Source organism: Actinomycetota bacterium (genome assembly GCA_030019255.1).
In the GTDB taxonomy this organism is placed as follows: domain Bacteria; phylum Actinomycetota; class Geothermincolia; order Geothermincolales; family RBG-13-55-18; genus Solincola_A.
The window spans coordinates 1-115,343 of sequence record JASEFK010000005.1; the positions used below are offsets into that span (position 1 = coordinate 1).

At 63.9% G+C, this 115,343-nt stretch carries 96 protein-coding genes, 1 pseudogene and 2 riboswitches (1 of these 99 running past the window's edge); of the genes and pseudogenes, 42 read left to right on the forward strand and 55 right to left on the reverse strand.

The features are described from left to right. Positions 1–210 precede the first annotated feature (210 nt). The 5 genes from QME84_05490 to QME84_05510 form a co-directional block, all read right to left on the reverse strand. Positions 211–2,094, reverse strand: coding sequence for a C45 family autoproteolytic acyltransferase/hydrolase (locus QME84_05490; protein ID MDI6873717.1), 1,884 nt, complete (start codon positions 2,092–2,094; stop codon positions 211–213). 332 nt (positions 2,095–2,426) lie between these two features. Next, complete coding sequence (locus tag QME84_05495; protein ID MDI6873718.1) at positions 2,427–3,005, reverse strand: hypothetical protein; 579 nt, start codon at positions 3,003–3,005, stop codon at positions 2,427–2,429. A gap of 227 nt (positions 3,006–3,232) precedes the next feature. Beyond that, complete coding sequence (locus tag QME84_05500) at positions 3,233–4,501, reverse strand: Nramp family divalent metal transporter (protein ID MDI6873719.1); 1,269 nt, start codon at positions 4,499–4,501, stop codon at positions 3,233–3,235. A gap of 187 nt (positions 4,502–4,688) precedes the next feature. Then, positions 4,689–5,537, reverse strand: a complete 849-nt coding sequence (locus tag QME84_05505) for an SDR family oxidoreductase (protein MDI6873720.1) — start codon at positions 5,535–5,537, stop codon at positions 4,689–4,691. 132 nt (positions 5,538–5,669) lie between these two features. Continuing rightward, entirely contained in the window at positions 5,670–6,269 is a 600-nt protein-coding gene (locus QME84_05510; protein MDI6873721.1) for a 5-formyltetrahydrofolate cyclo-ligase, read from the reverse strand. A gap of 264 nt (positions 6,270–6,533) precedes the next feature. On the opposite strand from QME84_05510, the gene QME84_05515 reads away from it, so the two are divergent. Continuing rightward, on the forward strand, positions 6,534–7,022 hold the full coding sequence (locus tag QME84_05515; protein ID MDI6873722.1) for a metallophosphoesterase family protein: 489 nt from the start codon (positions 6,534–6,536) through the stop codon (positions 7,020–7,022). Between the two features lie 248 nt (positions 7,023–7,270). Here the strand turns inward: QME84_05515 and QME84_05520 are convergent, their stop codons facing one another. The 5 genes from QME84_05520 to gltA form a co-directional block, all read right to left on the reverse strand. Further along, positions 7,271–7,930 carry a hypothetical protein gene (locus QME84_05520; GenBank protein MDI6873723.1) on the reverse strand — a complete coding sequence of 220 codons (660 nt, stop codon included), beginning with the start codon at positions 7,928–7,930 and terminating at the stop codon, positions 7,271–7,273. Positions 7,931–8,209: 279 nt separating this feature from the next. Continuing rightward, a complete protein-coding gene (locus QME84_05525) occupies positions 8,210–8,947 on the reverse strand; it encodes a zinc ribbon domain-containing protein (GenBank protein MDI6873724.1) in 738 nt (245 codons plus the stop codon). Positions 8,948–9,471: 524 nt separating this feature from the next. Further along, positions 9,472–9,957, reverse strand: a complete 486-nt coding sequence (locus QME84_05530; protein ID MDI6873725.1) for a hypothetical protein — start codon at positions 9,955–9,957, stop codon at positions 9,472–9,474. Between the two features lie 53 nt (positions 9,958–10,010). After that, entirely contained in the window at positions 10,011–10,478 is a 468-nt protein-coding gene (locus QME84_05535) for a zinc ribbon domain-containing protein (protein MDI6873726.1), read from the reverse strand. 138 nt (positions 10,479–10,616) lie between these two features. Continuing rightward, positions 10,617–12,050 carry an NADPH-dependent glutamate synthase gene (gltA, locus tag QME84_05540; protein ID MDI6873727.1) on the reverse strand — a complete coding sequence of 478 codons (1,434 nt, stop codon included), beginning with the start codon at positions 12,048–12,050 and terminating at the stop codon, positions 10,617–10,619. 301 nt (positions 12,051–12,351) lie between these two features. Here gltA and QME84_05545 point away from each other — a divergent pair, with 301 nt between their 5' ends. Continuing rightward, the gene (locus QME84_05545; GenBank protein MDI6873728.1) at positions 12,352–13,266 is read left to right on the forward strand and encodes a DUF4349 domain-containing protein; all 915 of its coding nucleotides are present in this window, start codon (positions 12,352–12,354) and stop codon (positions 13,264–13,266) included. A 198-nt stretch (positions 13,267–13,464) separates the two neighbouring features. Here QME84_05545 and QME84_05550 read toward each other — a convergent pair whose 3' ends face one another. The 13 genes and pseudogenes from QME84_05550 to QME84_05610 form a co-directional block, all read right to left on the reverse strand. After that, entirely contained in the window at positions 13,465–13,659 is a 195-nt protein-coding gene (locus QME84_05550) for a CooT family nickel-binding protein (GenBank protein MDI6873729.1), read from the reverse strand. Then, a complete protein-coding gene (locus QME84_05555) occupies positions 13,652–14,026 on the reverse strand; it encodes a DUF5318 family protein (protein MDI6873730.1) in 375 nt (124 codons plus the stop codon). The genes QME84_05550 and QME84_05555 overlap by 8 nt, the downstream gene beginning before the upstream one ends. Positions 14,027–14,108: 82 nt before the next feature. Continuing rightward, the gene (locus QME84_05560) at positions 14,109–14,735 is read right to left on the reverse strand and encodes a histidine phosphatase family protein (GenBank protein MDI6873731.1); all 627 of its coding nucleotides are present in this window, start codon (positions 14,733–14,735) and stop codon (positions 14,109–14,111) included. 49 nt (positions 14,736–14,784) lie between these two features. Further along, positions 14,785–15,240, reverse strand: coding sequence for an RsbRD N-terminal domain-containing protein (locus tag QME84_05565; protein ID MDI6873732.1), 456 nt, complete (start codon positions 15,238–15,240; stop codon positions 14,785–14,787). 306 nt (positions 15,241–15,546) lie between these two features. Beyond that, the gene (locus tag QME84_05570) at positions 15,547–16,077 is read right to left on the reverse strand and encodes a MogA/MoaB family molybdenum cofactor biosynthesis protein (GenBank protein ID MDI6873733.1); all 531 of its coding nucleotides are present in this window, start codon (positions 16,075–16,077) and stop codon (positions 15,547–15,549) included. Beyond that, the gene (locus tag QME84_05575) at positions 16,074–16,553 is read right to left on the reverse strand and encodes an MOSC domain-containing protein (protein MDI6873734.1); all 480 of its coding nucleotides are present in this window, start codon (positions 16,551–16,553) and stop codon (positions 16,074–16,076) included. The genes QME84_05570 and QME84_05575 overlap by 4 nt, the downstream gene beginning before the upstream one ends. Beyond that, positions 16,540–17,061, reverse strand: coding sequence for a cyclic pyranopterin monophosphate synthase MoaC (gene moaC / locus QME84_05580; protein MDI6873735.1), 522 nt, complete (start codon positions 17,059–17,061; stop codon positions 16,540–16,542). Before moaC ends, QME84_05575 begins: the two co-directional genes overlap by 14 nt. A gap of 109 nt (positions 17,062–17,170) precedes the next feature. Continuing rightward, the gene (moaA, locus tag QME84_05585; GenBank protein MDI6873736.1) at positions 17,171–18,154 is read right to left on the reverse strand and encodes a GTP 3',8-cyclase MoaA; all 984 of its coding nucleotides are present in this window, start codon (positions 18,152–18,154) and stop codon (positions 17,171–17,173) included. Positions 18,155–18,210: 56 nt separating this feature from the next. Further along, a pseudogene (locus QME84_05590) lies at positions 18,211–18,432 on the reverse strand (thioredoxin family protein). Between the two features lie 15 nt (positions 18,433–18,447). Then, on the reverse strand, positions 18,448–18,609 hold the full coding sequence (locus QME84_05595; GenBank protein ID MDI6873737.1) for a hypothetical protein: 162 nt from the start codon (positions 18,607–18,609) through the stop codon (positions 18,448–18,450). Positions 18,610–18,684: 75 nt separating this feature from the next. Continuing rightward, a complete protein-coding gene (locus QME84_05600; GenBank protein MDI6873738.1) occupies positions 18,685–19,854 on the reverse strand; it encodes a glycerate kinase in 1,170 nt (389 codons plus the stop codon). A 63-nt stretch (positions 19,855–19,917) separates the two neighbouring features. Further along, positions 19,918–20,736 carry a sulfide/dihydroorotate dehydrogenase-like FAD/NAD-binding protein gene (locus QME84_05605; GenBank protein ID MDI6873739.1) on the reverse strand — a complete coding sequence of 273 codons (819 nt, stop codon included), beginning with the start codon at positions 20,734–20,736 and terminating at the stop codon, positions 19,918–19,920. After that, complete coding sequence (locus tag QME84_05610) at positions 20,733–21,518, reverse strand: carbon monoxide dehydrogenase accessory protein CooC (protein MDI6873740.1); 786 nt, start codon at positions 21,516–21,518, stop codon at positions 20,733–20,735. Before QME84_05610 ends, QME84_05605 begins: the two co-directional genes overlap by 4 nt. A 640-nt stretch (positions 21,519–22,158) precedes the next feature. On the opposite strand from QME84_05610, the gene QME84_05615 reads away from it, so the two are divergent. Further along, a complete protein-coding gene (locus QME84_05615; protein ID MDI6873741.1) occupies positions 22,159–23,370 on the forward strand; it encodes a diacylglycerol kinase family lipid kinase in 1,212 nt (403 codons plus the stop codon). Positions 23,371–23,710: 340 nt separating this feature from the next. Here the strand turns inward: QME84_05615 and QME84_05620 are convergent, their stop codons facing one another. After that, positions 23,711–24,838 (reverse strand): hypothetical protein, encoded by a 1,128-nt coding sequence (locus QME84_05620; protein ID MDI6873742.1) that lies wholly within the window; start codon positions 24,836–24,838, stop codon positions 23,711–23,713. Between the two features lie 323 nt (positions 24,839–25,161). Between QME84_05620 and QME84_05625 the strand changes: the two genes are divergently transcribed. The 5 genes from QME84_05625 (at position 25,162) to QME84_05645 (ending at position 32,168) form a co-directional block, all read left to right on the forward strand. Further along, a complete protein-coding gene (locus QME84_05625; protein MDI6873743.1) occupies positions 25,162–26,352 on the forward strand; it encodes a thiolase family protein in 1,191 nt (396 codons plus the stop codon). A 26-nt stretch (positions 26,353–26,378) separates the two neighbouring features. Further along, positions 26,379–28,421: a 3-hydroxyacyl-CoA dehydrogenase NAD-binding domain-containing protein gene (locus tag QME84_05630; GenBank protein ID MDI6873744.1), complete on the forward strand. Its 2,043-nt coding sequence runs from the start codon at positions 26,379–26,381 to the stop codon at positions 28,419–28,421. Between the two features lie 422 nt (positions 28,422–28,843). After that, positions 28,844–29,758 (forward strand): MBL fold metallo-hydrolase, encoded by a 915-nt coding sequence (locus QME84_05635; protein ID MDI6873745.1) that lies wholly within the window; start codon positions 28,844–28,846, stop codon positions 29,756–29,758. Positions 29,759–30,393: 635 nt separating this feature from the next. After that, the gene (locus tag QME84_05640; GenBank protein ID MDI6873746.1) at positions 30,394–30,687 is read left to right on the forward strand and encodes a hypothetical protein; all 294 of its coding nucleotides are present in this window, start codon (positions 30,394–30,396) and stop codon (positions 30,685–30,687) included. 428 nt (positions 30,688–31,115) lie between these two features. Next, positions 31,116–32,168, forward strand: a complete 1,053-nt coding sequence (locus QME84_05645) for a diacylglycerol kinase family protein (protein MDI6873747.1) — start codon at positions 31,116–31,118, stop codon at positions 32,166–32,168. A gap of 96 nt (positions 32,169–32,264) precedes the next feature. Here QME84_05645 and QME84_05650 read toward each other — a convergent pair whose 3' ends face one another. From QME84_05650 to QME84_05685, 8 genes are all read right to left on the reverse strand, one after another. Beyond that, on the reverse strand, positions 32,265–32,669 hold the full coding sequence (locus tag QME84_05650; protein ID MDI6873748.1) for a HEPN domain-containing protein: 405 nt from the start codon (positions 32,667–32,669) through the stop codon (positions 32,265–32,267). Beyond that, positions 32,659–32,997, reverse strand: coding sequence for a nucleotidyltransferase domain-containing protein (locus QME84_05655; GenBank protein ID MDI6873749.1), 339 nt, complete (start codon positions 32,995–32,997; stop codon positions 32,659–32,661). Before QME84_05655 ends, QME84_05650 begins: the two co-directional genes overlap by 11 nt. A 31-nt stretch (positions 32,998–33,028) precedes the next feature. Further along, on the reverse strand, positions 33,029–33,475 hold the full coding sequence (gene tsaA / locus QME84_05660) for a tRNA (N6-threonylcarbamoyladenosine(37)-N6)-methyltransferase TrmO (protein ID MDI6873750.1): 447 nt from the start codon (positions 33,473–33,475) through the stop codon (positions 33,029–33,031). Positions 33,476–33,642: 167 nt separating this feature from the next. Continuing rightward, entirely contained in the window at positions 33,643–34,425 is a 783-nt protein-coding gene (locus tag QME84_05665; GenBank protein ID MDI6873751.1) for an ABC transporter ATP-binding protein, read from the reverse strand. A 195-nt stretch (positions 34,426–34,620) separates the two neighbouring features. Continuing rightward, positions 34,621–35,691 carry an iron ABC transporter permease gene (locus tag QME84_05670; protein ID MDI6873752.1) on the reverse strand — a complete coding sequence of 357 codons (1,071 nt, stop codon included), beginning with the start codon at positions 35,689–35,691 and terminating at the stop codon, positions 34,621–34,623. Between the two features lie 111 nt (positions 35,692–35,802). Continuing rightward, positions 35,803–36,912 carry an iron ABC transporter substrate-binding protein gene (locus QME84_05675; protein ID MDI6873753.1) on the reverse strand — a complete coding sequence of 370 codons (1,110 nt, stop codon included), beginning with the start codon at positions 36,910–36,912 and terminating at the stop codon, positions 35,803–35,805. Between the two features lie 284 nt (positions 36,913–37,196). Continuing rightward, a complete protein-coding gene (locus QME84_05680) occupies positions 37,197–37,982 on the reverse strand; it encodes a nitrogenase reductase (GenBank protein MDI6873754.1) in 786 nt (261 codons plus the stop codon). Positions 37,983–38,123: 141 nt separating this feature from the next. Beyond that, positions 38,124–38,804: a methyltransferase domain-containing protein gene (locus tag QME84_05685; protein MDI6873755.1), complete on the reverse strand. Its 681-nt coding sequence runs from the start codon at positions 38,802–38,804 to the stop codon at positions 38,124–38,126. Positions 38,805–39,339: 535 nt separating this feature from the next. Beyond that, positions 39,340–39,516, forward strand: a riboswitch (cobalamin riboswitch). Between the two features lie 455 nt (positions 39,517–39,971). Here QME84_05685 and QME84_05690 point away from each other — a divergent pair. The 6 genes from QME84_05690 to QME84_05715 all read left to right on the forward strand — a co-directional run bounded on the left by QME84_05690 (position 39,972) and on the right by QME84_05715 (position 49,100). Beyond that, positions 39,972–42,623 carry a PQQ-binding-like beta-propeller repeat protein gene (locus QME84_05690; protein MDI6873756.1) on the forward strand — a complete coding sequence of 884 codons (2,652 nt, stop codon included), beginning with the start codon at positions 39,972–39,974 and terminating at the stop codon, positions 42,621–42,623. Between the two features lie 418 nt (positions 42,624–43,041). Next, complete coding sequence (locus QME84_05695) at positions 43,042–44,049, forward strand: DUF4430 domain-containing protein (protein MDI6873757.1); 1,008 nt, start codon at positions 43,042–43,044, stop codon at positions 44,047–44,049. Further along, on the forward strand, positions 44,046–44,963 hold the full coding sequence (locus QME84_05700) for a CbiQ family ECF transporter T component (GenBank protein MDI6873758.1): 918 nt from the start codon (positions 44,046–44,048) through the stop codon (positions 44,961–44,963). The genes QME84_05695 and QME84_05700 overlap by 4 nt, the downstream gene beginning before the upstream one ends. Next, complete coding sequence (locus QME84_05705) at positions 44,936–46,651, forward strand: ATP-binding cassette domain-containing protein (protein ID MDI6873759.1); 1,716 nt, start codon at positions 44,936–44,938, stop codon at positions 46,649–46,651. Before QME84_05700 ends, QME84_05705 begins: the two co-directional genes overlap by 28 nt. Before the next feature lie 181 nt (positions 46,652–46,832). Then, positions 46,833–47,573, forward strand: a complete 741-nt coding sequence (locus QME84_05710; GenBank protein MDI6873760.1) for an ECF transporter S component — start codon at positions 46,833–46,835, stop codon at positions 47,571–47,573. A gap of 267 nt (positions 47,574–47,840) precedes the next feature. Next, the gene (locus tag QME84_05715) at positions 47,841–49,100 is read left to right on the forward strand and encodes a prenyltransferase/squalene oxidase repeat-containing protein (GenBank protein ID MDI6873761.1); all 1,260 of its coding nucleotides are present in this window, start codon (positions 47,841–47,843) and stop codon (positions 49,098–49,100) included. An 18-nt stretch (positions 49,101–49,118) separates the two neighbouring features. Here the strand turns inward: QME84_05715 and QME84_05720 are convergent, their stop codons facing one another. Further along, a complete protein-coding gene (locus QME84_05720; GenBank protein ID MDI6873762.1) occupies positions 49,119–51,320 on the reverse strand; it encodes a glycogen debranching N-terminal domain-containing protein in 2,202 nt (733 codons plus the stop codon). 440 nt (positions 51,321–51,760) lie between these two features. Between QME84_05720 and QME84_05725 the strand changes: the two genes are divergently transcribed. Next, positions 51,761–52,825 (forward strand): glycosyltransferase family 4 protein, encoded by a 1,065-nt coding sequence (locus tag QME84_05725; GenBank protein ID MDI6873763.1) that lies wholly within the window; start codon positions 51,761–51,763, stop codon positions 52,823–52,825. A gap of 124 nt (positions 52,826–52,949) precedes the next feature. Then, positions 52,950–54,056: an NAD(P)/FAD-dependent oxidoreductase gene (locus QME84_05730; protein ID MDI6873764.1), complete on the forward strand. Its 1,107-nt coding sequence runs from the start codon at positions 52,950–52,952 to the stop codon at positions 54,054–54,056. Between the two features lie 24 nt (positions 54,057–54,080). Here the strand turns inward: QME84_05730 and QME84_05735 are convergent, their stop codons facing one another. Genes QME84_05735 through QME84_05745 form a run of 3 tightly spaced genes read right to left on the reverse strand, consistent with a single transcriptional unit; the run spans position 54,081 to position 56,090 of the window. Then, positions 54,081–55,193, reverse strand: coding sequence for a hypothetical protein (locus tag QME84_05735; protein ID MDI6873765.1), 1,113 nt, complete (start codon positions 55,191–55,193; stop codon positions 54,081–54,083). After that, positions 55,190–55,780: a hypothetical protein gene (locus tag QME84_05740; GenBank protein ID MDI6873766.1), complete on the reverse strand. Its 591-nt coding sequence runs from the start codon at positions 55,778–55,780 to the stop codon at positions 55,190–55,192. The genes QME84_05735 and QME84_05740 overlap by 4 nt, the downstream gene beginning before the upstream one ends. Positions 55,781–55,835: 55 nt before the next feature. Next, positions 55,836–56,090: a translation elongation factor-like protein gene (locus tag QME84_05745; GenBank protein ID MDI6873767.1), complete on the reverse strand. Its 255-nt coding sequence runs from the start codon at positions 56,088–56,090 to the stop codon at positions 55,836–55,838. Positions 56,091–56,592: 502 nt separating this feature from the next. On the opposite strand from QME84_05745, the gene QME84_05750 reads away from it, so the two are divergent. Together QME84_05750 and QME84_05755 are read left to right on the forward strand one after the other, a co-directional pair. Beyond that, a complete protein-coding gene (locus tag QME84_05750) occupies positions 56,593–56,871 on the forward strand; it encodes a metal-sensitive transcriptional regulator (GenBank protein ID MDI6873768.1) in 279 nt (92 codons plus the stop codon). 653 nt (positions 56,872–57,524) lie between these two features. After that, on the forward strand, positions 57,525–60,593 hold the full coding sequence (locus tag QME84_05755; GenBank protein MDI6873769.1) for an FAD-binding and (Fe-S)-binding domain-containing protein: 3,069 nt from the start codon (positions 57,525–57,527) through the stop codon (positions 60,591–60,593). Between the two features lies 1 nt (position 60,594). On the opposite strand, the gene QME84_05760 is transcribed toward QME84_05755, so the two are convergent. Next, the gene (locus QME84_05760; protein ID MDI6873770.1) at positions 60,595–62,544 is read right to left on the reverse strand and encodes a heavy metal translocating P-type ATPase; all 1,950 of its coding nucleotides are present in this window, start codon (positions 62,542–62,544) and stop codon (positions 60,595–60,597) included. Between the two features lie 579 nt (positions 62,545–63,123). Between QME84_05760 and QME84_05765 the strand changes: the two genes are divergently transcribed. The 3 genes from QME84_05765 (at position 63,124) to QME84_05775 (ending at position 65,339) form a co-directional block, all read left to right on the forward strand. Continuing rightward, positions 63,124–63,381 carry an SHOCT domain-containing protein gene (locus QME84_05765; GenBank protein MDI6873771.1) on the forward strand — a complete coding sequence of 86 codons (258 nt, stop codon included), beginning with the start codon at positions 63,124–63,126 and terminating at the stop codon, positions 63,379–63,381. Positions 63,382–63,910: 529 nt separating this feature from the next. Continuing rightward, positions 63,911–64,741 (forward strand): dihydropteroate synthase, encoded by an 831-nt coding sequence (locus tag QME84_05770; GenBank protein ID MDI6873772.1) that lies wholly within the window; start codon positions 63,911–63,913, stop codon positions 64,739–64,741. Between the two features lie 178 nt (positions 64,742–64,919). Next, the gene (locus QME84_05775) at positions 64,920–65,339 is read left to right on the forward strand and encodes a PaaI family thioesterase (GenBank protein MDI6873773.1); all 420 of its coding nucleotides are present in this window, start codon (positions 64,920–64,922) and stop codon (positions 65,337–65,339) included. A 317-nt stretch (positions 65,340–65,656) separates the two neighbouring features. Here the strand turns inward: QME84_05775 and QME84_05780 are convergent, their stop codons facing one another. Beyond that, positions 65,657–66,310, reverse strand: coding sequence for a phosphoribosyltransferase (locus QME84_05780; GenBank protein ID MDI6873774.1), 654 nt, complete (start codon positions 66,308–66,310; stop codon positions 65,657–65,659). 633 nt (positions 66,311–66,943) lie between these two features. On the opposite strand from QME84_05780, the gene QME84_05785 reads away from it, so the two are divergent. Then, positions 66,944–67,087 (forward strand): RCC1 domain-containing protein, encoded by a 144-nt coding sequence (locus tag QME84_05785; protein ID MDI6873775.1) that lies wholly within the window; start codon positions 66,944–66,946, stop codon positions 67,085–67,087. Continuing rightward, the gene (locus tag QME84_05790) at positions 67,069–67,380 is read left to right on the forward strand and encodes a hypothetical protein (protein ID MDI6873776.1); all 312 of its coding nucleotides are present in this window, start codon (positions 67,069–67,071) and stop codon (positions 67,378–67,380) included. Before QME84_05785 ends, QME84_05790 begins: the two co-directional genes overlap by 19 nt. Before the next feature lie 62 nt (positions 67,381–67,442). Here the strand turns inward: QME84_05790 and QME84_05795 are convergent, their stop codons facing one another. Beyond that, a complete protein-coding gene (locus QME84_05795) occupies positions 67,443–68,921 on the reverse strand; it encodes an FAD-dependent oxidoreductase (protein MDI6873777.1) in 1,479 nt (492 codons plus the stop codon). After that, a complete protein-coding gene (locus QME84_05800; GenBank protein MDI6873778.1) occupies positions 68,918–69,568 on the reverse strand; it encodes a TetR/AcrR family transcriptional regulator in 651 nt (216 codons plus the stop codon). Before QME84_05800 ends, QME84_05795 begins: the two co-directional genes overlap by 4 nt. Positions 69,569–69,793: 225 nt before the next feature. Here QME84_05800 and QME84_05805 point away from each other — a divergent pair, with 225 nt between their 5' ends. Both QME84_05805 and QME84_05810 read left to right on the forward strand, forming a co-directional pair. After that, positions 69,794–70,744 (forward strand): NAD-dependent epimerase/dehydratase family protein, encoded by a 951-nt coding sequence (locus tag QME84_05805; protein MDI6873779.1) that lies wholly within the window; start codon positions 69,794–69,796, stop codon positions 70,742–70,744. 402 nt (positions 70,745–71,146) lie between these two features. Next, positions 71,147–71,458 carry a hypothetical protein gene (locus tag QME84_05810; protein MDI6873780.1) on the forward strand — a complete coding sequence of 104 codons (312 nt, stop codon included), beginning with the start codon at positions 71,147–71,149 and terminating at the stop codon, positions 71,456–71,458. 172 nt (positions 71,459–71,630) lie between these two features. Here QME84_05810 and QME84_05815 read toward each other — a convergent pair whose 3' ends face one another. From QME84_05815 to QME84_05825, 3 genes are all read right to left on the reverse strand, one after another. Continuing rightward, positions 71,631–72,191, reverse strand: coding sequence for a nucleotidyl transferase AbiEii/AbiGii toxin family protein (locus QME84_05815; protein ID MDI6873781.1), 561 nt, complete (start codon positions 72,189–72,191; stop codon positions 71,631–71,633). After that, positions 72,184–72,381 carry a hypothetical protein gene (locus QME84_05820; protein ID MDI6873782.1) on the reverse strand — a complete coding sequence of 66 codons (198 nt, stop codon included), beginning with the start codon at positions 72,379–72,381 and terminating at the stop codon, positions 72,184–72,186. Before QME84_05820 ends, QME84_05815 begins: the two co-directional genes overlap by 8 nt. Positions 72,382–72,826: 445 nt before the next feature. Next, on the reverse strand, positions 72,827–73,036 hold the full coding sequence (locus QME84_05825) for a DUF4499 domain-containing protein (protein MDI6873783.1): 210 nt from the start codon (positions 73,034–73,036) through the stop codon (positions 72,827–72,829). 337 nt (positions 73,037–73,373) lie between these two features. On the opposite strand from QME84_05825, the gene QME84_05830 reads away from it, so the two are divergent. The 11 genes from QME84_05830 to QME84_05880 all read left to right on the forward strand — a co-directional run bounded on the left by QME84_05830 (position 73,374) and on the right by QME84_05880 (position 88,975). Beyond that, complete coding sequence (locus QME84_05830; protein ID MDI6873784.1) at positions 73,374–73,946, forward strand: hypothetical protein; 573 nt, start codon at positions 73,374–73,376, stop codon at positions 73,944–73,946. 526 nt (positions 73,947–74,472) lie between these two features. Then, positions 74,473–75,966 (forward strand): hypothetical protein, encoded by a 1,494-nt coding sequence (locus QME84_05835; protein ID MDI6873785.1) that lies wholly within the window; start codon positions 74,473–74,475, stop codon positions 75,964–75,966. Positions 75,967–76,133: 167 nt separating this feature from the next. Further along, a complete protein-coding gene (locus tag QME84_05840; protein MDI6873786.1) occupies positions 76,134–77,723 on the forward strand; it encodes a vWA domain-containing protein in 1,590 nt (529 codons plus the stop codon). Between the two features lie 255 nt (positions 77,724–77,978). Then, positions 77,979–78,824, forward strand: coding sequence for a hypothetical protein (locus QME84_05845; GenBank protein MDI6873787.1), 846 nt, complete (start codon positions 77,979–77,981; stop codon positions 78,822–78,824). Between the two features lie 47 nt (positions 78,825–78,871). Continuing rightward, the gene (locus QME84_05850; protein MDI6873788.1) at positions 78,872–80,119 is read left to right on the forward strand and encodes a Xaa-Pro peptidase family protein; all 1,248 of its coding nucleotides are present in this window, start codon (positions 78,872–78,874) and stop codon (positions 80,117–80,119) included. A gap of 28 nt (positions 80,120–80,147) precedes the next feature. Then, positions 80,148–80,606 (forward strand): universal stress protein, encoded by a 459-nt coding sequence (locus tag QME84_05855; GenBank protein MDI6873789.1) that lies wholly within the window; start codon positions 80,148–80,150, stop codon positions 80,604–80,606. A gap of 531 nt (positions 80,607–81,137) precedes the next feature. Further along, the gene (locus QME84_05860) at positions 81,138–83,774 is read left to right on the forward strand and encodes an alpha/beta hydrolase-fold protein (GenBank protein ID MDI6873790.1); all 2,637 of its coding nucleotides are present in this window, start codon (positions 81,138–81,140) and stop codon (positions 83,772–83,774) included. Positions 83,775–84,523: 749 nt separating this feature from the next. Next, the gene (locus QME84_05865) at positions 84,524–85,699 is read left to right on the forward strand and encodes a homocysteine biosynthesis protein (protein ID MDI6873791.1); all 1,176 of its coding nucleotides are present in this window, start codon (positions 84,524–84,526) and stop codon (positions 85,697–85,699) included. After that, positions 85,700–86,107 carry an NIL domain-containing protein gene (locus QME84_05870; protein ID MDI6873792.1) on the forward strand — a complete coding sequence of 136 codons (408 nt, stop codon included), beginning with the start codon at positions 85,700–85,702 and terminating at the stop codon, positions 86,105–86,107. A gap of 517 nt (positions 86,108–86,624) precedes the next feature. Further along, entirely contained in the window at positions 86,625–86,945 is a 321-nt protein-coding gene (locus QME84_05875; protein ID MDI6873793.1) for an FHA domain-containing protein, read from the forward strand. Positions 86,946–87,301: 356 nt separating this feature from the next. Further along, positions 87,302–88,975, forward strand: a complete 1,674-nt coding sequence (locus tag QME84_05880; GenBank protein ID MDI6873794.1) for a serine/threonine-protein kinase — start codon at positions 87,302–87,304, stop codon at positions 88,973–88,975. A 21-nt stretch (positions 88,976–88,996) separates the two neighbouring features. On the opposite strand, the gene rfbD is transcribed toward QME84_05880, so the two are convergent. The 9 genes from rfbD to QME84_05925 form a co-directional block, all read right to left on the reverse strand. Beyond that, a complete protein-coding gene (gene rfbD, locus QME84_05885) occupies positions 88,997–89,857 on the reverse strand; it encodes a dTDP-4-dehydrorhamnose reductase (protein MDI6873795.1) in 861 nt (286 codons plus the stop codon). Positions 89,858–90,068: 211 nt separating this feature from the next. Next, a complete protein-coding gene (locus tag QME84_05890) occupies positions 90,069–90,530 on the reverse strand; it encodes a dTDP-4-dehydrorhamnose 3,5-epimerase family protein (protein ID MDI6873796.1) in 462 nt (153 codons plus the stop codon). 364 nt (positions 90,531–90,894) lie between these two features. Beyond that, positions 90,895–94,290: an SdrD B-like domain-containing protein gene (locus QME84_05895; protein MDI6873797.1), complete on the reverse strand. Its 3,396-nt coding sequence runs from the start codon at positions 94,288–94,290 to the stop codon at positions 90,895–90,897. Between the two features lie 251 nt (positions 94,291–94,541). Beyond that, a riboswitch (cyclic di-GMP riboswitch) is annotated at positions 94,542–94,625 on the reverse strand. A gap of 396 nt (positions 94,626–95,021) precedes the next feature. Next, positions 95,022–96,626 (reverse strand): O-antigen ligase family protein, encoded by a 1,605-nt coding sequence (locus tag QME84_05900; protein ID MDI6873798.1) that lies wholly within the window; start codon positions 96,624–96,626, stop codon positions 95,022–95,024. A gap of 54 nt (positions 96,627–96,680) precedes the next feature. Then, positions 96,681–97,826: a glycosyltransferase family 1 protein gene (locus QME84_05905; protein ID MDI6873799.1), complete on the reverse strand. Its 1,146-nt coding sequence runs from the start codon at positions 97,824–97,826 to the stop codon at positions 96,681–96,683. A gap of 4 nt (positions 97,827–97,830) precedes the next feature. Next, a complete protein-coding gene (locus QME84_05910; protein ID MDI6873800.1) occupies positions 97,831–99,258 on the reverse strand; it encodes a methyltransferase domain-containing protein in 1,428 nt (475 codons plus the stop codon). A gap of 138 nt (positions 99,259–99,396) precedes the next feature. Further along, the gene (locus QME84_05915; protein ID MDI6873801.1) at positions 99,397–100,449 is read right to left on the reverse strand and encodes an alpha/beta fold hydrolase; all 1,053 of its coding nucleotides are present in this window, start codon (positions 100,447–100,449) and stop codon (positions 99,397–99,399) included. A gap of 342 nt (positions 100,450–100,791) precedes the next feature. Continuing rightward, positions 100,792–102,528, reverse strand: a complete 1,737-nt coding sequence (locus QME84_05920; protein MDI6873802.1) for an oligosaccharide flippase family protein — start codon at positions 102,526–102,528, stop codon at positions 100,792–100,794. Positions 102,529–102,668: 140 nt separating this feature from the next. Beyond that, a complete protein-coding gene (locus QME84_05925) occupies positions 102,669–104,765 on the reverse strand; it encodes a hypothetical protein (GenBank protein ID MDI6873803.1) in 2,097 nt (698 codons plus the stop codon). A 391-nt stretch (positions 104,766–105,156) separates the two neighbouring features. On the opposite strand from QME84_05925, the gene QME84_05930 reads away from it, so the two are divergent. From QME84_05930 to QME84_05955, 6 genes are all read left to right on the forward strand, one after another. Beyond that, positions 105,157–105,894 carry an acyltransferase gene (locus tag QME84_05930; protein MDI6873804.1) on the forward strand — a complete coding sequence of 246 codons (738 nt, stop codon included), beginning with the start codon at positions 105,157–105,159 and terminating at the stop codon, positions 105,892–105,894. Between the two features lie 56 nt (positions 105,895–105,950). Next, positions 105,951–106,589 carry a class I SAM-dependent methyltransferase gene (locus QME84_05935; protein MDI6873805.1) on the forward strand — a complete coding sequence of 213 codons (639 nt, stop codon included), beginning with the start codon at positions 105,951–105,953 and terminating at the stop codon, positions 106,587–106,589. Between the two features lie 8 nt (positions 106,590–106,597). Continuing rightward, positions 106,598–107,800 carry a glycosyltransferase gene (locus tag QME84_05940; protein MDI6873806.1) on the forward strand — a complete coding sequence of 401 codons (1,203 nt, stop codon included), beginning with the start codon at positions 106,598–106,600 and terminating at the stop codon, positions 107,798–107,800. A gap of 330 nt (positions 107,801–108,130) precedes the next feature. Next, a complete protein-coding gene (locus QME84_05945; protein MDI6873807.1) occupies positions 108,131–109,246 on the forward strand; it encodes a glycosyltransferase family 1 protein in 1,116 nt (371 codons plus the stop codon). A 39-nt stretch (positions 109,247–109,285) separates the two neighbouring features. Continuing rightward, the gene (locus QME84_05950) at positions 109,286–110,311 is read left to right on the forward strand and encodes a glycosyltransferase family 2 protein (protein MDI6873808.1); all 1,026 of its coding nucleotides are present in this window, start codon (positions 109,286–109,288) and stop codon (positions 110,309–110,311) included. 19 nt (positions 110,312–110,330) lie between these two features. Next, on the forward strand, positions 110,331–111,017 hold the full coding sequence (locus tag QME84_05955; GenBank protein ID MDI6873809.1) for a hypothetical protein: 687 nt from the start codon (positions 110,331–110,333) through the stop codon (positions 111,015–111,017). Positions 111,018–111,307: 290 nt separating this feature from the next. Here QME84_05955 and QME84_05960 read toward each other — a convergent pair whose 3' ends face one another. The 3 genes from QME84_05960 to QME84_05970 all read right to left on the reverse strand — a co-directional run. Further along, the gene (locus QME84_05960; protein MDI6873810.1) at positions 111,308–112,951 is read right to left on the reverse strand and encodes a glycosyltransferase family 39 protein; all 1,644 of its coding nucleotides are present in this window, start codon (positions 112,949–112,951) and stop codon (positions 111,308–111,310) included. Between the two features lie 529 nt (positions 112,952–113,480). Continuing rightward, positions 113,481–115,082 carry a sugar transferase gene (locus QME84_05965; protein MDI6873811.1) on the reverse strand — a complete coding sequence of 534 codons (1,602 nt, stop codon included), beginning with the start codon at positions 115,080–115,082 and terminating at the stop codon, positions 113,481–113,483. A 3-nt stretch (positions 115,083–115,085) separates the two neighbouring features. Further along, positions 115,086–115,343, reverse strand: partial view of a glycosyltransferase gene (locus QME84_05970; GenBank protein MDI6873812.1) — the 3' portion only. The gene runs 915 nt beyond the window's last position; the window shows 258 of its 1,173 coding nt (coding positions 916–1,173); its start codon lies off the right edge, out of view; its stop codon occupies positions 115,086–115,088.

A 115,343-nucleotide genomic window follows, 5' to 3' on the forward strand; every position in this document is an offset into this window, starting at 1 on the left:
TGCCCAAAAATGCCCATCTACCTGGTATTTTGGAAATGCAACTGTAGAAGATGAGTTCAGGCAACCCTTCCTCCGAAGGCCGGCAAGGCTGGGAAAACGGTCTACCTTTCGCCTCTTCGACGCGGACATTTCTCCTCCAGGCCCAGGGTGTGATAAAAGGCGCCTGTGGAAAATGCCGGCCCAACAGGGATCCGCCGTGGCGATCCGGCGTTATTTCAGGAAGTCGTCCAGGTCGGCGTGGGCCCAGGGCTGGTCGTAATGTCCGTGCAGGGACCACATCTCGTGGTCCGCGTTGTCCATGAGCACGTGGTGGCCCTTCACCGACTGGGTGGTGTCCGTCCCGTAGTAGTCGCAACGCGCCGGGTTGAGGAAGTCGATTATCCACATAGCCCTCGGCACGTCGATCCTGCCATATCCCTCCAGCAGCAGCTCCAGCATGGTCCGGTACCGCCAGATGGAATCGTACTTCTGCGGGCGCAGGGAGGGATAGGTGATGGCCTTCCAGGGAAGGATGTAGTGGTTGGTCATGGCCACCAGGTCCGGGTAGCTCTCTTCCTGCAGAGGTAGGACTTGCTCCACGGTGGAATTGCCGCTTTCTACCATCCAGCGGACGAGGTCCACCAGCCCCTGCGGGTCGGTGTAGGCCATGTCCCTGACCATGACTCCCCGCTGGTCTAGAACGTCATCTCCCTCGAGTATGGCCTGCAGGCCCGTGTCGGTCAGGCCCGGGAGTGAGCCGGGAACACCGGGCGTCGCGGCTACGGAACCCGCCCCCTCCTGGGAGAGCCAGGGGAAGAGGGCCTGCAGGAGCCCGGAGAAGAACCTCGCGAGGTAGGACTTGAAGAGGTCTTCCGGGGGAGCCAGGCTGCTGGCGGTGGTTTCCAGCACCACGGCTTGCCCGCTCCGGCCGTCGGTGATCATGTACAGCCAGGGGACGGCCCGGTCGGAGTCCCGTATGAGGGCCACGGCCTCTTCCAGGGACCCCCCGTACTGCACCGCCTTGCGGCAGAGGAGCAGGGCTCCCTCGCCGGTGATGATGGGCCGGAAGAGAACGGAGGCCACCATGTCCATGCCGCAGCTCACCCCGCGGGAGTTGAGGGCCGTCGGCACCCCCACGAACCCCGGGGCCGCGGAGGCGATGAAGGGATAGCCGCTTTCTGGCTTGTGCACGATGAGCAATGCCTCGTCGGAGAAGACGCCTCCCCCGGTGGGGAACATGAAATCGCGTCCATGGAAGGTCGTGCCGTTTGGAGTGGCCCTTCCCGACACGGCGAACTCGTTGCAGAACAGGGCGGCGAACCCCACGAAGACGCTTTCCAGGACGTCGAACCCCAGGTTTAGGGTGAGGACATCCTGGAAGGAGACGTCGTAACCCTCCTCCCGGCAGGCGTCGGCCATCCCACGCATCTCATCCAGGAATTCCGGGGGGACGGCATCCATGTTGGCGGTGACGATGAGCTGGAGGAGGGGCCAGAGGAAGCGCACCAGGTTCTGGACGGTCTGGGGATCGAGGTTGATACCCACCGTGGGCAGCATCTCGCCGATGAGGTTGAAAATGAAGTCGTGGGTTATACGGTAGACGGAGCGGGGACACAGCTTGCCGGTGGCATATCCTCTCTGATAGGCGTCCCCCTCCAGGAAAAGAAGTCTCTTGCCCGCCTCGTTTTCCGCCAGGTAGGAGTTTCCAAGCCGGGCCACCGGCCGATATTCGTCGGAGGAGACGGGGTTGCTTAGGCGGCCGTAGACCACCCGTATCCGCGCCACCGCCGGACGGCTGGTACGCGACCCGTCGCTCACCCTCAGCCTGACCCGGTACACACCCTCCACGTCCGCCGTGAACCACGTTCTAGGGGAGGTGGGGTCGCTCAACTCCGCCGCGCTGCCCGAGGGTTTGGCGGCCAGGACCCATTGGTAGGTCAGCGCGTCGCCCTCCGGGTCCCGGCTTCCCGTACCGTCCAGCTCCACCCGTTCTCCCCTGACCACCTCCCCGGGGGCGCTGATGGAGGCCACTGGGCGATGGTTCGCGGCCGGCCCGGTTCCGGCCCAGGCGGCTCCGGGCAGGGGGAGAAAGAAGGTGAGGAGTAAAATGACCAAAGGGCCTACCCCGGACTTTAAAAGAAGCGAGAGACGTTTGGGCCTGCGAGTCAAGTCCCCCATCGGTACCCCCCTTTTTTTCTTGCCGACTATCCCCCGTCGAGTCGGAATGCAGGACGCGCTCGGATGACAATTTATGTGTTGTGTTACCGACCGAACAGTTTTATCCAGGAATCCATTTCCGAGAAGAATTTAACACATGGGAAGCCGGATAATCAATGCATAACTCGGTTCCGGGAGGGATCGGGCGGCATTCCCGCTCGCGGATCCGGGGAAAAGATCAGCTGGAGCTGGTGTTGTAAGGCCGCATATACCCCCAGGGGTATCAAAATTCAAGACCTGATCCCGATGACGATGGCTTCGTCGTCTATGCGGAGGATGGCCTCGTAGGGGATGACGTTGACCTCGCCCGCGCGGCGGTAGCGCCTTCTCAGTCGTTGCACCAGCTTCTGGACCCTCTTCCCGGTGGGGAACCATTCCATCCCCACCTGCAGCCCTTCCAGAAAGAGCAGGATGCCTTCGCGTTTCAGGATGACGGCGTCCACGCGGTGCAGCCGGTTTCCCTCCTCGTCGATGAGCTGCTTGTTCAGGATGTCCCGCCGCGCCAGGACCTTCCCCTCGCAGGAGACCACCTCGAAGTGTGGGTGGGTGTGCCGGAGATACAGGGCTTCTTCCCTGATGGTTTCCAGCTCCGACCAGGGGAGAAGGAGGACGATCTCCTCCACGGGACGGGGCAGCAGCAGGTTACCGATGCGGTCCGTCCAATCCAGGTGCACCGCCAGGTGGGTGGCCACGGGGGGGCTGGAGGAGAGATCGAAGGCCAGGTCCTCCAGGTGGCCCACCTCCCTTCCCTCCGCGTCCCGGACCTCCTTCCTGAGGATGGACGACAGCATGAACGAACCCTCTTCCATCAGACCACCACCCCTTTTTCACAGCGGCCCTTCCCGCCGTTCCGGAAAGAACCCGATGCCGCACCATTGATCATAAGGTCACCCCGTCATCCCGGTGGGGAAAGCGGGTGCAAGGACGGACGACAGCGTGAACGGGCCTTTTGCATGGATTTTTCTCTTCTCCAAACTGCCTTCACCCCCGTATTATATGGTAAAAAGTGGCAGGCATATCACCGCCAGTGACCTCCTCATCCCGAGGGAAGGAAGGTGGAGACGATCATGGCCAGGTTGATGATATAAAGCACCACCACCACTAACCACATGAGCGCGTTGAAGCGTGGTGTATTGGCATATTCTCCCATCAATTCACGGTCGTTGGCCAGGATCATCATGTAGGTGACGATGACCGGGAGCAGCACACCATTCAGGGTCTGCGAGGCTACCATGATGAACACCAGGTTGATCCTGGGAATCATCACCAGGAGGGCACTTCCCATGATGAACAGGGTGTAGGTGAGGTAGAACTGGGGCGCTTCCCGGTAGGGGCGGTCGAGGGTGGCCTCCCAGCCGAAGGCCTCGCACACCGTGTAGGCGGTGGTCAAGGGCAGGATGGATGCGGCGAAGAGAGAGGCGGCGAAGAGCCCGAAGCCGAACAGGTAGGAAGCGTATTTTCCGGCCACGGGAGCCAAGCCGACTGCCGCCTCTTCGGCGGTGGTTATGTTTATGGCCCCCACGCCGGGCTTGTAGTAAAAGGCCGCCGCGCAGCAGATGATGATGAACATCCCCACCACCACGGCGAAGAACACCCCAACCAGGGTGTCCGCCCGCTCGTAGCCCATCTTTTCGGCGTCCAGCCCCTTGTCCACGATGGAGGACTGCTGGTAAAAGAGCATCCAGGGGGCGATGGTGGTCCCGATGTTGGTGACCGCGAGGACCAGGTAAGGGGTCTCCATGCTCAACTTGGGCACCACCAGGGCCTTTCCCACCTCCGACCAGTCCGGACCGGCTAGGAAGGCGGAGATGAAGTAAGCGATGTACACCAGGCTGACCACCAGGAAGATCTTTTCCACTCGCTTGTAGGTGCCCTTGACCACCAGCCACCACACGGCGAAGGCCAGGGGAGGTATGGCGATCAGGGGCGGGAGATGGAACAGCTGCAGGCTGGCCGCCAGCCCGGCGAAGTTGGACACCGTGTTGGCGAAGTTGGTGAAGAGCAGAGCCAGCATAACCAGGGCGGTGACCCGCAGGGAAAAACGCTCCCGGATGAGGGCGGCCAGTCCCTTGCCGGTAACGGTGCCCAGGCGGACGATCATCTCCTGGATGAGGGCCAGAAAGACGGCGGTTACGGTGAGGACCCAGAGGAGATTATACCCGTAGCGGGCCCCGGACACGGAATAGGTGGCGATGCCCCCGGCATCGGTGTCCACCATGTTGACGATGATGCCGGGGCCCAGAACGGCCAGGAAGATGAGGATCTCCCTGCGGCCGAGCCGCCTGCGCCCTTCCTTGCCGGGCATGGTTCTCCTCCAAGTCTTGATCACCCCTGTTCTCGTGAAAAAAGCGGCGAAAAGCCCTGGTTGATTATACCTCACGGGGTAAGGCGGGGAAACATCGGGGTGAAGGGAGGAAGGTTTTTAAGGAAAATACCGGTTGGCGACGGGCCATGAAACGGCCTTGAAAGGTCGCCGTGAAGCGGCATCCCGGTCAACCCTGGGAGGGGAGGCGTTCCCGGGTCAGGAACCGGTCCACGCACCAGGTCATGAAGCGCATCACGAGGTCGTACATCGGAGGGAAAACGCGCTTGAGAAGATACAGCAGCTTGACGTCCGCGGCCGTGATGACCATGAACCTGTTCTTCTCGATGGCCCTGACGATGAGGTCGGCGACTTTCTCGGGAGGGTCGGCGTGCCTCCTGAAGAGGTTTCGCCCCCTCGAGCAGGCCTCCGGGTCGGCGTTTATCTCCACCGTGTCGATGATCCCGGTATTCACCGCTCCCGGAAGTATCACGCTGACCCCAATCCCGTGCTTGCGGAGGTCGAAGCGGAGGACCTCCGAGGTACCGACCAAGGCATGCTTGGTACCGGCATACACCAGGTGCCACGGCAGCCCTATGATTCCGGCGGCCGAGGAGACGTTGACGATATGGCCGCCGTTTCCGGCGCGCACCATCTCCGGAACGAAGCACTCGATGGTGTGATAGGGACCCCACAGGTTGACGTTCACCACCCTTTCCCACTGTTCGTGGGTCATGTCCTCGACCTGCGAGAAGAGCGCCACCCCGGCGACGTTGGCCAGGATGTCCAGGGGCCCGAACTTCGAGTGAATCTCGCTCGCCAGCGCCTTCACCGCAGCATAATCCGATATGTCTAATGCCCTGGAAAGGCAGACTTCGCCCCCGCCCTCCTCGATCCTGCGCCGGGTGTCCTCGAGGCCCGGTTCATTGATGTCGGTGATGAAAAGCCGGGCGCCCCGCTCGGCCATGGCGATGGCCGTCGCCCTGCCGATGCCGCTCGCCGCGCCGGTGACCAGCGCCTTTTTTCCCCGGATTTCCATATCTCCCCCCTTTCCCTCGCTGCATGGATCGATGCCGGCAACCGCCGCTCGCTCCTTCCCCTGCCCTTCGGCAACCGCACGATCCTTGACCGCTTCGGAGAAAAATGCATGCACTGGGCGGCCCTCGTTGCTTCAGTGGAGGATGCAGGTGGAGGGGCAGTCGATGACCCGTTCCTCGGTGACGATCTTGTGCACGTGGCGGTCGTGGTCGGCGCAGGGTACGTGTTCCACGATCTGCAGCTCGAAGGCCACGGCTATGAGCTTGCAGCGGGGGCTGCACTTTTCCAGGAAACGGTCGTAATAGCCTCCCCCGTAGCCCAGCCTGCCGCCGGTGAGGTCGAAGGCCACCCCGGGCATGAGGATCACGTCTATCTCCTCCGGGGGGACGGGGCGCAGGCACTCGTGCTTGGGCTCCAGGATATCGTAGTTGCCCATGCGGAGGTCGTTTTCCAGGTCCAGGAGCTGAGAGGCCACCATGGATTTGTCGTCCGCGTTGGTGCAGGGAACACAGGCCCGCTTCCCCTCCTCGAGGGCGCGCCGGATCATGGGCAAAGTGTCCACCTCGCTGCGGAAGGAGATGAAGAAGAGCACCGTTTGCGCGGCGGCGAACTCGGGTATCGACCACAAGTTCTCGGCGATGCGTTCGGAGAGCTCCTTCCTCTTATCCGGGGGAAGGGCGTCGCGAAGCTCCTGGACCTTCCGGCGCAGTTCCTTCTTCCTCTTGTGGATCATCCCGGTTCTCCCTCGGTCCGGAAACATTATACACCAGGGTCGGGCGGTACTTCCCGGGCCGGTATTCGGGAGGGACCGTGTCTCCTTTCGGCCTGGCCGTTCCAGGGAAGGGCCGGGAAGGAGCCTGCAATTCCTGTCCCCGGGGCGTGAAGGGGCGGGGTATAATCAGTTCATCACCGCCACGAGGAATGAAAAAAGCTCATTCTCCGCGACCTTACCAGGGGTGGGTCGATTCCCGCCCGCGGACCGGTGAGGGAGGAAACGATGAAAAAGATAGTGGCCATCTCGGATACGCATATTCCGAAGGTGGGGGAGGATCTTCCGCCCGCGCTGGTGGAGGCCCTGCGCGGGGCGGACCTCATCCTGCACGCCGGGGACCTGGTGGACATCTCCGTGTTGGACCGGCTGCAGGAGATGGGTCCGGTGGTCGCCGTGGCCGGGAACATGGACTATCCCAGTGTGAGGTCCGTGCTGCCGGAGACCAGGGTGGTGGAGGTGGAGGGGAAGCGAATAGGCATCACCCACGGAGGTGGGCCGCCCCTAGGCATCGAGCGCCGGGTGCTCTCCCGCTTCACCGGGGTGGACGCGGTGGTCTACGGGCATACCCATTCCGCCCACCTGGAGGAGAGGAAGGGAGTTCTTTTGGTGAACCCCGGCACTCCAAACGACCGCCGGTTCTCCCGGCGACTTTCCTACGCCGTCCTGGAGGTGGACGAGAAGGGCGTCCGACCGGAGATAATATGGCTGGATTGACCATGCCTGCCCCGCGGGGATGGACTTCCGGTACCTTTCCCGCGTCTTTTCCGGTACGGGGGTCACCCGGGGCAGGGAGGACTCGACGGTAGGTAAACCGCCCGGGTTGCGGGAGGATCCAGCGGGGACAGGATTCCACGCAGGCTACAGTACCGTTCGGGCGGGAAGAACGTTTTTCGCGGGTGCTAGATGGCCTGGATTCCAGCATCTGGCAGGACGTCCCCGGCCCGGCAACCGGGCAGGGCGGATTATTGAGCCTGCTTACCCCATGATTTTTCCTCGGAGAGGTCCAGGCCGCCCACCACCACCCAGCGGCCCTTGCCGGCGATGTCCGCGAAGCGCTCCCGGTATTCGTCCATCTGGGCCACCTGGAGGAGGGGGTCGTTGACCGGGTCCTCGTACCAGCTCAGGTAGATCTCGCCCTTCTTGTCCTTGAAACTGTCTATCTTGTACTCCACGGTGCCGAACATCTTCTCCCCGATGTAGCGGATCTTCCCGTCGGTTATTTTTACCACCGCGCGCTCCCCGTCCACCATCTCGCCCTCCTCCAGGACCACCTCGCTGAACTCCACCTCCCACTCCCGGGAGTTCCACCTGTCCTCCAGGTCCCGGAGCTGTTCGGCCCCGATGAATTGCCCGGTGGAATCCAGGAGCATCTCGGGGTTGACCACCTCGAGGAAATAGGCGAAGTCACGGCCGTTGTCGGGGTTGCGCGACCCGTCCTCCCCCTCCTTCCATTCCATGGACTTGAACCACTTCTTCACCGCGGTGACCGGGCTCCTGTCCGCGGGGTCGAACTCGTCCCTGAAGGAGGACCCGCTCTGCCAACCGGCGCATCCGGCGAGAAGGAAGAAAAGCAGGGCGGCCGCGAAGTAGAGGAGCAACCGCCTGGCTCGCGCGTCGATCATTTCGTTCCCTCGCCTTTCGTCTTCGATCGGGATGGCCTTTTCTCGCGCCGTACGCCCCTTCCGTGCCGGCGTCCGCGTGAGTTTCCCTATAAACCTATAAATTCCGTATAAGTATAGATTAAGCGCCGCGGGCTGTCAGCACTTAACGCTTTCCGCCCGGGAAGCGGCTGTCGTTCAATCGCTCACCTGTCCTGGTCCCGCCCAGGAAGGCCATGCGATGCATCCGTCTTTCCCGCCGGGCTTCCGGGGGTCAGGGCCCCGAATCGCACGAGCCCTGAATTAATCCGTAGTTTCTCCTCCCTCTTGTACTTCGGGAAACTCCGGCGCCGAGAGCTCCATCTCCTCCACCAGGTAGGGGAGCTTGGCGGTGGGGTAATCCTGGATCACCCAGCTGCCCTCCACCTTGACCAGCCGGACCAGCCGGGGGTGCTGGGAGAAATCGACTCCGCCGCTCCGGGCACCGTCCCGGTAGAAACCCTCGAAGTAGCCCCCCACGATTTCCACCTCGGCGTAGTCGCCCTCCTCCTTCACCAGGCGGGTTTTCAGGTCCTCCACCACGTAGGAGTCGTAGTCGATGCCCTCGGTGTAGGGATCGGGCTCGTATTCTCCCTTCTGGGCCAGCTTGTATACCTCGGGCTCGGTCAGCTTGAGGTAGGCCATGACGTCCTTGTCCTTTATGGCCCGGTAGAAGTCCTTGACCGCCTTCTCCGGGGCGCTGTCCCCGCCGGAGAACACGGTGAAGGCCAGGACGAGCACCACGACCAGGACGATGACGCCGAGAAGGACCACGCCGCTTACCAGCGAAGGCCGGCGCCGCTGCACTCGGCGCAGGCGCCTTTCTACCTCCGCCCGGTCAACCCCCTCCCTTTCCAGCTCCAGCCGCAGGCGGGCCGCCTCGCGCATGGTCTTCCTGCGGGCCCTGGCCTTGGCGGCCTCGAACCCGGCTATCTTCTCGCCGCACTCCTCACAGTAGCGGCGGCCCTCGGGGTTCTGGTAACCGCAGTTAGGACAGCGCAAGTCTCCCTCCTCTTCCTACTCGCCGTTCCTTGGAAGGTTTTCCCTCTTCCCTCTTCCCATGCAGCTCGCACTTTCCGTTCCGCGCGATGAAAACTGCATCCCCGCCCCCCACTTCATAGTTTCCAGCCGGACCGGCCATCTCATCCAGACGCGGTCCTTTTCGGCTACACTACCCTTTAGGAGCGGGAGGAAATCCACTGCCGGAATCCAGTGCTATCCCTGGTTCTCTGACGGGTATATTCCTGCATACCATCATATACCCCGCGCTGATCCAATGTTAAAGTCCCGCGCCGTTGAAATCTTTGCCGGCTGGGGGAGGAATCCCTTTTGCCCCGGCATGGTTTGCCGAATGAAGCCCTCACGGGCACCGTGAGCCGTTTTCCGAGCTCCGGAGGACTCGGGCAACCCTTCCCTTTTCCGGTGCGCCCGGTCGGGTGGTCCCCGATGGGCTATGACGCTCCAGGCCTCCGCGTGGTTTCCGGCTTCCCCTCGCACGAGTTGTGCATGCCATGATCTTTATCTGTTCAGTGCCGGCAAGCGATTTCCAGCGCGTAAAGGACGTAAAGGTCCAGTGCCTCCAGGTACCATTCCCCGCCCCTTTTTGCCAGGTACAGGGGGACGAACTCCTCCCGGGAAAAGTCGATCTCGCCTTCCTTCACCCAGCGGTCGTTCTTGAGCCGGTAATGGGTGCACTTACCGCCGACAAACGTCACCAGCGCGTGCTCGGGATCCAGGGTCCGGGAGCTCAGCTCCAAGTTCTCGAAGCGGAAGCGCCAATCCGGCGTACCGTCGAGGAAGCGTCGTCGCATCTCCTCCCATTCCCGGCGCGTTTTCTCCTCGCCCTCCACCTTTTGCCTGGCCTCGGGGTTTACGAAGGAGCGCATGGTGGAGAAATCCTGGGCTTGCACCGCACCCAGAAAATGGTAAACGGTGGCCTCCGGTGACTCGCGGCCGCACCCCGCCGCGCAGAGGATGGTGGAAGCCACCAGGACGGCTGAAAGGAGAAGCACCGGGACCCGCAGCCGCGAGCCCGCCTTTCCTGGAGGCAACATGAGCGCCGCTGCTATCCGCCTATCCTGGCTCCGCAGTTGGGGCAGAAGGCCGACCCGGCGGGAACCTCTCCGCCGCAGGAAGGGCAGACGACGGCACTCGCCTGGTCAGCCGCCTGGGGTGGTGTCGGCGCCGCGGCCGGAGGAGGCGGGGGAGGTGCCGCCTGCGCCGTCGCTGCCGGCGGGGCGCCTGGAACGGGTGCCTGCTGGGCGACCTGCCTCTGGGCTTCCAGTTGCTTTTCCAGGTCGATAATCTGCCACTCTAGGTTGAAGATCTGGTCCACCTGGGGTCGCAGCGTGCCGGGATCGACCTGGTTCTGGCGGAACTGGTTGAGCAGGGCCTCTCCAAGCTGGGTGACCAGCTCCGTCCTCTGCTTGCGCAGGGAGCCTATCTGGGCCTTCTGCTTGGTGGTGTCCAGGGCCTGGTCGAGCTGGGCTCCCAGGATGGAGGCCTGCTCCTTCAATTTGTCAAAAAATCCCATCCGACTCACCTCTTTCCGATGAAAAAGCCGACCTGACCTTCGAGTAGGGGCACGACTTCAAAACTTATTATAAGGCAACTTATTATAAGGCAATGTACCGGTTCCGGTCTCCGCGGCGGGTACTTGAAATCGCCGGCCTCAGAAGGGGGGCTCCTCCCCGGTGAGCAGGCGGTGGATGGCCCGGGCGGAGCGCTTGCCGGCGCCCATGGCCTCGATGACCGTGGCCGACCCGGTGACGATGTCCCCGCCGGCGAAGACGTTGGGGATGGAGGTCTGCCCGGTCTCGGGGTCGGCGTCGATGTACCCCCACTTATTCAACCTGAGCTCGGGTATGGTGGAGGGGAGCAGGGGGTTGGCCCGGGTGCCGATGGCCATGATCACCAGGTCCACCTCCATCTCGAACTCGGAATCCGGCACCGGCACCGGGCGCCGCCTGCCGCTCTCGTCCGGCTCGCCCAGCTCCATGCGGATGCACTCCATGCTCCTCACCCATCCCTTCTCCCCCAGTATGCGCTGGGGGAGGGTGAGGAACTTGAAGAGCACCCCCTCCTCGGCTGCGTGGGCCACCTCCTCGGCCCGGGCGGGCATCTCCGCCCGGGAGCGGCGGTAGACGATGGTCACCTCCTCCGCCCCCAGGCGCAGGGCGGTGCGGGCACTGTCCAGGGCCACGTTTCCTCCCCCGATGACCGCCACCTTCCGGCCCCGCCTGATGGGGGTGTCGTACTCCGGGAACAGGTAGGCCTTCATGAGGTTGGAGCGGGTGAGGTACTCGTTGGCCGAGTATACCCCGTTGAGGTTCTCCCCTGGGATGTTCATGAACATGGGAAGCCCGGCCCCGATGCCGATGAAGGCGGCGTGGAAACCGGAATCCAGGAGCTCCTGCAGGGTGGTGCTGCACCCAATGACCTGGTCTAGGAGGATCTCCACCCCCAGGCTGCGGATGTACTCCACCTCCCTCTCCACGATGGCCTTGGGCAGTCGGAATTCCGGGATGCCGTAGGTGAGGACACCTCCCGGGGCGTGGAGGGCCTCGAAGATGGTAACCCGGTGACCCATGCGGGCCAGGTCCCCGGCGCAGGTCAGCCCCGCCGGCCCGGAGCCGATGACCGCCACCCGCTTGCCGGTAGGCGGGAGGATGTGGGGAGCTGGGAGGTCCCCCTGCGCCGCCTCGAAGTCGGCGGCGAAGCGCTCCAGGCGGCCTATGGCCACCGGCTCTCCCTTCTTGCCCAGGGTGCAGACTGCTTCGCACTGCGTCTCCTGGGGACACACCCGGCCGCAGATGGCGGGGAGGTTGTTCTTCTCCTTGAGCTTGGCGGCCGCTCCCCGGAAATCGCCCTCCTCGATGGCAGCGATGAAGGCGGGAATGTCAATTTCCACCGGGCACCCGGATACGCAGGGTTTCTTGCGGCATTGCAGACAGCGCGAGGCCTCGGCCACTGCGTCCTCCTCCCGGTAACCCAGGGCCACCTCCTGGAAGTTCCCAGTCCTTGCCCGGGGATCCTGCTCGGGCATGGGACGCCGAGGCAACCCGGAACCGCGCCTGTGCTTTTCCCGTTTTCCCTCGCTCTCCATGGCTCGCTCCTTTTTGGCGGTATTTTAACATGACGGAACGCCGCTGCACCTGGTCCCCCCCGGATTAAGGCGGCGTCACCTTTCCACCCCTGTGGTTTCGCGAATGTTCCCGCTTTCACGCGTATGGCAGGCAAACGATTGGCGTGACCTGCCTTACAGGACCCTCCACCCGGCCCGCGCTCCGGCGTGCACAAAGAAAGGGGAGGAAGGGGAACAATTGGATGGGAAGGGGCATCAATCCTTGTAAAGGGCGGTATTCGAGAGCCGGGTTAGGACGGCGGTCGCGGGGAAGGAGACGGCCATGGGCGACGGAAGAAAATGGAGATGGAAACTTCTGGCAGGGATAGCGGTGGTCCTTTCAGCAACGATATTGCTGGCGGCGGTGGGCTGCGGGGGGAGGGAAGAGAAAGCTTCCAGCGGCACGGGGGAGGGGTCCCTGGAAAACGGCGGTGAGACAGGCTTATCCCTTCTCCCCGAGGAGGTCTCCACCCAGGAACCGGCTTCCATCTCCACCGCGGAAGGAACCGGTGCATCCACCCTGCCGGAACTCCAGGCCAGGGTGATCAGGAACGGACAGGTGAAGATGGAGGCGGAGCGGGGAGGATACGCGAAGATACGCGAGGACGCCGTGGCCCTGGTCACCGCCGCCGGGGGCTACGTGCAGGACGAGAGTTCCCGCCGCGACGACGAGGGACTGGTCCACGCCACCCTTACCCTGCGCGTCCCTGCGGAGGCGTTCGACCGGACCATGACCGATATCTCCGCCCTGGGGAAGATCATCTCCAGCCAGGTGAACACCAGCGACGTGAGCGCGGAGTATGTGGACCTGGAGGCCAGGCTCCGGCACCTGCAAGCGGAGGAGGCCTTCTACCTCTCTCTCATCGGGCAGGCGAAAACGGTGCAGGAGATGGTCACCATAAGGGAACATCTCTCCTCGGTGCAGCTGGAGAAGGAGCGGGTGCAGGGGCGCATGAACTTCCTGGACCGCCAGGTGCAGTATTCCACCCTCACCCTCTCCGTGGACGAGGTGGGGCCCGGGGAAGCAGGCGGCTTCTGGGACTCGGTGGGACGCGCCTTCCGGGCCTTCGCCCGCGGCATGCGCGTCCTGGCGCTGGGCATCTTCTACGCCCTGCCCTGGCTGGTGCTGGCGGCGCTGATATACCTGGTGGTCCACTTCCTTTTGCGGGGCAGGAAAAAGAGGTCCGCGGAGGGGTAACAGGAAGCGGGGAAGGGGCTGCGTTGCGGATGATGATCACCGGAAGCCCGGACCCTCCCTGAAGGACCCCGGGGGCGAGGTCGGCGGGTATGAATGCCGGAAGCGGGGTCGGCGTGCCCGCTCCCCGTGAAAAAGGAGATCCACCGGACGAGGAACGGCCCGCGGACCGGCATGGGCTCGCTTCCGGCCGGGGGGTTCTCAAGAGGAACGGGGGCGAAGGAGTACCTTGTGGTCCAGGAAGGTGATGGCCGCGATCTCCGCCTCCAGGACGCTTTCCTCCCCGATGATGTTGGAGAGGTGGACCTTCCCGCCCTCCTCCCTGATGTTCACCACGTCCTCCATGACCAGTTTCTCCTGGTCGCCCTCCAGCAGGTAGGCATGGGATTCACACATCTTGCTCTCCTCCGGAGTTTTCAAAGCGGATGCTGCGCACCAGGTGGTTCCAGCAGCATCCTATGCAGACCTCCACCACGTAGCAGGTGAAGCTGCGGTACTTCTCCCGCAGCCCGTTGAAGATGGTGCGGGTGGGGAAAACCCTCCCGTTGTCGTAGTTCAGCTCGTCGCCGTAAACGAAGTTGAGCAGGCGTAGCTTCTCCCGGCGGCAGATGGGGCAGGTGAACCGTGTATCCTCGCCCACGTTCCTGGCGATGCGCCGGATCTCCGGGTGGGCGTCGCAGACGTCGTAAACCGAGAGCCGCCCGGCGCGAAAGTCGCGCAGGACGGAACGCTTGCGCAGCGTATAGTCCACCGTGGTGGCCACGCTTTTTATTTTCCCGCTTCGTACCGCCGCATCCATGTCGGGATAATTATACCCCAACGGAAGAGAGGCGTGGGCGCGGGGTTCAGGTTCGCTGGTCGGCGCTCTCCAGGCCCTTCAGGTGTGCGGTGTCGTTCATGCGGCGCAGCATCCAGCCCCCCTGGTCGCGGGTGATGACATTGATGGCCCCGTTGGCCTGGTCCACCCTCCATATCCCCGAGGTGGGGAGGCCCAGCACAATGCAGATTATCAGCCGGTTGATGAGTTTGTGCCCCACCAGGAGCACTCTTCCCGAGTGGTCGTGTGCCAGGCGCTCCAGGCCGGCTTTCAGCCTCCTGCGCACCGCCGGCATGGATTCTCCACCAGGGAAGGTCACCTTCCCGGGGTCCTCCACCCAGAGGCGGAAGACCTCCGGCCAGCCCTCGCGGACCTCGTCCACGCTCTTCCCGCTCCACATGCCGTAATCCACGTCGATGAATGAGTCCAGGGTTTCCACCTTTCCCCCATGGGGTTCGGCCACCGCGGAGGCGGTCTCCACCGACCTCCGCAGGGGGCTGGAGTAAAAGGCCTGGAAGGAGAGGTGAGAGAGGTAGGCTGCCGCCGACTGGGCCTGCCTTTTTCCCCTCCGGTTGAGGGGCAGGTCCACGCGTCCCCGGAAGACGTCCGCCCGGTTGAACTCCGTCTCCCCGTGTCGCAGCAGGATGAGCTCCAAGATATCCTCCCTGGTTATGCGCGGGGTTTAAGGTTCTTACCGGGATTTCTTACTGGTTAACGGCCCGCGCCGCCTCCAGGGCCTCCATATACCCCAGGGTGGTGTAGTAGATGGCGCGGTCGAAGTACAGGACTACCTGGTTGTTAAGCTCCAGGGCCTGGTAGAGCTCCAGGTTGGTCTGGGTGAGCCCCTCGGAGAGCACCTCCAGCCAGAGGTAGCGCTTGAGGAGGATGAGGGCCATGATCACCTCTTCCAGGCGAAACCCTTCCTGGAATCTCCTCTGGCCGAGGTTCATGTAGAAGTGGCGGATCTCCTCCTTCTGGGTCTCCGGGCTGAGCCAGTAGCCCAGCCGCTCGTAGACGGCCATCGCCCTCTCGAAGAGCAGTTCCTCCGGGAAGTGGTGGTAGGTGGGCGTGTACTTGGACTGCCGGACTTCCTTCAACCAGAGCTTGGCCACCTTGTCCGCCCTGGTCTCGATCATCTTTATGAACCGCCTGGTAAGCACGATTACCTCCGGTCTTGCTCCCGTTCCATGCTCCCGACAGGGCGAAGGACAGGGATATTATAACCCTTTCCCCCTCCTTTTCAAATTTGCCTTTGTTAACCGGGGAATTTACCTTTTCCGTCAACGGCGGTGACACTGAACAGCCGGTCGCGGCCCCGTGCCTAACCGACGTCTCGGGCTCCATGAGGATGTTGCTCTATACCAGTGACACTGAACAGCCGGTCGCGGCCCCGGGCCTAACCCCCTCCGGGATACCCGGCCCTCCGTATGCGACCTGCCTTGCCACGCGCGAGGTGCGGGGCGCCCTCATTCGGCGCATTCGCCGGTGTCGCCGCGCAACTTCTCCAGGCCGTGGGGCAGGGCGGGGATGATGACCTCCAGGTTCTCCCTCGCTCCCCGGGGGCTTCCGGGCAGGTTGACGATGAGGGTGGAACCCCGTATGCCGCTCACCGCGCGGCTGAGCATGGCGTGGGGGGTGACCCTGAGGGAGGCGGCCCGCATGGCCTCGGCGAAGCCGGGGGCCTCCCTTTCCACCACCCGGCGCGTGGCCTCGGGGGTCACGTCACGCGGGCTCATTCCCGTCCCCCCGGTGGTGAGCACCAGGTCCACGCGCAGGCGGTCGCAGAAATACCGGAGCCGCTCCTCGATCATCACCGCCTCGTCGGGGACTATTTCCCGCGCCTCCACCTTCCAGCCCTCCCGTAAGGCCACCTCCTCCACCGCCCGGCCGGAAAGGTCCTCCCGTTCCCCGGCGGCGCCCTTGTCGCTCACCGTGAGAATGGCTACCCGGAAGGGGCCTTCCCGCGAGGCGTCTTCACCCCTTCCCTTTCCGCTCATCTCTCCTCCACCGCTTCCCGGCCGCTGCCGCTTTCCTCCAGCACCTCGATGCGGTCTCCCGCCCTCGCCCTGCCGCCCTTGAGGACACGGGCGAAGATTCCCTCCCTCGGCATAATGCAGTCGCCGGCGGCGTAGTAGATGGCGCAGCGGTCCACGCACTCCTTGCCTATCTGGGTCACCTCGAGGAGGATGTCCCTTCCCACGCGCAGGCGGTCGCCCACCTTCAGCCGGGTGAGTTCCAAGCCCCGGGTGAGCAGATTCTCCCCGAAGGCGCCAGGCTTGAGGTCCTTGAGCCCCCTGGCCCGCATCTTGTCCACGCTCTCTTCCGCGAGCAGGCTCACCTGGCGATGGCCGAATCCCGCGTGGGCGTCGCCCTGGATGCCCAGGTTTTCCACCAGGAGAACCTCCTCCACCTCCTCCTTCTGGACGTGCTTTTCCGCGCTCACGCAAACGGCCACGACCTCACCGCGGGTCATCTTCGCCTCCTCTCGTGAAGGTCCCCGAGCGTCCGCCCGTTTTCTTCAGGAGCTGCAGGTCGGTCACGGTCATGGAGCGGTCCACCGCCTTGCACATGTCGTAGATGGTCAGGGCGGCAACGGCGGCACCGGTAAGGGCTTCCATCTCCACCCCGGTGCGGTCGCGGGTCCTCACCGTCACCAGCACGGTTATGGAGGAGTCCGCCTCGTCCACCTGGAAATCGGTCTCCACCGAGCTGACGGCGATAGGGTGACACATGGGAATAAGCTCCCCGGTACGCTTGGCGGCCATGATGCCCGCCACCCGGGCCACGGCCAGTACGTCTCCCTTTTCCACCTCCCCGGAGAGGATGAGCTTCAAGGTGGAGGGTTTCATGACCACCCGGGCCCGGGCCAGGGCCTCGCGGACGGTGACCGGTTTTCCGCTCACGTCCACCATCCTGGCCCTTCCCCGCTCGTCCAGGTGGGTGAGGCCTTCAGGCGCTTTGCCCTCGCCGGTGTCCGACATTCCAGCGACCTCCGTGGTCCGAAGTCCCGCCCCTTCTCCTCGCCCGTGGAGGTGGTGATTCCAGCTCCCCGGGCGCCGTCCGGCATTTAAATCCCCGCCGGAGGAGGGATCATCCGCCGATGCGGGACATGTTCGTCCTGGAAAAAGATGCCATACCGCCGTGGTCGCGGGGCTTCTTCTCCAGGGCCGTGAGGATGGCCCGGTAGATCTCCTCCTCGTTCTCCCGGTCGTCCGCGCCGCCGCGGAGTATTTCCCTCACGTCCACTTCGTCCGAGGAAAAGAGGCAGGGCTTCATCTTGCCCTCCGCGGTGAGGCGCAGGCGGTTGCACTCCGGGCAGAAGTGCGAGCTTACGGGGGAGATGAAGCCCACCATGCCCCGTGCCCCGGGCAGCCGGTAATATCGGGCGGGGCCCGCGCCTGCGGGTGAGGGAGCCTCCTCCAGGGATCGATGGCGCAGCAGGCGGGTCTGGATCTCCCGGTTGGATACGAAATAGGAGGCGTCCACAGCGCCGCAGGGGCTCATGTACTCGATGAACCTCACGTGGACCGGCAGCCTGTATACCAGGTCCAGGAAGCCCTCCACCTCGTCGTTCAGGTGTTTCAGGGTCACCACGTTTATCTTCACCGGGTCCAGCCCGGCCTCCAGGGCCGCTTCCACACCCTCCAGGGCCGAGGAGAGGTCGCCCCCGCGGGTCAGGTGGCGGTAGGTCTCCGGGTTAAGGGAGTCGATGCTCACGTTGACCCTCTTGAGACCGGCGGCGGCCAGGCTTTCCGCCTTTCCGGCCAGGAGGGTCCCGTTGGTGGTGAGGGAGATGTCCAGCCGGGGGCGCAGGGCAGCGATGCCCTCCACCAGCTGTTCCACGTCCTTGCGCACCAGGGGTTCTCCCCCGGTGAGTCGCACCTTGCCGATGCCCGCCCTTACCGCCACCCGCAGGAAGCGCAGTATCTCCTCGTAGGTGAGGATTTCCTTGTGGTCGAGGCGGGGAACGCCTTCCGGAGGCATGCAATAGACGCACCGCAGGTTGCACCTGTCGGTCACCGCCAGGCGAAGGTAGTCGATGCGCCTCGAAAAGCGATCCACCAGGACGTTCATCCTTGCGCCTTCCCTTCCTCTGGAGGGCGGTCCCTCACCGCGGGTTCGCCCTTCCCTCACTCGGCGAGCAGAGGTTCGATGTGGGCACGTATCCTCTCCTCGGCCTGGTAACCCACGAGACGGGAAACCTCGTTCCCGTTGCGGTCCAGAAAGACGAGGGTGGGCGTGGCCGAGATGCGGAAGGTGGAAGCTTTCTCCGTGTGTTCGTAAATGTTGTAGTCGGTGAAATCCACCTTCCCCTCGTATTCTTTTGCCAGTCGGGCCAGCACGGGCTCGAGTTCCCTGCAGGGGGGTCACCCGGGCTGCCAGAAGTTTATCACCTGCGGCCTTCCCGTCCCCTCCGCCGGCGCGGCCGGCTCAGCCGCCCGCTTCCCGCAGCCGGGGAAAAGCCCGAGGACCAGGAAAACCAGGAACCCCAGCGCGATGCGGGGGAAGAGTCTGGCGGGTCCGGGCATTTTTCCTCCAGGTAGAAAACAGGTAACCACGCTGCGATTATAGCACAGCGGAAGCTCGTTTCCTGCGGGCGCCGGTCAGGGGGAGAAAGCTTTCAGGAGCAGGGCTGTCTCCCGGGAAATGGCGGAGAGGAGGCGGTAGGCGTGCCGCAGCGAGTCATGCCGGGACAGGGGTCCCCCGGCGATGGAGAACATGGCCGTGACTCCGCTGCGGTGCAGCTCCTCCGCCCCGGGGACTATCTCCCCGGCCAGGACCAGGACGGGCACCTTCCTTTCCGACGCTTTCCGGGCCACGCCGTTCACCGTCTTGCCGTGCGCCGTCTGGGCATCCAGCCTGCCCTCCCCGGTGATCACCAGCCGGCAGGAGGAGAGGAGTTCCTCGAAGCCCACCGCTTCCATGACCACCTCGATGCCCGGCCTTATCCTTGCCCCCAGGAAGACGGTGAGCCCGAAGCCCAGCCCGCCCGCGGCTCCCGCTCCCGGGACGGCGGCCGGGTCCGCGCCGGAACGCGGCCCTCCCTCCCGCGCCGGAATGGAGATCTGCGCGGAGGCCACCTCCGCCAGGCGGGCCAGCCCCTTTTCCAGGAATTCCACGTCCTCCGGCCCGGCCCCCTTCTGGGGGGCGTAGACGCGCGAGGCTCCCTCCGGGCCCAGCAGGGGGTTGTCCACGTCGCTGGCCACGATGATCTCCGCCTCGCGCACCCTGGGGTCCAGGCCCGAGAGATCGATCCTTTCCAGCCGGTGCAGGTTCCCCCCTCCGGGCGGAAGCTCGTTTCCTTCCCCGTCCAGGAAGCGGGCTCCCAGGGCGGAGGCCATCCCCGTGCCCCCGTCGTTGGTGCCACTCCCCCCGATGCCCACGATGATGCGCCGAAAGCCCATGTCCAAGGCCCCGCGGATGAGGTCCCCGGTCCCGGCGGTGGTAGTCCGCCGGGGGTCCCGGCAGTCCGGGGGTATGAGCTCCAGGCCGGAAGCGGCGGCCATCTCCACCACCGCCGTGGTCCCGTCCCCGAGGATTCCCAGGGGAGCCCTCCGCTTCTCGCCCAGCGGCCCGGTGACTTCCATCTCCACCAGGCGTCCTCCGGTGGCCTTTACCAGGACCTCCAGGGTGCCTTCCCCCCCGTCGGCCAGGGGACAGAGGACGCATTCCGCCTCCGGCCATCCTTCGGAAAACCCTCGGGCTATGGCCTCCGCTGCCTGATTGGCGGTGAGGGAACCCTTGAACTTGTCCGGGCAGACGAGGACGCGCATCCTGATCTCCGATCCGGTAGGGTGGCCTCCTTACTACGCGGGAAGGGACACGGCGCCCCCCACTCACAGGGGCTGGTTGCGGGCTATCTCCTCCTCCTCCAGGTACTGGTCCAGGCGGGCGAGCAGCAGGTTCCAGTCCACTTGGTGGCCGTCGAACTCCGGGCCGTCCACGCAGGCGAAGCGGGTCTTGCCGTCCACCTCGCACCGGCATGTGCCACACATGCCCGTCCCGTCCAGCATGATGGAGTTGAGGCTCACCTTGGTAGGGACGTTGAATTCCCGGGTGACCGCGGAGGCGAACTTCATCATCACCGCCGGGCCGATGGCCATGACCAGGTCCGCCCCCTCCTCCCGGAGGACCTGTTCCAGCGCCCAAGTGACCCGACCGGATATCCCACGGGAACCGTCGTCGGTGGTCACCAGCAGGCGGTCGGTGACCCCGGCCATCTCCTCCTCCAGGATGAGCAGCCCGGCGGTACGGGCCCCGATGATGCCCGTCACCCGGTTGCCGACGCGGCGCATCTCCCGGCAGATGGGGTAGATGGCGGCGATGCCCACCCCGCCTCCCACGCAGACCACGTGCCCGAAGCGGTCTATCTCCGTGGGCCTGCCCAGGGGACCCACCAGGTCGAGGATCTCCTCCCCGGCCTCCATGCGGCTGAGCTTGGCCGTGGAGCGCCCCACCACCTGGAAAACCAGGCGTATCCAGCCTTCTCCGGCATCCCAGTCGCAGAGGGTGAGGGGAAAACGCTCGCCCCGCTCGTCCAGGCGGAGGATGACGAACTGCCCCGCCCGCGCCCGCGCGGCGATGCCTTCCGCGCGTACCCTTACGGAATATACGCGCTCGGCCAGGTTCTCCTTATGGAGGATAATGAAACTCATGAATCCGCTCCCATTTCCTGAAAAAGCCTTTCCTTGATGCGGCGTATCTCATCCACGAAGGCCGGGTCTGCGTCGTAGGGGCTGGTGCCCTCCAGGTCGGCGCGTCGGACGTTCTGGTTGTAGGATATGGAGCCAAGGAAGGGCATCCCGGCCAGGCGGGAGCGCACCAGCTCCTCTTCCTCCGGTGACTGCACCTTGTTGAGGACCACGAAGACGCGCCGCACCTTGAGGTCCCTGGCCAGCTTCCGGATGGAGCTGGCCGTCTGCAGGCTGCGCATCCCGGGCTCGATGACCACAATCATGGCGTCCACCGCTCCGGCGGTGCCCCGGCCCAGGTGCTCCAGGCCCGCCTCCATGTCCATGATCACCACGTCCTTGCGGGCCAGGAGAAGGTGCTGCAGGAGGGCCTTGAGCATCACCGATTCCGGGCACACGCAGCCCCCGCCGCCCTCCTTCACCGTTCCCATGACCAGGAGGCGCACTCCCTTGTGCACCTTGGAGAGGGCCTCCGGGAGGTCGTCCACCTTGGGATTCATCTTGAAGTAGGTGCCGAAGGTGCCGGGCTTGGAGTCGGTGCGCTCGGCGATGAGTTCCTTCATGTCCGCGATGGGCACCACGCCCTCCATCTCCTCCTCGGGGATGCCCAGGCTGGAGGCCAGGTTGGCGTCCGGGTCCGCGTCCACGGCCACCACGTTGTAGCCCTCCTCGGCCAGAAGTCGGGCCAGGCCGCCGGCCAGGGTGGTCTTGCCCACCCCTCCCTTCCCGGTCACGGCTATCTTCAAGGCGATCACTCCTTACTGGTACCGGCGCCTTATGGTAATATATGGTAATTGGAACCGGCTTTCAAGTGCCCGGCGCCGCCGCTTTCCGGAAGAATTATACTATAGAGCGCCCGAACTTCCGGCATGACGAGGGCTTGTAAAATCCGGGCACGACGGGAACCTATAGCCGTATAGCCTTCCGGCATGGCGTCCGCATGGCCCCTCGCCTAGTGGCGTCCGCCGACCACGCGTAATAATTCGAGACGCTCCAAGGCGCTCCATTCTCCGTGGCGGTCTCCAGCCTTCATCGCTGCGGCTTCTTCGATTCGCCCGACTTTCCTCCCCCGCTATCTCTCGGCAGGAGGATAGCGCGGCGTGGGATGTCCCGGATGGACGGCGGTCACCAGGGGATCTATCCTTCCCCGTGAAGGACTGACTCCTTCCGCTCCGAGACCGCGCTGCCCGATCATGCGCAGATTTCTGGAGCATGCGAACATGAGCGCCAAAAATGTTTACCAGCCGTAAAGGGCGTGGTACTATTTCCCTGAATCACCGGGACCGGCTCGCCGTTCCCACCTGTATTCAAGGCTTTTTGCGCCATGCGTGTTGATACCTTGGGCTGAAGCGGCCGCAGGCGTATCCGTGAAGGGGGTACCTTATCGTGCCCGGAGCCGTCGAAGACCGCAGGTACCTGGTCATCGTAAACCCCGTGTCCCGGGGCGGGAAGGCCCAGGAAGAGGGCATCTGGCTGCTCAACCGCCTGAAGCGCGCCGGGGTGGACTATGAGGCCCTTTTCACCGAGCGCGCCGGCCACGCCGAGGAGATGGTGGTCAGGTGGGCAGAGGATTTCGACGTGGTAGTCTCCGTCTCCGGCGACGGTACCACCAACGAGATCATCAACGGGATCATGAAGGTCCCGTCCTCCCAGCTCAAGCTGGCCATGTTCCCGGCGGGCACGGCCGATGATTTCGCCTGCAACCTGGGGTACGACCGTAAGGACAAGGAGCAGGCCCTGCGGGCCATTTTGGGAAATACTTGCCGCACCATCGACCTCATCCGCTACGACGATCGCTACGCGGCGGTAACCTTTGGCCTGGGCGTGGACTCGGAGATCGCCGACGGGGCCTACAAGTGGAAACGCTTCCGCATCCCCGCCTACTTCTACAGCGGCCTGAAGAAATGTTTCTTCGAGGAGAGAAAGCGCTACTTCGTCCGCTTCGACTACGAGGACCAGACTTTCGAGGACTGGGTGCTCATCGCCATCCTGTGCAATGCCCCCCTGTTCGGGAGGTATATCAAGATACATCCCGAGGCCCGCATGAACGACGGAATCCTGGGCCTGACCATCGGCAGGGAGATGCCCAACGTCTACGGGCTGGTGCTCTTCCTCTTCGCCTGCCTGGGAGGGCGGCATGGCTTTTCCCGCAAGGTCTCCTTCCACCAGGTGCGGCGGATGCGTGTGGAATGCAAGACCGACACCTACGCCCAGATCGACGGGGAGGTCTACAAGTTCGACGCCGGCCGGGTGATCGAGCTCTCGGTAGTACCGGGCGCCCTCAAGGTCCTGGTGCCCCCGGAGTCCCTGCGCGACCGCAGGCTGCCCTTCGTGCCTCGCGAGGAGCCGCCGGAACCCTTGCAGCTTCGCCTCATCCCACCGCGTGGGGGGGTGGCCGAGGACCTGGAGGCGCTCTCCCGCAGGGTGAAGGCTAGGGTGGAGCAGGCCCTGGAGACGACGAGGGAGCGACGCCGGCGCATTCCCGTTCTCGGAGGACAGGCGGGGAAGCAGCAATCCTTCGACTTCGAGAGGGAGGAAATGAGGCTGGTCCGACAGGCGGCCAGGCGGCTCAGGAAGGAACTGGCAAATGGTAAATGACCTCCCCGGGCCGGAGTTCATCCTCGGTTACGTTCCGGTAACCGTAGATCCCGGCGGATGAGGTTGATCTATATCAATTTTTCGTCCATTTTGCCCCTCCGACAACTTGACACCTATACCCATCTTTGATAACTTCAAATCAACGGGTGGGGACGATATGTAGGATAGTCAGTTAAAGCCCCATCCGGGGCTAAAAGTTTTTGAACCTTGAAACGAGGCCCTACGCTATTAGCTGCCGGCCAACCCCATATGCCCTATAGCATGAGATAACCTCAGCACATTCCACCCCCTGAATAGCCCTATCCGCCGGTGGCTAATAGCAAATCTTATAAAGGAGGCGCTACGGCGCCTCCTTTCCTTTTTGCCTCTGGGGCTTGAGCATGGAGGGAGTGAAGGGATCGGGACGGGCCAGCCCCGGCCTGCCGCAGGGGGGGTCGTCCAGCCCCGCGCAGCTCACGTGGCAGTTGGCGGTGCATCCCTCGACGGGTGAGAACTCCTCCGGACCGGTGCGCCGCGAGAAGGGCATGGGGAAGGCCTCGCAGTGGGGCAGGTCGGGGGAGTCCGCGGCGCTGGATGGTAATTCCTGGCAAACGGCATAGGTCATTCCCAGCCTCCCGGAGACGGAGCCGGCGAGGCGGTGGAAATCCAGGCGCCCGGCGGGGGGAAGCATGTAGCCGCTGGAGGTCGCGGAGCGGTCGAAGCGGTAGTCCTCCAGGAGCGATCGGGCCTCGTGTTCCGAGTGGGCGGCGACGGCATCCGCCAGCGCCTTGCGGGTGGCCGCGGTGAAGCGGCCCGTGGAGCTCACCACGTGACGTGCCCCGGAGAGGGACGCGTCCCGGAGCAATCCCTCCAGGCGCTCCTTCCACCCCGGACCGTAAAGGGCCCGCCAGACATGGGGGACGAAGGGATCCAGCCGGAGTACGGCGGGTAGTCCCCGGGAGGCCGCCCAGGCCAGGGCCTCCAGCCTCCTTTTGTAGGGGGGCGCGGCCGGGGAGAGGAGGCGCAGCACTTCCGGGGGACCCTCGATAGTGACCTCCAGAAAAAAGAAGCCGCCGCCCGGGAAGCCCTCGACGGCGTCCAGGAAAGAAGGGTCCCCCTTGGTTATCAGGTGGAAACTCACCCCCCAACGTACCAGGACCTCCACCAGCTCCCGAACCACGCGCCTGAGTTCGGGGACCGCCTGGCAGGGGTCGGTGACGTTGGAGATGGAGACCGGAGGGCAGAGCTCCAGCGCCGACAGTTCCCTCTCCACCACCTGGGACAGGTTGCCATAGACGCGCATGCACCGGTCCGAGGACCGGGAATACACGGCGTCTCTGGCATAGCAGTACAGGCAGCCGTGGATGCAGTGCGCCTTTCCTGGGGGCGTGACGTTTATTATCCACTTGTGGTAGCACTTGCGCGCCGGTCCCCGGTAGGGGAAGTCGTGCAGGGTGGGAGACCTGCGCTCCGCTAGTATAAAATCCATGGTTCCATAATACATTATTAATGCTGTGTCGTTTCAGTAGGCGCTTTAAGAGTGGAAAAAGTATGACAGACCGCCCTATCATCCTGCCTAAACAGAGCGGTTGCCTTTTCAACCCCGTTAAATCTATAATGGAATACGGCGGTTCGAGTTAATAACCAGGGTAAGGTCGCAGCCATGGACGAAGCAAATCTCACTCCGCGCCCCCGTATCATCCTTCCAGAAGAAGCGGGACCGGTCCTTTTCACGCCACGTCCCCTTTACATAAACTTCGCCCCCATAGGAATCCGTTCCAGCAGACTCTTACACGCCGAAGGAGGTAAGTAATGGCCAGGGAACTGCAGGAAGTCTATCTTATCGACGCCTGCCGGACGGCCTTCGGGAAGGCGCGGCCGGACGGCATCTTCGCCCAGACCAGGGCCGACGACATGGTGGTGAAGGTCATCCGCTCCCTCCTGGAGAGGAACCCCGAGGTGCCCAGGGACAAGATCGACGACAACATTTGGGCGGCCTCCACCCAGTGGGGGGACCAGGGGCTGACCATCGGACGCACCACGGCCATCCTGGCCGGCCTGCCGGTGACCACCCCCGGATGCGCCGTGGACCGCATGTGCTCGGGCGCGGCCACCGCCGCTGCCTTCGGGGCCTCGCAGATACAAGTGGGCGCCGCGGACCTGGTCATCGCCGGCGGAGTGGAGCACATGTTCCGCCATCCCATGGGCCAGGGCGCCGATCCCAATCCCCGCTTCCTGGCGGAGAAGCTGGTGGACCAGAGCGCCCTGAACATGGGCATGACCGCCGAGAATCTGCACGACATGTACCCGGACATCACCAAGGAGATGTGCGACGAGTACGCCCTTCTCTCCCAGCAGAAGGCCAAGAAGGCCCTGGACGAAGGGAAGATCGCTAAGTTCCTGGTGCCCATGACCGTGTGGACGGGTAACGGGTGGAAGGTGGCCGACAGGGACGAGCAGCCCCGCCCCGACGCCACCCTGGAGGGCATGCGGGACCTGCGTACCCCCTTCCGGGTCAAGGGGAGGGTTACCCCGGGCAACGCCTCCGGACTCAACGACGGCGCCGCCGGGGTGCTCCTGGCCTCGGAGAAGGCAGTCAAGGAATACGGGCTCAAGCCCAGGATGCGCCTGGTGCAGTATGCCTTCGCCGCCGTGAGGCCGGAGATCATGGGACTGGGCCCGGTGCCGGCCACCAAGAAGGTCCTGGAGAGAGCGGGCATGAAGTTCGACGACCTGGACGTCATCGAGCTCAACGAAGCCTTCGCCGTGCAGTGCGTGGTGTTCATGAAGGAGTTCGGGATGAAGCTCGTTGACGACCCACGCCTCAATCCCTGGGGAGGAGCCATAGCCTTCGGGCATCCCCTGGCCTCCTCCGGTGCCCGCCTCATGGCCCACCTGGCTTACGAGTTCGAGGAGAACCCCAAGTGGAAGTACGGGCTGGTCACCATGTGCGTGGGACTGGGCCAGGGCGCTTCCATGATCTGGGAGAACGTCCAGAACTGATCGAGGGATAAGGAAAGGAGGAAGCGATGCCCGAGGAGCTGGTCACCCACTTCAAGGAGACCTACTACGACTCGCCGGCCGGCAAGGTCGCCATCGTGACCATGGACAACGGCGAGGATTACCGCAAGCCCAACACCTTCGGTTTCGGGGCCATGCAGAGCCTCAACGAGTGCCTGGACCGCATCCAGGCCCAGGGTGACGTGAAGGCCATGGTCCTCACCGGCAAGCCCTTCATCTTCGCCGCCGGGGCCGACCTCACCCAGGTGCCTCAGGTGAAGACCAAGGAGCAGGCCATGGAGATAGCCCGGGCGGGGCACGCCGCCTTCAAGCGCATCATCGACCTCCCCTTCGTCACCGTGGCCGCGGTGAACGGCGTGGCCCTGGGTGGGGGGTTGGAGATCGCCCTGGCCTGCAAGTACCGGACGGTGGCCTCCAGCGTGGAGCACATCGGCTTCCCGGAGTGCTTCCTGGGCCTCATCCCCGGGTGGGGCGGGACCACCCTGCTCCCCAAGCTGGTGGGGCCGGAGAAGGCGCTCCAGATCATCATCTACAACGCCCTGAACAACAACCGCATGATCAAGGCCAAGGAAGCCCTGGACATGGGGATTATGGACCGCATGTTCGAGCCGGTGGACCTCCTGGACAAGAGCATCCAGTTCGCCGTGGACCTGGTCCTGGGCAAGGAGAAGGTGGAGAGGCCGGAGCCGGACTGGTCCAACCTGGGCGCCCTGGTGGAGCAGGCCAGGGCCTTCGCCGACTCCAAGGTGCACGGGAATTCCCGCGCTCCCTACATGGCCATCGACATCATCGCCAAGGCCAAGGAGAATACCATTGATGAGGGGTTCGCCCTGGAGGACGAGGCCCTGGGCGAACTCATCCCCTCCCCGCAGATGCAGGCCGGAGCCTACGCCTTCGACCTCACCCAGCGCCGGGCCCGTAAGCCGGTGGGAGTCCCCGAGGGTCAGCCCCTCCCTGTGCGCAAGGTGGGCATCCTGGGGGCCGGGCTCATGGGCAGCCAGCTGGCGGTGCTCTTCCTGCGCCGCATGCAGATCCCCGTGGTCATCAAGGACATCAAGCAGGAGTTCGTGGACCGCGGCATGAACTACATCCAGCAGGAGATCAACCGCCAGGCGGAGAAGGGGCGCATCGAAAAGGACCGGGTGCCCTGGCTGCTCAGCCTAGTGGAGCCCACCCTGGACTACAAGGACATGGCTGAGTGCGACTTCATCATCGAGGCCGTCCTGGAGGAGATGCCCGTCAAGAAGCAGGTCTTCGGGGAGATCGAGGAGTACATCGCCGAGACGGCCATCCTGGCCACCAATACCTCCTCCCTCTCGGTGACCGAGATGGCCTCCGACCTCAAGCACCCGGAGCGGGTGGTGGGCTTCCACTTCTTCAACCCGGTGGCGGCCATGCCCCTCCTGGAGATCATCAAGGCGGAGAAGACCAACGATCTCACCCTGATCACCGCCTTCGACGTGGGCAAGAAGCTGGGCAAGCGCTGCGTGCTGTGCAAGGACGCTCCCGCCTTCGTGGTCAACCGCCTGCTCATCCGCTCCATGGTGGAGACCATCAAGCTGGTGGACGAGGGCAACGACTTCAAGGAAGTGGACGAGGCGCTGTGGGCCCTGGGCACCCCCATGCCCCCCTTCGCCCTCCTGGCCCTGGTGGGTCCGGCCATCGCCATGCACGCCACGGAGACCCTGGCCGCCGCCTTCCCGGACCGCTACTTCGTGAGCGACAACCTGCGCAAGCTGGTGAACCGCAAGAAGCCCGGCGTGTACGGGCCCGACGGCGAGGTGGACCCCGAAGTGAGGGAGTTCTGGAAGCAGGCCGATCCGCCGAAGAAGGCCACTCCCCAGGAGATGCGCGACCGGGTGAGCCTGGCCCTGGCCGACGAGGCCTGGCACATGCTGGAGGACGGCGTGGTGGGCGCCCCGCAGGAGATCGACATCTGCATGATCTTCGGGGCCGGCTACCCCTTCTACATGGGCGGCCTGACCAAGTACCTGGACTACGCCGGTTACTCGGAGAAGGCCCGGGGCAAGAAGTTCCACCCCGAGGACTAAAGAAGAGAAAAGCGGCCCCCTCAACGGGGGCCGCTTTTTTGTGGGGTCAGGTCTTGAATTTTGATACCCCCGGGGGTATTCTAATCCAACCGTGGCAGCGCTTTTCAAAGGACGACAAGGGCGTTTGAAATCGTTCGCTTCTCCTCATCCTACCTCCTAAGGTACAGAGCCCCATGCATAGCCAGTGAGGCGGGAAATGAGTTCTTTCACGGCGCCGATCATTAAATCTCACCCCCTCGGGACATCCGCAGCCTGCCCTGATGGGGGAGGCTCGCTTGTGGTCACTAACAGGTGTACATACACGGGTATGCAAAATTCAAGACCTGACCCCTTTGGTAGAATAGGAATGAGGTAATTAAAGAAAGAACTATCAGAGTATGCAAAATTCGAGGCCTGACCACCTGTTGCCGGAAGGGCTCCTTTTGCACCGGGACAAGGAGGCCATCTGGCCGGCCTCGGCCAATGTCCTGGCGGTAAGGGATTCCGACGGCGTCGCCCTGGTGGACGTGGGGTGCGGGCACGAGGAGACCTACCTGCGCCTGAAGGAATTCCTCTCCTCCCAGGGACTGAAAATAACCGATGTGCATACCGTTGTCCTCACCCACGCCCACCCCGACCACATGGGAGCCATGCGCTTCCTCCTCGAGGAGATAAGGCCGCGCGTCTTCCTTCACCCGGTGGAGATACCCCTGGCCGCCGACCCCTCGCGGCTGAACCACACCTTCGGCATGGAAATCCCCTTCCGCTACGGGATGGCGGACATCCCGCGGGAGCGGGCGGACATCATCGAGTACTTCCGCAACCTCTGCCCCATGGCCAGCGCCGAGGCCACCCACGAGCTGGTACCGGGAGAAGACCTTCACCTGGGAGAATTTACCTTCCAAGTGGTGGAGACCCCCGGCCACGCCAACGGCCTGGTCTCCCTCTTCGACGCTGAAAGGGGTCTGCTCTTCTCCGCCGACGCGGTGGGCGAGGTGGTAGCCTGGTACGCCCCCGACTCCGGGGGTCTCACCGGTTTCCTGGAGGGGCTGGACAGGCTGGAGGCCCTTCCCGCCAGGCTGCTGGTACCCTCCCATGGGGGGATCAGCCATAAGCCCGGGAAGGAGATCAAAAAGACCAGGGCCTACCTCCTGCGCCGCGAGGAGAAGATAATCCGCCAGCTCGAATCCGGGCCCCTCCCCTTTCCGGAGCTGATGAAGCGCATCTTCAGGAATCCTTTTATCCATATCTTTCCAGGGCCCCAAATACTCCAGTGTCACCTGGACAAGCTGGAGGCGGAGGGAAGGGTGCGCCTTCACGGCGAGGAGGAGGGCTGGCTGGTCGAGCTTTCCTGCTGAGAACACGAAATCGAACCCCCACGATCTAATACCTGGCCCTAACGCGTGCCCGAGGAGTTGGAATAAGATGGCAACAGCAACACCGATACTGCAGGCGGCGAAACAAGACAGGAGTTTGCGAAACGGACCATCCCCACTTCAAAGATTACCCGTATGAGACAGTTGTCGGCCGGAAAAGGGCCCGAAAGACACCGTTATCACCCCTTTCCGGGCATGGTGGCATTCCCTTGGATATAAGAATTCCAAGTTTCGACCGGCAAGGGCACGTTCGCCGCTTAACCGCGGCGACGGCGGACCGCGAAGGTAGGCGGGCGATCACGTAATCTTATAAGATGGTCTGGGGGGCTCGTGGAATCGTGGGCCGCCGGGCGGGTCGGCTCACCGTAAGGCTGAGGGGTGATGGCTGTGAAAACTGCGCTCGATGTGGAAACCAGGACCAAGTTGCCTATCCCCAGCGCGCTGTTCCCAAGGTGAGGAAAAGGAAGGTCGCCTTCTGGGCGGGTGCCGGGGTCATGGTCCTGTCTGGCATTCTCATTCTTGTGAGCTCCTTCTTCCCTTGGATGTCGGGATTTTTCGGAGTTCTTTCCATAAGCGGGATGGATTTGGTGACCAATGAGCAAATAAGGATAGATAACTTGTTCGTTGATTATGGGGATGGTTACCCTATCTTCGGCGGGCTCACATCCCTCATCCTCGGTCTGCTGGTGACGTTACTGGCGGTGGTCATGCTGGCCGCGCGGGCGAAATGGCCGGCGGGCCTCGCCCTGCTCTTCTGCCTGGTCTCGTTGGGGATAGCGGTCACCAACCTCTCCAGTATCCTGCGCATGCCGGACGATACGGGTATAATGTCCGCCGGTTCGGGGCTATACGTATTAATCCTCTTTTCCTTTCTGGGAGTTACGAGCTCCATCATGGCCCTGTCCGGATGATACTCGATGGGGTTTTGATGAAGGCGCATGGTTTATAGACGGATTGCAAGTCTCCGTTGGCTTACGGCCCAGAAGACAAGGGAATTGTACTTAGATTGCAAGGGAGTTGTACTTAGACTGATGGTTGGTACTGAGGATGGGGGAGAGGGATAAAGGCGGCATGGGCTTCTTCGAGGAAATAGGTCTTGGAGTTGTTGACGTTGTATCTTCTTGCTCGTTTGGAAATGCATGAATCCAAAGGGGGTGGGAAAGCGAATGGAGGAGGAACGAAAACCCCGCCTGTTCAGGCGATGCGGATGATGATAATATCTTCCTGAAGTCCGGTTGCGATTTCCCCGGGTGATATGCGGATCAGAGAAAGCGGGACGGGCCGGCTTTTGAAACAGCTTCATTATAAGTCATTTTTCCCGGCCGGCCTGGTGGTATTGATGGTATTTTTTACCTGCGTGCGGGAGGCAGGCCCGCGCTCGTTCCCCTCATTCCTCTTTTCCCTGCCCCTCATGGGCATCGCCGTGATCACCAACGTGGAGGCGGGCAAGAACCGCAACGGCCGCTACAAGCAGTACCATCTTCCGGAGATGGTGGGGGACCGCGGCCTGGTGGTGGAGACGGAGACCATGGAGGAGATCGACGGGGCCATGGACCGCATCCTTTCCCGGGGGGAGAGGGTCATCTGCCTCAACGGGGGGGACGGGACGGTGCAACGGGCCCTCACCCGCCTGGTGAACCGCCTGGGTGAGGACGAGGATTCCCTGCCCGCGATCTTCCCCCTGCGGGGAGGAACCATGAACCTCCTGGCGGACCACCTGAACATCAAGGGCAGCACCCCCGAGCTCATGCAGGCAGCCCTGCGTGCCGTGGAGGATGACGGCGAGCTCCCCTGCGTACACGTCCCCACCCTCCGGGTCACGCGAAGGATGGGGGAACGTGAGGAGAGGGAATACGGCTTCTTCTTCGGGCACGGAGCCCTTTACCGCTTCCACCGCGTGTATTACCGGGACACCAAGGGAGGGCCCCTGGCGGCAGCGGTCCTTTTCGCCAAGTGCACCTTCGGCGGGGCCACGGGCCTCACCCGCTACAAGGACGTCTTCGGCATGGCCCCCGCGCGGCTGGTCATCGACGACTTCGAAATGCCCGGGGACCGTTTCACGGTTATCCTGGCGGTCATTTTCAAGGTGGTGGTGATCACCTTCGACGCCTTCCGTGACGTGGGCGAGGGCGACTTTTACGTTCTGGCCACCAACATTCCTTTCTTCCGTATGGTGGGACGCCTTCCCCGGTTGCTCTGGGCCCGGGGCGCGGAGCCTCCCTATCCCCGGGAGGAGTTCTTCAACGAGCGGGCCAAGCGGGTCTTTATCGAGTGCCGCGAGGGCTACAGCCTGGATGGCGAGGTCTTCGAACTGGAGGAACCCTATACCCTGACCATCGATCGCGGCCCCACGGTGAGGGTGCTCATGCCTCCCTTGCCGGGAGAAGGATAACTCGTAGTTCCCGTTTGCGTGGCCTTTTCCGTCCTTTTACGTTTAAGCAGACGGTCGAAAACGTGGGTATGGCCTTGGCCTTCGTCCGGTCAGGTCTCATTTTCCTTTTCCAGAAACGAAGTCCGCGATCTCGCGGGCGGTGGACACGGCTTCCAGGGCGTCCTTGGAGGTGAAGGCATCCCTGGGTATACCTCCGGGAAGGCCGTTGGGGTACCGGGTGGGGATATAGAAACGGTCGAGGAAGGCCCCCTTGTCCCTGAGTTGATGGAACGAGGAATCGTATTGCCTGGCATCGTCCACCAGCTCGGCCACCGAGTGTCCCCAGACTACCTGGTTTCCCTGGAGATACAGGTAGGCCTTGAGGGCCTTTTCCGCCGCCTGCTGGGCGAGGAAGCAGGCCAGATTGTACCTCCTCCCCCCTGCGTTGAACTCGGCATCGTCCAGGTCCGAATAGGCCTGCTCGAGCCAGCGCTTAAACTCCCTTTGGGGGTCAAGCGGCATAGAGGACCTTTCCTCCCTTCAGCGCGTGAGAGAGAAAGGGACTCGAGTCCCTCAATTCCTCGAACTCCTCCGGGGTATACACGAGGATGTCCATGGCCACCCTCGGCTGGATCCTGGCGTAGGCTTCCTTCAAGCGGTCGAGGAATCGCTTGTTGGTGCGCATCACCGCCACCAGGTCGATGTCCCCGAACGGGTTGACCGGCTCCCCGGCCAGGGAACCGATGAGCACGATCCTTTCGGCCCCCATCTCCCGCAGGGCGTCCACCGCCCGGGCCAGCTCCTCCTGCAGTTTTATCAGTCGTTTTTCCAGGGTTTCCCTGTCCGGCATCATCGCCGCCACCTCCGATGCCTCCATTGTATCATCCCTTGTTCTCGAACCAGGCGATGCGGGCCTCCGGCACGGCGTCTATGCGGCCGCTGTAGGGCTTGATGTCCACCACGGGGCTACCATCCACGGCGTCCAGGCCCCGCACCGTCAGCCGGTTGCCCTCCCGGCGCAGGAGCTCCACCACGCACAGGTTGATGGGATTGGGGCGGGAGGGGGAGCGGCAGGCGAAGACGCCCCGGAGCTCCGGCCCCCAGGGAGTTACCGTCTGCAACACGTCGCGGGAGGCCCGGTCGGCCCAGTAGAGGATGTAGAGGTGACTGGCGGCCTCGATGTCCTTGAGTCCGTCCGCGTATTCCTCGAAGATCTCCACCACGCATTCGGCGGGGGACATGCTCCCCTGGAAGGGGGCCCCGTCCATGTCCTGGTAAGGGGATCGGATGACCCCGATGGGTTTGAGATGGAATTCCTCGTCTGGCATCAACCTCACCCTTTCTAAAGCGTCGCTCCCCTCACTCGTTGGGGAATCGGTTTCTGTGGTCCCGGTTTCCTTTTCCGGTTTCCTTTTCCTGCTTCCTCCCTGAAACGGCGACCCTGTACCTTGGAGAAAAGCCTTTTGTGCCCTCCTCCTCGAACAGGGGAAGGCTCCTACCGGCAGCAGCAGCCTTCCGGGATGACCAGGACCCGGTCCCCTATCCTCTCCACACGGGCCTCCACCCCGTAGGCCTCCCGGATGGTCTCCGGGTTGATGACCTCCGGCCCGCCCCACTTCAGCACGGCCCCGTCCTTGAGGACGATGAACCGGTCCGAGTAGCGGAGGGCCAGGTTGAGGTCGTGGATGGCCACCAGGACACAGAGGCCGCCGGACCTGGCCTCCGCGCGCAGGATCTCCATCACCTCCGTTTGGTTGCGCAGGTCCAGGTTGTTGGTGGGCTCGTCCAGGAGGAGGATGCGGGGCTCCTGGGCCAGGGCCCGGGCGATGACTACCTTCTGCAGCTCCCCTCCGCTCAGCTCGTCGGTGTAACGCAGGGCGAGATGGGCGAGGCCCAGGCGCTGAAGGATGGCCTCCACCGCCTTTAGGTCTACCGTTTCCACCCCCCAGCTCACGTGGGGTTTCCTTCCCAGGAGGACGGCGTCGAAGACGGTCAGGCGGTGGTAGCCGTCGAAACGCTGGGGCACGTAACCCGCCTTCCTGGCCAGCTCCGATGGCTTCAGGCGGGACAGGGAGATCCCCTCCACGAGGATGGTCCCCTCCCGGGGCCTGAGCAGCCGGAGCAAGCACTTGAGCAGGGTGCTCTTCCCCGCCCCGTTGTTCCCCAGCACGGAGCAAACCTCACCGCGCCGCAGGGTGAAGCTCACCCCGCGGAGGACCTCCGCCTGGGGGTAGGAGAAGGAGAGACCCTCCACCTCCAGGGCCGGGCCGTCGTGCATCAGGGCCAGACCGTCCTGTGCTGCTCCGGCGTCGCTTCGTGCCGCCGGGAGCGTGAGGTGGAACCCCTCCGCGACCTCCGGGTTGCCACCACGGTGTCCGGAGGTGTCCTGCGCTCCTTCACCTTCCCCACCGCCGGTGAGCCGTCCGTTAACATTATTTACCATCCTCCCGCGAGGTTCCTCCATGGCTGCGTGTCACCTCCGGTATCCCCGCACCAGCAGGTAGATGAAAAGGGGCGCCCCCATGAAGGAGGTTATGGCCCCCACGGGCAGGACCACCGGGGCGATGATGTTGCGCCCCACGGTGTCCGAGGCCAGGAGCAGGAAGGCCCCCGCTACCGCCGACCCCGGCACCAGATAGCGGTAGTCGCCCCCGATGAGGCGGCGCATGAGGTGGGGAGCCACCAGGCCCACGAAGGCGATGATCCCCAGGAAGGCCACGCAAACCGCGGCCAAAAGGGAGGCCAGGAACATGCCCGCGAGGCGCAGGCGGTTCACGTTCACCCCCAGGGTCCGAGCCGTGTCATCCCCTGCGGCCATGGCGTTGAGGCTCCAGCGGTTGAGGATAAAGAAGGCGCACACGGGCAGGGTGACCGCGGCGATGATCGCCAGTTCCTTCCAGGAAGCCCGACCCAGGTCGCCGAAGGTCCAGAAGACGATGGAAGCCACCTGGACGTCGCTGGCAAAGTACTGGGTGATGATGGTCCCGGCGGAGAAGAGGGCGCCCATGGCGATCCCGGCGAGAATCATGGCCTCGGGGGTCATCCCCCTGGCCCGGGCCATGCCCAGGACGATTAGGGTGGTGAGGATGGCCCCCAGGAAGGCGAAGACGGTGACCACGTAGGGGTTGTTTATCCACACCGCGTCCACGGTGGTACTCTGGGTGGAGCCGGCTCCGAAGGCCACGATGGCCACCGCCGCCCCGAAGGCGGCCCCCTGGGAGATGCCCAGGGTATAGTCGGAGGCCAGGGGGTTCACCAGCAGGTTCTGCATCACGCAGCCGGCCAGGGAGAGGGCCGCCCCGGCCAGGAGGGCGGCGAGGACGCGCGGCAGGCGGATGTGGAGGACGATGCGCGAGACGGTGGGGTCGGCCCTGCCCAGGAGGGCGCGGATGACCTCCAGGGGGGAGAGGCCCGCCGAGCCAAGGCCCATGGCCACCACGGCGAGGGCCACGGTGCCCAGGGCTACGAGGGCAATGACCAGGGTCTTTCTCCTCGCGTATCCCCGGTAAGCGGCGGTGACGGAGGCTACGACGTTCTCTCCCATGTATCGCGGTCACCTCGCTCTACCGCGCAGCCGTTGCACGGCCCATCCGGTTCTCCTTTCCGCCTACCGCGCCGGCCCCAAACGGATTCCCATTCACCCGCCGCGGTGGATTCACCCGCCGAGGTGGAGGGGCTTGAAGCCGCCGAAGTCCCGGACCATGTCCTCGTAGAGGGGTTTTCCCAGCAGGTACTCGTATATCTCGTCGGCCTTTGCGACCGGGTCCACGTCCTCGAAGGACTCGGGGAAGATGACCTTACCCATGTAATAGGCGTCGGCGATGGCCGTCTCCACGTTGGTGGTGTAGTAGTTGTAGGGGAGGTAGCCGTAGACCCGGCCCTCCCGGAAAGCACGGAGGGACTGATAGTAACCGGGGTTCTTGCCGTAGTCCTCCTTGACCATGGCCAGGCCACCCTCGTCGATGAAGATGATGTCTGGGTCCCAGGCCAGGAGCTTTTCCTTGTCGATCATCACGCTGCCCTTCTGACCCGTCTCGTCGGCCACGTTGACCGCGCCGATGGCGGAGAGGGGAGGAAAGTTGGCCTGGGTGCTCTCGATACCGTGGGTACCCTTGAAGCCGATGCCTCCCACATACACCTTCGGCTTCTCCGCGGTAGGGATATCCTTCGTCCGGGACCGCAGGTCCTCCTGGCAGCCCTGGATGAAATCCACCACCTCCTCGGCCCGCTCGCGGTTCCCGGTGATCTCCCCCACCAGCCGGATGGAGCGCAGGAGCTCCTCGTCGAAGGCGCCCGGCTGCCCGTAGCTCAGGACCACCACCGGTATGCCCGTCTGCTGCTGCAGTTCGTCCGCCTTGGCCGCGTCGACCAGGTAAGCCACGAAGATCACGTCCGGATTCACGCTTATCAACTTCTCGGGATCGGGAGATGAATCCGGTCCTCCCTGCCCGATGACCGGGAGCTCCTTGAGCTCGGGGTAGGCCATTATGTAGGGGCGCCCTGTGGTCCACTGCTTCTCCATGTTCTCGATGCCCACCACTTTGTCCGCGGCGCCCGCGTAGCAGACCAGGCGCAGAGCGCCCGGACCGATGGCGGTCACCCGCTCGGCGGGGACGGTCACCTCCACGCTCCTACCGGCGAGGTCGGTGAAGGTCCTGGTCCCGGCCTCGGAGGTCCCGCTTTTTTCTCCGCCGCATCCCGTCAGGGAAAGGGCGAGGACCAGCGCCGTGAGTACCGCCGCGATGACAGCCGACTTGCTTCTCATCGTCCTCAACCTCCTTCGCTACGCTCCTGCGATTCTTATAATTGACCGATGTCCCCGAACCGGGGACGGACCCTGCGGCCGCGTTCGTCGCTCCGGCGGCGGGCGCCGTCTGACGACAGTGCGACGTCGCATCTCGGCAGTGAGGTAAAAAGCGGTTTTCCACGGACTGAACGACTTTGAACCCGGTTCACGCTTGTAAACCCCCAGGGGGGACGATTCGCGCTTCGGATTTCCACCCCACCCCCACTTCACGGCCTTCATCCCCAGTTAACCGGGCCGTGCGGTCATTTCATGACAATTTCTTCCAACTCGGCAACCAGTTCCCCAAGGGAACCGTCGTGTCGCGCACCCGCGAGGCGAGAACCTTCCAGGCAAACACGGAAGATATCGGGGGAGAAGGCGAGCGCGGCGGAGGGACGCAGGTCCGCCGCGGCCAGCATGTCCCGGAGCACGTCCTCCGACTCCCGGTCGGCCTTGTTTATCACTACTAGGAAGGGCTTTTCCGCCTCCCGACACAGGCGGGCCGCCTTTTCGGCCAGGAGCACTGCCTCCCGCGAGGGGTCCACCACCAGGAGCACGGCGTCGACTCCCTCCAGGACGCCCCGGCCGAAGTGCTCGATGCCCGCCTCGGTGTCCACCAGGACCCACTCCTCGGGCTCCACCTGCAGGCTGTTCAGGAATCCCCGGGCCAGGGCGCCCATGGGACAGGCGCATCCCTCCATGCTGTGCTCTATCTTTCCAATTCTTACCAAGGAGACCTTGCCGCTGGTGGAGACGCACTGCGGGGGAAGGGATCGCGGGCTGAGGGGTTCCTCGAAGAAGATGGGTCCCTCCCGAACCTCTCCGCGCAGCGCTGAGATCAGCTTCTCCCGAACCGCTCCCTTGCCGCCCAGCCAGTCCATGACCGTGCTTTCAGGCGACTCCACTCCCAGCATGGCGGGAAGCCCGAGGTTGGACTCGTCGGCGTCCACCACCAGTACCGGGCCGCGTTCCGAAAGCATCCCGGCCAGGATGCTCACCAGGGTGCTCTTTCCGCTTCCTCCTCTTCCGCACACCAGTATCTTGGGCATGACCTTACCTCCCGCTCTTCTGAAAAGGTCTTTATATACAGTTTCTATCCCCGGAAGGCTCCTTCTGGCGAAAGGGCTGAGAACCTCCGCACAGCACGCTTTCCCAGGCGTTGCCGGCCGAATATCGAAGACGCGACCCCCTTAACACGGGTTCGCGTTCTCCGGGAGGGAAGCGGCGGTCGGGAAGCTCCCCGCCTCGCGGCAGCGGATGGTGACCTCCGGCTTCCGGGCCTCGAGGAGATAACCCTCCCGGCCGTCGCGGATTTCAATTACCTCAAATCCCGCCTCCCGAAACCAGCGGCGCATGGTCGCCTCGTCGGGCAAAAGATCGCCGCCTACCGCTCCACCCAGGCGGAGGTGCCGGGCATTGATTGTCTCCCGGTCCTCGGTGTGGGAGATGACCGCGCGGCCTCCCGGGCGGAGGATCCGGAACATCTCGCGGACCGCCCTCCCCTTGTCCGCCACGTGGGGGAAGCAGTTGTGGCAGATCACCAGGTCGAAACTATCGTCCAAGAAGGGGGTGGCGGCGATGTCCGCCTGCAGGTAGTGCAGGTTAGGGCGCTGCAGCTTGGAGCGGGCCACCTTGAGCATCTCCTCGGCCACGTCCACCGCGCACACGCTCCCCTCCTCTCCTACCGCCTCCAGCAGCCGAGGGATGAGGACACCGGTCCCGCAGCCCACGTCCAGCACCCGGGAGCCGGGCTCTATTCCGAGGGAGAGAACCAGTCTTCGGCTGCGCTCGAGGGTCAAGGCGTCCTGGGTCAGGTCCCAGTCGGCGGCCCGGCGGTTGAAGAACTCCCGTATCTCGTGCGCGTGGGTCATCGGTTGTTCTTCCCAATCGCTCGGAGGAACATTAAGGATTCCCTCTTCGAGTTCGGAGCGGGACAGCGAGGATGCAACCCGGGCGACCTCTCCCGGAGGGATTACCACGGCGTCCATGCGGCCTTATCACCTCCTTGAGCGGCAATGTCCGTGGCTTGGCCAAAATAAAAACCACGAAGGTCCGCGACCTTCGTGGTCACTCGTTCCGTGGCTCTCTCTTACCCGGGCTCTGCGGCCCTTTCTCCGGCGGCTCCCCACCGCCGTCATGTTTCCAGATCATAGGATAACATGGGGAAAAGGGAAAATGTCAAGCGATGTCATCAACCGGGGCATCGAATTGTAGTCGTGCCCTCGATCCTCGATGGCTTGGTCGTAGGAGAGCGACCTCCTTGCGCGTCGCTCGAAGGTCGAAGATACGGCCCCCTCAGGGTGACCGAAAATCGAAGATGTGGCTTCAAAGGTCGCGGTAGTTCCCGGCCAGGTTTGCGCCAGTGTTGACGGCGGTGTTATCATGTCTTCGTTCGGGGTTGACAACCGCATAACATGCCGGCCGGGTTCGCAAGATTAAAAGGGAAGTCGGTGAGAATCCGACACGGTAGCGCCGCTGTGACCGGGGAGCGAAGCCCCAACGATCCCACTGGCGAAAGCCGGGAAGGGGGGGCGGAGCGATGATCCGGAAGTCAGAAGACCTGCCCGGCATGGGTCAGTGAGCTCTCCGCCTTAGAGAGATTCTGACGGAAGTGTCATCTCCTCTCTCGAAGCGAGAGAGGAGATTTTTTATCTTTCGGGGGCTGAGAGCATCAGCCGGTCGATGTCGCTGGGGATGGGCGGGGCAAACTGGGATTATCCATCGAGGTCACTGGGTTCCCGGTGGCAGAAATCACGTCCTCGAGAGAGTAGAAGCCCACGGGCACAAGTCGGGCAGGGAGGACCGAGCGCCCAGGGCGTGCCCTCCACGGCTCCGCCAACTTAACCCCCACTTCGGTATCGGGCCGGACGGGACGGGAGTGGCGCAAGAGAGGGAGTGGCACGGAAGGGGCGGGTCATCGCGGAAGTAGGAAAGCGCATGATCGCGAGGTAGAGGCAGGAGGAGTCGAGGAGGAAGAAGAGAATGGGCTCAGCTGCCTATTCGACAGCAGGGGAGTGATTCATATGGAGGAGGCGGAAATGAAAGGTTGGCTGCGGAAAGACGAATTCCCCACCGAGAGCTCGGAAGCACGTTTCCGGGCGGGGAGGAAAGGTCACGGGGTGAGGAGGAGGCGGATTCCAACCGTCCTCCACACGTCGTTTATCCTGACCCTTTTCATCCTTTCCTTCCTTATCCCCGTGGCGGTCGGGCTGCGGACGGAAAGGGCTTTCGCCCAGCCGGGCGAGCTCATCTTCGAGAGTGCGGATTACGACATCAAGGACGGCACCGCCCCCACGGTGGTGAACGGGAAGGCCTACCTCTTCGCCGGCGAGGATCCCTGGACACTTCCCGGAACCAACAGCAAGGTGGTGGCCCTGGACGCCTCCGACGGTGACCTTGTCTGGGAGACGGAGCTGGAGTGGGCGGGGGGCATGGGGTCCAAGGCCCGACCCCTGGCGGACTCGGGATGGCTCTACATCGGTTGTGGAAAGTCGGTTTACTGTTTGATGGCGGACAATGGGGCCAAGGTCTGGGCTAGGGACATCACCCCAGAGGGAGCGGGCTCGGTCAACTCCGTGATCATCACCGACCCGGTGATGTACACCAATGCCTCCGGCAAAAAGGTGGTGGTGGTCGGAGATTACGTCTACGGGGCCTACGTGGGCCTGGACGCGGCCGACGGCACCATACTCTGGCGGTATGCCCTGGACGACAACACCTCGGCCATCGGAGCGCCCGGGGTGGACGACGCGAACGACCGCCTCTACGTGCCCCAGCACACTTCCTTCGGGTTCCCGGTTAACGGTAAGGTGCACTGCCTGGACGTGTCCGGCGCTTCCCCGGTCAAGAAATGGGAATACAAGACTTCCTACGACGTGGCCGGCGGTATCGCCGTCCACCAGAGAAAGCTCTTCTTCAGTGACTTCGCCTACGGCGGGCTGAGGAGCAAGTTCTATTGTCTGGAGGATCAGGGCGATTCCGCCTCCCTCCTCTGGAGCGCCGAGGTCTGGGGTTCCTCCGGTACGCCCCTGGTGGAGGAGAACAGCGAAACCGTTTACTTCTGCGGCAACGACTACTCCGTGGGCGGGAACCACTTCTACGCCTATGACATGACTACCGGCAACCTGCTCTGGGACAACCCCAACTGGGGGGCCTACAACGGCAATTGCTCGCTATCCCCGAGCACCGGATACCTGTACGCCGGGAGCTTCGACACCACGGCCTGGGCGCACAATAAGGGTCTGGCGGCCATGGATCCCTTGACCGGGAGCGAGCTCTGGTACGTGACCAGCAAGGGCGGCGGGGACCCCGTGGTGGTGGATGGCGTGGTCTACAGCACCGCCGACGGAAGGCTTTACGCCTACCGTGAGTATGTCCCCTCAACCTTCGACTGGTACTTCGCCGAGGGTTACACCGGGGATGGCTTCGACGAATTCCTGTGCCTGGCCAACCCCGGCGCGACGCCGGAGGATGATGCTCGAGTGGAGGTGACCTATATCTTCAACGGGGGCCGGCCTCCGGAGACGAAGAATCTCCAGGTGCCCGGCGGTACCCGGAGCACCGTCTACGTCAACGCGGCAGTGGGAGGGGGCGAGGAGGTCTCCGTAAAGGTGGTCTCCGACAAGCCGCTGGTGGCCGAACGCCCGGTGTACTTCAACTACCAAGGTACGGCCAATCGCAACTGGACGGGCGGCCACTGCGTGGTGGGCGCCGACGCCCCCTCCAAAGAGTGGTACTTCGCCGAGGGCTACACCGGCGACGGCTTCGAGGAGTACCTCACCCTGGCCAATCCCAGTAACCAGCTGGCAACCGTTCAGGTGACCTACCTTTACAACGGGGAGGACCCGGTGATCAAGCCCTACACGGTGGGTGCCAACTCCCGCCGCACCCTCAATGTCAACCAGGAGGCGGGAGCGGGCAAGGAGCTGGGCATCAAGGTGAATAGCGACCAGCCCATCCTGGCCGAACGCCCGGTGTACTTCAACTACCAAGGTACGGCCAATCGCAACTGGACGGGCGGCCACTGCGTGGTGGGCGCCGACGCCCCCTCCAAAGAGTGGTACTTCGCCGAGGGCTACACCGGCGACGGCTTCGAGGAGTACCTCACCCTGGCCAATCCCAGTAACCAGCCGGCAACCGTTCAGGTGACCTACCTTTACAACGGGGAGGACCCGGTGATCAAGCCCTACGCGGTGGGTGCCAACTCCCGCCGCACCCTCAATGTCAACCAGGAGGCGGGAGCGGGCAAGGAGCTGGGCATCAAGGTGAATAGCGACCGGCCCATCCTGGCCGAACGCCCGGTGTACTTCAACTACGGTGGCAAGTGGACCGGTGGCTCCTGCGTGGCGGGAGCGAAGATGGCCGCGAACTTCTGGTGCCTGGCGGAGGGCTATACCGACCTCAACTTCGACGAGTACATATGCATATCCAACCCGGGGAAGGAGGACGCCTGGGTGGCTGGCGTGCCACTATTCGGAGGCGGTGAACCCTTCAACCTGGTGGTGGAGGCGGGCAGAAGGCAAACCGTGATCCTGCACAGCGACGAAAGCGTGGAACGCGCCTATGCCCTCTATTCCGACCGGGGGGTGGTGGTAGAGCGGTCTACTTACTTCAACTACCAGGGATTCGCGGCCAGCAACTGGGATGGCGGACACTGCACCCTGGGGGCTGCCATGCGGGATATATATTGAGCGGGTTGACCGGCGAATCGGGAGCTCGCGCAATTGTTGTCAATAATTGGAAACCCATGACCACCCCCGCCCGGCTGGTTCCGGGGCGGTCATCGCCCGCGGAATCGTGGCGGCCCCAAAAGGCCGGGAAAGGAGGGTGAGGCGAAATCCCGGGTCGGATACCTGAAGGCGCGGGAAGAAGGTGGTAAGGGTTACCATCGAGGGCTCCTTGCGGTCGACCACCTGGAGGGCAGGGGACGAAGATCCCCTGCCCGAGCCCTTGCCATGGAAAGGGGCGTCCGGTGGAGGGGTGGAGGCACGTTTGACCAGGAGGAGCCGGTGATGCCCGGACGGCCGGGCTCCCCATTCCCGGGAAGATTGTCCGAAGGGGGAACGAAGACAGGTCGACCCTCCCAGTGGTAAGGAGCGAGGCGGAACGGTGAGCAGGGCAGGTGGAGAGGTAAAAGGGAGGCCGGGGTGGTTCGAGGCCCTGGCGCTCGCCCTTGCCGCGATGGTGGCCTTCTTCCTGGTCCGGGGCTGCTCCTTCATGCCCTGGAACCGTTCCGGCCGGGAAGTGGAGGTGAGGGTCACCGTCACCCGCGATTTCGGGACCGTAGCCCTCAAGGATGAAAATATTCGACTGGAAGAAGGTGGCAGCGCCATGGATGCCCTACGGGAGGTGGCGGAGGTGGAGACGGCTTACAGCGGTGGCTTCATCCAGGGCATTGACGGCCTGCGCTCCCGCTACGATTCCCTCCTTGGTGGAGGAGAGAAAGTGGACTGGTTCTTCTACGTCAACGGGCACATGGCGGACATGGGAGCCGATTCCTACGAGGTAAGGGACGGCGACTGGCTGGTCTTCGACTATCACACCTGGGATTACTCCACGTTCACTCCCTTCCTGGCCGGATGCTTCCTCCAGGCCTTTCGCAACGGGTACGGGGGCCGGGTCCCGGAGAGCATAGTGATCCTCAACCCGCCGGGCGACGAGGAGCAGGCAGAGGAAGTGGCGGCCATACTGGAGGAGCAGGGGCTGACCTGCGAGAACCGCCTCCTGGGTGAGCACTGGGTTCCCCGTGAGGACGAGTACGCGGTGGTGGTGGGCACGTGGAAGGAACTGGAAAACAATCCCTACCTCCGCGAGGCCCAGTCCAATGCCTCCCGCCTGGGTCTTTACGCCTATTTCGAGGGGGGCGAACTGAAGCTCGCCGGCCCGGGAGGAGAGGTGGCCGAGGTCCTCTCCGGGAGCGCCGGCCTGCTCGAGGGCACGGGTCCCCGCCTGGGCGACGGGCGTTCCGCGCTCCTGGTATCCGGGTTGGACGAGGAAGGCCTCCAAGCGGCTGTGGAGGCGCTAAGGGTACTGGCGGCGGAGGGCGGCAGGCCGGTGACCGCCCTGGCGGCGCTGCCGGGCCGGGAACCGCTGGCCGTGCCGGGGGAGGTGAGGTGAAGTTGGTCCCGGTGTACCGACCCCGGGAGACCTTGATACACGGCCTGCATCCCCTGGCCGCCCTGGCGCTGTACGCCTCCCTGGTGGCCGTGGTGCTGGTGCTCCAGAACCCACTGTACCTGGCAGTAGTCGGGTTGGGCGTCCTGTCGCTGGTTCTCCTGGCGGAGGTAAAGGAGGAATGCCGACCTTTCCTCCGCCTGGGGATGTTCATGGCCCTGCTGGTGACCCTGCTCAACCCCCTGGTGAACCGCCAGGGCGGGCACATCCTGGTCTACGGGCCCGGACTGCCCGTCCTGGGAAGGCTGGACATCACCCTGGAGGCGCTGGCCTACGGGATGGTCTCCGGTTTTCGGCTGTTCCTGGTCATCGCCGTCTTCGGGCTGGCCGGCACCACCGTGAACCCGGACGACCTCCTGGATATCCTTTCCAGTTTGTCCCTGCGCTCCTCCCTCTCCGCTGCCCTGGCCGTGCGGCTCTATCCCAGCCTAGTGGTGGAGGCCGGGGAAATGCTGGAGGTACAGCTGGCCAGGGGGGAGAGGCTGCGGGGCGGCAGCCGCAGAGAGAGGATAAAAGCCCGTTTCCCCTTCTGGATGTCCCTGTTCCGGGGTTCCCTGGACCGCGCCGCCGCCATTGCCGAAGCCATGAGCGCGCGGGGTTTCGGGAGCGGGAAGGTTACCCGGCGTCGCCGCCCCTTCCGGGGAAGGGATTACCTCGTGGTCCCGCTGTCCCTGGGAACACTTGCCGCGGCTGTCCTCTCCTCCATGGGTGGGGGTTACCGGTACTTCCCGACCCTGGATAATCCGCTGGCCGGGCTGGAGATCCGGACGGCTGCGGTGCTGGCCGGGTTTTTTTCGGCCCTGGTAATTATTGGAAGGTGCTGGAAAAGATGGCCCTGGTGGAGATCTCGAATCTGACTTACTGGTATCCCCGGGGGGAGAAACCCGCCCTCCGGGAATTGAGCCTCAGGGTGGAGAAGGGGGAGTTCGTCCTCCTCACCGGTCCCACCGGCTGCGGGAAGACCACCCTCATGCGCCTTCTCAACGGGCTGGTTCCCCACTTCCACGGTGGTGTTCTGCAGGGGAGGGCCCTGGTATGCGGGATGGACGTGATATCCGCCGGGCCCCGTCCCCTCTCCGCCCGGGTGGGGATGGTCTTCCAGGACCCCGAGGACCAGCTGGTGAGCACCACGGTGGAGAAGGAGGTGGCCTTCGGCCTGGAGAACGCCGGCCTGCCCGCCCCGGTGATCTCCAAGCGGGTGGAGGAGATGCTCGCGGGCATGGGACTCTCCCGCCTGCGGCGCTCCTTCCTGCCCGAGCTCTCCGGGGGGGAAGCCCAGAAGGTCATCCTGGCTTCCATCCTGGCCCTGCATCCCGAGATACTGGTGCTGGACGAGCCCACCTCCCAGCTGGACCCCCTGAGCGCGGAGGAGCTGCTCACCGTGGTGCGACGCATCCACGAGGAGACGGGGACCACGGTCATCATGTCCGAGCACCGGCTGGAACGGTGTTTCCACTACGCCACCCGCGTGATCCACCTGGAGGAAGGGAGCATTCGTTTCGACGGCACTCCCTCCCAGGCGGCACGCTGGTGGGGGTTGCGCGAAGGAGCTTTCCTTCCCCCAGTCTCTAGGGTCTTCGCCCGGGCGGGGTGGAAGGAGATACCCCTGACCGTGAACCAGGCGCGGCGGCTGCTTTTCGGTCTCGTGGAGCCGGGTACCGGGGAAAGGCATGGCCGCGGCCAGGAGAGGGGAGAGAGCCCCGCCGCGTTAGAGGCGTTGGCGGAAACCAGGGACCTCTGGTATGTCTTTCCAGCGGGCGCAGAGGCCCTGCGGGGCGTGGACCTGCGCCTGGAGGCCAGAAGGCACCTGGTTATCATGGGAGAGAACGGGGCCGGCAAGAGCACCTTGCTGCGCTGCCTCCTGGGTCTCCTTCCTCCCACCCGCGGAAGGGTCTCGCTGCTGGGGGAGAGGCCGAGCCGGGGGAGGCTGCCTGACCTGGCCTCCCGGCTGGCTTACTGTCCACAGAATCCGAACACCTATTTCCTCTCTCCCACCGTGCGCCTGGAGATGCTGCGCACCCTGAAGCTCCGCGGATACAGAGGCGGGGATGCGGAGAAACTGGTGGAGGAACAGCTGCGCCGCTTCGGGCTGGAAGGAACGGCGGAGAGGGACCCCCGGGACCTGAGCAGCGGGCAGAAGGAGAAGCTGGTCTTGGCCTCCGCGCTGTTGCCGCCCGTGCCGGAGCTCCTGGTCCTGGACGAGCCCACGCGGGGACTGGATTACGGGAGCAAAAGGGAAATATTGGAAATTATTCGTGACTGCGGCGACGGCGGGAGCACGGTGGCGGTGGTCACCCACGACGTGGAGTTCGCCGCCGCCTTGGCGGAGGAGGCGGCCATCCTGGGAGACGGGAAGGTGATTGTGAAGGGCCCCGCCGGGGATATACTGAGCGATTCCCTCTTTTTCGCGCCCCAGGTGAACCGGCTGCTCAACGACCTCTACCCGGGCCTGATACGCGAGGAGGAGGCGGTGGCCGTCCTGAGGGCTCTGCGGGAAAGGCCGGCCGCAGGGAAAAAGCGGGAAGGCAGGGAGGCGGGAGCGTGAAGGGTTTTTCGTTGGAAGGGCGGCGGGATGACGGCCATCCACGCCGTTTGCGGGAGGGGGAGACACCGCCTGCGGCGGAAGGGAGACGACGGTGATGCTTACAAGGAAGGGTCTGGACCGGAACGGCACCGAGGGGAGCTTGCCGGAAAATCGGTGGCTCACGGGACGGCGGGGCTTGCGGATGTTACGCTGGATCCTCCTGGCCTCCATCCCGGCATCGGTCTTCCTGGGCATAGAAGGAGTGGCGCCCTTTTCCCGCTGGTCCCTGAACTCCCTCCTCCTGGCCCTCCTCCTCCTGGCCCTGCTCTTCCTGCGCTTCGAGGAGGGGGATTACGGGGCCCGCGAGGTGGCGGCGGTGGGAGCCCTGGCCGCGGTGGGCGCGGCGGGAAGAGTTTTCTTCGCCGCCCTGCCGGGGGTGCAGCCGGCCACCTTCCTGGCCGTCCTGGCCGGTTATGCCCTGGGGGCCGAACCCGGTTTCCTGGTGGGAGCCCTGGTTGCCCTCCTGAGCAACATATTCCTGGGCCACGGTCCCTGGACCCCCTGGCAGATGCTCGCCTGGGGCCTGGCTGGGGCCAGCGGCGGCCTCCTGGCCGCCTTTCACCGGGAGAAACGCTTGCTCGCCGCGGCCGCCGTCCTGGTCACCGCCTGGGGATTCCTCTTCGGGTGGTTCATGAACCTGTGGTTCTGGCTCTCCTTCGTCTATCCCCTGAACTGGGCTTCTTACGTCGCCACCTGCGCTACCAGTTTCTGGTTTGACCTTTTCCATGCCGCGGGGAACCTGGCCTTCGTCCTGGCGTTGTGGAGGCCGATGGCCGACATGCTGCGGCGTTACCGGGAGCGCTTCGGTTTCCGGTACCTGGGCAATGGCCCGGACGGGATCTCCCTTCCGGGCAATCCCCGGGAGAGGTTGAGCGGTCCATAACCCCCGGGATTCCGATAAATGGAAAATACTAATAGGAAAGCCGAGAAGAGCGGGATGACGGCCGGTAGGGTTACGAGGAAAAAGAAGCGGGGGAAGACCGCGAAAAAGGAACGCCTTCTTCCGGCGGGGGAAGATGGCCCGATAAACGGGAGGCGGGCAGGTTGCCGAAGTCGACCGTTTGCCGGATCTATCCCCGTGAAAAGCGACTGCAGGTGGAGAAGGTGAAGGATCGCCGGGTACAATGGCGGTTATGCGGAGGTGGTTCTCTTGAGGCATAAGGTGCTGGCCCTGGCTTTCGTGGGAGCCTTGCTTCTGTCTGCGCTGGCGGCCGTGAGCCCCGCGAGAGCAGGGATTGGCGAGGCCTTGGCCTACATCCGGGCCCGGCAGACCCCGGATGGGGGTTTCTGCGAGCCGGGCCGAGGGGCGATGGGGCAGGACGTGACCACCGCCTGGTGCATTATGGCCCTCTCTGCTGCGGGCGTTGATCCTTCCTCGGTCAGGTCGCAAGGGCGCTCCCCCCTGGATTTCCTGGCTACCCAGTCCGCCAACTGGAGGAGCGTGACCGACTACGAGAGGACCTTGCTCGCCGTGGTGGCGGGAGGAGGGAACCCTTACGACTTCGGGGGAGTGGACCTGGTAGCCAGGGTGAGATCCTTCCAGAGGTCGGGAGGGAACATCGGCGACGCGGTCAACTCCAACGCCTTCGGTATCCTGGCCTACCGGGCGGCGGGGATCGAGATCCCTCCCGGGGCAGTGCAGTGGCACAAGGCGGTGCAGAACCGTGACGGGGGATGGGGAAACAGCCCGGGGGCGGCCAGCAACCCGGACATGACCGCCGCCTCCATCATGGCCTTGCGCACCGCGGGCGTGGACCCGGGTGACCCCTCCATCGTCTCCGCCCTCTCCTACCTCAGGTCCATACAGAACTCGGACGGGGGATTCGCTTTCCAGTCCTCTTCCTCCGACGCGGCGGCCACCGCCTGGTGTGTGCAGGCTCTGGTGGCAGCGGGACAGGATCCGGCGGGCCCGGCGTGGTCGAAGGACGGGAACACCCCCTGGAGCTTCCTCCTTTCCATGCAGGCTCCTGACGGGCATTTCATATGGATGCGGGGGCGGGACGTCAACCCCCTCTGGACCACCGCCTATGCGGTGTGCGCCTTAGCCCGGAAACCCTACCCGGTGGCCGTATTCCGGGTGGAAGGGAGTTCTTCCGTGGGAGGGGTGACGGCGCCCTCGCAGGCGGCGGGAGGAGAGCCTGCCGGCGTGGAATCCACGGCCGCACCTGGCGAAGAGGAAGCCGCGGCCGGCGAGAAAGAGGGTGAGGCCGCGCTGGAGGAGGCCCCGGGAGAGGACACCGCGGCGCCCGAGTCGGAGGCGGCGGAATTCCGCGTGGAGGGAGAGAAGAAGAGCGGCGGGGTACACTCGGCGGCCTGGGCGGTTCCCCTGGCTGTTCTCGTCCTCGGCGGCGCCTTTGGTTCCTGGTATTTCCTGGCAAGGAGGCGTGCGGGAAAGGTGAACCAGGGTTAAGGAGATTCGGGGATACGGTCATTCCTCGATGACCACCCGTATGTCCCCTTCCTTTTCCGTGACGCTGAAGACGGTGGTTCCCTCCTCGTGTCTGAAGAGCAGTCCGAGGCGGGAGTCGCCGACCCTCATGCCGCTTATCCTCACCGATTCCAGCCAGGGGGGGAGGCAGGGCTTGTTGATGTACAGGACCCCGCGGGGGGCGTCCGGGGTGATGCCCAGGAGGGATTGGAGGATGAGGAAGACGCTGCCCGAGGACCAGGCCTGGGGGCTGCAGGCCACGGGATAGGGTACCGGCTCGTCGTAAAGGGTGCGCCGGAAGCCGCAGAACAGCTCGGGGAGGCGCAGGTTTTCCATGCGCAGGCAGGCCGTCGAAAGGCCCTCCACCAGCCTCAGGCAGGCCTCGTCGGCGCCGTAGCGTTTCATGCCCCGCAGGATGAGGGCGTTGTCATGGGGCCAGATGCTCCCGTTGTGGTAGCTCATGGGGTTGTAATAATGGGCTTTCTCGCTCAGGGTGCGGATGCCCCAGCCGGAGAACATGTCGCTCTCCATGAGTCGCCGGATGACCCGGCGGGCGCGCTCCGGAGAGGGTAATCCGGTAAAGAGTAGCTGACCTCCGTTGGAGGAGACCACCCGCACCGGGTTCTTCTCCCCGTCCAGGGCCAGGACGTAGAAACCCAGATCCTCGTCCCAGAAAAGCTCTTCCACCTTGCGCCGGACGTCCTCCGCCTCGGCCAGCAGGCGTTCGCCGCGTTCCTTGTCCCCCAGGTCCCGGTAAAGCTCCCCCAGGCGGCGCTTGGCGTAGTACACGTAGCCCTGGGTCTCCACGGTGGCCACGGGCATGCAGGGCAGGCGGCCGCCCGGCAGGAGGATGGAGTCTCCCGAATCCTTCCAGTACTGGTTGGCCAGCCCCAGGGGGCTGCGCCGGCTGTATTCCACCAGGCCGTCGCCGTCCTGGTCCCCGTACTCGTCTATCCAGCGCAGGGCCTGGTTCACGTTCTCCTCCAGGCTGCGGAAGGTATCCAGGTCCGCCGTCCACTTGAGGTACTCGCTCATGAGGATGAGGAAGAGAGGCGTGGCGTCCACGGTTCCGTAATAAGGGGTGTGGGGGATTTCGTTCATGCGCGCCATCTCGCCCCGGCGGATCTCGTGGAGTATCTTTCCCGGTTCCTCGTCCCTCCAGTCGTCCACCTTGCTGCCCTGGAAGGAGGCCAGGAAGGCTAGGCTTTCCCGGGCCAGCTCCGGCTTGAGCATGAGGGTCATGTAGCAGGCGATGAGGGCGTCCCTTCCGAAGGGTGTGGAGTACCACGGCACCCCGCCCACCAGTATCTCCCCGTAGGGAGTACGGGTGTGCAGGGCCCTGAGGTCGCGCAGGCTGCGCTGGATGACCAGGTTGAAGACGTTGTTGTCGGTGTGGATGCGCGTGGTGGGTTCCATCCACTCCTCGTAGGAGCGGCGCAGCTCGCGGCGGGCCTCCAGGTACCTGGCGGGCCTCTTTTCCTCGTCTCCCTCGAGGGGGATGACGTGCAGGTCGATGTAGTCCACCTCGTCGGTGGTGAGGAGGAAGGGAAAGACGGCCTCCACGCCCGCCCTGCCCCCCCGTATCTCCTCCGGCGGACGGGAGAAGATGATGCGGGTATAGCGCCGCAGTCCGTCGGTGCCAGTGTAGGAAAGGAGGACCTCGCTCTCCTTGACCCCCGGCCGGTGCACCCTCCCGCGCCTGGGGCGGCGCATGCCGCGCACCTCGAAGATGTCCGCGAAGTCCGAGGCCAGGCTGATGCTCAGCCGCACGTGTACGGGCGCGGAATGATAGTTGCGGATGTATATCCTTTCCACAAGACCGTCTTTTATAAGGCGGCTGCGCCTTATGCTGATGACGTCCTGGGGGATGACGGTCCGGCCCTCCTCCAGGATGTCCGGGTTGGAGAGGTGGATATTGGCCATGTAGCCCCTCTCCAGGGAGGAGGAGAGGAAGAGGGGTTGGACGCCTTCCAGGCGGGTCTCCAGGGTGGAAAGGAAGCGGGTGTCGCGGTAGTAGAGTCCCAGGCCGGCCCGGTTGCCGTGGGTCATGTCCCCGTTCTCGTAGGTGTAGAGGAAGTATTCACCCTCCTTGATGATCAGGGACTGGCGGGGCACCTCGCTCACGATGAAGGGCAGGCCCCCGCCGCCCTCCAGGCACAGTGCTTCGCTTCTCAGCTTGGGCTTCGCCTTGGTCTCTTCCATGGCGTCCCTTCCACCCTTGTCGATGAATTGCGTCCGCTCCCACTCCGTACTGGCCCGCATCGAAGGAAGCGGAATATATATTTATATACCCGGAATTCCGGCGCGTAACCAGGGTTTACCCCGGCGCCCCCGTTGCGATATAGACCACGGTGGCGATCTCAAGCATATACCCGGAATCCCGGCGCGTAACCAGTATTTTAAGCTCACCATGGCTTCCGCTTCGGTTGAGGCATGAGGGGGCGATTTCAAACTCACCCCGCTTCTGCTTTGCTTGAGCGACGGGAAGCGGGAACCAGCCCGGGTCGTTTCGCGTCTTGGTTTATGGTGGCGCCTTAAGGGAAAAAATATTATGTTAGGCATCGCGAAGGGCTTAAAACCCTGAAACCATAACCCCCTTGAGGGGGTTTATCCTATAGGCGCGGTGGAGGAGGTTGGATCACATGCGTATCGCGGTCATCGCTCCGGTGTGGATACCGGTCCCGCCCGTGGGCTACGGGGGGATCGAGAGGGTGTTGAAACTCCTGGTGGACGAGTTGGTAAAACGTGGCGAGGAGGTGACCCTCTTCGCTGCCGGTCCCTGCCACACCCTGGCCCGCCAGGTGATCAGCCTGGAAGAGGCTCCCACCTCCCACATGGGGGAGACCCTTTTCGACGCTTACCACGTGGGGCAGGCCTATAGGGTCATCGCCTCCGGACCCTATGACCTGGTGCACGATCACTCCGGGTTCCTAGGCCCGGCCTTCGCGGGGCTCATCCCCCAGCCTGTGGTGCACACTCTACACGGCCCCTTTATCGCCGATACGCGACTGTTCTACCGGGCCTTCAAGGACGACTGCTACTACGTGGCCATAAGCAGGAGACAACAGGAGTGCTGCCCGGATCTGAACTACCTGGGGGTGGTCCCCAACGCCGTGGACGTGGAGGAACACCACGTCTCCACGGAAAAGGAGGATTACCTGGTGTGTGTGAGCCGCATCTGCGAGGCCAAGGGGACGGAGCACGCCGTGCGCCTGGCCCGGGAGGCGGGGAGGCGCATCCTTCTGGCGGGTAAGATAGACCCAGGCCGGGACCGCGAATATTTCGAGCGACGGGTGCGTCCCCTGCTGGACGGCGAGAATGCCGTCTACCTGGGCGAGGTCTCCCAGGAGGAGAAGGTGCGGCTGATCTCGCGGGCCGCCGCCTTCATCTTCCCCATCCAGTGGGAGGAACCCTTCGGCCTGGTGATGGCCGAGTCCCTGGCCTGCGGGACGCCGGTGCTGGCCACGCGTTGGGGGGCGGCGCCGGAGGTCGTGGAACACGGGGTCACCGGTTTCCTGGCCGATACGCCGGACGGACTCCTGCCTTTCCTGGACCGCATCGACGAGATCGACCCCCTGACCTGCCGCAGAGTGGCCGAGGAGAGGTTCAGCCCACGCGCCATGGCCGAGGCCTATATGGAAATATATTCCAAGGCGATGGACCTGCACCTCAAGCGCCTGCGCCCAGTGCATGCACGGCCCGCCTGAGGAATCCGGCCACCCACCCTGACCGGCCTCCTTGCCCGCAAGGCCCCGCGGTTATACATTTACGCCCGGGAGGGGATCCCGGAGTAACGGTCTCTTTTCCCCCGGAAGGAAAGAGGCGCAGAAGATGCATTACGACGCGGTGGTGGTGGGGGCGGGCCCCGCCGGATGCATGGCCACCAGGGAGCTCGCCGGGAGGGGTTTCAAGGTGCTCCTCCTGGAGAAGGGCAGGCTTCCCCGGGAGAAGGCCTGCATGGGGTTGCTGTCCCCGGAAGGCAGGCGGATATTGGAGGAGAATTTCGGTCCTCTACCCCCGGAATGCCTGGAGGAGCCGGGCGAGGCACTGGGAGTGGCGGTTCTGAGCGAGGGTGGGGGTGAATACCATCTTCCCTTCCACGGCGCGGGTGCCTGGGTGAGGCGCGCCTCGCTGGACGCTTTCCTGGCCCGCTCCAGCGGCGCGGAGGTCCGGGACGGCTGCGAGGTGGTGGACATAACCCCGGGCCGTTTCCACGTCCGGCTACGGTTCCGGCGGGGGAGCGAGGAAGGGGAAGTGGAGGCCACCTACCTGGTGGGGGCGGACGGAGCGGAGAGCATGGTGTCCAGGTATGTCCGTCCCGAGTTCTACCGCCTTTACGCGCGTCCCTTTCTGAGGCACACCATGCTGGTGCTCTCGGAGGGGGAGGCGGACTGGGATCCCCGCCGGCTGGGGATGGTCCTCCGGAGGCGGGGGTCAGGCCTTCTGCGCTTCTTCGTGCGGGGCGGGACGGTGGGGATGGCGGTGAGTTACGGAGAGGGCGGGGACTGGCGCGAGGAGCTGGAGTGGATGCGGGAGTTCCTCTCCCGCCGCATCGGCATGGAATTGAGGGGGGAACCCGTGCGCTTGGCCTCCGCTTCCAACCGCATGGGAACGGGTGGAAGGTATAACCTGGGGGCGGGCAGCGCCCTCCTGGCGGGAGAGGCGGCCGGGTTTCTGGATCCCTGGGGTTTCGGAATCCGCCTGGCCCTGGAGAGCGGCAGGCTGGCCGCGGAGTGCATCGCCGAGAGCGCGGGAGAGAACGTCAACCCCCACCTCCACTACCTCCGCCGCGCACAGCCCCTGCTGGAGGGAATCGCGGCGCGGAAGAGGAAGCCCTTTGGAAGGGTGGGGGAGCTGAACGTGAGCGGGTGGGCCGGTGACCAGGGGCGCGCGGCGCGAAGGGATTTCCGTTCCCTCCGGCGGCGCCTCAACTCCTGAGAGCCGGCCGCGGAAGATAACCGCTCAGGGGGCGAGGGGCCGGTTGACGTCTATCTCCAGCACCTCCCCGGTGGTGGCCCGCAAGGCGAAGACGATGCCCTTGGTATTATATTCCAGAATGGTCAGTTGCTCCCCCTGGTGAAGCCCAGTGGTCTGCCTTTCCGGCGCCCCGAATTCCTTGATCACCTCCACCTGGGCGGAACCTATGCCCACCCCCTTGGGGGTCCTGCCGGCATAGGGATGGCGCAGGCAGATGGAGACCACGGTGTCGAAATCGTCCAGGCCCTTGCCCTTATCCCGGTCCTCCAGGTAAACGGTGAGCTTCCAGGTGCCGTATCCCCAGGTGTAGGTGGCGTAGACCAGGCCCTCCGTGGTGTGTCCGCTGGAGTCTGGTGTCCCGTACAACTCCCTCACGGAGCGGAAGTCGCTCCCGATGCCGATGCCTGCGGCGGACTGCCCGGGAAGGATGGGATCCGCCTTGTGGGATCCGAAGAGACCCTCCTCGCCCGGGCCGACCTCTGCCGCCTTCTCCACCGGGCGCAGGCCTCCGTAGGCGGTCACCACCACCGTGATCACGCCTTCCCGCGGGCTGATGAGGAATTCCACGCCCCGGTCCGCGTAGGAGTAGAGGAGTAGCTCTCCGTGTTCGGTGGAGGAGGCGGAAATGCTGGGGCAGGGACCGAATTCTACCTCCACCTCCTCGGCTGTGCTCCCTATGCCCACGCCGCCCGAGGTCCTTCCGGCGTAGGGCGAGGAGACCTCCACCGCCCCCACCTCGTCCTCCGGGTCCAGGTACCCGTTGCCCTGGTCGTAGAGGGTTACCACCAGGAGCCAGGAAGCGGGGTCGTCTAACCTTCCCCCCTCGCGCGTACGGCCGTAATAGGCGTAAAGATAACCGCCGTCCCGGCGGTGGTCCTCTGGGTCCCCGTGTACCTCGCGGACGGCGGAGAAGGTGCTCCCGATCTCGATGTCCGCCGCCGAGTAGCCGGGCACGATGGGGTCCCTTTCCCAGGTGGGGAGGTCTTTACCGCCCTTCCCGCAGCCGGAGGGGGCGAGCGCCAGGGATAACGCCAGGATGGCCGCCGCCGTGAGTTTCCGGAAGCCGGGCTTGTGGTTCCCATTTATTTCCATGGTCATGACTGCCTATTCCTCCCCCTTCCCCCCACGCCTCTCCGGGAATAGGAAACCGGGAGGCCCAGGTACGCGGCCAGGGTTTCCACCACCGCGAAGGCCCGGGCCCGGTTCTCCGCCGGGGAAGCGGACGTCTCGGAGCGGAAGACCCTGCGCTTCTTTCCTCCCCGCCAGCGGAGATAGACGCGGGCGGAGTAGGAGAGGCTCCTTCCGGAAGGATTTTCATCCTCCTCCGGGCGTTCTCCGCCCGATTCCACGACCACGATCTCCTCTAGGTCCTCCCGGGGGTGCTTGCGGCGGAAGGGGAGGAAGAAGCGATACCGTTCCCATACCACGGCTTTCTCTCCCGGGAGGATGACCAAGTAGGTGGGTGAGGAGAAGACGGCCAGGATGCTGTAGAAGAGCAGGGTCACGGCGCATATCCCCGTGGCCATGCGGGCGACACCCGCCGTGGCCAGGACGGCGCAGATCACCGCGACATAGAAGACCAGGACATGGAAGACCTCCCAGGGCCCTCCCCGGATCTCGAATTCCAGGCCCTTTTCCTCACTGCCCGGGCCGGCCGCCATCTTCCTCTCCTTTCGCGCCAGCATGCCCTCGTGAGCGATTATAAACCATGACCGGCTCGGGAAACGGCCCGGAAGGGCACTACTCCTCGATGACCTTGTAGACCACGTCGTGTTCGCGGGCGTGCTCGATGACCTTGACCCCGACGACGTCGCCGGGGCCCGCCTGCTGGACCTGGCGGTGTTCGATCTGCATGGACTCCACCTTCTGCGTCCAGTCGGAGGTGTGCCCCTTCACGTGTATGGTATCCCCGACCTTGAGCTCGTCCTCGAGCTCGATGGCCGCCACGCCCACCTTGCCGAAGTAATGGGTCACCCTTCCCACCTGCTTCTCCATCCTTCACCTCCCCCTTTCGGTACGTCCGCCCCTGTCCCGCGCCGGGCAGAGAGGATCTTTTCCGTTCCCAGGGATAATTTCTCCCCCTGCCGCCGACGTCCCTGCATGTTCCCAACCTACCCGCGCCTACAGCCATTCGCGCCCGGGCGGTGGATCCAACTACCGGGTGCTCGGCGCCTCCCCCAACTCGGTTGTTCCCCATCTCCGACCGGGATAAACGGCATCGCGGGGGAAATGCGAAAATGTTCGGTCGCCTTTCAGTTCGGTGAGCTCGATTTTTCGCCAGGACGCGGGAGCGACACGATGCTGTAACTTTACGGCATGCACTTTCAGGGTTGGAAAAGATTAAAAGATCACCCTGTTATCCTGGCGAAACGAGCAAAAACTGGTGGGAAAAAGAAGTTATGGCTCCAACTCAATACTCTATCCGGAAAAGGACGGTGTGCAATCCCCTTGAAACCGTTATATAATATTCATGTTCCGTCCGAGGCGAGGAGGGTCAATGCCCGCGGATGAAGATCCCAGAAAGGCGGTACTGCGCCGTCTTCGCCGCATCGAAGGGCAGGTGCGCGGCATCATCCGCATGGTGGAGGAAGGTAAGGACTGCCGCGAGGTCCTCAATCAGGTGGCGGCGGTCCGCTCCGCGATGGAGCGGGTGGGAGCGCAAATCATCACCCATCGCATGAAGGAGTGCCTGCGCGTCCACTCGGAGGACGAGTTCGAGAAGGCGGTGGGAGAAGCCGTGGAGACCTTCCTCCGTTTCACCTCCTCCATGGACTGATTGGCGCGGACGGGGGACCAGGTTTGAGCTGAAGTCGGATCCTCTCTGCCCGGAGGGGGCCAAGTTTTAGAAAACCAACCGCAACGCCCCGAAAATCCACGCCTAAGGGAAGACCTTCAGGCATGCGGACCTTTTTCGGGGATCCTCACGCCCGAGGGAATTTCCGAAGACACTTATCTCCATGCCGCTCATCCTCCTACCGGTTGAACGCACGTCAAAGATGCGTTTTCCTTCCAGGGGTCCTCGCAACGGGGGAGTTGGAGCGTTGAAGCCCGCTGCGGGTTGTGGTAAGAAATACCAAATCATTGTCATTCGTGGTCGTGCGCCGCCTGCGGTTCGGGTACTTTGGAGCCGTACGGCGCCCGGGATCGTAGGCCTTTTCCGCATCCGGGTTACACCTGTGCTCTTCCCGTGAACCTCCACTCACCGGTGCAGGAAAACGTTTAATCGGTACCTTGCGCTTCATGGCCGATTTCGTGATCCGAAAGACGTCAATCCCCGAACGAGGGCCGAGCAACATCCGTGGCCGCTCATCGACTGTCGGGGTTCGCCCGGGGTGAGGGGGATGATCTGGATTAGGTCACGGATACCCAAGGGGGTATATTATGCTCCTGTCTCCTGTTCCTGATCCGAGAGAGGCATGGAGGTGGATGATGAAGGTCACCCGCCGGAAGGACCTGGCGCCCTCCCTGCTCTCCGAGCTCGAGGGGCGCTTCGGGGAGCGCGTCAGCTTCGATGCCGTGGAGAGGTACGTTTATTCCAGGGATATGGGGGAGTTCCCTCCCCTGGTGGGCCGGGTCGTCGGAGGCCTGGCCCAGGCGGTCGTGCAGGTCCAGGAGGTGGAGGAGCTGGCCTGGCTCCTGAATTTCTCGTCCCGCCACCGAATACCCCTCACCCCGCGGGCCGCGGCCACCAGCGGGTACGGCGGCGCCGTGCCCGTGCGTGGAGGAATAGTGGTGGACCTCACCAGGCTGAACCGGGTTCTGGAGGTGGACGAGGCGGGGGCGCGGGTGAGGGTGGAACCGGGCGTGATCTGGTGGAACCTGGAAAAGGAGCTGCGCTCGCGGGGCCTGGCCCTGCGCGCTTATCCCTCCAGCGCCCCTTCCTCCACCGTGGGCGGCTGGGTGGCCGAAGGGGGTTCGGGTATAGGTGCCTATGGCTACGGGGGAATCCGGGACGTCCTCCTGGGGCTCGAGGTGCTCGGGCCGCGGGGAAAGCTGAGCCTGGAAGGGGAGGATCTGGACCTTTACGTCGGTTCAGAGGGTATCCTGGGATTTATTACCGAGGTGGAGCTGGCCGTACGCCCCGCCGTGCCGGAGCGGCCCTTCCTGCTTTCCTTTCCCGACCCCCGCGCGGCGCAGGACTTCATCGATGCCCTCGTCGCGACCTATCCTCCGGGACCGGGAGAATCCGTTACAGGCGGGAGCGGGAGGAAGACGCAGGAAGGTGGTAGGCGGAGGATCTTCCACCTGCAGGTGATCACCCCGGCGCTGGCTGCGCTCAAGAACCGCACCGCCGACCGGACTTACCTTCCCGAGGGATGCTACCTAGTCCTGGTGGTGGTGGAGGGCGAGGACGGAGCGCGGGCGGGAAATGAGCTCTCCCGGCTCGCCTCCTCCCACGGCGGAGAGACCCTCGGGGAAGAAGGGGCGGAGCGCGAGTGGAAGGAGAGGCTCTACCCCCTGCGCATCAAGAAAGCGGGTCCCTCTGTGGTACCGGCGGAGGCTGAGGTGCCCACCATCAAGGTGGGCGAGCTCCTGGCGGAGACCGCGCGCCGCCTGCCGGAGCTGGCCCTGGAAGTGGTGGTGGGTGGCAGGGGAACCTCGGTATGCCTGGGTTTCATTCCCTGCGACTCGCGGGCCTCCGATTTCACCGTCCGCTTCGCCGCCTCCCTGGAGTTCCTCCGCTTGGCGGAGAGGCTCGGCGGGGCCCCCTACGGGGTGGGGCTCTACTTCCTCGACCGGGCGGAAAGGAGGCTGGGAAGGTATAAGAGGAAATTAATGGTAAACGCCAAGCGGGAGACGGATCCCGATTGCTTGCTCAACCCGGGGAAGATACTGGATTCCTGCGCCGATGATCCACGCCTCAAGGCCCTGCGCCTCATGATGAAGGTGGGGAGCCTCTCCCTGCCCCTGGCCGTTCCCCTGGGACGCCTGGTCCCGGGGGTGCGGGTGATGCGCCGCAGGCTCCCGGAAAGGGTGGAGGAAGCCGCCTTCACCTGCGCCCAGTGCGGCTACTGCAAGGAGGGGTGCACCCTATTCGCCGGGAGGGGCTGGGAAAGCGCCTCCCCGCGGGGAAAGATGCAGTTCCTGCGGGGCTACGCGCGGGGGGAGATACCTTTCACGGAGAAGATGTCCAACACCTTCCTCCTCTGCACCACCTGTAAGAAATGTGACCTCGCCTGCCAGACCGACCTGCCCATCGAATCCATCTGGGAGGAGATGCGCGGTGAGCTCATCGCCCGGGGGAAGTTCCACACCTTCCCGCCCTTCGAGATGATGGGCGCTTCTTACGACCTGGAGAACAACATCTGGGCCGGGTTCGCCGCCGACCGCTCCGCCTGGCTCCCGGAGGACATCAAGCCGTTGGAAAACGGCCCCATCGGGTACTGGGCGGGCTGCACCGCCTCCTACGTGGAACAGGACATCGCCCGTGGGGCGGTGCGCATCCTCAAGGAAGGAGGCGTGGATTTCGTCTACCTGGGGAACGAGGAGACCTGCTGCGGGGTGCCCTTCCTCATGAGTGGGAAATGGGACGTCTTCGAGAAGGCCCTGCGCCGCAACATCCGTACCCTGAAGGAGCGCGGCGTGAAGACCCTTTATGCCTCCTGCCCGGGTTGCTGGGTGACCCTGGCCCACCATTACCGGGAATGGGCGGAGAGGCTGGGCCTGGATTGGGACGTGGAGGTGAAGCACATCTCCCAGCTGGCTGCCGAGCTGGTAAAAGAAGGAAAGTTGAAGTTCGAACACCCGGTGAACATGAAGGTCACCTGGCACGATCCCTGCCACATCGGCCGCCACGGCGGCATCTACGAGGAGCCGCGGCAGGTTCTCCAGGTCATTCCCGGACTGGAGCTGGTGGAGATGGAGCACAACCGCGACGAGGGCCTGTGCTGCGGAAGCGTGCTCACCCTCATCGGGGAGACCCGTCCCACCTCCGGGCGCATAGCCTCCCGGAGGCTGGCCGAGGCGCGGGCCACCGGCGCCCAGGCCGTGGTCACCACCTGCCCCTGCTGCGAGTTCCAGCTGCGGGTATGGAACGCCGCGGAGGGGAACGGCCTGAGGATCCTCGATTTCGCGGCGGTGGTGGCCGAGGCCCTGGGGGAGAAACTGGAGGACCCCGACCCGCAGGTCCAGGACGCCTGGGCGGTTTTCGACACCATGATCCAGCTGATGACCCCCCAGGGGATGGCCGATTTGGTGTGGGAATTCATCGATTCCTTGTCCCCCGTCCTGGGAAGGGTCATGCGCCTGAGGAAGAGAAGCCCCGCCCCTCTCAAGAAGGCCGTGTTCGCCGTCACCGACCGGGTCATGCCCCTGCTCATGCCCCGCGTGCTCCCGGTGATGATGCCCTGGATGCTTCCCCGCATGATGCCCCTGATGGAAAAGAGGATGCCCACCATGAGCGATTCCATGCGGGAGCTCATGCCAGCCGTCCTCCCCAGGGTGATGGACCGCGTCATGCCCTACATGATGCCCCGCATTCTGCGCTGCATGCTGTGATTTACTGTTCGGAGGGAAGCGATAACAGCCGGGCGTTGACGGCCACGATGACGGTACTCAGGGACATAAGTACGGCACCTATGGCCGGGCTGAGCAGAATGCCCAGGGGATAGAAGACTCCGGCGGCGGCCGGTATGGCGAAGGCGTTGTATCCCGTCGCCCAGGCGAGGTTTTGTTTCATCTTGCGATAGGTGACCCGGGAGAGCCCGAGAATCGCCGCTACGTCGCGGGGATCGTTGCGCACCAGGATGATATCCGCCGACTCCACCGCCACATCGGTGCCCGCCCCGATTGCTATTCCCACGTCCGCTTCGACCAGGGCCGGGGCATCGTTGACTCCGTCCCCCACCATGGCCGTTACCAACCCTCTTTCCTTGGTCTCCCTTATTTTTTGGGATTTTTCATGGGGAAGGACCTCGGCGAAATAATCGTCCAAGGCGAGTTCTTCCGCCACCCATCGGGCTACCTGCCGGTTGTCTCCGGTGAGCATCATGCATTGCAGGCCCAGGTTCTTGAGCTGCTTGATCGCTTCCCTGGATTCCTTCCTGATGAGATCGGCTAGAGCAACGGCGCCTATGGGCTGGTCGCCGGAAAGCACGTAGATCACCGTTTTTCCCTGGCCGGCCAGCTCCCTTATCTCCTCCCGGTCCAGGCGAATATTCATTTCCCGCAAGTATCCCGGGCTTACCACCATGATCTCCTTGCCCCCCACGACGGCCCGGGCTCCCTTCCCCGGCATGGCCTTGAAGCTTTCCGGTTGTTCGATGCGCAGGCCCCGGCTCCGCGCTGCCTCGACGATTCCGCGGGCGATGGGATGTTCGGACTGGGATTCCACCGCCGCGGCAAGGGCCAGCACCTCCTCCTCGCCTGCTTCTCCGTCCAGGGCTACCACGTCCGTCACTCCGAAGTGCCCCTCCGTCAAGGTGCCCGTCTTGTCGAAGACCACCGCCTCCAGCAACCGCGCCCTTTCGAAAGCGGAGCGATCGCGGATAAGCAGCCCGTTACTGGCGGAAAGGGAAGTGGAGACCGCGACCACCAGCGGGACGGCCAAACCGAGGGCGTGGGGGCAGGCGATAACCATTACCGTGACCGCTCTTTCTATGCCGAATTCAAAGGGGTGGCCCAGGATGAGCCACACGGCCAGGGTCGCCAGCCCCGCTGAAATGGCGATGACGGTCAGCCAGAAAGCGGCGCGATTGGCAAGATCCTGGGTACGGGAACGGCTTTCCTGTGCCTCGCGCACCAACTCGATGACCTGGGAGAGATAGGTGTCCGCTCCGGTCTTTTCGATGATCATCTCCACCGCGCCTTCTCCGTTGACCGCCCCTCCGATAAGCTCGTCGCCGGGAGACTTGGGCACGGGGACGGATTCGCCGGTGAGCATGGAGAGGTCAACGCTGGTCTCCCCCTTGACCAACTTTCCATCCACGGGTATCTTCTCTCCGGGTTTCACCAACACCTGGTCTCCGGGCTTGAGGGATTCCAAGGGAACCTCCACCACCTCGCCGTCGGGCCGGAGGAGGTGAGCCTCGCTGGGCAGAAGCTCGACCAGTTTTTCCAGGGCCCGGGAAGCCCCCATTACCGAGCGCATCTCGATCCAATGTCCCAGGAGCATGATATCGATCAGGGTGGCCAACTCCCAAAAAAGCAACTTGCCCTCGATGCCGAATACCACCGTTGCACTGTATAAATAGGCTACGGTTATGGCCAGGGCGACCAGGGTCATCATCCCCGGCTCCCGCTTGGCGATCTCCTCCTTCAGTCCCTTTAAGAAAGGCCATCCTCCGTAGAAGTAGACAAAGCTGGAGAAAGCCAGGAGGACGTACAACTTCCCGGGAAAATCAAGGGCTTCGGATATATGGAGGACATCCTGGATCATGGGAGAGAGGAGGAGGACGGGGACGGTCACCACCAGGCAGACCCAGAAACGGCGACGGAAGTCGGCCACCATGTGGGCATGGTGAGAAGCGTGGGAGGCGTGGGCCTTTCCTGCATGCCCCTCATGACCGGCGGCGGCATGACGGTGCGCCGCGTGCACCCCCTTTTCTTCTGCCGTACCCGGATGACGGTGCGCCGCGTGCATCTCCTTTTCTTGTCCAGGCGTGCTCGGCTTGCCGGTCCCATGGTCGTGTTCCCCATGATTCATGCTGTTTCCCATATGCTTACCTCCCTTGCCCAAAAAGTGAAAGACGGGCGCCGCGCTCCCGCCGTCGACCGTCCTCGCCTTCGTCGGCACGGAAAAACCGCTTGCCCCATCAATTTTCAATTTATAATTATTTCCAATTCCACGGCGATGAAACACGGTTTTCGCCGACCGACGGCGCTACCCGGGTTTTGTCGCGCAACTTCCGGGCAATAATAAAAGCGGCGATCTTGGCTTGGAATATCTTTAATGAGTGGAAGACGGTATATACGGAACCGGGTGGCGGGGGAATCCGCGAAAAGACGGAAGACGTAAGCAGCGTCACCAAAACGATCGGTGATACGCTGAACTGGGAGACGGGGAAATCCATGAAAGGAGGTGAGCATCATGTCGAGCTTGGTCCTCATCGCGGACATGATGCACTGGGAAGAGGGCGGCTGGTTCTGGATGACCCTGATGATGGTCTTCTGGGCCCTGGTGGCCATCGTGGTCGTCTTTTTCCTGGCGCGGGCCTTCTCATCTCACGGCGCCGGGGAGGGGCGAAAGGAGGGGGAAACTCCCCTGGAAATCGCTAAGCGCAGGTACGCGGCCGGGGAAATAACCCGGGAGGAATTTGAAAGAATAAAGCAGGACTTACGGGAATGAGCGAAGATAGGTGACAGGAAAGAAAGACCCCTCGGTTTGCTAATAAATAAGGGCGGCTGTCGGAAGTCGGGTCGGCCGTCGTCCGGTCATATCCTTATCTAACCCTGTTTTATCATCGGCATTAAGTGCTTTGACGCAGATTCCCTTCGCCTTAAGCTGGGCGGTTCAACGTCATTGCTCCGGCGATCCGGCCGGACGTCGGCAGGCAGGCAACCCGCCGGGACCCCGGAAACGCGCTGCACGGTGCTGGCGGGTGCAGGCTATATTTAAAATTTTAACCAGACTTATATAGTCGGGTCTCCGTCGAATATTGTGGATGACAGGACCTCATCAAGTGGGCGACGGGACCCATAACGGCTGGTAATATTATCCCGGTGTTCTGTGGTTCTGTTGTCACCCGCGCTTATGTGGGAATAGCATGGGAATAGCCTGCTAAGGAGGCGGTTGAGGCCGGGAACGTTGAGCGTCAGGTGAATCCGGGCCGGATTCCGCGGCCGGTGCATCCGGCCCTTGGAGTACGGAGGTGGAATTGATCGAGATCGGAAAATGGACCCTGGTCGTCGGCGAGAGGATCAATCCCACGGGAAGGAAAAAGCTGGCCGAGGAACTGAGGGAGGGAAGGCTGGATACGGTGATCGCCGACGCCAGGGCCCAAGCGGAGGCGGGAGCGGACATCATCGACGTCAACGTGGGAGTACCCGGTGTGGACCAATCGCGGATCCTCCCCCTGGCCGCCAGGACGGTGTACGAGGAAACGGGACTTCCGGTGTGCGTGGATTCCTCGGAGGTGGAGGCGCTCAAGGCGGCTTTGGCAGTGCTTCCGGGAGAGGACGTAATGGTGAACTCGGTTACCGGTGACCGGGAGATGTTGGAGGAACTGCTTCCGGCGGTGGCCGAGAGCGGGGCCTTCCTGGTGGGCATCACCAAGGATATGAGAGGCATTCCCCGCACCGCCGAGGAGCGGATGGCAGTCGGCGAGCTGATTATAGGCGAGGCGGAAAAGCACGGCATAAACCGCGGAAGGATTCTCCTCGACTTCCTTACCATACCCATAGCCACTGAGGTGGAGGCGGCCGGGATTACCCTTTCCTGCATTGAGAGGGCGAACCGGGAGTGGGGAGTGGCCACCATCCTGGGAGCCTCCAACATCAGCTTCGGGATGCCGGAGCGCCGGGTGATAAACGCCGCCTTCCTGGCCATGGCCATAGCGCGTGGACTCACGGCCGCGCTGGTGAATCCCCTTGAGGAGGGAGTGGTCCAGGCCATCCTGGCCGCCGACATGCTCGTGGGCAGGGATCCTATGGGCCGCCGTTATCTGAAGGATTTCCGCAAAAGGAAAGCGGGTGAATTGTCCGTTTAACCCGTGCCTCGTTGTTTTAAACGCCGGTGCCTGTTTCCCGTGAAGCGCTCCGGCTTTCTATGGCCGGCCGGGTATGGGAAAATGATCTTGGTTGTGCCGGGGAAGCATTGCCTGCTCCGGGTTCGGAAAACGTAGTTTTTTGCCATCGAGGGCTTGGCATGGATGGAGGAAAAAACCGATGCCCAGGGAATTTCCCCACCAATCCAGGGGGTTCAACCCCTTCGGTGACCTGGTGGGGTTGACGTTCACCGGCTACGGTGACGGCCGCAGCCGGTGCGAGGTCCGGGTGAGAGAGGAACTCCTGAACCCCCACGGTGTCCTGCATGGCGGGGTGCTGTACACCATGGCCGACACCGGCATGGGAGGGGCCCTCTACTCCCTCCTGGACGAGGGCGAACTTTGCACCACGGTGGAGATAAAGATCGTCTACTTCAGCGCGGTCCGGGCGGGCGTCCTGTGGTGTGAGACGAGGGTCATCGAGAGGCGGGCGCGCCTGGCGGTCCTGGAATCGGAGATCTTCAACCGCGACGGGGAAGGAGAACGCCTGGCGGCCAAGGCCCTGGGAACCTTCTATATTTTTACGGGGGTCAGGTCTTGAATTTTGATACCCCAGGGGGTATATGGGTTGGAGGGGCCGCCGGGTAGCGGTCTCGCTCGCCTGTTTTATTTCGGAAAAGGCCGGGGTTGATGGTCTCGCTCGCCACCTCGGAGCCTCTTTTTAAGAAGGTACCGATGACGGGAGGGCTCGCTGGAACCAAATTCCGGCCTCCTGTGTAGGTTGTAGGAAGGGAGATTGCCTCGGGGAGCTTTCCTTGCTGGCGTGGCTGGAAGCCTAGGCCGCTCATCGCAAGAGGAGCCGGAAAGAGAAGGGGACTGATCCCGGATCTTTCCCGGGAAACGGAAAGGGGCTGAACCCTAAGATTGTCCGGGAGGATACGGGTCCTGAAGGTATCTTAAGACCTCTTCGTCGGTGAGGTCGTGGAAATCGAGGTAGAAGTCGGCCACCGCGAAAGGATAGCGGTCGGAGACGTGCAGGCAGTGAAAGTAGTCGACCAGAGGCCGGATGCGGCGGGCGGTGTTCTCCGGGCTCACCGGCACGGCCACGTTTACCGAGGCGGGCTCCATCTTGCGCACCATCTCCACGGCGGCGATCATGGTGTACCCAGTGGCCAGCCCATCGTCTGTGAGGATCACGTTCTTGCCCTTCAGGTCGGGGAAGGGACGGTCCCCGCGGTATACCTTCAGCCGGCGGCGAACCTCCACCAGCACCCGGGAGGCGATGGTTCGCACCTGTTCCTGGGTCAGGTGAAGGTGCCGGAGCATCTCCTCATTCAGGTAGAGGGACCCGTCGGGGGCCACGGCGCCGAAGCCGGCCTCCGGGTTGTGGGGGATGGGAAGCTTGCGGGCCACCAGCACGTCGAAGTCCCCGCCCAGTTCCCGGGCCAGGTGGTATCCCACCGGGATTCCCCCGCGGGGGATACCCAGGACCAACAGGTCCTCCACCGGGCCTCCATAGGACTCCGCCAGCTTCCGTCCGGCGTCCTCCCGGTCGCGGAACAGCACGGGCATGCGGAAAAACCCTTTCCATCCGGACAACCTATGCATTGATTATATATTCTTCCCCCCGCGCGTTCCCGCAAGACGACCCCTTACGCCCGGTTCCAGGTCTGCACCTTTTCCCGGGCCTCTGAAGACCGGCACGGACTTTGTATTCTCCCCCCTCTCTGTTTTTGCAAGACGAACTTCTATGCCCGATTTCAGGTCCAGAACCCTTACCGGACCTCCGGTGACCGTCACGAATTTCCAATAGGATGGGTTGCCCGGATGGTGGTCAAAGGAAGAAGGACTAAATCGGGAAAGCAAAAGAGACAGAAGGGGGGCAAAGATGGGCTCGAGGAGGGAAAGGGACGCGGATTTCTGCTCCACCAGGGCGAAATCCGGAGGAAGTAAGGGATATTCCACCCGTGGACCAAGGAAAGCCCTTCTCGTACCATTGGTGGCGCTGGCGGTAACCGTTCTGTTGTACGCTCTAGCTGCATATGGCGCCGTATCCATACACGGCGACGACTTACCTTCCAACTTTTCCACGGCGCTTACGAAGCCGATGCAGGTCTTTTGGCCGCCAAAGAGAGCGGCCACGTGGGAACCTGGGGGCTAAACACCAGTGGGCAGTGCGATGTCCCCGATCCCAACGAGGATTTCGTGGCCATCGACGCGGGCCTCGACCACAGCCTGGGCCTGAAGTCCGATGGCAGCATCGTGGCCTGGGGTAATAATGCTTACGGGAAATGTGATGTCCCGGAGCCGAATGCAGATTTCACTACTTCATGGCCGACGGCCAGGTGATGGCGGGTCCCTCCATGACCATTCCCCCTTATACCCGGCGTTCCTACCTGGTCGACCAGTACGTGACCTCTTTCAACGTCTCCACGGTGGTCTTGTCCAACAGCGGACCCTACCTGGTCTGCGAGCGAGCCATGTACGGGGGTATCCGCACCTGGGGACATGATTCGGTTGGCGTGACCTATTCCGCCAACTTCTGGTGCCTGCCCGAGGGCTGCACGAAAGGAGATTTCGAGACCGCCCAGTTGTTTCCGTCGGGCGGAGCACCGTACCGAAGGGCACGGGCAGGCCTTTAACGTTCTTCCCTATCCCTGGCCCTGAAAAAGCACTCCAAAAATACCCCTGGGGGTATCAAAATTCAAGACCTGACCCCTTTTAGGAGGCGGCGGGCCAGGGCCAGGCTGCCCAGGACGGTTCCCAGCTGGGTGGCCGGCTTGATGAGGGGCACCAGGCCCTTCTTGGGCTTCCACTCCACGTTCAGGGTGTGGGACTTGCCCAGCTTGTCCAGGGCGATGAGCTCCGCGCAGTGGTTGGCGGTCCAGATGGCTGCCTCCATCCCCCCGGAGGACACGTGGGTGCGGGTGTAGTCACCGGCCAGGTAGAGGTTGTCCAGGGGCGAGCGCTGGTAGGGTCGGTGCTTCTCCATGCCCGGGAGCGGGCGGTACACACCCTGCCTCTCACGGACCACCTTGTACTTGCGCACCTCCGCTTCCCCGGCGGAGGGGAAGAGGGAGCGGATCTGCTCCAGGGCGATGTCGAAGATGACCTCGTCCGGGAGACCCTCGATGTGGTCCGCCGGGGAGAGAACCATCTCGAACATGGACCCCTCGGTGAAGATGTGGGGCAGCACGTTGGAGAGGTCGGCGTAGGTGTTGAAGATGCAGTTGTTGGAGAAGAAGGTCACGTCCACGTCGGTGAGCTTGCGGTCGAACCATACCTGCAAGGAGAGGCTGGGCGCGTACTGGAAGTGCCACAGGTCCCGGAAGTACTGATAGCGGAAGGCCTCCCGGGGCAGCACCTGCCGCAGGGTGAAGGGGGGCAGGCAGGAGATGTAGAGGTCCGCGGTGCGCTCCTCCTCCCCGTTGAGGGTCACGCTGCGCACCCGGTTGCCCTCGAAGTTGATGGAGGTTACCGCCTTGCGCAGCTCAGTCCTGCCGCCCTTTCCGTGGATGTAGTCCAGGCAGGTGTCCACCCAGATGTCTCCCAGACCGCCGTTGGCGAAGCCCACCCGGGCGCTGTCCGGGTCGGCGGCCACCTTGCGGAACCAGTTGAGCATCACCTTGGCGGAGACCATCCAGGATGGAGTGAAGGTCAGCCCGTTGATGCCCGGCTCCATGGGCAGGAAGGCGTCGCGCGGCGAGCGCCGGTAGGCCCACTGCCCGAAGGTTATCTCATCCAGCTTCTCCAGCTTGCGCTCCGAGTACATCACCGCCCCGCCCATGCCCGCGGCGGTGAAGAGCAGCTTCCACTTGGGGACGCCGGTGTAGGACTTGAGAAGGGTGTAGAAGGCCGCCGCGGCGTGGAAGGGAGCCGGGAGGTTGGCGAAGCGTAGCACCGCCTCCTTCCCTCCCTCCTGCATGTAGTAGAACTCGGTCTGTTTCCAGATGATGTTGTTCTCGATGCCCATCTTGCGGAAGAAATTGAGCAAGTTGGCATAATATGGGAAAAATACGTGGAGGGCGTTGTCGATCATGTCCCCGTCCTCGTCCTTCCAGGAACTGGCACGCCCCCCGAAGATCTCGTCCGCCTCCACCAGCTCGACTTCAAGGCCCAGGTCCAGGAGGTTGATGGCCGTGGCTAGGCCGGACATGCCTCCTCCCATAATCAACGCCTTCATTTCCTACCACTCCTTTCGCCTACCATGTTCTTGCCGCGGGGGGCGGCGTCGCCGACGATACTCTTCAACATTTCCCTGACTGCGAGCAACGCCTTGTCACGGGTCAAAACGTCTCCCAGGCCCATGATGGCGGCGTGTACCAGGGTTACGGCAAGTGCCAGGATCTGCCAGGCAGCCACTACGGTATTCAGGTCCTCCCGCACCGATCCCTCCTGTTTGCCCATCTCGAACATCTCCGAGATGACCAGGATGTAGTCCAGGAACTTTTCCCCCAGTGCCTCCCGGATGTCCGGATCCCGGGCGGCGGTCATGACCTCGAAGAGCAGCAGGGCGTCCTCCGGGTTGTCCATGACGAACCCGTAGAAGGCCTCGCTCATGCGCAGGATGCGCTCCGGCACCGTCCCCTCCCCCCCTCCCACGGCCAGTAGCACCTGCAGGGGGCGGCGGCTCAGTTCCTCCAGGGCCTCCAGGATCATCTCCTTCTTGGAGCGGAAGTGCCGGTACAGAGCGGGCTCAGTTATCCCCACCCGCTCGGCGATGCGGCGGGTGGTGGTGCCCTCCAGGCCGCGCTCTTTCATGATGGAGAGGGCGGCCTCGAGGATATGCTTCCGCCGCTCCCCACTCTCCGGTCTTTTCGTTCTCTTCATCCCCGTGATCGTGCCTTTCGGGCTCGTAAAAACTCAAGTTAGTGAATATTAACTAACATATATCACGGCCGGTTCCGGGGCGTCAACGTCGCGAGGACACGGCCGCCGGGCGGGAGTCCTTGGCGTGGAGCGGCGGTGAAGTGGTATATTCTTTTCCATCCGCGTGGCTTGTCGGTCAGATTATCGGGAATCGGCGTATCGCCGAGCAGAGCAGGGAGGTGCATCATGTCCGTAGTCGCCGTCACCGGTTGTTCCGGCTACATCGGGTCCAGGTTGCTGAACTTCATGGACCGCAGCGATAAGGTGGAGAAGGTACTGGGGATCGACCTCAACCCGCCGCGCTACCATTCCGCCAAGATGGACTTCCACCGCCTGGACATACGCGACCCGAGGTTGACCAACCTCTTCGTCCTCAACGAGGTGCAGACGGTGGTGCACCTGGCTTTCATCGTCAACCCGCTCCACGACGACCGGCTGATGCACGACATCGACGTCAACGGCACCCGCAACGTCCTGGCCGCCACGGCGGCCTGCGGCGCCAAGCACTTGGTCATAGCCTCCTCCAGCTCCGCCTTCGGGGCTTTCCCCGACAACCCGGAGTGGCTCACGGAGAAGGACCATCCCCGCCGCATGCCCAATTACACCTACGCCTCGGACAAGTACGAGGTGGAGATGATATGCCGGCTCTTCAAGGACGATCACCCGGAGATAAAGCAGGCCATCGTGCGGCCGTGCATCGTGGTGGGGCCCAATGTGGACAACTACCTCTCGCGCTTCATACTCCGCCTCCCCTTCTTCCCCGCCGTGGGCGACGCCCGCCCACAGCTGCAGTTCGTGCACGAGGACGACGTGGCCGAGGTCTTCATGCGCGTGCTGGAGCTTCAGGCGGAAGGATTCTTCCACGCCTGCGGGGAGGGGACGGTGAGCCCGGAGGAGGTGGCGGAGATGGCGGGGAAGCGCATCGTCTCCCTACCGGCCTTTTTGGCCTATCCCCTGGTGGAACTGCTCTGGAGATTGCACGCCCCGCTCATCGAGGGCCCCTCCGGCATGCTGGACTTCATACGCTACCGTTGGACCATATCCGGGGAATGGACCAAGGAGGCCCTGGGCCTGGGGCCCCGCATGAGCAGCCGCGACGCCATAAAGCAGATGATCGAGACCCACCGACAGGGCTGAGATTGCTTCTGGAAAGGAAGGGCCCATCCTTGGGCCTGGAGGAGTTTGACGGGTCCAGGCGGTAGGGTTGAAACCCTTGCGTACAGGGGAAGATGGCCCGGGGCGCGAGGCCGCCTTTTTTCGAATTCTTATGCTGGCTGCGGATTTGTCCAGCCTACCGTGCGGGAGAAGAGGCTGTTTAAGAGGATAAGTCTCCAGGCAGCGACCTGTATGTATTCTCGATGCCTGGTTGAGATGTTAACGAGGGCCCGGCTGAAGTGCGAGGGCAGGTTCTACCCCGAAGGCGAGGCGGGGGGTTCAGGGCAGGATTATGGAAAGGTGGTGCGGATTTACGGGCAGTCTGGAGCTCCAGGTAAGTTATGATTAGGAAATGGAGATGCGCTGACTCGAGGGGAAGAGAGGTTGGGGATTCTCGATCTTTTCCGGCGCCGTCCGAGGGAGGAGGTGGTCTTCGCCGGGGAGAGGACGGAGGCCGAGCTGGTGGTCAACCTCCTCCAGGAGGAAGGCTTTCACCCCCTGTTGTGGGCCGACCTGCCCACGCCGCTTTATGCCGGTCCCATAGGGATGGCCCGCGTGGTGGTCCCTCCCAAGGAAACGGAAGGCGCCCGGGCCTTCCTGAGCGCCCTTGAGGACTTCACTGCGGAGGGGTGGGAGGGATCCGGAACGGAGGGACGGGAGGAGGAAGAAGCCGGGAAGGGGGATCACCCGGATTAGGGAACCGGCATGGTTTCGAACCTGCGGGATGGAGGGCCTTCCAGAGCCCGTTTCCACTGTACGTGGCGGATACAGGGGAAGGGCAAAGTGGTGTATTCCATAACGTCTTTAGTTTCTTACGGAATATCTGGTGGAAGTGGGGACCGGGAAAACGTGTAGGGTATGATCGCGCCTATGACGCGTCCTGGTTCCTCAGGAGCTCCAGGAAGGAACCCGTAAAGTCGGTTTGGAGAGCCCGGTCGAACTCGCGCAGCCAGGAAAGAACGTAATCCCGGTCGAATTCCTGGTTTCTGGCCAACACCACCTTCACGTCCTCCAGGTCGCGCGGCCTTCCGGCGATCACCTTATGGATGATCAAGTCCTCCAGGGAGGCGAACTTCACCTCAACATCCTGTATTCGAACCACATTGGTTCTGCGAAGCGCCTGCTCCTCGTATGATGATCGGGAAAAAATGAAATCCAACCGGATCCCGGTTTTTTCTTCCCGGCAGGGCAACACGAAAGTGCTCCCCGCGAATTCCAGCGGATCCTCGACCAAGATTCTCAGGTCCAGTTCGCCGGCCAGGCCTACTATATCCGCCGCCTTTTCGGGGCCCACGCCAAGGGTGATGTCGATGTCCCGGGTGAGCCTGGGCTCCCCGTAGAGAAGGACCGCCTGTCCCCCGATGACCATGTAGGGGATGTCACGCCGGTCGAGTTGGCGCGCCGTTCTGGCCAGGAGCTCCTTAAACACTGTTGACGATCTTCGCTATCCGCAGATCCACCTCGATGCCCTGCAGGGGTTCAGGGGGTGGCAAGACCCGGAAATAGACCGCTTCTTCCCACATGGCGTCCAGGAGCCGAAAATTTTCCTCCAGGGTCGGCCTGTCGTTTCTCAGGAATTCCCGTTCAAATTTTTCCAGTAATTTCTTATCGCCGATCATCGCCATTCCCCAAGATTATGGGCGCGACTTCGTTCGCCCGCTCAATCCTCATTACTCATTATAACTCCGCCGCTATAAAAAGACTCGAAACGGCAATGCCTCGCGGAAAGGCCGAAAAGGAATTAAATCGGCGATCCGCACTTGAAAAAGTCCCGACTCCACTACATGGAACAAGGGGTTGGAACAGAACCTTTGCTCACGAAGGCGAACAACGGAAGGCATACCGTTCCATTTCAGTGCCGGTCCCGACTCCGCCGCCTGGAAACGGGCGGCCCCGCCCTTCCTTGTGAAGGAGGTTAGCGAAAAAACGGCGATACACGTTTGGCGCAGTCCTGGTGAGGCGGAAAAACCTTCCTTGCCAAGAGGGCGAGGGAAAGCCTCCCGGATGTCTGTTTCTATTCCCTCCTGCCCAATCCGGAGTGACGTGTAATGGCCCAGGTCCCGCTCAGGATTCGGAAGCCGCCTTCTCCGCCTTGGGCTGACGCAGGAGGGGAATCAGGACGAAGACCCCGAAGACCGCTGTCAGGGCGGCGTACAGCTTGGGGTTCTTTCCACGCTTCGAGGCGGCCAGGTAGGCGATGGGGGCCTCGACGGTGTGCATCGCGGCCAGGGACAGGATGATCTTCTTCACCTTCTCGCTCTTGAGCAGGCTCATTCGCCCTTCCTCCTTTCCCGCTCCCCGCTCCAATCCGGCTGATTGCCCGTCATCTGGATCTTCCTTCAGCAGCGGGGCAAATGCCCCGCCACCCCTTGGCGGCCATGCGCTCGACAAGAGATCTGTGATGGCCAGAACGGAACACGATTTCCTCTCCCGTTCGAGGGCCGCCCCCTTAATCCAAATCAATATTACCATTTGACCCTTTTTTCCACCGCCTCCGCGTGCAGGATGGCCCGTCCGGTTTGCAGTGTTTGTATACGGGGTGAAGTTAAAGGATGACCTGCTTTTCATCGATAAAAATTATGAAGGTTATTGAAGGGAAGGAGGTCAGGAGATGGCGCGCCGCTTTGTGAAATGGATGCTTCCCGTCTCCCTGACGCTCGCCTTCTTCCTCGTGCTGGCCTTGCCAGTCGTGCCGGCGATGGGAGACGAAGTAGCGGAAGAAGGAGAAGAGGCAGCCTTTTCTCGGCTGCACGAAGAACTCGAGGAGTTCTTGACCCTCATGAGCCAGGGCAAGGCGGAAGAAGCCGTCGAGGCATTGGAGCAGTATCTGCAGGACCTGAAGGCGCTTTCCGAGTCGGAAGGGATCCTCACCAGGGATGAACTCCAAATCGCCCACGTCCTTTATGTGACCTCGAAGCACCTCGTCGTCCTGGCGCGGGTTTACCAGAAGGTGCCCGATTCGGCCCGTGAAGGCGTGGGGAACGCCCTTATCCGCAGCACCAAGGGACACAGGCATTTCTACGCCGTTCTTGAAGGCGCCCGATCCGGCGGGGAAGCGGAAGACGAGGTCGAAGCGGAAGAGGAAGCCGGGAATAGCGACCTCGTGGACCGGGAACGGGGCGGGGGGAATTCCGGCGGCCACGGCAATGGCGGCTCGCGCTCTAAGCGAGGCAAGAACAAGTAGGTTCTCGGCCCCAAGACCTCCGGCTTCGATAACGGAAGTATTGGTCGAAACTTAAGGCGCCAAAGCCGGTCTTACGGTGAGCTCCGGATGAGGATCGGTTTTCTACCTCTCATGAATAGTTTTCTACCTCTCATGAATGGATAAGAGAGGTCTCCATCATCAAGTCCGCCGCTGCGGTATGATCTTGCGCTGACCCTCAGTTCTTATGTCTTCTTATTGCCTGGTGATCATCGGAAAGCGGTTACCTGATGGCGCGAAGTTTTCATGGATGATTCTGGGGGCCGGGGAGAACCTGGTCGGCACCTCCTATCCGTCGATGGACGAGTCTTGCGGGAAGGTGATGGTTTGACTGGAGGAGGCCACTACGATTTCCCCGGCCGGGCACGTGCGGCCCGCCACACCGGGGGCCGGTGGGGAAAGGGAGGCGGCACATGGCCACCAGGCATGATCTTGACCGATGTTATCCTCCCTTTCCGGGGATGGGGTAAAATCATGTTGAAGAAGGGAAGGGAGGATACGGAAGCGCATGAGCGGACTCAATCAGAAACTGCAGGCCATCTACAAGGCCATCGAGGACAGCGGGCTGTACATCAACCTCAATCACGACATCCGCTTCCGCGAGAAGAAGGAGGTACCCCTCAACCTCAACGAGACGGAGTCCATCGTCCTGGCCGAGGAGAGCTACAACTCCCCCCTCCTCTTCGCCCTGCTCACCTCGGTGCTGCGCAACGGGACCATGATTCTCTACGGGTCGCCGGGTTCGGGGAAGACCACCTCGGCGGAGTTCGTGGGGGCCTTCGTGCACGGCACCCTCCTCCGGGAGACCTTCGGGGACGGGAGCGGGGACTTCAAGGTCATGGAGGCCATCCACGAGGCCACCATCCACGGGCATCACGAGCTCACCGAGGAGAAGATGATCGGCCGCCCCCACCTGGGGAAGCTCATGCGCGACGGCGAGGAGGAGATAATCCCTCGCAAGTTCATGCTCTCCCCCTTCCGCATGGTGGACGAGGTCAACCGCCTCACCCCGGGCCGCACCAACAACCTCCTGGAGATGATGGACCGCGGCTTCTCCGTCTACGGGGACACCAAAATTTACGCCGCGGAGGGAGCCACCTTCCTCACCGCCAATTTCCGGGACGTGGCTTCTTCGGATCTTACCCCGCCCTTCCTGGACCGCATCGACGTGGGGGTCTTCGCCCCCACCCTCAATCCCTATTTCCTGGAGATGGCCGGGGGCGGGGAGGACCGCAAGCTCACCGGGGACGAGGAGGCCCTGGTGGCCAGGCTCCGGAGGGAGATCGGAGTTGAGCTTACCGCTCGGGACTTCGAGGCCATCCGCCGGGAGATCGCCGCCGTAGAGATTGATCCGGAGGCGTTGTACATCCTCTACAATTTCATCTCCGAGCTCAACGGCTGCGCTTTGGCTTCCCCGGACATCGAGCGCAAGAGCAAGGGTTTTGCCTGGTTCGTCAAGCCCCCGGTGCTCTGTGCCCAGGTGGACGACGGGGGCATGGCGGGAGGAGGTCACCTGGGGGGCTGCCATTACCACAACACGGAGAACATCTGTTACAAAACGGAGAACGAGGTCAGCGTGCGTGCCGGAAAGACCATCGAACGTTACACCAAGGCCCTGGCCTGGTTCCGGGGGAAGGAAAAGGCGGGGCTGGAGGATGTCGAGGCGGTGGTCCCCTACGTGCTGTGGTTCAAGCTCATCCCCACCGACCGCGCCTGGGCGGAGCGTCCCGAATTCATGAACGACCGCATCGCCCTGGTCAAGGACCTCTTCGCCACTTCCCGCAACCATTACCTGAAGAGCCGCCGCATGATAAAGACCCTGGACGCGGTCCTGGACCTATACGAGAAGGCTGTTCGCGGGGAGGCGGTGGATCCGAGGCTGGTACTGGAAGCCCTGCAGTCCCTGAAGAATTACGATTCACCGGCCAAGTATCCCATCGCCACCATGCTCCGCCAGGTGTACCGCGAGCTGGAGCGCCAGGCGACGGGGCAGCGGCCGTGAACGCCCGCCGGGAGGAGGGGAGGAAAGACGTTCCGGGTCAGAAAATATATGGTAGATTATGGAAGATGATGTCCGCGAACGGCGATGGGACCGTACGAGCGGCGGTTAACGACGGCCCGCCGAACTGAGAACCCCGCTGCGGAGGTCGGAGGCGGGAGGGTTCTGAGGTGCGTATCCTGGGAGTGGAGCTGGAGGAGGTACTGGAGAGGGCACGGGCCTTCTGCGGCTACCCGCGCATCATGGACCCGGAATTCGTCCTCAATCCTTCCTCCCATCCCCACGCCGCCAAGCTCAAGGACCAGTACGGGTTCTGGGAGCCCTCGGAGAACCGCATCTATATAAACGTCCCCCAGGTCCTGGAAAACCTTGGCATCCAGAACCTGGAAGGGATTCTGGTCTATCAGCTCCTGCACTACGCCCTGGCCCCCTTCGACATGCGCACTGCCCTGCGCCTCACCGCCTCGGCCAAGCTGGCCCTGGAGGAGGTCAAGGACCGCGGGCGCCCGGTCACCTTCCAGGAGGCCATGTCCATCCAGCGCCTCTTCTGCGATGTGGTCAACGTGACCTACGCGGCGCGCCACGGGATGCGGGAGCAGATGATCTCCCTCTATCGGGCCTTGGACCGCGCCAAGGGATGGAAGCAGAGCAAGATGTGGAAGTTCCTCCTGTGCTGTTTCGAGGAGCTCTGGGAGGCCCCCGAGGCCCTTATCGGGCGGGTGCCCGGCGAGATGCGGGAGGACGCCCGGAGGCTGGCCTCCCGGGTGCTGGACCGTCCCTTCGCCGCCGCCGGGTGGGAGCAGAAGGTGCGCTTCCTGGTGGGTTACCTGCACAAGTATTACGAGGACCCGGCGGAGATGGACGAGAGCCGGCTCATGGACCACGGCATCGATGACCTGCACTCCCGCTCCCCGGAGGAGGCCTTCCGCTCCCTGGCCCTGGAGATGGGCATGCAGGACTTCAAGGAGCTGGTGGGAGGTTTGGGCGCGGGCACGGAGACCCAGGCCCTGGTCTGGTATTACCGGGACCTCTCCCGCCGCTACGAGGTGCGCTTCCAGCCGGTGCGCAGCGAGGCGGGGGAGGAGGTGCCCCACGCCCCCCTGGCCTGGGGGATGGCCGACCCCTTCGAACGCCTGGACCTCCCCTACACCCTGTACACGGCGGGAAAGGCGGTTCCCACCCTGACCACCAAGCAGTGGGAGAAGGTGCGTATGGACGTGGTCACCCGGCGCAAGACCCCGCCAGACGTGATCATCATCCTGGATGCCTCCGGGTCCATGACCAATCCGGCTTCCGAGGTGGCCAACGCCGTGCTGGCCGGCTTCGTCATGGCCCGCAGCGCGGGGAACCTGGGAGCCAAGGTGGGGCTGGTGGTCTACTCCGATCAGCAGCGCTCCCTGGTGGTGGAGCCGGTGTGGGACATCCGGAGGGTGGAGGAGGGACTGGTGACCTACTACGGCGGGGGGACGGTCTTCCCGGTGCGGGAGTTCCGCCACCTGGCCTCGCTGGAGCCGCACCGGCCCAAGCATTTCTGCCTCATCTCGGATACGGAGATAACCAATATCGTTGAGGCCTCCGTGCACCTGGGGGAGGCCCTCCAGATGCATCCGGAGAACTCGGGATCCGTGTTCCTCATCGACCAGGCTTATAACGAGAAGGCGGAGCTCATCCGTCAGGTGGGATACGAGGTTTTTCCCGTGTCGCGGGGAGAGGACCTGGTGCGCATCGTGGCCGGCAAGGCCCAGGAGCTCTACGCCTGAGGCGGATTCGGGGTCTGACCCTTTCCTTTCGGATGCGGGACCGACCCCGGACGTGTCCGGGTCGGCCGGGGCCTGACGATCCTTTCCGGACGCCGGTCGGGCTGCCTGGAGGAACCCCTCCCTCCGGGAAGGTCTTCACCCGCCTGGAGAGCGGATAGAGGGGAGGATGAACTGGCGTGGTGAAATTGCCCAAACCATACTGTACTGCGAGGTGTGCTTTCGCGATACAGGAGATGGGAAGGAAGGATTAGCGCGGTGAAACTGCCCAAACCGGTCTTCGGGGAGGGGCCGAAGGCCCTGCGGGAGATACTGGAGGCCAGCCGACGCGAGGAGGAGGCCCGACGGGAACGCTTCCGCGACTTCTCCCTGGATGATTTCTTCCTGAACCTCCGCTCCCGAGACCGCCTGAGCAAGGCCCGGGTCCACCAGGCCCTTCCCACCCGGGACGACCGGGAGGTCGTGGAGCTGGCGCGCCGCCTGATGCGCGAGGCCTCGGAGGACTACCTGAAGTTGCGGATGCAGTGGCAACGCGAGGCGGTGGGCTACCTCTCCAGTCTCGGCATGGAAGCATATTCCAGGACGGGGGAAGGGGCCTTCGAGGTGCCGGACGGCTTGGATTACGTGGGTTTGCAGGCGGAGGGGACCCCGGAGAGGCCGCTCCTGGTGAAGGCGGGGAGGCTGGGCAATTTCGCCGGGATGAAGGCCAAGTACCTCCATATACAGGCGGAAGCGGTGGGGGATTACTGCCTCCGCCGGGCCGTCCACTGCCGCCTGCAGGTGGGGACGGCGGGGAAGTGCCTGGGAGAGGAGGGGGAGGACCTGTACCTGCAGGCCCGGGAGGCCGGGGACTGGTTGATGCTCAAGTCCCGCCGATGCGTCGTGTCCGCCTACAAGGTGGGACGCCTGGCGGGACTTGATTCCCAGGAATTGGAAATGCACTGCCACCTGGCGGGAGCGGAGCTGGGAGCCCGTGCCCGGGACGCGGTCATCTACGTTTACCGGGAGGCCAGGAGCCTGGGCCTTCGGGGGAGCGGCGTCATCTACCTGCGCCACGGCTCTCCTCCCTGGCGCACCACCTTCCGCGTAGAACGCATCCCCTGAGAAGGAAGTCTCGTGTTCCGGCACCGCCCGGAGCCCGCGAAAAGAGGATGGAGATAACGGAGCAGCAGGGAAAGGAGGAGGCGGCCATGATGACCTACATCAACTTCCCGCGGCGCATCGCGCGCTTCCAGGAGGAGCTGAAGAAGGAGGGAGTGGACGTCCTGGTGGGCACCAAGCTCAAGACCGTCACCCACCTTTCCGGCGGCTTCGTCCCCTGGAGGAGCGCCGTCATCGTGCCCGCCGAGGGGGAGCTGCAGCTGATAACCTCCGCCCTGGACGCCGCCCGCCTCAAGGACGAGACCTGGCTGGACAACGTGGTGGGATTCGGGGGCCTTCCGGGACTGGAGTTTATGGACATGATAACCGCGCGTATCCGGGAGCTTGGCCTGGAAAAATCCACCATCGGAATCGAGAGCGGTACTTCCAACTACCTCCCCGACGGCTTCATCACCCTCTACGAGTATGAGAAGCTGCGCGAGGCCTTTCCTGAGGCGCGCATCGTCAACGCCGTGCACATCATGGACCGCTTCACCCTGGTCAAGGAGCCGGAGGAGATAAAGCTCATGCGCCAGGCCACGGCGCTGGTGGATTACGCCCACGAGGTGGTGCGCGAACACCTGCAGGTGGGAATCACCGAGAAGGAGATCGCCGGCATCGCCGAGAAGGTCATGCGGGACCGGGGAAGCCAGTTCGCCTGGACCTTCACCGGAGGGCAAGAGATAGCCTCCGGGTACCGGACCTGGTGGTTCTGGGGAGGATGCACGCCGGCCACGGACAAGATCGTGCAGTGCGGCGACCCAGTGATGATCGACCTCCACGGCATGTTCTGGCTCATGTTGGGTGACGTGGCCCACAACGCCATCATGGGCGAGCCCACCCGGGAGCAGCAGGAGGTCATGGACGCCTACGTGGCGGTTTGCCACAAAGTTGTTGAGGAGATGCAGCCCGGCCGCACCCTGGGCGAGGTGGCGGCGCGGGTTAACGAGTTCGTGCGGGAGAAGGGATGGGCGGAGTGGGTCCTTCCCGGGTTCGGGCACGGCATCGGCCACTTCGGGCACGAGTGGTACCCCTGCGTGGCCGAGTCGCCCTCCCCGGGGAACAACGAGCCCGATTACGTCCTGGAGCCGGGATACATCCAGATGGCGGCGGTGGTGTGCAACCGACCGAGGGTGGCCGGTTTCCGCCTGGAGCGGCCCCTGCTCATCACCGAGCACGGGAACGAGCTGCTGTCAAAACTTCCCATTGAGCCCTGGATAATCGACTGCGGCCGCTCCTGCGCCCGCCGCTGCCGATGACCGCACCGGTCGCTTGGGGGTGAGGAAAATGCTGGAAAGGGTCCTTCTTCCCGTGGACGGCTCGGAGACGTCCAAAAAGGCAGTGGATTTCGCCGTCAGGCTCCTGGAGAAAAGCGGATGCCGGGTGACCCTCCTCGCCGTGGTGGAGGAGCCCGCCTACGCAGCCTTCTGGTCCGACGGCATGATCGCCCCGGAGGTCGTCCTGCCCCCGCCGGAGGAGCTGCGCGGAGAGCTGGAGAAGAGGGCCGGGCGGATGCTGGAGGAGTCTTCCACGCCGGTGAAGGAAGCCGGCCTGGAGGTGGAGACCCTGGTCCGCTTTGGAAGCGCCGCCTCGGAGATACTCCGGGAGGCCGAGGAGGGAGGCTACGACCTGGTGATCATGGGGAGCCACGGACGCGGCGTCCTGGGCGGTTTCCTCCTGGGCTCGGTGAGCAACCGGGTGGTACACCACGCCAGGTGCCCGGTGCTCATCGTGAGGGGTCCCTGAGCCCATTGCCTTAAAGCCCCGGAGTTCCCTCACATTATCGCCCCGCAGTGGAAGGAGTCGCGGCAATTTCCAGCTTCGCGAGAAGTTCTTCCCCGGTGGGTTCGCTGCCGGATTTATAGCCAAAACTTTCCCAAGCCCCGGTAAGGGTGTCGCTCGTATCGACCGGAGATCCCCAGAACGTGGCTGCTTTGGTATCGAGGGTACAGCTGCGATTGGGAGCGATCTTCCCGTTTATGATACTGGACAGTTACCGAACAATCTGTTAGATTTTTTCTGGTTAGGGGTTAATAAGCGTGACCTCACCGCGGATGGGAATTGCCGGTAAACGCGTTCGATTCGGGCAAGTTGATAGGGCGGAGATAACCCTCGCTCACCGTCGGGGGAATGCATGGAACTTGCCCGGTGCCCGGACTGCTTAACGGTCAAGGACTCGGAGCGAAGGTCACCTATCCCGAAGCTGGAACATGACGGTCGGCGGGGGACAAGCGGAGTTCGCCGGGCCCTTGATCCGTGTCCCGAGGAGGTGTGACTTTGAGAAAGGCACGCGGGTTTCTTACTCCCATTGCTTTCCTGGTCGTGTTAGCCCTGGTTCTGGCCTGGCTTCCGGGCTGCGAGATCCTCCCCTACCAGGAGCCGGTGGGCGGCATGACCGTCCGGTACGATTTCGTGTCCACCGTGGACGACCTCAACCTCCCCTGCAGCATCTATCTCCCCTCGGGATACGACCCCTCGCGTTCCTATCCCCTGTGGGTGGAGCTGCATGCCCTGGGCGGGGTGCCCCTCATCGACAACAACTGGATGAACATCTTCTCCAACATGATCAAAACGGTGGCCGACGAGAGGGGATGGATAGTCCTCTCCCCCTGGGGCCGCAACCTCACCAGCTTCTACATCGACGGGGTGAACAAGGATGCGGGGCCGAACCGGGAGCCGAACATCGTGGACGACATGTCCAGCCTGGCTTCCTGGACGCCGGCAGGTGGAGGCTGGTCGGCGGCGGGCGGGGTCATCCGTCAGTCGGATTCCTCCGCCTCCTGGAAGGAACTGGTAAGACGGGATTCCTCCGGGAAGGACTACGCGGTGCGCGTCAGGTTCCGGGAGGTGAGCCGTCCCGGGAACGCAAGCGCGGTGGGCATCAACCTGCGCCGGGACCCCGCCACCGGGGACTGCTACCACGTGGACCTCTATTCCGAGACGGTGAACGGAACCACCAGCAAGTACGTGCGCCTCTTCCGCGTCTCCGGCGGGACCTGGAACCTCATCTACCAGGCGCCTTATGAGTGGGGTCCCCTCAAGCCCGGTGACCCGTGGATAACCTTGCGGGTGGGTTCCTACGCCGGGTACCTCAAGGTGAACGTCAACGACAAGCCCATCAACCTGCAGCCCGGCGACGACTGCTCGCCCTACGGGGACGGCCGGGACGTCCCCGAGCCGCCCATATCCGGTGAGGTGTCCATCTGCAGCTACGGGGCGGTGCACGAGTTTGACGAGCTGCGCATTCAGAACGAGCACCAGTACGGGGAGAGGGACGTCATCGACTGCATCCTCCAGGCCATGGAGAAGTTCAACATCGACGAGGACCGCGTCTACGTGTCCGGACTCTCCATGGGGGGCACGGGGGCCTACGTCCTGGGCATCCACAACCCGGGGCTGGTCACCGCCGTCTCCCCTAACGCGGGAGCCTCCGACCTGGTTTACAACTACCAGTGGATGCGGGAGCACTTCCCCCGTAATTACGGGTATCCCTATGCCGACGTCAACGACGCGCGGGTGCCCGACAACTGGGCCGCCATCGCCGGGAAGGAGGACGAACCGGGAAGCTCCATCGACACTCCCCTCATGCGGGACAACAGCGCCCGCTACGTGCTGGAAAACCTTGCCAACATGCCCATACGCATCGTGCAGGGCCTGAACGACAGCAACTTCCCCAACCAGTACCAGAACCTCACCGTCATGTGGTGGAAGCGGGAGAGCACTACCCCGGGGGACAGGTGGTGGCTGGTGGAGGCGCCGCCTCCCTACTCCCCGGCCACGGCGGAATTCGCCAACGGGGGCGACGTCCATGCCCTGCTCACCGCCTGGTCCGCAGTGGGACCCTATTACTCGGAGTACAACACCAGCCCTTACGGCGGTCACGGCTTCATGGAGCCTTACGGGGTGACCGCCGACTTCTTCCAGGCCCATGCCCGCAACCGGCAGCCCACCCAGGTGGCCTACAAGACCTACGACGATCCCGTGAGTTCCTCCTACTGGATGACCATGAGGAGGTACGAGGGAGCGGGGGAGGAAGCCGCCCTGGCCCGCGCCGGGGTGGACCGCGCCGCCGGCGCGGTGGAGGCCCACGTGCGCAACGTGCAGGAGCTGACCCTGGACCTCTCCTGGGCGGGGGTGACCCTGGAGCCCGGAAGGATTCTGACCGTTCGTTTGGACACCAGCACCGACCCCAGTGCCATTCCCGTATCGGACAGGCTGGGGAGGACCGACCTGGTGCTGGTCCACGCCTGGGCCGCCGTGCTGGGCATGAGAGTCAGGCTGGACGGGTCGCTCCTCACCCCCGGCGTGGATTACACCCTGGAAGGAAGCCGGCTGCGCATTCCCGGCATCGTCCTCGACCGCCAGAGGACGCTGACCCTGGAGCTTCCCTCCCAGGCCCAGGCCAACCTCCTGCCCAACCCCGGTTTCGAGGACGTGAACCCCGACGGGAGCGTACCCGGCTGGAGTCAACTGCTGCTCTCCGGCGGTACGGCACGTATGGAAAATCATTCCATGATGTCCCACGCGGGCAGTCGCTCCCTGCGCATCAAGGACCCGGCCCCCGCGGCCGCGCCCTACACCTGTTCCTGGCGGAGCGACCCGGTGGCCGGGATAGAGGCGGGAAGCTACTACGCGTTGACGGGTTTCTACCGCACCCGGCTTTTCCGCAACGCCTCGGCGCAGGTCACCATATACTGGTATAACGCCGCCGGTTCCCTGATAGGTACGGACAGCGCCACGCTGGAGACGCCCTCCGGCTATTCCACCCACGACTGGATGCCCTTCCACCTCCAGGCCCGGGCTCCGCTGGGGGCGGCCAGGGCCGCGGTTAGGTTGGAGACGGCAGGCAGCTCTGGGACGGCCGGGGGCGGCAGCGTGTGGTTCGACGACGTGGCCCTGTTCCGCGTCCCTTGAGGCGGCAGGTCGCCTCCCGCCGGGAGTGGTAACAAGCCCCATCGAACCATCCTCCTCCTGGCGGCGGCTCGACCAGCCGGCAGCAGGAGCCCCTTCACCTCCTCGCCGCCAACGGCAGCCTGTTGCCCGATAAAGGGATGAAAAAACCCGCTTTACTCCATTGACTTTCCGCGAAGGCGGGAGTATTATAAGAAATCACTTTCTCGGCTGTTATTGACAACCGAATACTTACCGCTAAAGGCGATGAAGGGGAGGAGTAGGCCCGCGGGTAGCGCTACAGAGAGCCGGGCTGAGGTTGAGAACCGGTGCGTGAAGCGGGCTGAAGATGGCCCTGGAGCTTCCCGTCGAAAGCGATGAGCGAGTAGGCGAGGACGGATGCCCCCGTTACCATGGGCGAGGGTATCGCGCTGCGGCGCCGTACCCGGTGCGGGTGATACGGTAGTGAATACCGCCGTGCGCCTTCGCCGGCGGTATTTCATTTCCCGCTTGGGAAGTGGAAGGAAAGCACCCGCGAGGGGAGAGGGGCCGCCGTTCCCCGTTGCGGCCGCGGAAGATTCTCAGTCGGCCGGTTCGTGGAAGGTGGACCGGGGCGTGACGGGATAGGGACGGAGAAAGCGCGATACATACCGGAAAGGGAAAGGGACTGATCTCAAAGGTGGTTGAAACCGAAAGGTGGTGGTGGACTTGGTATGGATCATGCGCAGCCTCCCGCGGGAATGAAAGTCCGTCAAGACGGGAGGTAAGGAGGAATGGCCAAGACCATAGCGGAGATTAACGAGAGAATCAAGAAAGGCGAGGCGGTGGTGGTCACCGCCGAGGAGATCATCGACCTGGTGGAGGAGAAGGGCGTGGAGGAGGTGGCCCGCACGGTGGACGTGGTGACCACGGGCACCTTCGGGCCCATGTGCTCCTCCGGGGCCTTCATCAACCTGGGACACGCCCAGCCGCGCATCAAGATACAGCGCGCCTGGTTGAACGAGGTGCCGGTGTACTGCGGCGTGGCCGCCGTGGACATCTACATCGGGGCCACGGAGATGGCGGAGCACGACCCCCTGAACGAGGTCTTCCCCGGCGAGTTCCGCTATGGTGGCGGCCACGTCATCGAGGACCTGGTGGCGGGGCGCAAGGTGCACCTGAGGGCGGAGGCCTACGGCACGGACTGCTATCCCAACCGGCGCTGGGAGCGCGATATAACCCTGGACGACGTCAAGGAGGCCTGGCTCTTCAACCCGCGCAACGCCTACCAGAACTACAACGTGGCCGTTAACCTGTCCGACCGGGTCATCTACACCTACATGGGGGTGTTGCGCCCCAAGCTGGGGAACGCCAACTATTGCAGCGCGGGCCAGCTCTCGCCGCTGCTCAACGACCCCCTGTTCCGCACCATTGGCATAGGTACCCGCATCTTCCTGGGTGGGGGCGTGGGATACGTGGCCTGGCACGGAACGCAGCACAACACCGACGTCCCCCGCGCCGCCAACGGGACGCCCACCAGGCCGGCGGGCACCATCGCCGTCATCGGCGACCTCAGGGGGATGAACCCCCGCTACCTCACCGGCTATTCCATGCTCGGCTACGGGGCCACCCTGGCGGTGGGCATCGGCATACCCATCCCGGTGCTGGACGAGGAGGTGGTGCGGCACGCCGCGGTGCGCGACGCCGACCTCAAGGCCCCGGTGGTGGATTACTCCGTGGACTACCCGCAGGGCACGGGACGGGTGCTGGGCGAGGTCACCTACGCGGAGCTGAAAAGCGGGCGCATCGTGGTGGAGGGAAAGGAGGTGCCTACCGCCCCCCTTTCCAGTTACAGCCGGGCGAGGGAAATCGCCGAGACCTTGAAGGAATGGATACGGCAGGGACGCTTCCTGCTCAGCGAGCCGGTGGAGCTTCTGCCCTGCGCGGCGAGGGAGAAGGGGGTGGGCTGAATGGTGCGGCACAAGATAGTTCTCCGTTTTCCCCGCGAGCAGGTGGACAAGCCCATCGTGAGCAAGCTGGTCCGGGACTACGGCCTGGACTTCAACATCCTCAAGGCCTCCATCACCCCCCGGGAGGAGGGCCTGCTGGTCCTGGAGGTGACCGGGGAGGAGGCGGATTACGAGCGGGGCCTGGAATACCTGCGCTCCTGCGGGGTGGACATCCAGCCCCTCTCCCAGGACATCAAGCGCAACGAGGAGCGTTGCACCCACTGCGGGGCCTGCCTTGCGGTCTGCCCCACGGTAGCGCTGAGCTTGGACCGGGATACCTGGGAAGTGCGCTTTTCGGATGACGACTGCGTGGCCTGCGAGCTCTGCGTCAAGGCCTGCCCCCCGCGGGCCATGGAAGTCCATTATTGAGCTGCAGGCCGGGTGATCGCCGGGCATGGAAACGCGATTGATCCTCCGGGGAGCCGGAACATTCAACCGGCTCCCCCTTTTCTTGTCCAAAGAGGGAATGCCTCGGAAAGCGTGGATCTTGCCCGACGTGTGGGCTTGACGGCCGGGAAACCTGAAGGGAGGAAGCGGGTGAGATCCGCATGGAAGGGCGACCGTGAACCTGGTTTTTCTCCAGGTATGGGGCTGGAGGAACGGAGGAAGTCGGGTTTTAAGCAAGATTCATGGCCAAAGGCCGTCGAGGATGGAGAATTGCAGGATGGAACCTGGCGTTTTCCTTTACCGGGAAGGCAAGCGGAACGTATGCTGGTTTTTTCGTTTCTCGGTTACCTTGTCGAGTGTGATTCCGGAGCCCGGAGGGTTTACCGTGTCCGCCCTCAAGAGTATAAATATTCCTGAAAGAAGGTCCGATGCCATGAATGGACCCGCTGGTGGAGATGGGCCGGGCCGGCGGCAGGTTTATAACGAGGGGAAGGATGGCATGGCAAGGCTGGAACTAGAGGGGACGGACAGGGTTTTCGGCCTGGAGGATAAATCCGAGTACACCCTGGGGCGGGCGGATCCGGCCACTCACTCCTTCCCGGACATCGACCTTACGCCCTTCGGGGCCCTGGATGCTGGGGTTTCCAGGAGGCACGCCAAGATCACCCGCCTGGGAGGAGGCCGCTATTACATCATGGATCTCGCCTCCACCAATTACACCCATGTCAACGGAGAGCGGCTGGAGGCCTTCGAGCCCCGGCCTCTGGCCGACGGGGACGAGATCCACATGGGAACCCTGAAGCTCATCTTCCGGGCCTGAAGGCGGGGTCCGCTTTTCGCCTGCGATTTCTCTCCACATCGGCGAAGACCGTTTTCCGTGTGCAACGCGGGGGCACCAATTTCTTCGCCGAGCCTGTCTCCCCTGTCGGCAAGGAATAAGCAGCTTTCCGCAAGGGCTGGGCCCCGGATTGTATAATCCACGCTTGCCGACCTGCCCCCACGAGGCGGGCATGCGGGAAGCGGCGGGATCAAGGCTTCTTGCCGAAAAGGCTGCCACTGCCGGTTTTAAGGTGCCAGGCGTAACGTGTCGATAGAATAATGGCGCAAGGGGGTGAGGACCATGGCATCCCCAGGCGGGAAGCAAGAATCATGCATGGACATTCCGGGTGGAGCGCAATGAAGGCCCGATACCGCATCATAAGAGAAATCGGACGGGGAGCCATGGGTCGGGTTTACCTGGCCCACGACGACCTCCTGGAAAGGGATGTGGCCCTCAAGGAGTTGAACGTGCCCGGCTATCTCAGTGAGGAGGAGAAGGCCGAGGTCAGGGAGAGGTTCCGCCTGGAGGCCAAGGCGGCGGCCAGGCTCGCCCACCCGCACATACTCACCGTACACGACATCATCCTTTCCGGGGACCGCCAGTACATCGTCATGGAGTACCTGGAAGGCAAGACCATGCGGGAGATACTGGCGGAGCGCAGGTTATCCGCCGTCGAGGTCCTGAGCATCGCGCCCATGATCTGCGAGGCCCTGGATTATGCCCACCGCCAGGGCATCATCCACCGCGACGTCAAGCCGGACAACATCTTCGTCCTCCAGGACGGGAACATCAAGATCGCGGACTTCGGCATCGCCAAGATGATAAGGATGAGCGACCGCACCCATACCGACGTGATCATGGGCACTCCCAATTACATCGCGCCAGAGGTCGTCCAGGGGAAGCCGTACGACCACCGCGTGGACATCTTCGCCTTAGGAGTCACCATTTACGAGATGCTCACCGGGCGGCGGCCGTTCGACGCGGAAAACGATTTCGCCATCATTTACAAGGTGGCCACCGAGGAGCCGGTATCCCTCTCCGAGGTGGTCGAAGGGCTGCCTCCCAGCCTGGTGCATGCCGTCCACAAGGCCTTGCAGAAGGATCCCTCCCTGCGGTACCCGAGCATGGAGGAATTCAAGGCCGACCTCATGGAGGTGCGCTCGGAGCTGGGGATGGAGGCCGGGAAGGAAGAGGGTTTCGACAAGGAGCAGGCCCTGAGGAAGGACCTTGAGGCGGCCATGGAGGTGGAGATCGAAGAGGGGGCAGCGGGAGGAGGGTACGATTTCCGCCGGGACAGGGAATGGAAGGAACTCATCGCCCGTATCTACTCCGGGCAGCCCCGGGAGGAGCCCAGCCCGGCGGAGGCGGAAGCCGGGGACCGGTCGGTGCCGGAAATCCACGCCGCCGTGTCCCGCCCCAGGGTTTCAGCCTCCTCCCCGGTATACGGAGTGGCGGGCGTCCGGACCGTGCCTCCTCGGGGACGGGCTTCCGGCCATCCTCCAGGCGTGAGGGTCTCCCACGGAAGACCGTCCTTTCCCGCCGGAGGTCGGGAGGCGCAAACTCCACGAGGGGGATTCCTGGGCGCGGAGGGTCTCGTCCTGTCAAGCAGGGCCAAGCGGCTGGCCGCCTATATCCCCGCCCTGGCCGCAGTGCTGGTGGTCTCCACCCTGTTTCCCTGGATCGGCAGGGACCTTAACCCTTTACGCAACATGGCCGGCATCTCCTTCCCGGAGGGGATGCTGCTTTCCGGCCTGGCCACCCTGGTGGCCGGGTGCGACGCGCTGCTGGTCCTGGGGATGGTCTCGCCCGGGAAGTGGGCGCAGGCCATGAGGGCCATGTCCCTCCTGGCTTTCCTGGCCGCGCTGGCCTTCCTTGGCCTGCGGGTCTTCGCCGGCCTGGGTTACCAGAGGACGCCAGGACTTTCGCTGGGCCAGGTGCTGGCGGGTACCGGATGGGGCCTGTGGGTAGCGCTGGCCGGCAGCCTGGCGTTTTACGTACTATGCTCCCACCTCAGGTCGGAGGTCGCCTGACCCCCGCGACGTATATAACCTTCAGAACCCGTCGTTTTCGAGCAGCCATCCCACATATTCCTCGAGGGGCTGCCGGTAGTGCCGGGCGAGAGGGAAACCGCGCAAGCGTAAGTTGAGGTTGTCCAGGGGGGAATAAGGAGGGCGGGGACAGGGAAGGTTGAGGTCCGCGTAACGGATGGGCTGCACGGGCACGTCCTTCCACCCCGCTATCTCCACGATCTCCCTGGCGAAATCGTAACGAGAGCAAACCCCCTGGTTGGTGGCATGATAGAGGCCGTACTGGCCCGAGCGGCACACGCGGTGGATGATCTCCGCCAGGTCGCCGGTGTAGGTGGGGGTACCCACCTCGTCGGTGACCACCCGAAGGAACCCCTTCTCGCGGGCGTTGCGCAGGATGCTCTTCACGAAGTTGCGCTTCCCTCCCCGGCCGAAGAGCCACTGGCTGCGGAAGATATAATGGCGGGGCAGGGTGGAGGCCAAAAAGCGCTCCGCGGCCAGCTTGGCCTTCCCGTACACCCCCTGGGGGTTGGGTTCGTCCAGCTCCGTGTAGGGGGCTCCCTTGCGCCCGTCGAAGACGTAGTCCGAGCTGATGAAGGCCAGGGGACAACCGGCCTCCAGGCAGGCCAGGACCAGGTTCTGTGCCCCGGTCAGGTTGACCCGCAGGGAGGGTTCAGGGTCCAGCTCGGCGCGGTCGGCGTCCAGGTCGGCGGCGGCGTTGATGACCAGGTCTGGCTGCAGGGAGGGAATCTTTTCCATGACCAGGTCATAATCCGTGATGTCCAGGTCGAGGTCGAAGGGAAGCACCTCATCGCCTCCCCTCCGGAAGACTTCCACCAGGTCGGTTCCCAACTGGCCGGCCGCCCCGCATATCACTACGCGCATGCCTGCCTCCTCCTGCCGTCATGTTGCCGTCCGCCTTCCCCGCCATGGGGAGTGTCCTCGGTTCGTTGGGGCGGTCTATCCCATGTTCCCATGCCATGCCGCCCCTCTCATGCGACCTTGCCTCCCGGGTATCGTCGCGTGTCGTCCTTTCCCTTCCCCGGGCCCCCCTGTCCGGGTCGGGCGTTTTCCGCTTTTTCCACCCCTCTCAATCTCAGTCCCCGCTCTCCCAGTCGAAGAGGGCGTCGTAGGGTATGCGCTCCTCGTCCGGGTCCGAGGGGTCGTAGGAACGGGTGGTGTGGTAGAAGAGCCCCACAGGCTTTTCTCCCAGGACTTGGTAGCCGTGGGCCACCCCCGGGGGGATGACGATGAGCAGGGGTTGGTGTTCCCCGGCGTAGATGACCTGGGTGCGGCCTCGCGTGGGCGAATCCTCGCGCAGGTCGTGCAGGACCACGCGCGCCTCTCCCTGGGCCACGAACCACAGGTCGTGCTGCTTGCGGTGCCAGTGAAAGGCCTTGATGACCCCGGGATAGGTCAGGGTGAAGGTGGTCTGCCCGAAGCGCTCCAGGAGTCCGTCGTCGTCGCGCAGCACCTCCAGGAGATAACCCCTTTCGTCACAGTGGCGCACCAGTGGCTTGACCAGCACGCCCTCTATGCCCTCGACCCTTTCCTCCACGGCCATCACCTCGCTTTCTGGGTAAAGGTTAGCGGAGAAGGGGAACATAGACAACCGCGAACGGTAACCGCCGGATCATGAGCCGGTGAAGTGATGAAGTATCCGGGGCAGGGATCAAGGGGACGACTCTCGACGGGCGGACCGGGAATCGAAGTCCTGGGGATGAAACGCAGTGTTTTTCCAACACGATAGGATAAAGGGAACGCCCGCAGCACTTCGTCATTTTCGATCACCGCATCGAGTTCCAGCCGGGTGGAGGGGACGTGGAGGGAATGCGGGCGGATGCTTATGAGAAAGGGAGAGGAAAGGCTCCCCCGAAGGGGAGCCTTTTACCTCGTTACTTGCCGTTACTCGTTTTCTCGCCCTATTGCTGGAAGCGGCGGCGAAGGCCCAGGGCCACCAGCACCAGCCCCAGCAGCGTAAGCGCCGCCGCGGCCAGCAGGAGGGGAAGTTGCTCCATGCCGGTGGCCGGAAGGGCGGTGGTCCCCCCGGTGATGGCCGGTGGCGTAGGGGGAGTAGGCTGTATGGGAGGCGTCACCTCTTCCCCTCCCACGATGATCACGCCGTTCAGGAAGTCCACGTTCTCCTCGGCACCGGGGGCCAGCTCCACGTCCACGCTCTTATCGGTGATGGCGGCGTACTTCTGAGGGTCGAACTCCTCGGTCACCGTGTAGTTCCCGGCCTCCAGGAGGAGGAAGGAGAAGGTCCCGTCCTCACTGGTGACCGTCTGCATCTCGACCTCCTCGCCGCCCAAGGTCTCGCCGGTCAGCGTGATGGTGAATCCCGGTCCCGGGTCGTCCTGGTCGGGCTCCAGGACACTGTCTCCGTCGTCCAGCCACTTGGAGCCCACGATGGACCCGTAGGGGGCGTTGGCGAAGAGCACCGTCGCCTCCTCGCCCGGACCCACGGAGACCTCCATACGGATGGGCAGGGTGGCATAGTGGCCGGCGGGCACCGTCTCGCTCACCGCGTACTCTCCGGGCAGGAGGTTGTCGAAGGAGAAGGTCCCGTCCTCACCGGTGAAGGTCTCGGCGAAGGCCTCCGTGTCGCCCAGGCCCTCGAGGGTTATCTTGACCCCCTGCAGGCCGGTCTCGCCCTCGTCCAGCACGCCGTCCCCATCCAGGTCCTGGAACTTGAAGCCCTCGATGACACCGTAGACGCAGTTGCCGAAGTTCACCACCGCGCCCTCGCCGGGAGAGAGCTTCACGGACACCGAGTCGGGGGTGGTGGAGAAGTACCCGTCGGTTCCCTTCTCCACCACGGTGTAGGTTCCGGGCTCCAGCTCGGGGAAGGAGTAGGAGCCGTCCTCGCCGGTTACCGCGGTGTCCAGGAGCTCATCCGGCGGGCTACCCGCCCACAGCTCGATGGTGATGCCGGGGATGACGGTGGTCTCGTTCTCATCCCAGACCCCGTCGCAGTCCTCGTCCAGCCACTTGGTGCCGGTGATGGAGCCGTAGGGGGCGTTGCCGAAGTACACGGTCTCGGTTTCCCCGGGCTCCAGCTCCACCACGATGGAGATGGGACCCGTGGGGTAATAACCCGGCAGGCTGGATTCGTCCACCGCCACCACGTAGGTGCCGGGTGACAGGTTCGGGAAGGAGAAGAGGCCGCCGCCGGCAGTGATCGCAGTACGCCATCCGCCATTGAGCTTGATGGTAACTCCATCCAGGCCCTCCTCGCCCTCGTCCAAGATGCCGTCCTGGTCGAGGTCCAGGAACTTGACGCCCTCGATGCTCCCGTAACGGCAGTTGTGGAAGTCCAGGCCCTCGAGGGGCTGGCCGTAGACCAGGTTGAAGTCGTCGTGGGAGCCGTCGTCCGGGTTGGTGGGGAACCATCCCTCGGGCAGGACCTCCCTCACCGTGTAATTGCCGGGAAGGAGGCCGGTGAAGGAGTAGCTCCCGTCCTCGCCGGTGACCGTCTCCGCCACCTTCTCCTCGCCCTTCCACAGCTCGATGGTCACTCCCGGAACGGCGGGTTCTCCCTCGTCGCGGGCGCCGTCCTGGTCGAGGTCCTCCCACTTACTACCGGTTATGGAGAGGTAACGGCGGTTGAGGAAGTCCAGGCCCTCCACGTTGTAGCCGCACCCCACCTCGACGCCCTCGTGGATTCCCTCCGGTGGAGAGACGGGATACCATTCCTCGGGCAGGACTTCCTTCACCGTGTAGACCCCGTCCTCCAGGTCATCGAAGAGGTAGCTCCCGTCCTCGCCGGTGACCGTCTCCGCCACCTTCTCCTCGCCCTTCCACAGCTCGATGGTCACTCCCGAAACGGCGGGTTCACCGGCATCATGTATACCGTCCCCATCCAGGTCCTCGTACTTGTGCCCGGAAATATGGAAGAGGGGCGCGATGAGGAACTTCACCTGCTGCCAGATGCATGTAGGTATGCAGTAGTAGCACTTTAGCTCGAAGGTGGTGAAGGTGTCCGTGTACGTCCTTCCCGCCCATTCGATAGTGAGGGGCTTCCATCCGTCCGGGACTACCATGTGGACCTGGTAGCGCCCGTAAAGGTTTTCTCCCAGCGGATTCCCGAAGAGATCATAGTTGTTGCATGGAAGCTCTTTCCAGCTCGCGCATCCGTAAGGATATACCGGCCACCAGGAGGGACCGGCGCCCGTGGGTTTCTGGTAGGAGCCATCCCAGCTGTCGGCGGGCACCAGCATCCCGTCCATGTCGTGGAACAGCTCTATCACCACCGGCTGGGGATGCAACGAGTCGCCGTCGTCCAGTTGGCCGTTGCAGTTGGTGTCCTCGAAGACCAGGACCTCCACCTTGCCCTTTCGGCATTCGGCCCTCCGGTTAAGGAAGTCGACACCGGTGATGTCCTGACCGCTTGCCACCTGGAGGTTCTCATGGGAGCCGTCGGCGGGGTTGGTTGGCGCCCAGCACTCGGAGAGGACCTCCTTCACCGTGTAGACACCGGGTTCCAGGTTTTGGAAGGTATATCCGCCGCCTGCGCCGGTGACCGTTTCCTCTATCTTCGCGCCGTCCTTCCACAGCTCGACGGTCACCCCGGGGAGCGGGGGCTCGTCCGGGTCCTTCTCGCCGTCCCCGTCCCGGTCCTCGTACTTGTGCCCGGAGATGGAACCAAAAGGTACCTCCACGGGCACGTTGCCGAAGAAGACGGTGACCGTCTCCCCGCTGGAGGGTGGCTCCCAGCATTGGATGCCGGGATCCGCCACACCGGTGCATAGCTCGATCTCGTAGGAGGTGGGGGTGGTGGCCCGGTAGCCCTCGGGCACCGTCTCGCTCACCACGTAGGTGCCCGGTTCCAAGCCGGAATAGCACACCAAGCCGTCCGCGTTGGTCTGTCGGGGATCGCCGCCGTCGAGGGTGAAGGTCACCCCGGGCATGCCCGGTTCATTATCGTCCTTGATGCCGTCCTCGTCCAGGTCCAGGAACTTGACCACGCAGATTTCGCACTCCGGCTGCGGCGAAGGACAGCACAAGGCCTGGGCGCTTTCCAACACGGTAGACGCTTCCGTCCCCTCCGTGCCCCCGCCATCATTGGGCCCATCCGCTTTTTCGGCATTGGAATCCACCGCCATCGGCTGTTCGCCGCCGGCGGGAATGCCCTCTGGGGCATCTTCCGCCAGGACCGCGGTCCCCGTTCCTCCCGCGTCCAAGATGTCAGCGGAGGTCTGGGACTCCCCGGGCGCCTCGCCGCCGCCGGCCAGTGCGGTGACTATGCCTCCGAGCAGGGTGGCCATAAGCAGCAAACACACGGAAAGGAGCACCAGTCCCTTTATCGACCCCTTCATTTACTTCACCTCCACCTTGAAAATCCTTCCATCGATACCTTTGGTAGTTGGAAATGGACAGCCTTCAATGGAAGGGCTTTCGGCATGGGAACAGGGGAGGAAGAACCGCACGGTGGAAACCAGAAAGACCTTGCCGAGTGAGTTCTGGCCCAGACCGGAAAACCTTCCCCTTTTCCAGCCCTCCCTGGGTTTGCCTCCTCCTTTTTGCTATCCCGCCTCCAAGATACCCGATATACAAAGCCCGATCGCCGTGCGATCGGGCCGGTTTCACCACTCGCTCCCCGCCACCCAGGTGACCAGGTCAAGGATGGCGGATCACAGCTTTCCCTCTCGCCGTATTCCTGACGTAACGGGACTACTTATTCAACACAAAACATTATACCCATAGGATGAGGTAAATAAAACCATTACCTCTCTCCGGGTTGCTGTCTACAGAAATTAGGCACCTCATCCCGGAAAAACCTCGACACGCCGTCCTTGGTTCCGGCAGGCTATCGGAAGGCGTCCTCTGCCGAGGGGTCGCGGCTGTTCGCCGGAAGGGCCAGGAGGTGCTTACTCCGCGTGGTCCCGCATCATGGGACCCGACCACGTGCGGGGCGGGTGGTATGGGAAACACCTCCGGGCAGGGACGGAAAAGGCATCCGAAGCACCGGTATCACGAGGGGTGCACGTGCGTGGCGGAAAGGGGGCCGGGCGTTTCCCGGGCGGAAAAGCCCTCCGAAACACGGGTATCACGAGGCGCCGGCCAGGCGACCCCCGTTCCTCTCCGCGGGTACCAGGGAGGCGGCCAGGAGCTCGGGGAGGTTGTGGAACAGGGGCTCCTTTTCCTCCACCACCTCTTCCCGGTAGATGTTATAAAGCGCCCCTCCCATGGCCAGGTAGACCCAGAACAGGGTGAGCATGGGGATGGCGAAGAGGATCCAGGCTCCGAACATGTTGGAGACCGCGTAACCCACCATGCCCAGGAAGAAGGCCTCGGCGTGGAAGTAGATGAAGGGGTCGCTCCGGGAGCGGGACCGCGCACGGAAGAGTATGCCCCAGTAGATGGCGAAGAGGAGGATGAAGGCGGTGAAGCCCACCAGCCCGTGGGACACCAGGTAGGTGAGGAAGGCGTTCTCCACCGCCGCCCAGGTCTGCCGGATGTTGTTCTCGATGATGCGCTGTCCCTCCATGCCCATGCCGATGCCGAAGATAGGATGTTCGAGGAAGTAGTCCAGGGCTAGCTTGTAGGTGTAGATGCGCACTTCGGCTGCCTCCTTGGCGCTGAGGCCGGAGAAGCGCTTCCTCACGAACTCCGGGGGGTTGAGCATGACGAAGACGAGGGCCAGGACCAGGAGCACCGTGGCCGCCGTCAGCCACAACCGGCGATCGAAAAGCCCGAAGAGACCGTAGAGTACGGCGATAACCCCGGCGGCCACCCAGGCGGCGCGCGACCCGGTGAGGAAGAGGGCGGCCATGTTGATGCCCATGCCGGCCAGGAGTAGGGACCAGAGGAAGTAGCGGCGTCCCTTCCAGGCCGGGCTGAGGAGGCTCACGAAGAAGGGAAGGGCGAATATGAGGTAACCGCCCAGGACGTTGGGGTGCAGGAAGGTGGAGTTGATGCGGTAGGCCTGGGCTTCGCTCTCCCCGGCCACGTAGTTCACCGATTCGGGATAACCCAGCTTGCCGAGCACGTGCTGGGCGACCCATTCCGTCTTGGTCTGGCCGATGGCCTTCTGCACCAGGCCGAATAGGGCTACCAGGGTGAAGCAGACCAGCATTAGGATGACCAGGTTGCGGAAGGCCAGGCGAGTCCTCACGATGTTGACGACCACGAAGAAGACGTAGGCGAAGATGACGGTGCGCACGAAGCGGAAGGCCATGACCAGGCCGTTGGCGTCGTGCAGGAAGCCCACGAAGCAGGCCAGGATGGAGGTAAGGACATAGGCGACGATGGCGATGGTGATGGGACTGCGGGCCTTCCATTCCGCCTTGCCGTTGGCGGCCTTGATGACCCAGGCCACGAAGGTGAGGGCCATGACGATCTCGTGGATGTTGAAGTGTATCCCCCGCGTCTCCCCCACCATGGCCACCTGGATGCCCAGGTTCCAGGTGGGCCCGGCCTGGGGAAGGGTGAGGTTGAAGAAGATGAAGATGGCCACCCCCAGCCACAGCCACTGGTAGATGACCACCAGGAGGATGGCGCCGGTGGCCAGGAAGAGGGTGATCTTTACCGGGAGCTGGGTGGAGATGAGGCCGGCCAAGAGCCCGCACAGGGCTACGGCGGACAGGATTACCGCCGTCTTGCGGGAGGTGGAGAGGCCCCGCATTTTTCCGTCCCGGGAGACGGCCTTCATCACGGCCACCGTCGCCCTCCTTCCGCCCCGTGTCCTCTCCGTCCGTCCATGCCCTCAACTCCTCGCTTGGCGGTAAAGGTCCAGTATCCTGCGGGCGGCTGCATCCCAGGTGAAGGAGGCGGCCCTCTCCCTTCCCCGGGTGGCCAGTTCAGCCCTCAGGTCCGCCTCTTCCCAAAGCTTCCTCATGCCCGCGGCTATCTCCTCGGGGTCCAGGGGATCCACCAGGATGCCCGCCTCTCCCACCACCTCGGGGATGGAAGAGACGTGGGAGGCCAGGACCGGGGTGCCGCAGGCCATGGCCTCCAGGAGGGGAAGGCCGAAGCCCTCGTAGAGGGAGACACAGACGAAGAGCGTGGCCCCCCCGTAGAGGGCGGGGAGGTCCTCCTCGGGCACGAAGTCGGTGAAGAGCACCCGTCCCTCCAGGCCCAGCTCCTCCACCTCGTCGTCCAGGTAGCCCTCGAAGCCGTGCCGGTCGCCGGCCATGACCAGGAGGACGTCCTCGCTTGTGGAGAAGAGGAAGCGCTTGAAGCCCAGGAGGAGGTTGCGCAGGTTCTTGCGGGGGTCGAAACCTCCCAGGTAGAGGAAGTAGGGTTGACGGATGCCGTAACGGGAAAGCGTCCGCTCCACGGTCCCGCGGTCCCCCGGGGGCCGGTACTCGGGGGTTACGCCCTCGGGGACCACCGCGATGCGCCCGCGGGGTATACCCCAGATACGCTCCACGTCCCGGGCCGTGTTCTCGGAGACGGCCACCACGAAACGGGCGCGGCGGGCGGCGGCGCGGTGGAAGCGCATCCAGGCCCAGGCGGTGGGGCCCAGGTAAGGACCGCGCAGGACCAGGAGGACGAGGTCGTGCACGGTGACCAGGCTGGGGCAGGGAAGGAAGGGGCTCAGGTTGTGGTCGATGCCGTGGAAGACCTCCACCCCGGAGGCGGCCACCCGCCGGGCGAAGAGGAGGTGCTCGGCGACCATCCCCGGGTAGGAATATTTTCCCAGTAAGGGCACGCTCACCCATTCCGCGCACCGCGCCGTCCCGGCGTCCAGCAGGTCCCTGTTGGGGCCATCACCATAGCCGAAGAGGACGAACTCCATGTCCCTTTCCGCGTTTCGCACTAGGGCCTCCACCAGGCGGGCGGTGTAGCGCCCTATGCCCCGCCAGCGGTTGATGTTCCCCAGGCCCCGGGCGTCGATGCCCACGCGCATGTCCTCAACCCCCGGCTTCCCGTTCGTCCCTGATCGCCCGCAATAGGATGATCCGCCCTTTCTCCCGCAAGCGGGGCAGTCTTTCCAGGATAAGGAAAAAGCCCAGGTCGCCGCGGTAGAGGGCGGGAAGCTTGAGATCTGGAAAGAGGGTGATCACTTCGCTTACCCGGAACCCCTGTCCCTCAACGAGGGCCCGGAGGGAGGCGGGGGTGAAAGCACGCCGTGAGGGAGTGCTGGGACGGGGCTCGAACCCCTCGAAGAGGGCGTTGCGGGCGGCGAGAACCAAGCTCCCGCCCGGCCTGAGTACCCTCCGCCATTCCCCCAAGGCCTCCTCGGCATCCTCCACCCGGTCCAGGGTGAATTGAGCGGCCAGGGCATCGAAGTGTTCGGAGGGGAAGGGGAGGGCGGCGGGGTCCGCCCCAAGTCGCGTTATGCCCGGGGAGGATTCCAGGTCCCGGTCCGCCTCCGCGGCACCCGCCGCGGTGTCCGCCCAGGTCACCTCGGTCTCTGCCAGCCCGGAGAGAAGGCGCGCCAGCTTGCCCTCGCCCTCGCCCACCAGGAGGACGCGTCCCCCGCGTGAAGGATGGAGCATGGCGGACACCCTGCCCACCCTGACCTCCGCCTCCCTTCCCCGTAGCCGGGGCCGGGCCACGGCCAGGAGGCTGGTACAGAAAACGTATCCCTGCGGCCGGGCGAAGAGGACCCTCATTGCCATCTTTTCCCAGCGATTGGGACGGATGCCCACGAAGAAGCTGCGGGGTAAGACGGAGGCCCGAAAACCGGCCCCGGTGAGGCCGCGGTAAAGGCTCCAGGGGCTCTGCTCGTTTACGTGCATTACGTCGTCGTACTGGCCGCGCAGGCTCTCCGGCAGCTCCTTGCGCAGGAGGAGGCGGGCCACGGAGCGCACCAGCGGATACCCGAAGCGGTAGAACCAAGTATTGGGTCCGGTATGGACGATGAAACTTCCGCCCGGGCGAAGTACCCGCCTCACCTCGCTGAGGGTCTGCTCTATCTCGTAGGGATAGAGGTGTTCGTAGACGTCGATGAAGAAGACCACGTCGAAGGAGCCGTCCGGGAAATCCAGCCCCTTGGCGTCGGCTAGGCGGAACTCCGCCCTACGGCGGGCCTCCTCGTCCAGCAGGGAGCGGCGTTCCAGGGAGAGCTCGATGGCCGCCGGGGCGTAGTCTATCCCCACCGCCATGGCACCCCGGCGGGCCGCTTCGCAGACCAGCTCCCCCCGTCCGCAGCCGATGTCCAGGATCCACCGTCCGGAGAGGTCGCCGGCCAGGCGGAGGGCCTCCCTTATGCGGTCGGGAATCCCTTCCGGGCCCTCGGCGAGGAGATGGTATCCCTCGCAGTCGGTGGTGAAATATTCACGGGTGTAGAGGTCCGGGGAGACGGGAGCGGGACGTCGCGGTTGATCCTTGGTCACCTGTTGCGTCCTCCTCCTCTATTTTCTCTGGATACCCGGCGGTCCTTTCCGTACGCATCGGCCTACGCCGCCGGCGGACTGGTGTTTCGGCGGTCAACGTGCGCATCACCGGTGTTCCTTTCCATTTTATCCCATCCGCTACATGTGCTTCTCGAACCATGCGAACATCAGTTCCCAGACCTCCAGCCTTCCCGCCGGGTCGTTGACGCAGTGGGCCTCCTCCGGGTAGATCTTGAGCTCCACCGTCTTCCCCGCCGCCTTCAGGGCCTCGTAGAGCCGGTAGGCCTGCTCCACCGGGCACAGGGGGTCCTTCGCGCCGTGGATGATGAGCGTGGCGGCGTGCATGGTGTCCACGTAGTTGAGGGCGGAGCGCACCGCGTATTCGCCCGGAACCTCCTCCGGGGTACCGCCCACCATGGGCACGAACTGGTCCAGAAGGCTCCGCACGCCGGGGTCCGTAGACTCCTTTGCCTTGTAGTAGAGGTCCGCGGCGTCGTAGAAGCCCGCCTCAGCCACCACCGCCCGCACGCGGGGGTCCCTCTCCGCGGCCAGCACGGATACGGCCGCCCCGTGGCTCTGGCCGTACATGCCCACCCGCCCGTCGAGGACGAGGCCGCGGGATTCCAGGTAGTCCAGGGCGGCGATGACGTCGTCCACCTCCCCCTTGGCCCCCTCGTGCCGCCCCTGGGACTCGCCGCTTCCCCGGAAGTCGGGGTTGAAGACCAAGTATCCGCGGTCGCGGATGAGCAGGGCCACGTCGGTGAAATCGCCGGCGGTCCCGAAGCCGGCATGGTTGACGATGACCGTGGGCCAGGGTCCGTCTCCGTCCGGGGGCCGGAAGAGGAGACCGGAGACAGTGAGCCCGTCGCTGCTGGGGTAGTGCACCCGTTCCGCCACCAGCTCCAGGGTGGGGAGTATGTGGTATACCTCGTCGATGAGGCGGTCGGCGCGGGCGAAGTCGCCCTGGTTGTAGGCGTCAAGGGCCTCCATCCACTTGGAACGCGCCGGGCGGACGTCATATCCATGGTTGGCTTTCTGGTTGATCTCGTTGGCCGCCGCCAGGCCGCGCACGGTGACCGTGGCCTGGTCGATGATGCGGGTCACCGAGCATCCGCAGCCCCCGCTGAAAAGGGCCGTTCCCAGGATGAGGAGGATGGGCAGGATAACCCGCAGGTGCCTGGTTACCTTCATGGGGTCCGCCTTTCCTTTGCGGGCCGTGCTTTTCCGGGGTCACTGGTTCCGGGGGATGCGGCCTTGGCCGACGAGCACCCATCCCCGCATTTTACCTCGCCAATCATTCTTTCGCTCTCCCTTTCTCCCCGGCATTCCCATCCTACGGGGTTTGCCTTATTGCGATGCGGTTTTCGTTCCAGAAAGTTCCAGAGACGGACTTCACCGTTCCAGTGCGAAGAACCTCGCCCGTTCCGGGTTTTGTCCGCGGAACGACTAGGCCCTTCAATCTTATTGTAATCCACCTGTCGTGCGGGGATGACGCCCCCACGTCTTTACCTGCGGCGGGTGTCCTTGAGCCGCTCATCCTTGCTCCTCGACGGTCAGCAGGCGGTTCAGATCCTGAAGCCGCCTGCGGCTGAAGGCACCCGTGGCCGTGCCGAGGCCCAGGTAGAGGGCGGAGAGGGTGGCGCAGATGAGCAGGGAATACCGGAGGGAGGCCAGGAAGGTCTCCCTCCAGGCAGCAAAGGCGAAATAGAGGGCGAAGCCGGTTCCGTAGAGGAAAGCCAGCATCAGAAGGGGCAGGGCGGCGAAGCGCAGTGGGTTCAGGGGATGGCGCAGGTCCCGGGAGAGGATGCGCGCCAGTATGCAGAAGACCAGGAACTCGCTGGCCAGGACGGTAGCCGCGGCGCCGGTATATCCCCAGAGGGGGATGGTCACAAGATCCAGCGCCCCCTTGATGGCCAGGGAGAACAGCACCACCCGGGTCAGCTCCCGCTGGCGGTTGATGACCACGAAGAAGGGGAAGCTGATGGCGGTCATAAAGGTGAAATTCATGGCCGCCATGGTCAGCCAGGTGGCGTGCCATGCCCGGATGAAATCGTGCTTCTGCAGCACCAGCACGGGACGGGCCAGGAAGGGGACGGTCACGGCCAGGAAGGCGATGGACAGCCAGGCGTAGCGCAGGAGGTGCTCCCATATTCCACCCAGCCTTTCGGGGTGCTTTCCCCCCACCCTTGATATGCCGGGCAGGACCGCCATGTTCACGGCCAGGGTGAGGAAGACGAAGGCCTTGGCGAACATCCCGGCCGCCCCGTAGAGGCCCACCTCGGCGTCGCCGCGGAACCAGGAGAGTATGGGTATGTCCATGCCCGCGTAGACGGTGACCCCGGCCGCCACCACCGCCAGGGGCCAGGCGCCGGAAAGGAGATACTGCCACAGGGGCCGCTCCATCACCAGGAAGCCCAGGCGGAAGTCCGGTTCCCCTTGCGGGGGCGGGCCCTGGGAATGGGCCTCCGTCCCCGCCGCCGTTCCGGCATCTTGACTCCGATTCTCCTCGATGCCATCCGCGCCCTCCCGAAGCTCGGCGTAGGCGTAGTCCGTGAGCAGGGCCTCCGTGGCCGCCTCGCCCCCGGGCTCGGCGAGACGTATGAGGGCCTCCGCCGCGGCCAGGTCTCCCTCGTCGGCGGCGGCCAGACGGCGCCTCAGGCGCCGGTAAAGGGGATAGAGGTGCAGGATGGAGTACACGTAGGTCAGCAGGTACACCAGGATGAGGAGGACCAGGACGTTGGGGAAACCCGCGGTCACCAGCCAGATGGAAAGGGCCACCTTCATAATGCCCATCACCAGGTAGACGCCGGCCACCAGTACCAGCCTCTCCATGGCGATGAAGTTCTCGGCCAGGGAGTTGGAAAGGGGCTGCTCGACCAGGAGGCAGAAGGCGATGGTGAAGACCACCCAGAATTTCTCCCCCCCTCCCGCCGCGGAACCCTGCGCGGCCAGGCTCACCAGGTTGGTCAGCATGAGCAGGGCGAAGGCCAGGGCCCCCAGCAGCAGGCGCAGGGAGACGATGTTGGCGAAGTAGCGGTGCATGCGTGAGGGTTCCTGGGAGATGTCTCGTATGGAAATATTTCCCAAACCGAAGTCCGGCAGGACCTGGAAGATGGTGTAGAGGGCGAAGGCGTAGTTGTAGATGCCCGCCTTCTCTGGCCCCAGGTTGCGGTTGATGACGATGGCCAGGAGAAAGGTGAGTCCCGAGGTGACCACCCGGGCCCCCACCAGGGCCGCCGTGTTCTTGGTGAGCTTGCCGACCCTTTCCATGCCCCCTCTTTCCCGGCCTCTCCATCCTCCTTCCCCGCTCGCGGGGAAGGAAAAAGGCCCGCCCCCCTGCCGCCTTTTCCTCGTCTCCTGCGGGTTCTTCCCGCCGCGGGATTACCGGGCCTCCAGCTGCGCCGCCGCCCCTATTCCCAGTCGACCTCCTCCCCGGTTTCCTTTCCTCCCCGGTCATCTCCGGCCATTTCCTGCTCCGCCCTGTCCTCTGCTTGCTCCCTTTCGCGCTGCAGCCGCAGGCGCCTCTTCTCCTTCCGTTTCGGCTCCCCGGGAGGTTCCGCCGCGGCTTTAGGGGCAGCGGACAGTTCCCCGGACGGGGCGGAGGTGGACAACCCGCCGTCGGAAAAGCTGGCTCCCGCCGCGAGGAGCATTTCCTGGAGGTGGCGCCGGGCCTCCGCCTCGTTCATGTGGGCGAATTCCCCCTCTCGCCTCATCATGCGGATGATGGACTCCGTGATCCTTACCGTATCCTCCTCGCCGATTCGGTAACGGCGGAGGAAGGCGTGGTAATAGGCGGTGATGGCTGCGGAAGCCGATTCCCTCACGTCCGCCTTTTCCGAGTTCAGGGCGCGCAGCCAATTCCTGGGGATGGGTGCGCCCGTCTCGCCCAGGCGCCGGAAGTCCTCCAGCACCTTTTCGCTCGGCGCGCCGGGTTCCTCCACCGGAATGGCCTGCGGCGTGGCTTCGGGGGATACCCGCGCCGTTACCCGATCGCTGCCCTCCCGCTGGGGGATGGAGGTTGTCGCCGTTTCCTTGTGTCGGTGGGCCGTCCCGCGGGCCCCCGTTACCGCCGCGAGCCGCGGCTCCCGTGCGAGGAGCTTCCTCTCGCCGCGCGGGGACGGCTGGGCGGTGGCCCTCTCCGGCCTGGCGCGCTCCGCCTTTTCCCCTCCCCTCACCTTGAAATTGGCCAGGGCCACGCCGGTGGGAACGATTCCCAGCAGGCGCATGTTGTGCATGGCCTCCCCGGCCACCACCCGGGTGCACAGGCCCACGTCGATAACCACCAGGCAGGATTGGGCCTGGGCCGCCACCACCGCGCCGTCCATGGAGCCCACCAGCGGCGGCGCGTAGAGCACCACCTTGTCGTACAGCTCCTCCAGTTCCCGCAGGCCCTCGGAGAAGGAGGTCAGGGAGAGGAGGTCGGTGGAGTTCTCGCACCTTTCACCCGAAGCGAGGAAGGAGAGATTGGCGATACCGGTGGCCCGGATGTTCTTCTTGAGGTCGCCGTCGCCCTTGAGCGCCTCCGCCAGGCCGGGCCTGTTCCGGGCGTCGAGTAGTCGGCTGAGGGCTCCCTCGCGGAGGTCGCAGTCGATGAGCAGGGTGTCCCTCTCGGTATAGGCGATGCTCGCCGCCAGGTTGGCGGCCACGGCCGGTGCGGCCTCGAAGGGGATGGCCGGCACGGCCAGGATGGAGCGGGGCGGTTCGCCCTTGCGGGTGAAGAGGATTCCCGAGCGCAGTTCGGAGTAAGCCTCCCAGATGGGGGAACCCTCACCGAAGGTGGGTAGGAGCTTCAGCGCCCGGTCCCCCTTGACCCGGGGGATTATCCCCAGGACGGGCAGCCCCAGTAGCTCCTCCGCCTCGCTGGGGGAGCGGAAATGCGGGTCGAAGAACTCTATGATCACCGCCAGCCCGATTCCCAGGAGCAGCCCCACGAAAGCGCCCAGGCCCAGGTAGGCGGCGGGCTTGGGCTGGGTGGGCTTGGGAGGGGGCACCGCCCGGTTAGTGAAGACCATGCTCCCGTTGAGCAGCAGGGTCTTGAAGCTCTCGTCGTAGAACTCGTTGGCCTCGCTGCGCAGGGTCTTGAGTACCAGCACCTCGCCCCAGGCGTTGGCGATGTCCGCCGCCCTCGTGGGGCTCCCGTCGGTGAAGGTGATCCTCACCGAGGTGGAGTTAGCCTCCGGCACGGCACTCACCTTCTTGAGCAGCTCCTCGGGGGCGATCTCGATGCCCTCTTGGGAGAGCCGTTTGCTCACCGCCTCCGCGACCCCCAGGCCCTCGGTGAAGTTGGCGATGGAGGGCATGAGGGCCACGTAGGCGGTTTGGGTCAGGGCGTCGGGGAGCTTGGTGGTGGGGTTTATGGGGGCGGTGGCGGAAACGGCGATCTCTACCTTGTAGACCGGGCTCTGCACCTTGGTGACGATGGCTGCCACCAGGAGGGCCAAAAGAAGGATGGCCGCGATCATCCACCACCGCTTGCGTATCGCGAGACCCACGTCCCTGAATTTCATCCCTTCGCCTTCCTCTTACTGCCTCGTTCCAGGTTTAAAAAACCGCTTCCCACGCCGACTGCCTGGCCACACGTGGTTATATCGGTATCCACGCCCCTTTCTTTATCCGGGTTCATTATAGCAATGTGCGACGGACGGTTTCCCGCGGGCCGGGGCAAAGGCGGAAGGGCCTGGCGTGATGTCGACGGGAAAGAGCTCCGTTTGGGTTCCGCATAGACTCCGTATACTAGGCGTATTATGGGGCGCGGTTCCGGGGCTCATGATTGCGGGCTTATTGACGATAATGACCGTATAATCGGTTTTGGCGGCGTTCTTGGCGGGGACTGAAACCTCGGGGACCGGGGTCTGTTTATAAGGTTGGGATAAGCGGTCGGCGAAAGGAGCGGTGGCCATGGACCTGGAGCTTTGGACGAAGGCGGCCCGGGGATATTTCTTCCTGGGGCGCAACCTCCTGGCGGGAAAAATCACCAACAAGGTGCTTGACCTCCTGGCCTTCCTCGATTACCGCCTGCTCATGATCCTCTCCATGTGGCACCCGGACCACGCCACCCGCATCAGGCTGCTCCGCAAGCGGGGGGTGCAGATCTCGGAGAAGGCCTGGGTGGACCTGGGGGTGTGGATAGAGATGACCACCCCCCAGCACGTGATAATCGAGGACTACGCCAAGATAGCCTACGGGGCCATCATCTTCGCCCACGACGCGGCGGTAAACTCCGTGGTCGACCTTCCCATGCGGGTGCAGGTCACCCGCATCGGCTATAACTCGGCCATCGGGGCGCGCTCCATCATCATGCCCGGGGTGACGGTGGGCGAGCACTGTGGCGTGCTCCCGGGATCGGTGGTGACCAAGGACGTGCCGGACCACACGGTCTGGGGTGGGGTCCCGGCGGTGCAGATGTTCACCTCCGAGGAACTGGGCCTGGCCTGGCAGGCGGACGTCCTGGCCCACCCGGAGAACTATTACGACCACCCCAACGTGGCCCGGGCCCCCTCCACCCCCTTCGACCATCTCCTGAACTGGAGGGAATCGGGGGTGAAGGTGAGGGACTGGATGGAGCTGCGCACGGGCACGCCCTTCGATTACATCATCGAGTTCAAGAAGCGGAGGAAGGAGCGTCGGGAAAGGTGACGGGTCGGGACCCCCGCTCATCAGGGGTCCGGACGGGGAGGCGCGGCGGGAGCGGGGTGTACGACGAGGAATACTACCGCTACCGGGAATCCACCCGGGATTTCCGCGTCGAGGCGGAGCTGCTCTACGAGCTGCTGCGCCCCGAGCCGGACAGCGGCATCCTGGAGGTGGGTTGCGGGGGAGGGGCCTTCCTGGCTTTCCTGGAGGGGAAGGGACACTGCGCTGTGGGGGTAGACCTGCTTGAAGAGGCGGTCAGACTGGCGGAACGCGCGGCGCCCCGCAGCACGATACTCTGCGCCGACGCCTTGCGCCTCCCCTTCCCCGACGCCCACTTCGACCGCCTGGTGAGCCACCACCTGGTGGAGCACCTGGAGGATCTGCGGGGAGCCTTGCTCGAATGGAAGAGGGTCCTACGGCCGGGCGGGATAATGGTGGTCTGTACTCCCAACCGGGTCTACCCCAGCCCGCGCATCTTCGAGGACCCCGGCCACGTCCGCCTCTACGACCGGGCGGAGCTGGAGGAAGCGGTGAGGGGCTGCGGGTTCCGGGTCACGGCCTCCTTCACCGTTTTCCCTCACCTGCTGCGGGACCGGGTGAGCGTAGCGGTGGGGGTGCCCCTCTACCGGCTCTTCCGTCGCCTGCCCTGGTTCCGGGAGCGGGGGCGCAGCCTCTTCCTTTCCGCCGTCAAGGAGTGAGCCCGGAAATGGAGGCCTGCCGCCTTCTGGTGGTGAACCACGCCGTGGAGACGGGAGGAGCGGAACGCGTGCTCCTCGACTTCCTGCGCCGCCTGGACCGCGAGCGGTTCGAGCCCGGGCTGGCTGTGCCCTACCGCGGTCCCCTGGTGGAGGAGGCGGAGGCCCTGGGGGTACGCATCCACCTGGGATTTCCTTCCAGGAGGCTGCTGGAAATAAGGAGGAAATCACTGGGCGGCAGGCGGGCGGCCGCCGCCTATCCCCTTGATTTCCTGGCCACCGTCCTGCGGCTGGCCCTCCTCATCCGCAGGGAAAGCTACCGCCTGGTGTTCACCAACAGCGCCAAGGCGGACATCTACGGGAGCCTGGCCGGATGGCTGGCGCGACGGCCGGTGGCCTGGAGGTTTCACGACCTGGCTTCCCCCGAGACCTTCAGCCGGCTCAATCTCTGGCTGTTGAGGACTTTCGCCACCCTCTTCGCCCGACGGGTGCTGGCCATCTCCGGCGCGGTGCGCGAGGCGCTCCTGGCCCTGGGGGTGCCGGAGGAAAAGGTTAAGGTGGTCTACAACGGGGTGGAGGCCCGGGAGGACGCCGGGGAGATGCGCCAGCGGGTCAGAAGGGAGTGGGGCCTCCCCGATGACTGTCCTGCGGTGGGCCTGGTGGGCAGGCTGGTGGAGTGGAAGGGCCCCGACGTCTTCCTGCGGGCCGCGGCGCGAGTGGCGGAGTACTTTCCGGAAACCAGGTTCTTCCTGGTGGGTGGCGCCATATTCGGCAGGGAGGATTACCCGGAGGAACTCCGGGAGCTGAGCCGCTCCCTGGGCCTGGAGGAGAGGGCCGTCTTCACCGGGTTCCTCAGGGACCCGCTGCCGGCCATGGCCGCGCTGGACTGCCTGGTACACGCCTCCGTGGAGCCGGAGCCCCTGGGGATGGTCATCCTCGAGGCCATGTCCCTGGGCCTTCCGGTGGTGGCCACGGAAGGAGGCGGAGTACCGGAAATAGTGGAGGATGGCCGTACCGGGCTCCTGGTGCCCCCCGGGGACGCGGAGGCCATGGCCCGCGCCGTGGTCTGGATGCTCTCTCACCCCGAGGAGAGGAAGGAGATGGGAGAGAGGGGGAGGAAGCGGGTCAAGGAGGCCTTCGAGCTCGGCGCGCGCTGCCGGGAGATGGAGGACGAGCTCCTGGCCCTGCTCCGCCCCGGAACGTGGGGGGGATAGCCGGAACCCCGCGCTGGAAAACGATGCGTTGGGCGGTGATAAGCCCTTTCCGGGGAGGAGGAAAGGGGGAGCGAGGCGGTATGGCCATCCGAGGGAACGGCGTTTATCATTGCCGGTTGGAGGATACGGTTACCATCCGGGATTCAGGCGATCGATAATCGGTGGAGGATAAGTAGGCATGATCGTGTACATCGAGGGTCGGGCCGTCGAGTCCAGCCGCGATCGCGGCGCCATGGAAAGGGGTAAATGCCCGAATATGATCGCGGGAATGGGGATAGACGGGCAAACCAGCTTCCGCCCGCGTGATATGGATAGAAGGGATGCTCGGGCATGATCGTGGGAATCGAGGGACGGACGTTGCAGGGCAGGCGCTACGGGGTGGCCAGGTACCTGCTCAACCTCCTGCGGGAGCTCACGGCCCTGGAGGGGGAGGAGGAATACATCCTGTACCTCTCGGCGCCTATTGAGCCCTTGCCCTTCCGCTCCATTCGCCTGAGGGAGAAGGTCCTCACCCGTGCCCCTGGCCTTACCTGGAGGCACCTGAGGCTCCCCCTGGCCATGCGCCGGGACGGGGTTGACCTCCACTTCTCCCCCTCCTATTTCCTCCCCCTCATAAAGGTCTGCCCCGCGGTGGTCACGGTGCACGACCTGACCTTTAAGGTCCATCCCGAGTGGTTCGCCGCAGACCGTCGCTTCCTCTTCGACGACCTCTTCTGGAGGGAAGTGAGGCGGGCGGAGCGCATCATCACCATGAGCGAGCATTCCAAGCGGGACATCGTGGAGCTACTTGGAGTGGAGTCCTCCCGGGTAACGGTGATACCCGCGGCCCCGGACCGGCATTTCCGTCCCCTGCGGGACGAGGCGGCGCTCGCCGCGGTGCGGGAGAGGTTCGGGCTCCGGCCCGGCTTTCTCTTCACCGCGGGCTCCATCCACACCCGCCGCAACCTGGAGCGGCTTATCGAGGCGGTCTCCGTGGCCGGGGCGGAGCTGGGACGGGAACTGCAGCTCCTCATCCTGGGCACCCCTGCCCCCTTTACACCTCCGGTGGACATCCAGGGGACCGCGCGGCGCTGCGGGATGGAGGAGAGGGTGGTCCACCTGGAATACGTCACCGAGGAGGAGCTGCTGTGCCTCTACAACGCCTGCGGCCTCTTCGTCTACCCCTCCCTTTACGAGGGCTTCGGCCTCCCGGTGGTGGAGGCCATGGCCTGCGGGACGCCGGTGGCCTGCTCGCGGGTTACCTCCATGCCCGAGGTGGCCGGGGAGGCGGCGGCCTACTTCGATCCCCTGGACGTGGAGGACATGGCCCGGGTGCTGGCCTCCCTGCTCTCCGACCGGGAGGAGCGGGAGCGGCTGGCCCAGGCCGGCATCAGGAGGGCGGCGGAGTTCTCCTGGCGGAAAGCGGCGGAGGAGACGCTCCGGGTCTTCCGGGAGGTGGCCGGGTGAACGGGGTTCAGGCGGCTGGAGGCGGGACCGAAAAGGTAAGTGAAGGTGACGAAGGGAGGGTCGACGAGAGGGGAGATGGGCATGGAAGGCACCGGGACGGAACGGGAGTACAGGCCCCGGGTGAGCGCGGTGATACCCAACTGGCATCGCAAGGACGACCTCCGGGAGGCCATCCTGGCCATCAAGGCCCAGACCTACCCGGTGGAGGAGATCATCGTTGTAGACAATAATTCCCGGGACGGCACCCGGGAGATGATCAAGGAGGAATTCCCCGAGGTCATGTTCATCCAGTCCCCCCATAACATCGTCATCCAGGCCCTGAACATCGGGGCCAAGACGGCCTCCGGGGACCTCATCCTGCACCAGGACAACGACGGGGTCCTGGAGCCGGACGCCCTGGAGCGCATGGTGCGGGTCATGGGCTCGGATCCGCGCATCGCCGTGGTCCACAGCAAGAACCTGTACTACGACACCGGCGAGGTGTTCGACCCCCTCCGCTGGTTCACCCCCGAGGAGCACGCCTCGGAGGGGGTGTTCGATGTGCCCACCTTCCACGGAAACGGGGCCCTGATGCGGCGGGACGTGCTGGAGGAAATAGATTACATAGAGCCGGAGATACTCCTCTACCAGTTCGAGCGCAACATCTCCGCCAAGGCCATCGACCGCGGCTACCGCATCGTCTACCACCCCGCCGCCGTCATCCGGCACAAGATATCCCGGGAGGTCCGGGACCCGGGACATCGCCTGTATATCACCATGACCGGGGGGTGGTGGTACCTGGCCCGCTTCTACCCCGCCCGCACGGCCCTGAAGAAGTCCTTTCACTACCTGGTCTTCTTCATCCTCTATTCCATAAAGCATCACACCTTCCGCAGCTTCTTCCGGGGCATCTTCGATACCCTGCTGGGCCTGCCCCACGTGCTGCGGGGCAGAAGGGTGCTGAAGCCGGAGACGGTGGCCTTCCTGGAGAGCAGGCCCTACGAGACGGCGATGATCAAGTACGGTTCCCTGGACACGGTGCGCAAGTGGATGCGGAAGCGCCTGGGAGACAAGGGAGGTAGATGATCGGAAGGGGGGATCGCCTATGGCCGAAGGAGGAAAGGTGCATTTCCTGGACGACCTGAGGCTGGCCCTGAAGCGCAAGGGCCTGGGGGGCCTGGTACGCGACGTGCTGTTGCATCCCGGCAACCAGGCCATCGCCCTCTACCGCATCTACCGGTGGTTCTACCTCAAGGGATGGGTGACCCTGGCTTTCTTGGGCTACCGCCTCAACTATCTCCTCTGCGGGGTGGAGATCCACCCCGACGCCGACATCGGGCCGGATTTTCACCTCGACCACCCCATAAGCGTTCTCATAGGCCGGGGCACGCGCATCGGGCGGGGCGTGCGCATCTATTCCCACGTGGCCGTGGGGGCGGTGGGCCTCCCGGAGGAGAACCCCTTCATGGACATCCGGGACTACGTACAGATCTACCACGGGGCCATGGTGGGAGGCAGTGCCACCATCGGGGAATACGCCCAGATAGGTCTGAACGCCGTGGTCTGGAACCAGGACGTGCCGCCCTACTCGGTGGTGGTGGGCAATCCCGGGCGGGTGATCAAGGTTGAGGGCCGCCGGGTCAACCCCGAGGATTACGTGGGTTACAAGTACGACCCCTCCCACTTCCACGGGCCCCCGCCGGAGCACGACCCGAACAAGGAACCGGAGCGGAGCGAATCCTGGATAGACCCCCGGACCTACCGCAAGAGCCGGCCCGGGAAGGATTCCTAGCCCTCGGAGCGAGAAGCTGCCTCCGGGTTCGGATCGCGGACGAGGACTTCGGTGGTTCACCGTGGCCTTTGAAAGAGCACGGAAACCATGCGACCGTGCGACCGGTCCCGCTGGGGGGATTGCGGGCCTCTGATTCCCGAGGCACGGGCGTCCGAGTCCGTTTCATGAGTCGCCGGGCACCATTCTCGCCCGCATTCCTGCCCGGTCTATGAGACGCCCGAAAATGGTGCCTGATGTCGTTCTCTACATACGGGGAAAGATCCACGTGTCCTTTGATGCGTGGGGTCGCATCACGGAGGCCCGCCCGCCATGTCTGCTTCAGGAGGAAAGCTCTCCACGTACCGGCGCGCCTCCCCCTTGCGGTCCATGTCCACGTCGGGTCCCCTGAACCCCGCGCAGCGGAAGATGTAGAACTCGCGCTCCTCGCCGGAGGAGTGAACGCGCAGGACGAGCGGCTCACTCACTTCCCGGAAGTAGGGAGCCAGCTTGCGCTCCCAGAAGGAAACCGGGGTCTGGAAGCCGTCGGGGTTGTCCCTCTCGTCCACGAAGAGGAAATCCCTGCCCTCCAGGTCGTCGAGGGGCACCCAGGGAGAATAGGAACTGTCGTCGCACATTACCTCGTTCTCGTAGACCAGGAAGGCGACGGTGTAATCCAGGGAGCTGCCCCGGTTGTGGTAGGCGATCTCGCTGGGGATGAAGTAATAAGGGGAGGCCACCACCGGCGGTAGCTCCTCCCCGCCGTACCCTTGCGAGGCCAGGCCCTCCACGGCATTTGCCACTTCCTTCCATCCGGTGTGCTCCGATGAACTGGCCGCGCTGAGGTACAGGGTGAGGGAGGTGACGGCCAGGCAGGGGAACAGGAAGAGCCCCCCGTAGACCGCCTTCCAGAGGCGGCGAGCACGCGGTCGTGGGTCGACGCCCAGGAGCGTCACCGCGGAGGCCATGGCCAGGACGAGGGAGAAGAGGTGGGAGGAAAACCCCCAGCGGGGAGGGCCACCGGTGAGGGTGAAGAAGACGATGCCCGGCAGGGCCAGCCAGAAGGGGAAGAGCAGCTCGTTCCTTCGTTCAACAAAGCCACGATGGCCTCCGTACACCAGCCCGAAGAGGCTGAACAGGTAGACGAAAGGCGAGAGGGCTAAGGCCTCCCAGCCCACGTGTTTAACCACCTTGGCCAGGTATTCCCCCGGACCCCCATGCAGGAACCCGGGGCGGCTGGTCACCTGGTAGACGATGGGTTCGAAGTGATGGAGGGCATACCAGGTGATGGTGGGGGCCATGACCGCGAGGGCCAGGGCCAGGGCAAGGTAAGGCTCTTTCCTCTTCAGCTGTGCTCGGAAGTCCGGGGAGGTGAGCAGGAAGAGCAGCAGGCCCAAGAGGAAGAGGGCGGACTGCAGCTTGGAGAGGAGCATGAACCCCGCCGCAAGGCCTGCCCAGTACCAGTATTTCCCCTCCCCGTTGAACACGGCGCGCCGGGCGAAGATGGCGAAGAGCAGGGAAAAGAAGACCATGGGCGTGTCCACCACTACCATGGTTATCCAGTAATTGGTAAAAGGGAGGAAGGCCAGGAGCAGGATGGTGAAGAAGGACCACCGCCCCTCGAGCCCCAGTTCCCGGCACAGCAGGTAGGCCAGGGCCAGGGAGGCGGTGGCGAAAATCAGGTGGACCATCCTCAAGCCCACGGCTCCTTCTCCGAAGATCAGGGTACCGGCGCGGACCATGAAGGCAGTGAAAGGGGGATGGAAATAATAGCCAGCACTCAGGTGCCTGCTCTGCATCCACCAGTTGGCCTCGTCCACGTGCACCCCTAGGAAGAGGCTTTTCAGAAGGTGAAAAAGGAAAAAACATACCAGGAGAACGGCCAGCCTCTTGGCCCATCCGTCACCGTGACGGTTCTCGGCCGTCACGTCGGGCTCTTCGCTGCGGGAAGATCTCACTACCACCCTCGTTGCCTTAAGGCCCCGTCCCGGTCACGGAGGACGAACGTATCATAACATAAGGTCAATCTGCTGCGCGGGCCGGCATTCCCGAGACTCCATTCTCCACCACGAGCCCTGGTGGGGGACACTTCTTGCGCATGAGCTCCTTTTCGCACCGTCCGCGCTCTCCTCCGCCGCGGGGATCCGGCGGGCGGGAAGGCGCAGGATGGTAAGACTTACCTGGATATCGTAGCCCTGCCGGCCGACCGGTTTGAGGCGGAAAAGGCGGCTAAACATCGTCCGGGGAGGGCAAGGCCCTGTCAGTTGTTGCATGTCGGGAGGCAGCCCGCTCGCAAGGAGGCGGTGGGGTTTTCTTCCCGTGGAAAACGCTTGCCCCGGCGATTCCCAAGCAAGGTTTCACGACGCAGCCGCGCGGCGCATGGGCCGCCCGGCCCCCCCGGTGCAATCCCCCCTTCACCCTCAACCCTTAACCGGTTTGCCGGTTCCGCCTCCGCGGTATCCTGGATCCGCTCCTTTCCCGACGTCCTCAGTAGGCGCCGTCCCCAGAGATCACCGCCTTGAAGGTGCGCAGGAGGATCTTGATGTCCTGCCAAAGGGACCAGGTTTCGATGTAATACAGGTCGAGCTTGATCATTTCGTCGAAGGGCAGTTCGCTGCGCCCGCTTACCTGCCACAGCCCGGTGATCCCCGGCTTGACGTTCAGGCGCTGGCGGTGCCAGTCCTTGTACTGGCGAACCTCCTCCTTGATGTGGGGCCGGGGACCCACCAGGCTCATCTGGCCGGCCAGGACGTTGAAGATCTGCGGTAGCTCGTCGATGGAAAACTTGCGTATCCACCTGCCTACCCGCGTTACCCGGGGATCTTCCTTATCCTTCCAGCACAGCCACCCGAACTCGTTGTCCGGCTTCCCGTTTACCAGCTTGGCCTGCATCTTGTGGGCCCCGTCTACCATAGAGCGGAACTTGAGGCAGTCGAAACACTTCCCATCCTTTCCCACCCGGCGGTGCCGGAAGAAGACAGGACCCGGGGAATCCAGCTTGATGGCGATGGCGGTCACCAGGAGGAGCGGCCAGATGACCAGCAGGATAGCCGTCCCCAGCACGTAATCCTCGAGGGCCTTGAGCACCTTCTTGTAGCCGCGCAGCCTCTTGTCACGCAGGCGGATGAGGGGAATGCCCCCGATCTCGTTGACGGTTATCTCGTCGGTGATGACCTCGAAGAGACGAGGGACGATGGAGCATTCCACCCCCGCTGCGTTACAGGTGGAGGCCAGGTCGAGGAGCTTCTCGGCGGGGGAGGTGTTGAAAGCGATGATCACCTTCTCCACCCGGAAATCCCGTAATACGTTCTCCAGGCTCTCCAGGTTTCCCAGCACCCGCAGGTCCCGCAGCTCAGGCTCCTCGAACTCGGCGAACAGGGGGTCATCATCCAGGAAGCCGATGGGTCGCAGGCCGAAGCCCTGGTGCTTGATGAGCTTGCGAGCCACCGACTTCCCCACCTTGCCCGCCCCGATGATGAGGGTGTTGCGCATGACCACGTCGCCCCAGCCGATCAGCGAGGCCACTCCCTGGAGGAGGGTCCTGGATACGAAGATGAAGACGATGGAGAAGGCCCAGAAGAAGACCAGGAAACCGCGGGGTGTGGTCAAGGAATTGAGGAGGAAGGAGACGATGAGGGTGAAGACCAGGTGGGCGTTGACAGAGCCCACGATCCTGGGTATGCGGTCTAGGACCCGTATGCGCTGGTAGGGGTCGTACATGCCGGAGGCCTTGAGGGCCAGGAAGAGCACCGGCGAGGTCATGGCCAGGGTGAGGGCCACGATGCCGAAGGGGGCCGCGTTCTCGGGCGGGAACAGGCGCACCACCAGCGGGTACTGGAAGCGCATCCAGTAGGAGAAGACTAGGGCCGCCCACATGGCCGCAGCATCGCATGCGAAGCGCGCGAGGATGCGGACCGCCACCTCCAGGCGGCGTTGGGCGCGAGGATGCAGGATCTCCCGGCGCGCCTCGCGCAAAATGGCCTGGAGCTCCTCGTCCGATATCTCCTCCACCTGAGGAGCGGCGGAAGCCGTTTCGACCGGTTTTTCCTCGGTTTGCGGGCTACGTCTTTTAACCAGCCGTCCTTCCATCGCTTACCCCCTTTTCTTTGCCTCCCCCGATGGCAGGCTTACCAGTCGCCCTCTCCTTTCGCGAGCCGCCGATTCTTCCTGGAAGCGTTCCCAGGCATCCCTGACGTATCTGGAAAACTTTTCCTTAAAGACCGCGGAATCGAAGCGCAGGGCATGTCGCCTTATGCTCCGGGGGTCGAAGTCCCCGGGGTCGAACTTCCTCACCGCCTCCACCAGGGAGTCCGGTTCCTGGCGGTCGAAAAAGACGCCCGTCTCTCCCTC

Excerpts from the sequence above, each read along its gene's own strand:
- QME84_05495 (MDI6873718.1), bottom strand. The coding sequence starts at position 3,005 with ATGGAAGAGGGTTCGTTCATGCTGTCGTCCATCCTCAGGAAGGAGGTC.
- QME84_05925 (MDI6873803.1), bottom strand. The coding sequence starts at position 104,765 with ATGAAATTCAGGGACGTGGGTCTCGCGATACGCAAGCGGTGGTGGATG.
- QME84_05955 (MDI6873809.1), top strand. The coding sequence starts at position 110,331 with ATGGCCGAAGGAGGAAAGGTGCATTTCCTGGACGACCTGAGGCTGGCC.
- QME84_05805 (MDI6873779.1), top strand. The coding sequence starts at position 69,794 with ATGTCCGTAGTCGCCGTCACCGGTTGTTCCGGCTACATCGGGTCCAGG.
- QME84_05870 (MDI6873792.1), top strand. The coding sequence starts at position 85,700 with ATGGTGCGGCACAAGATAGTTCTCCGTTTTCCCCGCGAGCAGGTGGAC.
- QME84_05800 (MDI6873778.1), bottom strand. The coding sequence starts at position 69,568 with ATGAAGAGAACGAAAAGACCGGAGAGTGGGGAGCGGCGGAAGCATATC.
- QME84_05575 (MDI6873734.1), bottom strand. The coding sequence starts at position 16,553 with ATGACCCGCGGTGAGGTCGTGGCCGTTTGCGTGAGCGCGGAAAAGCAC.
- QME84_05630 (MDI6873744.1), top strand. The coding sequence starts at position 26,379 with ATGCCCGAGGAGCTGGTCACCCACTTCAAGGAGACCTACTACGACTCG.
- QME84_05725 (MDI6873763.1), top strand. The coding sequence starts at position 51,761 with ATGCGTATCGCGGTCATCGCTCCGGTGTGGATACCGGTCCCGCCCGTG.
- QME84_05820 (MDI6873782.1), bottom strand. The coding sequence starts at position 72,381 with ATGATCGGCGATAAGAAATTACTGGAAAAATTTGAACGGGAATTCCTG.
- QME84_05720 (MDI6873762.1), bottom strand. The coding sequence starts at position 51,320 with ATGGAAGAGACCAAGGCGAAGCCCAAGCTGAGAAGCGAAGCACTGTGC.
- QME84_05940 (MDI6873806.1), top strand. The coding sequence starts at position 106,598 with ATGGAGGCCTGCCGCCTTCTGGTGGTGAACCACGCCGTGGAGACGGGA.
- QME84_05570 (MDI6873733.1), bottom strand. The coding sequence starts at position 16,077 with ATGAGCGGAAAGGGAAGGGGTGAAGACGCCTCGCGGGAAGGCCCCTTC.
- QME84_05690 (MDI6873756.1), top strand. The coding sequence starts at position 39,972 with ATGAAAGGTTGGCTGCGGAAAGACGAATTCCCCACCGAGAGCTCGGAA.
- QME84_05625 (MDI6873743.1), top strand. The coding sequence starts at position 25,162 with ATGGCCAGGGAACTGCAGGAAGTCTATCTTATCGACGCCTGCCGGACG.
- QME84_05735 (MDI6873765.1), bottom strand. The coding sequence starts at position 55,193 with ATGACCATGGAAATAAATGGGAACCACAAGCCCGGCTTCCGGAAACTC.
- gltA (MDI6873727.1), bottom strand. The coding sequence starts at position 12,050 with ATGGAGAGCGAGGGAAAACGGGAAAAGCACAGGCGCGGTTCCGGGTTG.
- QME84_05605 (MDI6873739.1), bottom strand. The coding sequence starts at position 20,736 with ATGAGTTTCATTATCCTCCATAAGGAGAACCTGGCCGAGCGCGTATAT.
- QME84_05900 (MDI6873798.1), bottom strand. The coding sequence starts at position 96,626 with ATGAAGGCCGTCTCCCGGGACGGAAAAATGCGGGGCCTCTCCACCTCC.
- QME84_05680 (MDI6873754.1), bottom strand. The coding sequence starts at position 37,982 with ATGCCCAAGATACTGGTGTGCGGAAGAGGAGGAAGCGGAAAGAGCACC.
- QME84_05930 (MDI6873804.1), top strand. The coding sequence starts at position 105,157 with ATGGACCTGGAGCTTTGGACGAAGGCGGCCCGGGGATATTTCTTCCTG.
- rfbD (MDI6873795.1), bottom strand. The coding sequence starts at position 89,857 with ATGCGCGTAGTGATATGCGGGGCGGCCGGCCAGTTGGGAACCGACCTG.
- QME84_05745 (MDI6873767.1), bottom strand. The coding sequence starts at position 56,090 with ATGGAGAAGCAGGTGGGAAGGGTGACCCATTACTTCGGCAAGGTGGGC.
- QME84_05655 (MDI6873749.1), bottom strand. The coding sequence starts at position 32,997 with ATGCCGGACAGGGAAACCCTGGAAAAACGACTGATAAAACTGCAGGAG.
- QME84_05550 (MDI6873729.1), bottom strand. The coding sequence starts at position 13,659 with ATGTGTGAATCCCATGCCTACCTGCTGGAGGGCGACCAGGAGAAACTG.
- QME84_05685 (MDI6873755.1), bottom strand. The coding sequence starts at position 38,804 with ATGACCCACGCGCACGAGATACGGGAGTTCTTCAACCGCCGGGCCGCC.
- QME84_05855 (MDI6873789.1), top strand. The coding sequence starts at position 80,148 with ATGCTGGAAAGGGTCCTTCTTCCCGTGGACGGCTCGGAGACGTCCAAA.
- QME84_05705 (MDI6873759.1), top strand. The coding sequence starts at position 44,936 with ATGGCCCTGGTGGAGATCTCGAATCTGACTTACTGGTATCCCCGGGGG.
- QME84_05620 (MDI6873742.1), bottom strand. The coding sequence starts at position 24,838 with ATGGATTTTATACTAGCGGAGCGCAGGTCTCCCACCCTGCACGACTTC.
- QME84_05830 (MDI6873784.1), top strand. The coding sequence starts at position 73,374 with ATGGCGCGCCGCTTTGTGAAATGGATGCTTCCCGTCTCCCTGACGCTC.
- QME84_05795 (MDI6873777.1), bottom strand. The coding sequence starts at position 68,921 with ATGAAGGCGTTGATTATGGGAGGAGGCATGTCCGGCCTAGCCACGGCC.
- QME84_05545 (MDI6873728.1), top strand. The coding sequence starts at position 12,352 with ATGGGCGACGGAAGAAAATGGAGATGGAAACTTCTGGCAGGGATAGCG.
- QME84_05740 (MDI6873766.1), bottom strand. The coding sequence starts at position 55,780 with ATGCTGGCGCGAAAGGAGAGGAAGATGGCGGCCGGCCCGGGCAGTGAG.
- QME84_05520 (MDI6873723.1), bottom strand. The coding sequence starts at position 7,930 with ATGATCGACGCGCGAGCCAGGCGGTTGCTCCTCTACTTCGCGGCCGCC.
- moaC (MDI6873735.1), bottom strand. The coding sequence starts at position 17,061 with ATGTCGGACACCGGCGAGGGCAAAGCGCCTGAAGGCCTCACCCACCTG.
- QME84_05750 (MDI6873768.1), top strand. The coding sequence starts at position 56,593 with ATGCCCGCGGATGAAGATCCCAGAAAGGCGGTACTGCGCCGTCTTCGC.
- QME84_05500 (MDI6873719.1), bottom strand. The coding sequence starts at position 4,501 with ATGCCCGGCAAGGAAGGGCGCAGGCGGCTCGGCCGCAGGGAGATCCTC.
- QME84_05965 (MDI6873811.1), bottom strand. The coding sequence starts at position 115,082 with ATGGAAGGACGGCTGGTTAAAAGACGTAGCCCGCAAACCGAGGAAAAA.
- QME84_05515 (MDI6873722.1), top strand. The coding sequence starts at position 6,534 with ATGAAAAAGATAGTGGCCATCTCGGATACGCATATTCCGAAGGTGGGG.
- QME84_05710 (MDI6873760.1), top strand. The coding sequence starts at position 46,833 with ATGTTACGCTGGATCCTCCTGGCCTCCATCCCGGCATCGGTCTTCCTG.
- QME84_05505 (MDI6873720.1), bottom strand. The coding sequence starts at position 5,537 with ATGGAAATCCGGGGAAAAAAGGCGCTGGTCACCGGCGCGGCGAGCGGC.
- QME84_05945 (MDI6873807.1), top strand. The coding sequence starts at position 108,131 with ATGATCGTGGGAATCGAGGGACGGACGTTGCAGGGCAGGCGCTACGGG.
- QME84_05535 (MDI6873726.1), bottom strand. The coding sequence starts at position 10,478 with ATGGGATTTTTTGACAAATTGAAGGAGCAGGCCTCCATCCTGGGAGCC.
- QME84_05510 (MDI6873721.1), bottom strand. The coding sequence starts at position 6,269 with ATGATCCACAAGAGGAAGAAGGAACTGCGCCGGAAGGTCCAGGAGCTT.
- QME84_05920 (MDI6873802.1), bottom strand. The coding sequence starts at position 102,528 with ATGGAAAGGGTCGGCAAGCTCACCAAGAACACGGCGGCCCTGGTGGGG.
- QME84_05915 (MDI6873801.1), bottom strand. The coding sequence starts at position 100,449 with ATGAAGGTAACCAGGCACCTGCGGGTTATCCTGCCCATCCTCCTCATC.
- QME84_05670 (MDI6873752.1), bottom strand. The coding sequence starts at position 35,691 with ATGGGAGAGAACGTCGTAGCCTCCGTCACCGCCGCTTACCGGGGATAC.
- QME84_05865 (MDI6873791.1), top strand. The coding sequence starts at position 84,524 with ATGGCCAAGACCATAGCGGAGATTAACGAGAGAATCAAGAAAGGCGAG.
- QME84_05790 (MDI6873776.1), top strand. The coding sequence starts at position 67,069 with ATGGCCGACGGCCAGGTGATGGCGGGTCCCTCCATGACCATTCCCCCT.
- tsaA (MDI6873750.1), bottom strand. The coding sequence starts at position 33,475 with ATGCCAGACGAGGAATTCCATCTCAAACCCATCGGGGTCATCCGATCC.
- QME84_05850 (MDI6873788.1), top strand. The coding sequence starts at position 78,872 with ATGGAGATAACGGAGCAGCAGGGAAAGGAGGAGGCGGCCATGATGACC.
- QME84_05650 (MDI6873748.1), bottom strand. The coding sequence starts at position 32,669 with ATGCCGCTTGACCCCCAAAGGGAGTTTAAGCGCTGGCTCGAGCAGGCC.
- QME84_05600 (MDI6873738.1), bottom strand. The coding sequence starts at position 19,854 with ATGCGCGTCCTCGTCTGCCCGGACAAGTTCAAGGGTTCCCTCACCGCC.
- QME84_05880 (MDI6873794.1), top strand. The coding sequence starts at position 87,302 with ATGAAGGCCCGATACCGCATCATAAGAGAAATCGGACGGGGAGCCATG.
- QME84_05835 (MDI6873785.1), top strand. The coding sequence starts at position 74,473 with ATGAGCGGACTCAATCAGAAACTGCAGGCCATCTACAAGGCCATCGAG.
- moaA (MDI6873736.1), bottom strand. The coding sequence starts at position 18,154 with ATGAACGTCCTGGTGGATCGCTTTTCGAGGCGCATCGACTACCTTCGC.
- QME84_05825 (MDI6873783.1), bottom strand. The coding sequence starts at position 73,036 with ATGAGCCTGCTCAAGAGCGAGAAGGTGAAGAAGATCATCCTGTCCCTG.
- QME84_05780 (MDI6873774.1), bottom strand. The coding sequence starts at position 66,310 with ATGCCCGTGCTGTTCCGCGACCGGGAGGACGCCGGACGGAAGCTGGCG.
- QME84_05730 (MDI6873764.1), top strand. The coding sequence starts at position 52,950 with ATGCATTACGACGCGGTGGTGGTGGGGGCGGGCCCCGCCGGATGCATG.
- QME84_05645 (MDI6873747.1), top strand. The coding sequence starts at position 31,116 with ATGGTATTTTTTACCTGCGTGCGGGAGGCAGGCCCGCGCTCGTTCCCC.
- QME84_05755 (MDI6873769.1), top strand. The coding sequence starts at position 57,525 with ATGAAGGTCACCCGCCGGAAGGACCTGGCGCCCTCCCTGCTCTCCGAG.
- QME84_05595 (MDI6873737.1), bottom strand. The coding sequence starts at position 18,609 with ATGCCCGGACCCGCCAGACTCTTCCCCCGCATCGCGCTGGGGTTCCTG.
- QME84_05675 (MDI6873753.1), bottom strand. The coding sequence starts at position 36,912 with ATGAGAAGCAAGTCGGCTGTCATCGCGGCGGTACTCACGGCGCTGGTC.
- QME84_05760 (MDI6873770.1), bottom strand. The coding sequence starts at position 62,544 with ATGGTGGCCGACTTCCGTCGCCGTTTCTGGGTCTGCCTGGTGGTGACC.
- QME84_05875 (MDI6873793.1), top strand. The coding sequence starts at position 86,625 with ATGGCAAGGCTGGAACTAGAGGGGACGGACAGGGTTTTCGGCCTGGAG.
- QME84_05905 (MDI6873799.1), bottom strand. The coding sequence starts at position 97,826 with ATGCGCGTGGGCATCGACGCCCGGGGCCTGGGGAACATCAACCGCTGG.
- QME84_05765 (MDI6873771.1), top strand. The coding sequence starts at position 63,124 with ATGTCGAGCTTGGTCCTCATCGCGGACATGATGCACTGGGAAGAGGGC.
- QME84_05775 (MDI6873773.1), top strand. The coding sequence starts at position 64,920 with ATGCCCAGGGAATTTCCCCACCAATCCAGGGGGTTCAACCCCTTCGGT.
- QME84_05895 (MDI6873797.1), bottom strand. The coding sequence starts at position 94,290 with ATGAAGGGGTCGATAAAGGGACTGGTGCTCCTTTCCGTGTGTTTGCTG.
- QME84_05665 (MDI6873751.1), bottom strand. The coding sequence starts at position 34,425 with ATGCACGACGGCCCGGCCCTGGAGGTGGAGGGTCTCTCCTTCTCCTAC.